The organism is Enterobacter cloacae complex sp. SHL021, assembly GCF_049237765.1.
Taxonomy (GTDB): Bacteria; Pseudomonadota; Gammaproteobacteria; order Enterobacterales; family Enterobacteriaceae; genus Enterobacter; species Enterobacter cloacae.
In genome coordinates this window covers 1-115,343 of sequence record NZ_JBMKJG010000016.1, presented here as the reverse complement: position 1 = coordinate 115,343, position 115,343 = coordinate 1, and the positions used below count along the sequence as shown (strand labels likewise).

106 protein-coding genes (1 of these 106 running past the window's edge) are annotated in these 115,343 nt (G+C 56.4%); 72 read left to right on the top strand and 34 right to left on the bottom strand.

Annotated features, from left to right (window positions below; genetic code table 11):
• On the top strand, positions 1–776 hold the 3' portion of the coding sequence (gene livJ, locus ACOTZF_RS16960; RefSeq protein WP_014833593.1) for a branched chain amino acid ABC transporter substrate-binding protein LivJ. The gene continues 325 nt to the left of window position 1, outside the view; 776 of the gene's 1,101 nt are visible here — the last part of the coding sequence; its start codon lies beyond the left edge, outside the window; its stop codon occupies positions 774–776.
• 91 nt (positions 777–867) lie between these two features.
• On the opposite strand, the gene panM is transcribed toward livJ, so the two are convergent.
• Positions 868–1,251: an aspartate 1-decarboxylase autocleavage activator PanM gene (gene panM / locus ACOTZF_RS16955; protein ID WP_023621800.1), complete on the bottom strand. Its 384-nt coding sequence runs from the start codon at positions 1,249–1,251 to the stop codon at positions 868–870.
• Between the two features lie 424 nt (positions 1,252–1,675).
• On the opposite strand from panM, the gene livK reads away from it, so the two are divergent.
• The 10 genes from livK (at position 1,676) to ugpQ (ending at position 11,719) form a co-directional block, all read left to right on the top strand.
• Entirely contained in the window at positions 1,676–2,785 is a 1,110-nt protein-coding gene (livK, locus tag ACOTZF_RS16950) for a high-affinity branched-chain amino acid ABC transporter substrate-binding protein LivK (protein ID WP_129318072.1), read from the top strand.
• Between the two features lie 46 nt (positions 2,786–2,831).
• Complete coding sequence (livH, locus tag ACOTZF_RS16945; RefSeq protein ID WP_013099131.1) at positions 2,832–3,758, top strand: high-affinity branched-chain amino acid ABC transporter permease LivH; 927 nt, start codon at positions 2,832–2,834, stop codon at positions 3,756–3,758.
• Complete coding sequence (livM, locus tag ACOTZF_RS16940; RefSeq protein WP_014833590.1) at positions 3,755–5,032, top strand: branched chain amino acid ABC transporter permease LivM; 1,278 nt, start codon at positions 3,755–3,757, stop codon at positions 5,030–5,032. Before livH ends, livM begins: the two co-directional genes overlap by 4 nt.
• Positions 5,029–5,796, top strand: coding sequence for a high-affinity branched-chain amino acid ABC transporter ATP-binding protein LivG (gene livG, locus ACOTZF_RS16935; RefSeq protein WP_013099129.1), 768 nt, complete (start codon positions 5,029–5,031; stop codon positions 5,794–5,796). Before livM ends, livG begins: the two co-directional genes overlap by 4 nt.
• Before the next feature lies 1 nt (position 5,797).
• The gene (livF, locus tag ACOTZF_RS16930) at positions 5,798–6,511 is read left to right on the top strand and encodes a high-affinity branched-chain amino acid ABC transporter ATP-binding protein LivF (protein WP_013099128.1); all 714 of its coding nucleotides are present in this window, start codon (positions 5,798–5,800) and stop codon (positions 6,509–6,511) included.
• A 244-nt stretch (positions 6,512–6,755) separates the two neighbouring features.
• Positions 6,756–8,072 (top strand): sn-glycerol-3-phosphate ABC transporter substrate-binding protein UgpB, encoded by a 1,317-nt coding sequence (gene ugpB / locus ACOTZF_RS16925; RefSeq protein WP_029883603.1) that lies wholly within the window; start codon positions 6,756–6,758, stop codon positions 8,070–8,072.
• A 102-nt stretch (positions 8,073–8,174) separates the two neighbouring features.
• The gene (gene ugpA, locus ACOTZF_RS16920; RefSeq protein ID WP_013099126.1) at positions 8,175–9,062 is read left to right on the top strand and encodes a sn-glycerol-3-phosphate ABC transporter permease UgpA; all 888 of its coding nucleotides are present in this window, start codon (positions 8,175–8,177) and stop codon (positions 9,060–9,062) included.
• Entirely contained in the window at positions 9,059–9,904 is an 846-nt protein-coding gene (ugpE, locus tag ACOTZF_RS16915; protein ID WP_013099125.1) for a sn-glycerol-3-phosphate ABC transporter permease UgpE, read from the top strand. Before ugpA ends, ugpE begins: the two co-directional genes overlap by 4 nt.
• A 1-nt stretch (position 9,905) precedes the next feature.
• Positions 9,906–10,976 (top strand): sn-glycerol-3-phosphate import ATP-binding protein UgpC, encoded by a 1,071-nt coding sequence (locus ACOTZF_RS16910; RefSeq protein WP_020687753.1) that lies wholly within the window; start codon positions 9,906–9,908, stop codon positions 10,974–10,976.
• Positions 10,973–11,719, top strand: coding sequence for a glycerophosphodiester phosphodiesterase (gene ugpQ / locus ACOTZF_RS16905; RefSeq protein WP_062935238.1), 747 nt, complete (start codon positions 10,973–10,975; stop codon positions 11,717–11,719). The genes ACOTZF_RS16910 and ugpQ overlap by 4 nt, the downstream gene beginning before the upstream one ends.
• Here the strand turns inward: ugpQ and ACOTZF_RS16900 are convergent.
• Positions 11,703–12,080 carry a DUF2756 family protein gene (locus ACOTZF_RS16900; RefSeq protein WP_129252551.1) on the bottom strand — a complete coding sequence of 126 codons (378 nt, stop codon included), beginning with the start codon at positions 12,078–12,080 and terminating at the stop codon, positions 11,703–11,705. The two genes, ugpQ and ACOTZF_RS16900, sit on opposite strands and share 17 nt — an antisense overlap.
• A gap of 122 nt (positions 12,081–12,202) precedes the next feature.
• Between ACOTZF_RS16900 and ggt the strand changes: the two genes are divergently transcribed.
• Complete coding sequence (gene ggt / locus ACOTZF_RS16895) at positions 12,203–13,948, top strand: gamma-glutamyltransferase (protein WP_013099121.1); 1,746 nt, start codon at positions 12,203–12,205, stop codon at positions 13,946–13,948.
• Positions 13,949–14,002: 54 nt separating this feature from the next.
• Here the strand turns inward: ggt and yhhY are convergent, their stop codons facing one another.
• Entirely contained in the window at positions 14,003–14,491 is a 489-nt protein-coding gene (yhhY, locus tag ACOTZF_RS16890) for an N-acetyltransferase (RefSeq protein ID WP_095455459.1), read from the bottom strand.
• A 309-nt stretch (positions 14,492–14,800) separates the two neighbouring features.
• Between yhhY and ACOTZF_RS16885 the strand changes: the two genes are divergently transcribed.
• The 5 genes from ACOTZF_RS16885 to gntU all read left to right on the top strand — a co-directional run bounded on the left by ACOTZF_RS16885 (position 14,801) and on the right by gntU (position 19,752).
• The gene (locus tag ACOTZF_RS16885) at positions 14,801–15,838 is read left to right on the top strand and encodes an oxidoreductase (RefSeq protein WP_023621444.1); all 1,038 of its coding nucleotides are present in this window, start codon (positions 14,801–14,803) and stop codon (positions 15,836–15,838) included.
• A gap of 123 nt (positions 15,839–15,961) precedes the next feature.
• A complete protein-coding gene (locus tag ACOTZF_RS16880) occupies positions 15,962–16,657 on the top strand; it encodes a pirin family protein (protein WP_000639796.1) in 696 nt (231 codons plus the stop codon).
• 101 nt (positions 16,658–16,758) lie between these two features.
• Positions 16,759–17,754, top strand: coding sequence for a gluconate operon transcriptional repressor GntR (gene gntR / locus ACOTZF_RS16875; protein WP_014833579.1), 996 nt, complete (start codon positions 16,759–16,761; stop codon positions 17,752–17,754).
• 126 nt (positions 17,755–17,880) lie between these two features.
• Positions 17,881–18,408 carry a gluconokinase gene (gene gntK / locus ACOTZF_RS16870; RefSeq protein ID WP_038420757.1) on the top strand — a complete coding sequence of 176 codons (528 nt, stop codon included), beginning with the start codon at positions 17,881–17,883 and terminating at the stop codon, positions 18,406–18,408.
• 3 nt (positions 18,409–18,411) lie between these two features.
• Positions 18,412–19,752 carry a gluconate transporter gene (gene gntU, locus ACOTZF_RS16865; protein ID WP_129252549.1) on the top strand — a complete coding sequence of 447 codons (1,341 nt, stop codon included), beginning with the start codon at positions 18,412–18,414 and terminating at the stop codon, positions 19,750–19,752.
• 153 nt (positions 19,753–19,905) lie between these two features.
• Here the strand turns inward: gntU and ACOTZF_RS16860 are convergent, their stop codons facing one another.
• Together ACOTZF_RS16860 and yhgN are read right to left on the bottom strand one after the other, a co-directional pair.
• Entirely contained in the window at positions 19,906–20,352 is a 447-nt protein-coding gene (locus ACOTZF_RS16860; RefSeq protein WP_023621441.1) for a hypothetical protein, read from the bottom strand.
• Between the two features lie 400 nt (positions 20,353–20,752).
• Positions 20,753–21,346 (bottom strand): NAAT family transporter YhgN, encoded by a 594-nt coding sequence (gene yhgN, locus ACOTZF_RS16855; protein WP_003861574.1) that lies wholly within the window; start codon positions 21,344–21,346, stop codon positions 20,753–20,755.
• A gap of 177 nt (positions 21,347–21,523) precedes the next feature.
• Here yhgN and asd point away from each other — a divergent pair, with 177 nt between their 5' ends.
• The 6 genes from asd to glgP all read left to right on the top strand — a co-directional run bounded on the left by asd (position 21,524) and on the right by glgP (position 32,234).
• Positions 21,524–22,627 (top strand): aspartate-semialdehyde dehydrogenase, encoded by a 1,104-nt coding sequence (asd, locus tag ACOTZF_RS16850; RefSeq protein WP_029883894.1) that lies wholly within the window; start codon positions 21,524–21,526, stop codon positions 22,625–22,627.
• Positions 22,628–22,866: 239 nt separating this feature from the next.
• A complete protein-coding gene (gene glgB, locus ACOTZF_RS16845) occupies positions 22,867–25,053 on the top strand; it encodes a 1,4-alpha-glucan branching enzyme (RefSeq protein ID WP_023621440.1) in 2,187 nt (728 codons plus the stop codon).
• Positions 25,050–27,047 (top strand): glycogen debranching protein GlgX, encoded by a 1,998-nt coding sequence (gene glgX, locus ACOTZF_RS16840; protein WP_129252547.1) that lies wholly within the window; start codon positions 25,050–25,052, stop codon positions 27,045–27,047. The genes glgB and glgX overlap by 4 nt, the downstream gene beginning before the upstream one ends.
• The gene (glgC, locus tag ACOTZF_RS16835; protein WP_013099110.1) at positions 27,040–28,335 is read left to right on the top strand and encodes a glucose-1-phosphate adenylyltransferase; all 1,296 of its coding nucleotides are present in this window, start codon (positions 27,040–27,042) and stop codon (positions 28,333–28,335) included. Before glgX ends, glgC begins: the two co-directional genes overlap by 8 nt.
• Entirely contained in the window at positions 28,335–29,768 is a 1,434-nt protein-coding gene (glgA, locus tag ACOTZF_RS16830; RefSeq protein WP_013099109.1) for a glycogen synthase GlgA, read from the top strand. The genes glgC and glgA overlap by 1 nt, the downstream gene beginning before the upstream one ends.
• Before the next feature lie 18 nt (positions 29,769–29,786).
• Positions 29,787–32,234, top strand: coding sequence for a glycogen phosphorylase (glgP, locus tag ACOTZF_RS16825; RefSeq protein ID WP_129317781.1), 2,448 nt, complete (start codon positions 29,787–29,789; stop codon positions 32,232–32,234).
• 86 nt (positions 32,235–32,320) lie between these two features.
• On the opposite strand, the gene glpD is transcribed toward glgP, so the two are convergent.
• Complete coding sequence (glpD, locus tag ACOTZF_RS16820) at positions 32,321–33,829, bottom strand: glycerol-3-phosphate dehydrogenase (protein WP_020687762.1); 1,509 nt, start codon at positions 33,827–33,829, stop codon at positions 32,321–32,323.
• Between the two features lie 250 nt (positions 33,830–34,079).
• Here glpD and glpE point away from each other — a divergent pair, with 250 nt between their 5' ends.
• From glpE to ACOTZF_RS16805, 3 genes are read left to right on the top strand one after another with little or no spacing between them, the layout of a single operon-like run.
• The gene (gene glpE, locus ACOTZF_RS16815) at positions 34,080–34,412 is read left to right on the top strand and encodes a thiosulfate sulfurtransferase GlpE (RefSeq protein ID WP_129252545.1); all 333 of its coding nucleotides are present in this window, start codon (positions 34,080–34,082) and stop codon (positions 34,410–34,412) included.
• A gap of 47 nt (positions 34,413–34,459) precedes the next feature.
• Complete coding sequence (gene glpG, locus ACOTZF_RS16810) at positions 34,460–35,290, top strand: rhomboid family intramembrane serine protease GlpG (RefSeq protein WP_013099104.1); 831 nt, start codon at positions 34,460–34,462, stop codon at positions 35,288–35,290.
• 16 nt (positions 35,291–35,306) lie between these two features.
• Entirely contained in the window at positions 35,307–36,065 is a 759-nt protein-coding gene (locus ACOTZF_RS16805) for a DeoR/GlpR family transcriptional regulator (protein WP_013099103.1), read from the top strand.
• A gap of 61 nt (positions 36,066–36,126) precedes the next feature.
• Here ACOTZF_RS16805 and malT read toward each other — a convergent pair whose 3' ends face one another.
• A complete protein-coding gene (malT, locus tag ACOTZF_RS16800; protein ID WP_129317780.1) occupies positions 36,127–38,832 on the bottom strand; it encodes an HTH-type transcriptional regulator MalT in 2,706 nt (901 codons plus the stop codon).
• Positions 38,833–39,416: 584 nt separating this feature from the next.
• Between malT and malP the strand changes: the two genes are divergently transcribed.
• Both malP and malQ read left to right on the top strand, forming a co-directional pair.
• The gene (gene malP / locus ACOTZF_RS16795) at positions 39,417–41,810 is read left to right on the top strand and encodes a maltodextrin phosphorylase (RefSeq protein WP_129252541.1); all 2,394 of its coding nucleotides are present in this window, start codon (positions 39,417–39,419) and stop codon (positions 41,808–41,810) included.
• Positions 41,811–41,819: 9 nt separating this feature from the next.
• Complete coding sequence (gene malQ, locus ACOTZF_RS16790) at positions 41,820–43,898, top strand: 4-alpha-glucanotransferase (protein ID WP_129317778.1); 2,079 nt, start codon at positions 41,820–41,822, stop codon at positions 43,896–43,898.
• 111 nt (positions 43,899–44,009) lie between these two features.
• Here malQ and gntT read toward each other — a convergent pair whose 3' ends face one another.
• The 3 genes from gntT to gntX form a co-directional block, all read right to left on the bottom strand.
• Positions 44,010–45,326: a gluconate transporter gene (gene gntT, locus ACOTZF_RS16785; protein WP_013099097.1), complete on the bottom strand. Its 1,317-nt coding sequence runs from the start codon at positions 45,324–45,326 to the stop codon at positions 44,010–44,012.
• A gap of 389 nt (positions 45,327–45,715) precedes the next feature.
• Entirely contained in the window at positions 45,716–46,291 is a 576-nt protein-coding gene (gene nfuA / locus ACOTZF_RS16780) for a Fe-S biogenesis protein NfuA (protein WP_013099096.1), read from the bottom strand.
• A gap of 61 nt (positions 46,292–46,352) precedes the next feature.
• Positions 46,353–47,036 (bottom strand): DNA utilization protein GntX, encoded by a 684-nt coding sequence (gene gntX / locus ACOTZF_RS16775; protein WP_038420751.1) that lies wholly within the window; start codon positions 47,034–47,036, stop codon positions 46,353–46,355.
• Between the two features lie 35 nt (positions 47,037–47,071).
• Here gntX and bioH point away from each other — a divergent pair, with 35 nt between their 5' ends.
• The gene (gene bioH, locus ACOTZF_RS16770; protein WP_038420750.1) at positions 47,072–47,854 is read left to right on the top strand and encodes a pimeloyl-ACP methyl ester esterase BioH; all 783 of its coding nucleotides are present in this window, start codon (positions 47,072–47,074) and stop codon (positions 47,852–47,854) included.
• Here bioH and feoC read toward each other — a convergent pair.
• The 5 genes from feoC to greB form a co-directional block, all read right to left on the bottom strand.
• The gene (feoC, locus tag ACOTZF_RS16765; RefSeq protein ID WP_013099093.1) at positions 47,826–48,065 is read right to left on the bottom strand and encodes a [Fe-S]-dependent transcriptional repressor FeoC; all 240 of its coding nucleotides are present in this window, start codon (positions 48,063–48,065) and stop codon (positions 47,826–47,828) included. The two genes, bioH and feoC, sit on opposite strands and share 29 nt — an antisense overlap.
• 8 nt (positions 48,066–48,073) lie before the next feature.
• Positions 48,074–50,392: a Fe(2+) transporter permease subunit FeoB gene (gene feoB / locus ACOTZF_RS16760; RefSeq protein ID WP_129252539.1), complete on the bottom strand. Its 2,319-nt coding sequence runs from the start codon at positions 50,390–50,392 to the stop codon at positions 48,074–48,076.
• Positions 50,393–50,422: 30 nt separating this feature from the next.
• Positions 50,423–50,650, bottom strand: coding sequence for a ferrous iron transporter A (gene feoA, locus ACOTZF_RS16755; RefSeq protein WP_010436417.1), 228 nt, complete (start codon positions 50,648–50,650; stop codon positions 50,423–50,425).
• Between the two features lie 334 nt (positions 50,651–50,984).
• Positions 50,985–53,315 (bottom strand): Tex family protein, encoded by a 2,331-nt coding sequence (locus ACOTZF_RS16750; RefSeq protein WP_129252537.1) that lies wholly within the window; start codon positions 53,313–53,315, stop codon positions 50,985–50,987.
• A gap of 86 nt (positions 53,316–53,401) precedes the next feature.
• Positions 53,402–53,875, bottom strand: a complete 474-nt coding sequence (greB, locus tag ACOTZF_RS16745; RefSeq protein ID WP_013099090.1) for a transcription elongation factor GreB — start codon at positions 53,873–53,875, stop codon at positions 53,402–53,404.
• A gap of 232 nt (positions 53,876–54,107) precedes the next feature.
• Between greB and ompR the strand changes: the two genes are divergently transcribed.
• Complete coding sequence (gene ompR, locus ACOTZF_RS16740; RefSeq protein WP_006177890.1) at positions 54,108–54,827, top strand: two-component system response regulator OmpR; 720 nt, start codon at positions 54,108–54,110, stop codon at positions 54,825–54,827.
• Positions 54,824–56,170 (top strand): two-component system sensor histidine kinase EnvZ, encoded by a 1,347-nt coding sequence (gene envZ, locus ACOTZF_RS16735; RefSeq protein ID WP_029882169.1) that lies wholly within the window; start codon positions 54,824–54,826, stop codon positions 56,168–56,170. The genes ompR and envZ overlap by 4 nt, the downstream gene beginning before the upstream one ends.
• Positions 56,171–56,266: 96 nt before the next feature.
• Here the strand turns inward: envZ and pckA are convergent, their stop codons facing one another.
• On the bottom strand, positions 56,267–57,886 hold the full coding sequence (gene pckA / locus ACOTZF_RS16730; protein WP_014833557.1) for a phosphoenolpyruvate carboxykinase (ATP): 1,620 nt from the start codon (positions 57,884–57,886) through the stop codon (positions 56,267–56,269).
• Positions 57,887–58,221: 335 nt separating this feature from the next.
• Here pckA and ACOTZF_RS16725 point away from each other — a divergent pair, with 335 nt between their 5' ends.
• Positions 58,222–59,970, top strand: coding sequence for a DUF4153 domain-containing protein (locus ACOTZF_RS16725; protein ID WP_129252535.1), 1,749 nt, complete (start codon positions 58,222–58,224; stop codon positions 59,968–59,970).
• Between the two features lie 34 nt (positions 59,971–60,004).
• Here the strand turns inward: ACOTZF_RS16725 and hslO are convergent, their stop codons facing one another.
• From hslO to ACOTZF_RS16705, 4 genes are all read right to left on the bottom strand, one after another.
• Positions 60,005–60,883, bottom strand: coding sequence for an Hsp33 family molecular chaperone HslO (gene hslO / locus ACOTZF_RS16720; protein ID WP_013099084.1), 879 nt, complete (start codon positions 60,881–60,883; stop codon positions 60,005–60,007).
• 24 nt (positions 60,884–60,907) lie between these two features.
• Positions 60,908–61,309, bottom strand: a complete 402-nt coding sequence (hslR, locus tag ACOTZF_RS16715; RefSeq protein WP_013099083.1) for a ribosome-associated heat shock protein Hsp15 — start codon at positions 61,307–61,309, stop codon at positions 60,908–60,910.
• The gene (gene yrfG, locus ACOTZF_RS16710) at positions 61,306–61,989 is read right to left on the bottom strand and encodes a GMP/IMP nucleotidase (protein ID WP_013099082.1); all 684 of its coding nucleotides are present in this window, start codon (positions 61,987–61,989) and stop codon (positions 61,306–61,308) included. The genes hslR and yrfG overlap by 4 nt, the downstream gene beginning before the upstream one ends.
• 62 nt (positions 61,990–62,051) lie before the next feature.
• The gene (locus ACOTZF_RS16705) at positions 62,052–64,190 is read right to left on the bottom strand and encodes an intracellular growth attenuator family protein (RefSeq protein ID WP_129317777.1); all 2,139 of its coding nucleotides are present in this window, start codon (positions 64,188–64,190) and stop codon (positions 62,052–62,054) included.
• A gap of 325 nt (positions 64,191–64,515) precedes the next feature.
• On the opposite strand from ACOTZF_RS16705, the gene nudE reads away from it, so the two are divergent.
• Positions 64,516–65,076 (top strand): ADP compounds hydrolase NudE, encoded by a 561-nt coding sequence (gene nudE, locus ACOTZF_RS16700; protein ID WP_029882167.1) that lies wholly within the window; start codon positions 64,516–64,518, stop codon positions 65,074–65,076.
• Positions 65,077–65,158: 82 nt separating this feature from the next.
• Here nudE and mrcA read toward each other — a convergent pair whose 3' ends face one another.
• A complete protein-coding gene (gene mrcA, locus ACOTZF_RS16695) occupies positions 65,159–67,711 on the bottom strand; it encodes a peptidoglycan glycosyltransferase/peptidoglycan DD-transpeptidase MrcA (protein WP_040022715.1) in 2,553 nt (850 codons plus the stop codon).
• Positions 67,712–67,831: 120 nt separating this feature from the next.
• Between mrcA and ACOTZF_RS16690 the strand changes: the two genes are divergently transcribed.
• The 12 genes from ACOTZF_RS16690 (at position 67,832) to trpS (ending at position 77,788) form a co-directional block, all read left to right on the top strand.
• On the top strand, positions 67,832–68,608 hold the full coding sequence (locus ACOTZF_RS16690) for a hypothetical protein (RefSeq protein ID WP_040022712.1): 777 nt from the start codon (positions 67,832–67,834) through the stop codon (positions 68,606–68,608).
• Complete coding sequence (locus ACOTZF_RS16685) at positions 68,605–69,093, top strand: PilN domain-containing protein (RefSeq protein ID WP_013099077.1); 489 nt, start codon at positions 68,605–68,607, stop codon at positions 69,091–69,093. Before ACOTZF_RS16690 ends, ACOTZF_RS16685 begins: the two co-directional genes overlap by 4 nt.
• A gap of 3 nt (positions 69,094–69,096) precedes the next feature.
• Positions 69,097–69,558: a HofO gene (locus ACOTZF_RS16680; protein WP_129252531.1), complete on the top strand. Its 462-nt coding sequence runs from the start codon at positions 69,097–69,099 to the stop codon at positions 69,556–69,558.
• The gene (locus ACOTZF_RS16675) at positions 69,548–69,940 is read left to right on the top strand and encodes a HofP DNA utilization family protein (RefSeq protein WP_040022705.1); all 393 of its coding nucleotides are present in this window, start codon (positions 69,548–69,550) and stop codon (positions 69,938–69,940) included. The genes ACOTZF_RS16680 and ACOTZF_RS16675 overlap by 11 nt, the downstream gene beginning before the upstream one ends.
• Positions 69,855–71,090: a DNA uptake porin HofQ gene (gene hofQ / locus ACOTZF_RS16670; protein ID WP_040022704.1), complete on the top strand. Its 1,236-nt coding sequence runs from the start codon at positions 69,855–69,857 to the stop codon at positions 71,088–71,090. Before ACOTZF_RS16675 ends, hofQ begins: the two co-directional genes overlap by 86 nt.
• 286 nt (positions 71,091–71,376) lie before the next feature.
• The gene (gene aroK, locus ACOTZF_RS16665; protein WP_003861630.1) at positions 71,377–71,898 is read left to right on the top strand and encodes a shikimate kinase AroK; all 522 of its coding nucleotides are present in this window, start codon (positions 71,377–71,379) and stop codon (positions 71,896–71,898) included.
• A gap of 57 nt (positions 71,899–71,955) precedes the next feature.
• The gene (gene aroB / locus ACOTZF_RS16660) at positions 71,956–73,044 is read left to right on the top strand and encodes a 3-dehydroquinate synthase (RefSeq protein ID WP_029882162.1); all 1,089 of its coding nucleotides are present in this window, start codon (positions 71,956–71,958) and stop codon (positions 73,042–73,044) included.
• Positions 73,045–73,136: 92 nt separating this feature from the next.
• A complete protein-coding gene (gene damX / locus ACOTZF_RS16655; protein ID WP_029882161.1) occupies positions 73,137–74,438 on the top strand; it encodes a cell division protein DamX in 1,302 nt (433 codons plus the stop codon).
• 67 nt (positions 74,439–74,505) lie between these two features.
• Positions 74,506–75,318, top strand: coding sequence for an adenine-specific DNA-methyltransferase (gene dam / locus ACOTZF_RS16650; RefSeq protein WP_013099069.1), 813 nt, complete (start codon positions 74,506–74,508; stop codon positions 75,316–75,318).
• A 41-nt stretch (positions 75,319–75,359) separates the two neighbouring features.
• On the top strand, positions 75,360–76,037 hold the full coding sequence (gene rpe / locus ACOTZF_RS16645) for a ribulose-phosphate 3-epimerase (RefSeq protein WP_129252529.1): 678 nt from the start codon (positions 75,360–75,362) through the stop codon (positions 76,035–76,037).
• A complete protein-coding gene (gene gph, locus ACOTZF_RS16640; RefSeq protein ID WP_013099068.1) occupies positions 76,030–76,791 on the top strand; it encodes a phosphoglycolate phosphatase in 762 nt (253 codons plus the stop codon). Before rpe ends, gph begins: the two co-directional genes overlap by 8 nt.
• Entirely contained in the window at positions 76,784–77,788 is a 1,005-nt protein-coding gene (gene trpS, locus ACOTZF_RS16635) for a tryptophan--tRNA ligase (protein ID WP_020687783.1), read from the top strand. The genes gph and trpS overlap by 8 nt, the downstream gene beginning before the upstream one ends.
• Positions 77,789–77,932: 144 nt before the next feature.
• Here trpS and ACOTZF_RS16630 read toward each other — a convergent pair whose 3' ends face one another.
• From ACOTZF_RS16630 to nirB, 4 genes are all read right to left on the bottom strand, one after another.
• Positions 77,933–78,103 carry a YhfL family protein gene (locus ACOTZF_RS16630; protein WP_008503029.1) on the bottom strand — a complete coding sequence of 57 codons (171 nt, stop codon included), beginning with the start codon at positions 78,101–78,103 and terminating at the stop codon, positions 77,933–77,935.
• A 145-nt stretch (positions 78,104–78,248) separates the two neighbouring features.
• Positions 78,249–79,622, bottom strand: a complete 1,374-nt coding sequence (gene cysG, locus ACOTZF_RS16625; RefSeq protein ID WP_062935223.1) for a siroheme synthase CysG — start codon at positions 79,620–79,622, stop codon at positions 78,249–78,251.
• 135 nt (positions 79,623–79,757) lie between these two features.
• Positions 79,758–80,084 (bottom strand): nitrite reductase small subunit NirD, encoded by a 327-nt coding sequence (nirD, locus tag ACOTZF_RS16620; RefSeq protein WP_421636122.1) that lies wholly within the window; start codon positions 80,082–80,084, stop codon positions 79,758–79,760.
• Positions 80,081–82,624 carry a nitrite reductase large subunit NirB gene (gene nirB / locus ACOTZF_RS16615; protein ID WP_013099064.1) on the bottom strand — a complete coding sequence of 848 codons (2,544 nt, stop codon included), beginning with the start codon at positions 82,622–82,624 and terminating at the stop codon, positions 80,081–80,083. The genes nirD and nirB overlap by 4 nt, the downstream gene beginning before the upstream one ends.
• Positions 82,625–82,865: 241 nt before the next feature.
• On the opposite strand from nirB, the gene ACOTZF_RS16610 reads away from it, so the two are divergent.
• Positions 82,866–84,167 (top strand): cytosine deaminase, encoded by a 1,302-nt coding sequence (locus tag ACOTZF_RS16610; RefSeq protein WP_129317776.1) that lies wholly within the window; start codon positions 82,866–82,868, stop codon positions 84,165–84,167.
• Between the two features lie 18 nt (positions 84,168–84,185).
• On the opposite strand, the gene tsgA is transcribed toward ACOTZF_RS16610, so the two are convergent.
• On the bottom strand, positions 84,186–85,370 hold the full coding sequence (tsgA, locus tag ACOTZF_RS16605) for an MFS transporter TsgA (protein ID WP_129317775.1): 1,185 nt from the start codon (positions 85,368–85,370) through the stop codon (positions 84,186–84,188).
• 278 nt (positions 85,371–85,648) lie between these two features.
• Between tsgA and ppiA the strand changes: the two genes are divergently transcribed.
• From ppiA to argD, 4 genes are all read left to right on the top strand, one after another.
• Positions 85,649–86,221 (top strand): peptidylprolyl isomerase A, encoded by a 573-nt coding sequence (ppiA, locus tag ACOTZF_RS16600; protein WP_013099061.1) that lies wholly within the window; start codon positions 85,649–85,651, stop codon positions 86,219–86,221.
• A 105-nt stretch (positions 86,222–86,326) separates the two neighbouring features.
• Complete coding sequence (locus ACOTZF_RS16595; protein ID WP_013099060.1) at positions 86,327–86,911, top strand: putative adenosine monophosphate-protein transferase Fic; 585 nt, start codon at positions 86,327–86,329, stop codon at positions 86,909–86,911.
• Between the two features lie 30 nt (positions 86,912–86,941).
• Positions 86,942–87,505: an aminodeoxychorismate synthase component 2 gene (pabA, locus tag ACOTZF_RS16590; protein ID WP_013099059.1), complete on the top strand. Its 564-nt coding sequence runs from the start codon at positions 86,942–86,944 to the stop codon at positions 87,503–87,505.
• An 86-nt stretch (positions 87,506–87,591) separates the two neighbouring features.
• Entirely contained in the window at positions 87,592–88,812 is a 1,221-nt protein-coding gene (gene argD / locus ACOTZF_RS16585) for a bifunctional acetylornithine/succinyldiaminopimelate transaminase (protein WP_195908050.1), read from the top strand.
• On the opposite strand, the gene ACOTZF_RS16580 is transcribed toward argD, so the two are convergent.
• Positions 88,809–90,896: a YccS/YhfK family putative transporter gene (locus ACOTZF_RS16580; protein WP_038981462.1), complete on the bottom strand. Its 2,088-nt coding sequence runs from the start codon at positions 90,894–90,896 to the stop codon at positions 88,809–88,811. The genes argD and ACOTZF_RS16580 overlap by 4 nt on opposite strands.
• A 57-nt stretch (positions 90,897–90,953) precedes the next feature.
• Positions 90,954–91,586, bottom strand: a complete 633-nt coding sequence (crp, locus tag ACOTZF_RS16575; protein WP_000242758.1) for a cAMP-activated global transcriptional regulator CRP — start codon at positions 91,584–91,586, stop codon at positions 90,954–90,956.
• A gap of 310 nt (positions 91,587–91,896) precedes the next feature.
• Between crp and ACOTZF_RS16570 the strand changes: the two genes are divergently transcribed.
• Positions 91,897–92,301, top strand: coding sequence for an OsmC family protein (locus tag ACOTZF_RS16570; RefSeq protein WP_028027906.1), 405 nt, complete (start codon positions 91,897–91,899; stop codon positions 92,299–92,301).
• 66 nt (positions 92,302–92,367) lie between these two features.
• On the opposite strand, the gene ACOTZF_RS16565 is transcribed toward ACOTZF_RS16570, so the two are convergent.
• The 3 genes from ACOTZF_RS16565 to ACOTZF_RS16555 are packed head-to-tail and all read right to left on the bottom strand — an operon-like array spanning position 92,368 to position 94,505.
• Complete coding sequence (locus ACOTZF_RS16565) at positions 92,368–93,237, bottom strand: phosphoribulokinase (protein ID WP_013099054.1); 870 nt, start codon at positions 93,235–93,237, stop codon at positions 92,368–92,370.
• 30 nt (positions 93,238–93,267) lie between these two features.
• Positions 93,268–93,486 carry a YheU family protein gene (locus ACOTZF_RS16560; protein ID WP_013099053.1) on the bottom strand — a complete coding sequence of 73 codons (219 nt, stop codon included), beginning with the start codon at positions 93,484–93,486 and terminating at the stop codon, positions 93,268–93,270.
• Positions 93,483–94,505, bottom strand: coding sequence for a hydrolase (locus ACOTZF_RS16555; protein WP_013099052.1), 1,023 nt, complete (start codon positions 94,503–94,505; stop codon positions 93,483–93,485). Before ACOTZF_RS16555 ends, ACOTZF_RS16560 begins: the two co-directional genes overlap by 4 nt.
• A 228-nt stretch (positions 94,506–94,733) precedes the next feature.
• Between ACOTZF_RS16555 and mdcA the strand changes: the two genes are divergently transcribed.
• The 8 genes from mdcA to mdcH all read left to right on the top strand — a co-directional run bounded on the left by mdcA (position 94,734) and on the right by mdcH (position 101,780).
• A complete protein-coding gene (mdcA, locus tag ACOTZF_RS16550; RefSeq protein WP_013099050.1) occupies positions 94,734–96,389 on the top strand; it encodes a malonate decarboxylase subunit alpha in 1,656 nt (551 codons plus the stop codon).
• Positions 96,389–97,246: a triphosphoribosyl-dephospho-CoA synthase gene (locus ACOTZF_RS16545; RefSeq protein ID WP_013099049.1), complete on the top strand. Its 858-nt coding sequence runs from the start codon at positions 96,389–96,391 to the stop codon at positions 97,244–97,246. Before mdcA ends, ACOTZF_RS16545 begins: the two co-directional genes overlap by 1 nt.
• A gap of 9 nt (positions 97,247–97,255) precedes the next feature.
• Positions 97,256–97,555 (top strand): malonate decarboxylase acyl carrier protein, encoded by a 300-nt coding sequence (mdcC, locus tag ACOTZF_RS16540; protein ID WP_129252525.1) that lies wholly within the window; start codon positions 97,256–97,258, stop codon positions 97,553–97,555.
• Complete coding sequence (locus ACOTZF_RS16535; protein ID WP_129252523.1) at positions 97,548–98,381, top strand: biotin-independent malonate decarboxylase subunit beta; 834 nt, start codon at positions 97,548–97,550, stop codon at positions 98,379–98,381. The genes mdcC and ACOTZF_RS16535 overlap by 8 nt, the downstream gene beginning before the upstream one ends.
• On the top strand, positions 98,381–99,181 hold the full coding sequence (mdcE, locus tag ACOTZF_RS16530; protein ID WP_129252559.1) for a biotin-independent malonate decarboxylase subunit gamma: 801 nt from the start codon (positions 98,381–98,383) through the stop codon (positions 99,179–99,181). The genes ACOTZF_RS16535 and mdcE overlap by 1 nt, the downstream gene beginning before the upstream one ends.
• 123 nt (positions 99,182–99,304) lie before the next feature.
• Positions 99,305–100,264, top strand: a complete 960-nt coding sequence (locus ACOTZF_RS16525) for an AEC family transporter (RefSeq protein ID WP_129252521.1) — start codon at positions 99,305–99,307, stop codon at positions 100,262–100,264.
• A gap of 2 nt (positions 100,265–100,266) precedes the next feature.
• On the top strand, positions 100,267–100,884 hold the full coding sequence (locus ACOTZF_RS16520; protein ID WP_114519293.1) for a malonate decarboxylase holo-ACP synthase: 618 nt from the start codon (positions 100,267–100,269) through the stop codon (positions 100,882–100,884).
• On the top strand, positions 100,884–101,780 hold the full coding sequence (gene mdcH, locus ACOTZF_RS16515; RefSeq protein WP_023619824.1) for a malonate decarboxylase subunit epsilon: 897 nt from the start codon (positions 100,884–100,886) through the stop codon (positions 101,778–101,780). The genes ACOTZF_RS16520 and mdcH overlap by 1 nt, the downstream gene beginning before the upstream one ends.
• 62 nt (positions 101,781–101,842) lie before the next feature.
• On the opposite strand, the gene ACOTZF_RS16510 is transcribed toward mdcH, so the two are convergent.
• Entirely contained in the window at positions 101,843–102,775 is a 933-nt protein-coding gene (locus ACOTZF_RS16510; RefSeq protein ID WP_013099042.1) for a LysR family transcriptional regulator, read from the bottom strand.
• A 15-nt stretch (positions 102,776–102,790) separates the two neighbouring features.
• Positions 102,791–104,695 carry an ABC transporter ATP-binding protein gene (locus tag ACOTZF_RS16505; protein WP_013099041.1) on the bottom strand — a complete coding sequence of 635 codons (1,905 nt, stop codon included), beginning with the start codon at positions 104,693–104,695 and terminating at the stop codon, positions 102,791–102,793.
• A 138-nt stretch (positions 104,696–104,833) separates the two neighbouring features.
• Between ACOTZF_RS16505 and kefG the strand changes: the two genes are divergently transcribed.
• The 4 genes from kefG to slyD all read left to right on the top strand — a co-directional run bounded on the left by kefG (position 104,834) and on the right by slyD (position 108,083).
• On the top strand, positions 104,834–105,385 hold the full coding sequence (kefG, locus tag ACOTZF_RS16500; RefSeq protein WP_029882146.1) for a glutathione-regulated potassium-efflux system ancillary protein KefG: 552 nt from the start codon (positions 104,834–104,836) through the stop codon (positions 105,383–105,385).
• Entirely contained in the window at positions 105,385–107,190 is a 1,806-nt protein-coding gene (kefB, locus tag ACOTZF_RS16495) for a glutathione-regulated potassium-efflux system protein KefB (RefSeq protein WP_020690480.1), read from the top strand. Before kefG ends, kefB begins: the two co-directional genes overlap by 1 nt.
• Before the next feature lie 13 nt (positions 107,191–107,203).
• Entirely contained in the window at positions 107,204–107,404 is a 201-nt protein-coding gene (locus ACOTZF_RS16490; protein ID WP_013099038.1) for a YheV family putative zinc ribbon protein, read from the top strand.
• A 94-nt stretch (positions 107,405–107,498) separates the two neighbouring features.
• A complete protein-coding gene (gene slyD / locus ACOTZF_RS16485) occupies positions 107,499–108,083 on the top strand; it encodes a peptidylprolyl isomerase (protein ID WP_013099037.1) in 585 nt (194 codons plus the stop codon).
• A gap of 51 nt (positions 108,084–108,134) precedes the next feature.
• On the opposite strand, the gene ACOTZF_RS16480 is transcribed toward slyD, so the two are convergent.
• Entirely contained in the window at positions 108,135–108,353 is a 219-nt protein-coding gene (locus ACOTZF_RS16480; protein WP_003861693.1) for a protein SlyX, read from the bottom strand.
• Positions 108,354–108,591: 238 nt separating this feature from the next.
• Here ACOTZF_RS16480 and fkpA point away from each other — a divergent pair, with 238 nt between their 5' ends.
• The 9 genes from fkpA to ACOTZF_RS16435 all read left to right on the top strand — a co-directional run.
• Positions 108,592–109,413, top strand: a complete 822-nt coding sequence (gene fkpA, locus ACOTZF_RS16475) for an FKBP-type peptidyl-prolyl cis-trans isomerase (RefSeq protein ID WP_129252518.1) — start codon at positions 108,592–108,594, stop codon at positions 109,411–109,413.
• 166 nt (positions 109,414–109,579) lie between these two features.
• On the top strand, positions 109,580–110,302 hold the full coding sequence (locus tag ACOTZF_RS16470; protein WP_003861697.1) for a helix-turn-helix transcriptional regulator: 723 nt from the start codon (positions 109,580–109,582) through the stop codon (positions 110,300–110,302).
• A complete protein-coding gene (gene tusD / locus ACOTZF_RS16465) occupies positions 110,302–110,688 on the top strand; it encodes a sulfurtransferase complex subunit TusD (RefSeq protein WP_129252516.1) in 387 nt (128 codons plus the stop codon). The genes ACOTZF_RS16470 and tusD overlap by 1 nt, the downstream gene beginning before the upstream one ends.
• The gene (gene tusC / locus ACOTZF_RS16460) at positions 110,688–111,047 is read left to right on the top strand and encodes a sulfurtransferase complex subunit TusC (protein WP_013099034.1); all 360 of its coding nucleotides are present in this window, start codon (positions 110,688–110,690) and stop codon (positions 111,045–111,047) included. The genes tusD and tusC overlap by 1 nt, the downstream gene beginning before the upstream one ends.
• A 7-nt stretch (positions 111,048–111,054) precedes the next feature.
• Positions 111,055–111,342 carry a sulfurtransferase complex subunit TusB gene (gene tusB / locus ACOTZF_RS16455; protein ID WP_013099033.1) on the top strand — a complete coding sequence of 96 codons (288 nt, stop codon included), beginning with the start codon at positions 111,055–111,057 and terminating at the stop codon, positions 111,340–111,342.
• Between the two features lie 124 nt (positions 111,343–111,466).
• On the top strand, positions 111,467–111,841 hold the full coding sequence (gene rpsL / locus ACOTZF_RS16450) for a 30S ribosomal protein S12 (protein ID WP_000246815.1): 375 nt from the start codon (positions 111,467–111,469) through the stop codon (positions 111,839–111,841).
• 96 nt (positions 111,842–111,937) lie between these two features.
• Positions 111,938–112,408: a 30S ribosomal protein S7 gene (rpsG, locus tag ACOTZF_RS16445; protein ID WP_003861706.1), complete on the top strand. Its 471-nt coding sequence runs from the start codon at positions 111,938–111,940 to the stop codon at positions 112,406–112,408.
• A gap of 96 nt (positions 112,409–112,504) precedes the next feature.
• Positions 112,505–114,619, top strand: a complete 2,115-nt coding sequence (fusA, locus tag ACOTZF_RS16440; RefSeq protein ID WP_029882142.1) for an elongation factor G — start codon at positions 112,505–112,507, stop codon at positions 114,617–114,619.
• A gap of 69 nt (positions 114,620–114,688) precedes the next feature.
• A partial coding sequence (locus tag ACOTZF_RS16435) for a GTP-binding protein (RefSeq protein ID WP_421636121.1) occupies positions 114,689–115,343 on the top strand: 655 nt, incomplete at its 3' end.

Here is a 115,343-nt window from a genome sequence, read left to right as displayed (position 1 = left end):
ATATCTACGAAGACGAAGGCATCCTGATGATCACCCCGGCGGCAACGGCACCGGAGCTGACGTCGCGCGGCTATAAGCTGATCCTGCGCACCACCGGTCTGGACTCCGATCAGGGCCCAACTGCCGCCAAATACATTGTCGAAAAAGTGAAGCCGAAGCGTATCGCGATCGTTCATGACAAACAGCAGTACGGTGAAGGTCTGGCGCGCTCCGTGCAGGACAACCTGAAGAAAGCGAATGCTGACGTCGTGTTCTTTGATGGTATCACCGCCGGTGAGAAAGACTTCTCTACCCTGGTGGCGCGTCTGAAGAAAGAGAATATCGACTTCGTTTACTACGGTGGCTACCACCCGGAAATGGGGCAGATCCTGCGTCAGGCTCGTGCAGCGGGTCTGAAAACCCAGTTCATGGGGCCGGAAGGGGTGGCGAACGTTTCTCTGTCTAACATTGCCGGTGAGTCTGCGGAAGGCCTGCTGGTGACCAAGCCGAAGAACTACGACCAGGTCCCTGCGAACAAACCGATTGTAGATGCCATTAAGGCGAAGAAACAGGATCCAAGCGGCGCGTTCGTCTGGACCACCTACGCAGCACTGCAGTCTCTGCAGGCGGGTCTGAACCAGTCAGCCGATCCGGCTGAGATTGCCACCTGGCTGAAAGCGAACTCTGTTGATACCGTGATGGGGCCGCTCTCCTGGGATGAGAAGGGCGATCTGAAGGGCTTCGAGTTCGGCGTGTTTGACTGGCATGCCAACGGTACTGCTACTGACGCCAAATAAAAGCAAAAAGGCAACGTAAGTTGCCTTTTTTAATGTTTGCCCCCTCTCCCCGTGGGAGAGGGCTGGGGTGAGGGCATCAGGCCGCACAAATCTAGCGCTTCTCCCACCCATTTTTTTGCGCCGTAAACCCTAACGCCTGCATAAACGCCGCCATCACGCTACGGTCCTCCACGCCTACGTCGGCCATCCACCAGGAGGTAATGCTCGGGTTTTCACGGATCACTTCTTCAATCAGGTACTGTCCTACGCCGCGACGACGGGTGACGTCACGCACGCGCAGAGAGTCCAGCGCCCCTTCCGTGCCGCTCAGCGTCACGCGCACAGCAGCCAGCAGACGCTCGTTGAAGCGCGCGGCGTAAATACGGTGGGTTTCGTCAACGCTCAGCGACGAAGGGGAATATTCCGGCCAGATCTTGCCCAGGTCGATATGATCCTGGTCGCTAAAGGTCACCAGACGAACGATAGTCAGTTTCATTAGCTGCTTGTCCAAATCAAATTGAGTAGAGGCAGTGTACTCAATTTATTCGCTCAGCGGCTTCCTCTTTTTATTCCCCGTTACCAGGTGATTAGTTTTTTGCCAGGGCGAAGTGCAGTTTGAAAACACATGGATCGAAAAATAAGCAGAATTTTAACCTGAATGGCAGTGATTTATTCGGCGCTTTGTGCCGTTATTTTATGCTGCAAACTGCACTTTTATTTGTTTATCTCTGCCTGATTTCAGAATATTATCTTTGCTTAATCGCCTGAAAAATAGAGATTTTAGTCTGGTTTTTGATAAAAACCTGCGCTAAACCATTAAAGGCACTGGTAAAAATAGCGTTGTGCATTAAAAGTACAGAATGCTTTTTAACCATAATAAAACAAAATATATACACGACATCACGAATGGGGATTCAGAGATGAAAAGGAACGCGAAGACGTTAATCGCGGGCATGGTTGCATTGTCTCTCTCGCATGCAGCCATGGCGGAAGAGATTAAAGTTGCGGTGGTCGGTGCCATGTCCGGGCCTGTTGCCCAGTGGGGTGACATGGAGTTCAACGGCGCACGTCAGGCAATTAAAGACATCAACGCCAAAGGTGGCATCAAAGGCGACAAGCTGGTGGGCGTGGAATACGACGACGCCTGCGATCCAAAACAGGCCGTCGCGGTGGCGAACAAAATCGTGAACGATGGCATCCAGTATGTGATCGGCCATCTGTGCTCATCGTCCACTCAGCCTGCGTCTGATATCTACGAAGACGAAGGTATTCTGATGATTACCCCTGGTGCCACCAACCCGGAGCTGACCCAGCGCGGCTACCAGCACATTATGCGTACCGCCGGTCAGGACTCTTCCCAGGGGCCAACCGCGGCGAAATACATTCTCGAGACGGTTAAACCGCAGCGCATTGCCATTATTCATGACAAACAGCAGTACGGCGAAGGCCTGGCGCGTTCCGTTCAGGACGGGCTGAAAAAAGGCGGCGCAAATATTGTCTTCTTCGACGGGATTACCGCGGGTGAGAAAGATTTCTCTGCGCTGATCGCCCGTCTGCAAAAAGAGAATATCGACTTCGTTTACTACGGTGGTTATTACCCGGAAATGGGCCAAATGCTGCGCCAGGCGCGCTCGGTCGGTCTGAAAACCCAGTTCATGGGGCCAGAAGGCGTGGGTAACGCCTCCCTGTCTAACATCGCCGGGGATGCCGCTGAAGGCATGCTGGTGACGATGCCAAAACGCTATGACCAGGATCCGGCGAACAAGGCTATCGTGGATGCGCTCAAGGCGCAGAAGAAAGATCCAAGTGGTCCATACGTCTGGATCACCTACGCCGCCGTGCAGTCACTGGCCACCGCGCTGGACCGTACTGGCAGCAAAGAGCCGCTGGATCTGGTGAAAGATTTAAAAGCACACGGGGCGAACACCGTGATTGGGCCGCTGAACTGGGATGAGAAAGGCGATCTGAAGGGATTTGAATTTGGTGTCTTTAAGTGGCACGCCGACGGTTCGTCTTCGGCCGCCAAATAATTATCCCGCCGCCCGGACCGCCGGGCGGGTATAAAAAGGTTTGCATATGTCCGAGCAGTTTCTCTATTTCCTGCAGCAGATGTTTAACGGCGTCACGCTGGGAAGCACCTACGCGCTGATTGCCATCGGCTATACGATGGTGTACGGCATTATCGGCATGATCAACTTCGCCCACGGCGAGGTGTACATGATCGGTAGCTACGTCTCCTTTATGATTATCGCCGCCCTGATGATGATGGGTATCGACAGCAGCTGGCTGCTGGTCGCCGCCGGGTTTGTCGGCGCGATTGTGATTGCCAGCGCCTACGGCTGGAGCATCGAGCGGGTGGCCTACCGGCCGGTACGCAGCTCCAAGCGCCTGATTGCCCTGATCTCCGCGATTGGGATGTCTATCTTCCTGCAAAACTACGTCAGCCTGACCGAAGGCTCGCGCGATGTGGCGCTGCCAAGCCTGTTCAACGGCCAGTGGATTGTCGGTGCCAGCGAAAACTTCTCTGCCTCTATCACCACCATGCAACTGGTGATCTGGGTGGTGACCTTTATTGCGATGCTCGCCCTGACGCTCTTCATCCGCTACTCGCGCATGGGACGCGCCTGCCGCGCCTGCGCGGAAGATTTGAAGATGGCAAGCCTGCTCGGGATCAACACTGACCGCGTGATTGCGCTCACTTTTGTGATCGGCGCGGCGATGGCGGCCGTCGCAGGCGTCCTGCTCGGCCAGTTCTACGGCGTAATTAATCCGTACATCGGCTTTATGGCCGGGATGAAAGCCTTTACCGCGGCGGTACTGGGCGGTATCGGCAGTATTCCAGGCGCGATGATTGGCGGCCTGATTCTGGGCGTGGCAGAAGCGCTCTCCTCAGCGTATCTGAGTACCGAGTATAAAGACGTGGTGTCGTTTGCCCTGCTGATTCTGGTTCTGCTGGTGATGCCTACCGGTATTCTGGGTCGTCCGGAGGTAGAGAAAGTATGAAACCGATGCATTTTGCAATGGCGCTGCTCTCTGCCGCCATGTTCTTCGTGCTGGCGGGCGTCTTTATGGGCGTTCAGTTAGAGCTGAACGGCACAAAGCTTGTGGTAGACACCGCCGCTGACATTCGCTGGCAGTGGGTCTTTATCGGCACCGCCGTGGTGTTCCTGTTCCAGCTGCTGCGTCCGCTGTTCCAGAAAACGCTGAAAGGCGTCTCGGGACCGAAGTTTGTCCTGCCAGCTATCGACGGCTCCACCGTTAAGCAGAAGCTGTTCCTCGTGGCGCTGCTGGTGGCTGCGGTGGCGTGGCCGTTCGTGGTCTCGCGCGGCACGGTAGATATCGCCACCCTGACCATGATCTACGTTATTCTGGGTCTGGGCCTGAACGTGGTCGTGGGGCTCTCTGGCCTGCTGGTACTGGGCTACGGCGGTTTCTACGCCATTGGCGCGTATACCTTTGCGCTACTGAATCACTATTACGGTCTCGGCTTCTGGACGTGCCTGCCGCTGGCGGGGCTGGTTTCTGCCGCGGCAGGTTTCCTGCTTGGCTTCCCGGTGCTGCGCCTGCGCGGTGACTACCTGGCGATTGTGACCTTAGGCTTCGGCGAAATCGTCCGTATCCTGCTGCTCAACAATACCGAGGTGACCGGCGGCCCGAACGGGATTAGCCAGATCCCGAAACCAACCTTCTTTGGTCTGGAGTTCAGCCGTACCGCCCGTGAAGGCGGCTGGGATACCTTCAGCAACTTCTTTGGCGTGAAGTATGATCCGTCCGACCGCGTCATCTGGCTCTACATGGTGGCGCTGCTGCTGGTGGTCATCACCCTGTTCGTGATTAACCGCCTGCTGCGTATGCCGCTGGGCCGCGCATGGGAAGCGCTGCGTGAAGATGAAATCGCCTGCCGCTCCCTGGGCCTCAACCCGACCCGCATTAAGCTGACTGCGTTCACCATCAGCGCCGCGTTCGCCGGTTTTGCCGGCACGCTGTTTGCCGCGCGTCAGGGCTTTGTCAGCCCGGAATCGTTCACCTTTGCCGAATCCGCCTTTGTGCTGGCGATTGTGGTGCTCGGCGGGATGGGGTCGCAGTTTGCTGTTATCCTCGCCGCCATTCTGCTGGTGGTCTCACGCGAGCTGATGCGTGACTTTAACGAATACAGCATGCTAATGCTGGGTGGTTTGATGGTGCTGATGATGATCTGGCGTCCGCAGGGTCTGCTGCCGATGACCCGTCCACAGCTGAAGCTGAAGAACGGGCAAGCAAAAGGAGAGCAGGCATGAGTCAGCCATTATTATCCGTTAACGGTCTGATGATGCGTTTTGGCGGCCTGCTGGCGGTCAACAATGTGAATCTGGATCTGCACAAGAAAGAGATCGTATCCCTGATTGGCCCGAACGGTGCGGGAAAAACCACGGTCTTTAACTGCCTGACCGGTTTCTACAAGCCGACGGGCGGCACCATTATGCTGCGCGACCAGCATCTGGAAGGGCTGCCGGGCCAGCAGATTGCCCGCATGGGCGTAGTGCGTACTTTCCAGCACGTGCGTCTGTTCCGCGAGATGACGGTGATTGAGAACCTGCTGGTGGCACAGCATCAGCAGTTGAAAACCGGTCTGTTCTCCGGCCTGCTGAAGACGCCAGCCTTCCGCCGGGCGCAGAGCGAAGCGCTGGATCGTGCGGCAACATGGCTTGACCGTATCGGTCTGCTGCCGCATGCCAACCGCCAGGCAAGTAACCTTGCGTACGGTGACCAGCGTCGCCTTGAGATTGTGCGCTGCATGGTAACGCAGCCGGAAATCCTGATGCTCGATGAACCCGCTGCGGGTCTGAACCCGAAAGAGACCAAAGAGCTGGACGAGCTGATTGCTGAGCTTCGCGATCATCACGACACCACTATCCTGCTGATTGAGCACGATATGAAGCTGGTAATGGGGATCTCTGACCGTATCTACGTGGTGAACCAGGGGACGCCGCTGGCAAACGGCACGCCGGATGAGATCCGCAACAACCCGGACGTGATCCGCGCATACCTGGGTGAGGCATAAGATGGAAAAAGCGATGTTAACGTTTGACAAGGTAAGTGCCCACTACGGCAAGATCCAGGCGCTGCACGACGTCAGCCTGCATATCAATCAGGGCGAAATCGTCACCCTGATTGGGGCTAACGGCGCGGGCAAAACCACGCTGCTTGGTACCCTGTGCGGCGACCCGCGCGCCACCAGCGGTCGGATTGTGTTTGATGGCAAAGACATCACCGACTGGCAGACCGCCAGAATCATGCGTGAAGCGGTGGCGATAGTCCCTGAAGGGCGTCGCGTCTTCTCGCGCATGACGGTGGAAGAGAACCTGGCGATGGGCGGCTTCTTCGCTGACCGCGACCAGTATCAGTCCCGTATCAAGTGGGTGTACGAACTCTTCCCGCGCCTGTGGGAGCGTCGTATTCAGCGTGCGGGGACCATGTCCGGCGGTGAGCAGCAGATGCTGGCGATCGGCCGCGCCCTGATGAGCCAGCCGCGCCTGCTGCTGCTGGATGAACCGTCGCTGGGTCTTGCGCCAATTATCATTCAGCAGATCTTCGACACCATTGAACAGCTGCGTAAAGAGGGGATGACCATCTTCCTCGTCGAGCAGAACGCCAACCAGGCGCTGAAGCTCGCCGATCGCGGTTACGTGCTGGAGAACGGCCACGTGGTGCTTGAGGATACCGGCGATGCGCTGCTGGCCAATGAAGCGGTGCGGAGTGCGTATTTAGGCGGCTGAGCCGTCTGTATTGCCCGGTGGCGCTTACGCTTACCGGGCCTACGGGATCGAGTAGGCCGGGTAAGGCGAAGCCGCCACCCGGCTTTTTCACATATACCCCTTCACACAACCATCATCCCGCTGACCTTTTGTTGTCACTTATCTGTAAACAAACAGTTATTTTTCTGTCATTCGAGCATGTCATGTTACCTCGCGAGCATAAAACGCGTGATATCGCGCATCCGGCACAATAAGAGAGATGACAATGACATCGTTACGACACACAGCTTTGGGTCTGGCACTGGGTCTGGCTTTTGCGACGAACGCAATGGCTGTGACGACCATTCCGTTCTGGCATTCCATGGAAGGGGAGTTGGGTAAAGAGGTTGACTCCCTGGCGCAGCGTTTCAACGACTCCCATCCGGATTACAAAATTGTGCCGGTGTACAAAGGTAACTACGAGCAGAGCCTGAGCGCGGGCATTGCCGCCTTCCGTACCGGTAATGCGCCTGCCATTTTGCAGGTATACGAAGTAGGCACAGCGACCATGATGGCCTCCAAAGCCATCAAACCGGTCTACGAAGTGTTCAAAGAGGCGGGGATCAACTTCGACGAATCCCAGTTTGTGCCGACCGTAGCGGGTTACTACACCGATTCTAAAACCGGCCATCTGCTGTCTCAGCCGTTTAACAGCTCGACGCCGGTGCTGTACTACAACAAAGACGCCTTTAAGAAAGCCGGTTTAGACCCGGAGCAGCCGCCAAAAACCTGGCAGGATCTGGCGGAGTACACCGCGAAGCTGAAAGCGGCGGGGATGAAGTGCGGCTACGCCAGCGGCTGGCAGGGCTGGATCCAGATTGAAAACTTCAGTGCCTGGCACGGCTTGCCGGTAGCCACCAAAAACAACGGTTTCGATGGCACCGACGCGGTACTGGAGTTCAACAAGCCAGAGCAGGTGAAGCACATCGCGCTGCTGGAAGAGTTGAACAAGAAGGGTGATTTCAGCTACTTCGGACGTAAAGACGAATCCACCGAGAAGTTCTACAACGGTGACTGCGCCATTACCACCGCCTCGTCCGGCTCGCTGGCGGATATCCGTCACTACGCCAAATTCAACTACGGCGTGGGCATGATGCCGTACGACGCAGACGTGAAAGGCGCGCCGCAGAACGCCATCATCGGCGGAGCAAGCCTGTGGGTGATGCAGGGTAAAGACGCCGGCACCTACAAAGGAGTGGCCGAGTTCCTCGACTTCCTGGCGAAACCTGAAAACGCGGCCGAATGGCACCAGAAAACCGGCTACCTGCCGATCACCAAAGCTGCCTATGACCTGACCCGCGAGCAGGGCTTCTACAGCAAGAATCCGGGTGCGGATATCGCGACGCGTCAGATGCTGAACAAGCCGCCGTTGCCGTTCACCAAAGGTCTGCGTCTGGGCAACATGCCGCAGATCCGCACCATTGTCGACGAAGAGCTGGAAAGCGTCTGGACCGGCAAGAAAACGCCACAGCAGGCGCTGGATTCAGCGGTAGAGCGCGGGAATCAGCTGCTGCGCCGCTTTGAGCAGTCCACCAAATCGTAAAAAAATGCCCGGTGGCGCTGCGCTTACCGGGCCTACGACGTGCCATATGTAGGCCGGGTAAGGCGTAGCCGCCACCCGGCACTGTTCAGGAACCAAATCTCAATGTCATCATCCCGTCCGGTGTTTCGTTCCCGCTGGCTGCCGTATCTGCTGGTCGCGCCTCAGCTGGTCATCACCGTTATCTTCTTTATCTGGCCTGCGGGCGAAGCGCTCTGGTACTCGGTGCAAAGCGTTGATCCTTTTGGACTCTCCAGCCAGTTTGTTGGCCTGGACAATTTCACCGCGCTGTTCCACGACAGCTACTACCTGGATTCTTTCTGGACGACGATCAAATTCAGCGCGCTGGTCACCGTGAGCGGCCTTGTTGCCTCGCTGTTCTTCGCCGCGCTGGTGGATTACGTGGTGCGTGGCAGCCGTCTGTATCAGACCCTGATGCTGCTGCCCTACGCCGTGGCACCAGCGGTCGCCGCCGTGCTGTGGATCTTCCTGTTTAACCCCGGACGCGGGTTAATTACCCATTTTCTGGCGGAATTCGGATACGACTGGAACCACGCCCAGAATAGCGGCCAGGCGATGTTCCTGGTGGTGTTCGCCTCGGTGTGGAAGCAGATCAGCTACAACTTCCTGTTCTTCTTTGCCGCGCTACAGTCCATTCCGCGTTCGCTGGTGGAAGCCGCCGCCATTGACGGCGCAGGCCCGATCCGCCGCTTCTTCAGGCTGTCGCTGCCGCTGATTGCCCCGGTGAGTTTCTTCCTGCTGGTGGTGAACCTGGTGTATGCCTTTTTCGACACCTTCCCGGTCATCGACGCGGCCACCGCCGGTGGCCCGGTGCAGGCCACGACGACGCTGATTTATAAAATCTACCGCGAAGGGTTTGCCGGGCTGGATCTCTCGGCCTCCGCCGCGCAGTCCGTCGTGCTGATGTTCCTCGTCATCATCCTCACGGTGGTGCAGTTCCGCTATGTCGAAAGTAAGGTGCGCTACCAATGATTGAGAACCGTCGCGGGCTGACGATTTTCAGCCATACCATGCTGATTCTGGGGATTATCGTCATCCTCTTTCCGCTGTACGTGGCGTTTGTCGCCGCCACGCTGGACACCAAAGCGGTGTTCGACACGCCGATGACGCTGATCCCAGGCACGCATCTTTTTGAGAACATGAAAACCATCTGGACCCAGGGCGTGGGGGCCAACAGCGCGCCGTTCTGGCTGATGATGCTCAACAGCTTCATCATGGCGTTCGGCATTACGGTGGGCAAAATCACGGTGTCGATGCTTTCGGCCTTCGCCATCGTCTGGTTCCGCTTTCCGCTGCGTAACCTCTTCTTCTGGATGATTTTTATCACCCTGATGCTGCCGGTGGAGGTGCGTATCTTCCCGACGGTGGAGGTGATCGCCAACCTGAAGATGCTCGACAGCTACGCGGGCTTAACCCTGCCGCTGATGGCATCTGCGACCGCCACCTTCCTGTTCCGCCAGTTCTTTATGACGCTGCCGGACGAGCTGATTGAAGCCGCGCGCATTGACGGCGCCTCACCGATGCGCTTTTTCCGCGACATCGTGCTGCCGCTGTCGAAAACCAACCTCGCGGCGCTGTTTGTGATCACCTTTATCTACGGCTGGAACCAGTACCTGTGGCCGCTGCTGATTATTCAGGACGTCAACCTCGGCACCGCCGTGGCGGGCATCAAGGGCATGATCGCCACCGGCGAAGGCACCACCCTCTGGAACCAGGTGATGGCGGCGATGCTGCTCACCCTTATCCCCCCGGTCGTTATCGTTTTAGCCATGCAGCGTGCGTTTGTGCGTGGTTTAGTGGACAGTGAGAAATAAGATGGCAGGTTTAAAACTTCAGGCAGTGACCAAAAGCTGGGATGGCAAAACCCAGGTGATTCAGCCGCTCACCCTCGACGTGGCGGACGGGGAGTTCATCGTGATGGTCGGCCCGTCCGGTTGCGGCAAATCCACGCTGCTGCGCATGGTGGCCGGGCTTGAGCGCGTCTCCTCCGGCGATATCTGGATTGACCGCCAGCGCGTGACCGAGATGGAGCCCAAAGATCGCGGCATCGCGATGGTGTTCCAGAACTACGCCCTCTATCCGCACATGAGCGTGGAAGAGAATATGGCCTGGGGGCTGAAAATCCGCGGCATGGGCAAGGGGCATATCGAGGAGCGGGTGAAAGAGGCGGCGCGCATTCTGGAGCTGGATGGCCTGCTTAAGCGCCGTCCGCGCGAGCTCTCCGGCGGCCAGCGCCAGCGCGTGGCGATGGGGCGTGCCATCGTGCGCGATCCGGCGGTGTTCCTGTTCGATGAACCGCTCTCTAACCTCGACGCCAAGCTGCGCGTGCAGATGCGTCTGGAACTGCAGCAACTGCATCGCCGTCTTAAAACCACCTCCCTGTACGTGACGCACGATCAGGTCGAAGCCATGACCCTTGCCCAGCGGGTGATGGTGATGAACAAAGGCGTTGCCGAACAGATTGGCACGCCGGTGGAGGTGTACGAAAAACCGGCCAGCCGCTTTGTGGCGAGCTTTATCGGCAGCCCGGCAATGAACCTGCTGGAAGGGCGGATCAGCAGCGCGGGCACCCACTTTGAGCTGGAAAGCGGGATGGCATTGCCCATCAACTGGTACTATCGTGGCTACGCCGGGCGTAAGATGACGCTCGGTATTCGCCCGGAGCATATTGGTTTAACCTCTCAGGCGGACGGCGGCGTGCCGCTGGTGATGGACACGCTGGAGATGTTGGGTGCAGATAACCTGGCGCACGGACGCTGGGGCGAGCAAAAAATGGTGGTGCGTCTGCCGCATCAGGAACGCCCGAAAGCAGGCAGCACGCTGTGGCTGCATCTGCCGGAAAATCACCTGCACTTATTTGACGGTGAAACAGGACAACGAGTATGAGCAACTGGCCTTATCCCCACATCGTCGCCCACCGTGGCGGCGGTAAACTGGCGCCGGAAAATACCCTGGCGGCAATTGATGTTGGCGCACGCTACGGCCACACGATGATTGAGTTCGACGCCAAGCTGTCGAAAGACGGCGAAATTTTCCTGCTGCATGATGACAATCTCGAACGCACCAGCAACGGCTGGGGCGTGGCGGGGGAACTGCCGTGGCGCGATCTGCTGAAGGTGGATGCCGGAAGCTGGTTCAGCGGCGAGTACAAAGGCGAACCGTTGCCGCTGCTGGCGGAAGTGGCCGACCGTTGTCGTCAACACGGGATGATGGCCAACATCGAAATCAAACCGACGACCGGTACCGGGCCGCTCACGGGCAACGTGATTGCGCTGGCCGCACGCGAGCTGTGGGAAGGCATGACGCCACCGCTGCTGTCGTCATTTGAAATTGATGCCCTTGAAGCGGCACAGGCTGCGGTGCCGGAGCTGCCGCGCGGGCTGCTGCTGGACGAGTGGCGCGAGGACTGGCGTGAGCTGACCACCCGCTTAGCGTGCGTGTCGATCCATCTCAATCATAAGCTGCTGGATGAGGCGAGGGTTAAGATGCTGAAAGCGGCAGGGCTGCATATTCTGGTGTATACCGTCAACAAACCCCAGCGTGCGGCTGAGCTGATGCGCTGGGGTGTGGACAGTATCTGTACCGATGCGATTGACCTGATCGGCCCGGACTTTAGTTCTGCGGATTAAGCATACTGCCATTCGACTGCGACGGCAGCATATGCTGCTGTCCGCTGCCTGACGAACTCATCCCTCCCAGCATCCCGCCGTTTTTATTCGGCAGCGGTTGCTCGCGCATTTGTCCCTGCTGCACGCGCAGGGTGTTAGTGTTCATCTGATTTTGCAGGCTCTGCTGCTGCATTCGGGTCTGCGTGTTCAACTGCTGGTTTAGCATTCCTTTTTGCTGTTGCTGCTGACTCATCATCTCCGTCTGCATACGCTGCTGGCTCGGAATGACATAGCCCGGCTGGTTAGGGTTATTCATCGTATTGAGTGGCTGTGCAAGTGCGGCAAACGGAAGCAACGCCGTAAGGATCAGGAAGCGTTTCATGATCTTCTCCTTCTTTGAGGTTTCTCTTAAGTTTACCCCGAATTCACCATGACGATGATTTTTTAGGAGTTGTGAACCAGGCTTAAGCGGGGAATATGGCTCCCTTCACCTGGAGAACAATAATGATGAAACCAACCCTTTTGCGCTGGGTCGCCATCGCTGCGCTGATGGCAGGCGGTACATTTAGCGTGGCGGCTAACCCGCCTGCGGCTCCTCCGGTCTCTTATGGCGTGGAGGAAGATGTGTTTCATCCCGTGCGGGCCACGCACGGGATGGTGGCCTCGGTGGATGCGCTGGCAACGAAAGTGGGCGTCGATATTCTCAAACAGGGCGGTAATGCGGTGGATGCCGCGGTGGCGGTCGGCTATGCGCTGGCGGTAACACACCCGCAGGCGGGGAATCTCGGCGGCGGCGGCTTTATGATGCTGCGCACCAAAGACGGGAAGACGACGGCTATCGACTTCCGCGAAATGGCGCCAGCTCAGGCCTCCCGCGATATGTTCCTTGACGATCAGGGCAACCCGGACAGTAAAAAATCGCTGACCTCGCACCTTGCGTCCGGTACGCCGGGCACCGTCGCAGGCTTCTCGCTGGCGCTGGAAAAATACGGCACTATGCCGCTGAACAAAGTGGTCCAGCCTGCCATTAAGCTGGCACGCGACGGCTTTGTGGTGAACGACGCCCTGGCCGATGACCTTAAAACCTACGGCAGCGAAGTCATTCCGAACCATGAAAACAGCAAGGCGATCTTCTGGAAAGACGGAGAGCCGCTGAAGAAGGGCGATAAGCTGGTGCAGAAGAACCTTGCCAAAAGCCTGGAGCTGATTGCGGAGCATGGCCCGGACGCCTTCTACAAAGGGGCGATTGCCGACCAGATTGCCGAAGAGATGCAAAAGAACGGCGGGCTCATCACTAAAGCGGATCTGGCGGAGTATAAGGCGGTGGAGCGCGAGCCAATTAGCGGCACCTATCGTGGGTATGAGGTCTTCTCCATGCCGCCGCCGTCCTCCGGCGGGATCCACATCGTGCAGATCCTCAATATTCTGGAAAACTTCGATATGCACAAGTTTGGCTTCGGCAGTGCCGATGCCATGCAGGTGATGGCCGAGGCGGAAAAACGCGCCTATGCCGACCGCTCGGAATACCTTGGCGACCCGGACTTTGTGAAGGTGCCGTGGCAGGCGCTGACCAACAAAGCGTATGCCAAATCCATTGCCGATCAGATCGACATCAATAAGGCTAAGCCGTCGAGCGAGATCCGCCCCGGCAAGCTGGCACCGTATGAAAGTAACCAGACCACCCACTTCTCGGTGGTGGATAAAGACGGTAACGCGGTGGCGGTGACCTATACGCTCAATACCACCTTTGGAACCGGTATTGTGGCGGGCAACAGCGGCATTCTGTTGAACAACGAGATGGATGACTTCTCTGCCAAACCGGGCGTACCGAACGTCTACGGGCTGGTCGGTGGGGATGCCAACGCGGTGGGGCCGAAGAAACGTCCGCTGTCGTCGATGTCACCAACCATTGTGGTGAAAGACGGCAAAACCTGGCTGGTAACCGGCAGCCCGGGCGGCAGCCGAATTATCACCACCGTGCTGCAGATGGTGGTGAACAGTATCGATTTTGGTATGAACGTGGCGGAGGCGACCAACGCCCCACGCTTCCATCACCAGTGGCTGCCGGATGAACTGCGCGTCGAGAAGGGCTTTAGCCCGGACACCCTCAAACTGCTGGAGCAGCGCGGACAGAAGGTAGCGGTGAAAGAGGCGATGGGCAGCACCCAGAGCATTATGGTGGGGCCGGACGGGGCGCTGTTTGGCGCGTCAGACCCGCGGTCGGTGGATGATTTAACGGCGGGGTATTAATCTGTTGTGTAATTCCCTCTCCCGGTGGGAGAGGGTTAGGGTGAGGGCAACAAACTACTTCATTCGCGCCATATAATATGCATCCACATACTCGCCGTTGCGCAGGGCATAACGCTTGCCTGTGCCTTCAATCTCAAATCCGTGTTTTTTGTACACCGCAATCGCCGGCTCGTTATCGACAAACACCGTCAGCTCAATGCGGTCAACGCGCAGCCAGTTATCGCACATATCAATCATGGTGCGCATCAGTGCGCTGGCAACGCCCCGGTTTTGCCACTGCGCGCCTACACAAATCCCAAAATCAGCCACATGGCTGCGGCGCGGGCGTTGCGCAACGGCGATGCTCAGGTGTCCGGCAACGGTGCCGTCGATACATGCGACCAGCTGTTTAATGCCCGGCTGGTCGGATAGCCGCTCTTGCCACATCTGCTCAGAGGGATGAGGAACCTGTAGCGTGTTGTGGTACACCTCCGGCTGGGCGTGGATCTGACGAATGGCGTCATAATCTTTCGGTTCCGCATGGCGTATCACTATCTCACTCATTCCTTATTCCTCAGTCAGTTAAACATCCTTTCCAACATCAGTGACTTTGAAATTTGAGTCAACCGCTATTTTTTGCAAAAAGTATTGGACAAGTGCGAATGAGAATGATTATTATTGCTCTGCATTCAGGAAGACCACTACGGGAACCTGAAAGCACGACATTGCTCACATTGCTTCCAGTATTACTTTAGCCAGCTTTTAGCTGGCTTTTTTTTGTCCTTTTTCGCCCTCTCCCCGTGGGAGAGGGCTGGGGTGAGGGCAAAACATGCGCTATGGTAAAACCCAGTAACCTTCCAAAAGGACTGAGCTATGACCTTACATTGCGCATTTATTGGATTTGGTAAAAGTACGACCCGCTATCACCTTCCGTATGTTCTCAACCGTAAAGACAGCTGGCATGTGGCGCATATCTACCGCCGCAGCGCGAAGCCGGAAGAGCAGTCTCCGCAGTATTCCCATATTCATTTCACCAGCGATCTCAATGAAGTCCTGGGCGATCCGCAGGTTAAACTGGTCATCGTCTGTACCCATGCCGACAGCCATTTCGACTATGCGAAACGCGCGCTCGAGGCGGGTAAAAACGTGCTGGTAGAAAAACCCTTCACCCCGACCATCGCTGAAGCGAAAACCCTCTTCGCACTGGCGAAAAGCAAAGGGCTGACCGTCACGCCGTATCAGAACCGTCGCTTCGACAGCTGCTTCCTGACGGCGAAAAAGGCGATTGAGAGCGGCAAGCTTGGCGACATCGTCGAAATGGAAAGCCATTTTGACTATTACCGCCCGGTGGCGGAGACCAAGCCCGGCCTGCCGCAGGACGGTTCCTTCTACGGTCTTGGCGTCCATACCATGGACCAAATCATCTCCCTGTTTGGCCGCCCGGACCACGTGGCGTATGACATTCGCAGCCTGCGTAATAAAGCCAACCCGGACGATACTTTTGAAGCGCAGCTGTTCTACGGCGACCTGAAAGCCATCGTTAAAACCAGCCATCTGGTGAAAATCGACTACCCGAAATTTATCGTTCACGGCACGAAAGGTTCGTTTATCAAGTATGGTATCGATCAGCAGGAGACCAGCCTGAAGGCCAATATCATGCCGGGTGAGCCGGGCTTTGCGGCGGATGATTCGGTTGGCGTACTGGAGTATGTGAACGCAGAAGGTGTGACGGTCAGAGAAGAGCTGACGCCTGAAACCGGCGACTATGGTCGCGTCTACGACGCGCTGCATGCAACCCTGACCCGCGGCGTGGCGAATTACGTCAAGGAATCTGACGTTCTGACCAACCTCGAAATCCTCGAGCGGGCCTTCGAACAGGCTTCTCCTGCCACGGTAACCCTTGCGAAATAAGCAAAAATGGCTCCTCTGCACTTGTTCATAATTTTTGAACAGAGGAGTCAATTTTCACCCTCTATGATCCCAGGCGGTTTGCGTCCACACTTACTCCATCGAAACGAACTGAGGGTGAAAACAATGATCTACTTACGCAAAGCAAACGAACGTGGTCACGCGAATCATGGCTGGCTGGACTCATGGCATTCATTCTCGTTTGCCGACTACTACGACCCGAACTTCATGGGCTTCTCCGCACTGCGCGTGATTAACGATGACGTGATTGATGCAGGCCAGGGCTTCGGTACCCACCCGCATAAAGACATGGAAATCCTGACCTATGTGCTGGAAGGGGCGGTTGAGCACCAGGACAGCATGGGCAACAAAGAGCAGGTTCCGGCGGGCGAGTTCCAGATCATGAGTGCGGGTACCGGTGTTCGTCACTCGGAGTACAACCCGAGCAAAACGGAAAAACTGCACCTGTATCAAATCTGGATCATTCCAGAAGAAACCGGCATCACGCCGCGCTACGAGCAGCGCCGCTTCGACGCCAAACAGGGCAAACAGCTGGTGCTCTCCCCGGATGCGCGTGAAGGTTCGCTGAAAGTGCATCAGGATATGGAACTGTACCGCTGGGCGCTGGCGAAAGACGAACAGTCTGTACACCAGATCGCCGCGAACCGCCGCGTCTGGATCCAGGTGGTGAAAGGTGAAGTGTCCATCAACGGCACCAAAGCGACAACGGCAGATGGTCTGGCCATCTGGGATGAGCAAGCGCTCTCCGTGCATGCCGACAGCGAAAGTGAAATTCTGCTGTTTGATCTGCCACCGGTGTAATAAATCATAAATAAATGCCCATCCTTCCCTTTGACAGGGGAAGGATGGGCTTTGTCCGTGATAAACTGAGCAAATCTCTCTCTTCAAGATTTCTCAGGACGATGAAAAAGAAACGCCCCGTACTTCAGGATGTCGCCGATCGTGTTGGTGTGACCAAAATGACGGTCAGCCGTTTTTTACGTAACCCGGAACAGGTTTCCGTAGCGTTGCGTGGCAAGATTGCCGCTGCTCTCGATGAACTGGGTTATATCCCTAACCGCGCACCCGATATTCTCTCCAATGCTACCAGTCGTGCGGTGGGCGTCCTCCTGCCTTCTTTAACCAACCAGGTCTTTGCCGAAGTGTTGCGCGGTATTGAAAGCGTCACGGATGCGTTTGGTTACCAGACCATGCTGGCACACTACGGCTACAAACCGGAACTGGAAGAAGAACGTCTTGAATCGATGCTTTCCTGGAACATCGATGGCCTGATTTTAACTGAACGTACTCACACCCCCCGTACGCTGAAGATGATCGAAGTGGCCGGGATCCCGGTGGTGGAACTGATGGACAGCCAGTCGCCGTGCCTTGATATTGCCGTGGGTTTTGACAACTTCGAAGCGGCGCGGCAGATGACGGCGGCGATCATCGCGCGTGGTCATCGTCATATCGCCTACCTGGGTGCGCGTCTTGATGAACGTACTATCATCAAACAGAAGGGATACGAGCAGGCGATGCTTGACGCAAATTTAACCCCGTACAGCGTGATGGTGGAGCAGTCCTCTTCCTATACGTCGGGTATTGAGCTGATGCGGCAGGCGCGGCGCGAGTATCCACAACTGGACGGTATTTTCTGTACCAACGATGACCTTGCGGTCGGTGCAGCGTTCGAATGCCAGCGTCTGGGGCTGAAGATCCCCGATGATATGGCGATAGCCGGTTTCCACGGCCATGACATCGGCCAGGTGATGGAGCCGCGTCTGGCGAGCGTCCTGACACCGCGTGAACGCATGGGTCGCATTGGCGCAGAACGCCTGCTGGCGCGCATTCGCGGCGAAGCGGTTACGCCAAAAATGTTAGATTTAGGTTTCACCTTGTCACCGGGTGGATCTATTTAATCCGACAAATTTGAAGTAGCTCACACTTATTCACATCGCGCACGTTTGGATATTGCTTCTCTTTTGCCCCGGCAGGACAATGTTACCGATAACTGTTACCCGTAACAATTGACTGAGGGACACCCTTTGAGCACGACTAATCATGATCACCACGTTTACGTCCTGATGGGCGTTTCCGGTAGCGGTAAATCTGCCGTGGCAAGCGAAGTGGCGCATCAACTTAATGCGGCGTTTCTTGATGGCGACTTCCTCCATCCGCGCAGCAACATCATGAAGATGGCCTCCGGCGAGCCGCTGAACGACGACGACCGTAAACCGTGGTTACAGGCGCTGAACGATGCCGCGTTTGCCATGCAGCGCACCAATAAAGTTTCCCTGATCGTCTGCTCTGCGCTGAAAAAAACCTACCGCGATCTGCTGCGTGACGGCAACCCGAACCTCTCTTTCATCTACCTGAAAGGCGATTTCGACGTCATCGAAAGCCGTCTCAAGGCGCGCAAAGGCCACTTCTTCAAAACCCAGATGCTGGTCACACAGTTCGAAGCGCTGCAGGAGCCAGGTGAAGATGAAAAAGACGTCTTAGTGGTTGATATCGATCAGTCACTGGAGGGTGTTGTTGCCAGCACCATCGAGGTCATTAATAAAAGGCAGTAAGTTTTGAGTACATTAACGCTAGTTTTGACAGCAGTGGGTTCGGTATTGCTGCTGCTGTTTTTAGTGATGAAAGCGCGTATGCATGCTTTTGTTGCTTTGATGGTGGTTTCTATTGGTGCAGGTCTCTTTTCCGGTATGCCGCTCGACAAGATCGCTGCGACGATGGAAAAAGGGATGGGGGGCACACTGGGCTTCCTGGCTATTGTGGTCGCGCTGGGCGCGATGTTTGGCAAGATCCTGCATGAGACGGGCGCGGTCGACCAGATTGCCGTCAAGATGCTGAAATCGTTTGGTCACAGTCGTGCACACTATGCGATTGGGCTGGCCGGTCTGATCTGCGCGCTGCCGTTGTTCTTTGAAGTGGCCGTGGTGCTGCTGATTAGCGTGGCGTTCTCCATGGCGCGCCATACCGGTACTAACCTTGTGAAGCTGGTTATTCCGCTGTTTGCGGGTGTGGCCGCGGCGGCGGCGTTTCTGCTGCCGGGGCCTGCGCCGATGCTGCTGGCTTCCCAGATGCACGCCGACTTTGGCTGGATGATCCTGATTGGCCTGTGCGCGGCAATCCCGGGAATGATTATCGCCGGTCCGCTGTGGGGCAACTTCATCAGCCGCTACGTTGAACTGCATATTCCTGATGATATTACCGAGCCGCACCTGGGCGAAGGTAAAATGCCGTCCTTCGGCTTCAGCCTGTCTCTGATCCTGCTGCCGCTGGTGCTGGTGGGTTTGAAAACCATTGCCGCGCGCTTTGTACCGGTGGGCTCTACCGCGTACGAATGGTTCGAATTTATCGGTCACCCGTTCACGGCAATTCTGGTGGCGTGTCTGGTGGCGATTTATGGCCTGGCGATGCGTCAGGGGATGCCGAAAGACCGCGTGATGGAAATCTGCGGTGCTGCGCTGCAGCCAGCGGGCATTATCCTGCTGGTGATCGGTGCGGGTGGCGTGTTCAAGCAGGTGCTGGTGGATTCAGGCGTCGGTCCGGCGCTGGGTGAAGCGCTGACCGGAATGGGACTGCCCATCGCGGTCACCTGCTTTGTGCTGGCGGCGGCGGTGCGTATTATTCAGGGCTCCGCGACCGTGGCCTGTTTAACGGCTGTTGGCCTGGTGATGCCGGTGATTGAACAGCTGAACTACTCCGGTGCGCAGATGGCGGCGCTGTCTATCTGTATCGCGGGTGGTTCGATTGTGGTGTCGCACGTGAACGATGCGGGCTTCTGGCTGTTCGGTAAATTTACCGGTGCGACCGAAGCGCAAACCTTGAAAACCTGGACGCTGATGGAAACTATCCTCGGCACTACGGGTGCGATTGTCGGGATGATTGGGTTTACGCTGCTGAGCTAACCCCGGTTTTCTCCCTCTCCCTGTGGGAGAGGGTTGGGGTGAGGGCATCAGGCCGCAGAGATCTTATTTTGTCGGGTGGCGGATTCGCCTTACCCGACCTACAAAAAACTCAGTTCCCGTAGGCCGGGTAAGCGCAAGCGCCACCCGGCTTTTTTACAGCAGCACTGTGCCTTCCGTTGTGCGCAGCCAGCGCGGCGCTTTTAGCGTATCGCTGTAAAATCGCACCAACTCCTGCAACAGATCTCCCGCCACTCTCTCATCGCTTTCTGACAGCGAATGCGCTAACAGCATTTGCGTTAACAGCTGGCAATATCGCCCTAACTGATCAACTTCTGGTTCGAATACCGGCACGTCCAATGGCAGGTCATCCACCGTCAGGCTGGCTTTTAAATATTCTGGAACAGGTTCAAGCAGCGTCGGCTGGAGCAGGGCGAGGCAGGCGGAAAGCCGTCCGCACAGCGCCATCTTCTGGGTTGGATCGTCACATTCAACCAGCACGTCGACAAACCGCGCGCAGTTGTCTGCCAGCTCGGTGAAGTCGGTGGTGTGATCGAACGGTGTGGTGAATAAGGAGTGAGAAAAGCTAAGGGTAGTAGTCATAAGACCGCCTCTGATGCGTAAAATGGACCGCCACAGGAGGGACCAACCTCACTGGTGGCGGACTGAACGGAGTTGGTCCTACCGGCCTCATCAGCTACCGGCGCGCCTTGCGGCGCCACCGTCCAGCCCACCATTAAGGTGTAACTGACTACGCGATAAAGAAATTTTATCACGGATGAGGATAACAGAGGACCAACCCTGACGCCTGATTTTGCAGGCGCGGCAAGAAGATACTGCTTTGAAGATCGGGTGGCAAGAGAGGCTCTGGAAGGCGGCTCGCAAAACGAAATATTATTTTTGAGGAGTGCGGCCTGTTGCCCTCACCCCGGCCCTCTCCCACGGGGAGAGGGAGCAACCACTAAAAACGGCAATCTAAGATTGCCGTTTTGCATTTACCTTGCTATCCCTTCATCCACGCCCGTATCCCGTCCAGGAACATCTGCGTCGCCATCATCACCAGAATCAGCCCCATCAAACGCTCCAGCGCATTGACCCCTTTTTCGCCCAGCAGGCGCAGGAACAGCGACGATTGCAGCAGAATGATGAACGTTCCGCCCCAGGCAATCAGCAAAGCAATCACCAGATGGCTCATCTGGTTGGGATACTGATGCGACAGTAGCATCAATGTGGCCAGAATGGTCGGCCCGGCGACCAGCGGGATCGCCAGCGGTACGATAAACGGCTCTTCACCCGCAGGCAGTCCGCTGCTGCTGCCTTCTGCGCTCGGGAAAATCATCTTGATGGCAATCAGGAACAGAATAATTCCGCCGGAAATCGAAACCGTTTCGGCACGCAGATTCAGGAAAGCGAGAATTTTTTCGCCAGCAAACAGGAAGATAAACATCACCAGCAGGGCGATGAGCAGCTCGCGGATCATGATCGCCCGGCGGCGCTTGGGTTCGGTGTGCTTCAGCACCGACATGAAAATCGGCAGGTTTCCCAGTGGATCCATTATCAGGATCAATAAAACCGCCGCAGAAATGATTTCACTCATGTAAATTAGCCCTGAATTTCTCTATGGTTATTAGGATGATTAGCTCTTTTTCTGATTGCCGGGCAATCATCGATTAATTTCGCTTGCGACTTTGGCAGCATTTTGTAATGTGAAGCATATCCCAGTTCAATACTGGCTTGCACAAACAGCACACACCCTCTGCAGGAAACAAATGCTATGAAAAACGTTGGTTTTATCGGCTGGCGCGGTATGGTCGGCTCTGTACTCATGCAACGCATGGTTGAAGAGCGCGATTTCGACGCTATCCGCCCGGTCTTCTTCTCCACTTCCCAGCTCGGCCAGGCTGCACCGTCCTTTGGTGGTACCACAGGGACGTTGCAGGATGCTTACGATCTGGAAGCGCTGAAGGCACTCGACATTATTGTGACCTGCCAGGGCGGCGATTATACCAACGAAATCTATCCAAAGCTGCGTGAAAGCGGCTGGCAGGGCTACTGGATTGACGCGGCCTCTTCGCTGCGTATGAAAGACGATGCCATCATCATCCTCGACCCGGTGAACCAGGGCGTGATCACCGACGGCTTGAACAACGGCGTGAAAACCTTTGTCGGCGGTAACTGCACCGTCAGCCTGATGCTGATGTCCCTCGGTGGCCTGTTCGCGCAGGACCTGGTGGAGTGGGTCTCCGTGGCGACCTACCAGGCCGCATCCGGCGGCGGTGCGCGTCACATGCGTGAACTGCTGACCCAGATGGGCCAGCTGCACCAGAGCGTTGCGACCGAGCTGGCAAATCCGGCGTCCGCGATCCTCGATATCGAGCGTAAAGTCACCGAGCTGACCCGCAGCGGCGAACTGCCGGTCGATAACTTTGGCGTACCGCTGGCCGGTGGCCTGATCCCGTGGATCGACAAACAGCTGGATAACGGCCAGACCCGTGAAGAGTGGAAGGGTCAGGCGGAGACCAACAAAATCCTCGCTACCGCGAACACCATTCCGGTTGACGGTCTGTGCGTGCGTATCGGCGCGCTGCGCTGCCACAGCCAGGCCTTCACCATTAAACTGAAAAAAGATGTGTCTATTCCGACCGTGGAAGAGCTGCTCGCCGCACACAACCCGTGGGCGAAAGTGGTGCCAAACGATCGCGATATCACCATGCGCGAACTGACGCCTGCGGCCGTTACCGGCACGCTGACCACGCCGGTTGGCCGTCTGCGTAAGCTGAACATGGGGCCAGAGTACCTCTCCGCGTTCACCGTGGGTGACCAGCTCCTGTGGGGTGCCGCAGAGCCGCTGCGCCGCATGCTGCGCCAGCTGGCGTAATAATTTGTTAACTACCGGGGGTGATTTTCACCCCCTTTTTTTGCGTACTACATGGAGTAAAACGCAGATGTCTTATTTTTTATCAGGAGGAACCTCGTCGTTGGCTATGCTTTAAGGAAGATTTATTTCTCACCTGAGGGTAGGGCGGAGCAGAGAGGATGAGCTGCACCGTTTAGGTCACATTAAAAGTCGTCCCGGAGCGAATAAAAAGGGCGACATAAAAAAACAGGATGAATACCATGTCCGATCGTATTTCGAGAGACGTGATTAATGCGCTTATTGCGGGTCATTTTGCCGACCCCTTTTCTGTGCTAGGGATGCACCGTACAGAGGCCGGGCTGGAAGTTCGCGCGCTGTTACCGGATGCTACAGAAGTGTGGGTCATCGAACCCAAAACCGGCCGCAAGGTGGGTAATCTGGAATGCCTCGACTCACGTGGCTTCTTCTCGGGCGTCATGCCCCGTCGTAAAAACCCCTTTCGTTATCAGCTTGCCGTCATCTGGCACGGTCAGCAAAACCTGATTGACGATCCCTATAGCTTTGGCCCGCTCTTAAAAGAGATGGATGCCTGGCTGCTGTCCGAAGGTACCCATCTGCGGCCTTATGAAACGCTGGGTGCCCATGCGGATACCATGGATGGTATTACCGGCACGCGGTTTGCTGTGTGGGCGCCAAACGCCCAGCGCGTCTCCGTCGTCGGGCAGTTCAACTACTGGGACGGTCGTCGTCACCCCATGCGCCTGCGTCGGGAAACCGGCATCTGGGAGCTGTTCATCCCCGGCGCGCATAACGGTCAGCTCTATAAATTTGAGATGATCGATGCCAACGGCAAGCTGCGCATTAAAGCTGACCCGTACGCCTTTGAAGCGGAGCTGCGCCCGAATACTGCCTCGCTTATTTGCGGCCTGCCGGAGAAGGTGGTCCAGACGGAAGAGCGCAAGCAGGCTAACCGCTTCGACGCGCCAATCTCCGTTTATGAGGTGCATCTCGGCTCCTGGCGTCGCCACACCGATGACAATTTCTGGCTGAGCTATCGTGAGCTGGCTGACCAGCTGGTACCGTACGCCAAATGGATGGGCTTTACCCATCTGGAGCTGCTGCCGGTTAACGAGCACCCGTTCGACGGAAGCTGGGGCTATCAGCCTACCGGGTTATACGCACCGACGCGCCGCTTTGGCACGCGCGACGACTTCCGCTATTTCGTTGATGCCGCACACGCCGCCGGGCTGAACGTCATTCTTGACTGGGTGCCGGGCCACTTCCCGTCGGATGATTTTGCGCTGGCCGAGTTCGACGGCACAAAACTGTACGAGCACAGCGACCCGCGCGAAGGCTATCACCAGGACTGGAATACGCTGATCTACAACTACGGTCGTCGTGAAGTCGCGAACTACCTGGTCGGGAACGCGCTTTACTGGATCGAGCGTTTCGGCATTGATGCCCTGCGCGTGGATGCGGTGGCGTCGATGATCTATCGCGACTATAGCCGCAAAGAGGGCGAGTGGATCCCGAACGAGTATGGCGGTCGCGAGAACCTGGAAGCGATTGAGTTTCTGCGCAACACCAACCGCATTATTGGCGAGCAGGTTGAGGGCGCGGTGACGATGGCGGAAGAGTCCACCGACTTCCCGGGCGTTTCCCGTCCGCCGTCAATGGGTGGCCTGGGCTTCTGGTACAAGTGGAACCTGGGCTGGATGCACGACACGCTCGATTACATGAAGCTCGACCCGGTTTATCGTCAGTATCATCACGATAAGCTTACCTTCGGGCTGCTCTACAACTACACCGAAAACTTCATGCTGCCGCTGTCGCACGATGAAGTGGTGCACGGTAAAAAATCCATTCTCGACCGCATGCCGGGCGACGCGTGGCAGAAGTTTGCCAACCTGCGCGCCTACTACGGCTGGATGTTCGCCTTCCCGGGCAAAAAACTGCTGTTTATGGGCAACGAGTTCGCCCAGGGGCGCGAGTGGAACCACGATACCAGCCTCGACTGGCATCTGCTGGAGGGCGCTGACAACTGGCACCACGGCGTGCAGCGGCTGGTCCGCGATCTGAACCTGACCTACCGCCACCATAAAGCACTGCACGAGCTGGACTTCGATCCGTACGGTTTTGAGTGGCTGGTGGTGGACGACCATGAGCGCTCGGTATTTGTCTTTGTGCGCCGGGATAAAGCGGGTAACGAGATTATCGTTGCCAGTAATTTTACGCCGGTTCCACGTCATCATTACCGCTTTGGCATTAATCAGGCCGGTAAATGGCGCGAAATCCTCAACACCGATTCCATGCATTACCACGGCAGTAACGCCGGTAATGGCGGACTGGTCCAGAGCGATGCCATCGAAAGCCACGGGCGCCCCAACTCCCTGAGCCTGACGCTGCCGCCGCTCGGTACCATCTGGCTGGTGCGGGAGGGCGAATGACGCAGCTTACGGCAGGTAAACCCGAACCGCTCGGGGCGAGCTTTGACGGAAAGGGTGTGAATTTCACCCTCTTTTCTGCTCACGCGGAGCGGGTCGAACTCTGTGTGTTTGACGGGGAAGGTAACGAACATCGTTACGATTTACCGGCGCGCACCGGGGATACCTGGCACGGTTACCTGGCCGGTGGGCGGCCAGGGATGCATTACGGTTTTCGCGTTCACGGTCCCTGGGCGCCTGCTCAGGGGCACTGGTTTAACCCGGCAAAGCTGCTGATTGACCCCTGCGCCCACCGCGTGGAAGGCGAGTTTAAAGACGACCCGATTTTCCACGTCGGCTACGGGGAACCCGACCACCGCGACAGCGCCCACGTGGCCCCAAAAAGCGTGGTGGTGGGCGATCGCTACGACTGGGAAGACGATGCCCCGCCGGGCACGCCGTGGGGCAACACCGTGATTTACGAGGCCCATGTAAAAGGGCTGACCTATCTCCATCCGTCTATTCCCAAAGAGATGCGCGGCACCTATAAGGCGCTCGGCCATCCGACCATGATCGCCTATCTGAAACATCTCGGGATCACCGCGCTGGAGTTGTTGCCCATCGCCCATTTCGCCAGCGAGCCTCGCCTGCAGCGACTGGGGCTGAGCAACTACTGGGGCTACAACCCGCTGGCGATGTTTGCGCTCGACCCCCGCTACGCCGTCCACCCGGACAAGGCGCGGGACGAGTTTCGTGATGCGGTGAAAGCGCTTCATGCGGCCGGTATCGAAGTGATTCTGGACGTGGTGCTGAACCACAGCGCGGAAAGCGATCTCGACGGTCCGACGCTCTCCATGCGCGGAATTGATAACCGTAGCTATTATTGGATCAGAGAGGATGGTGATTACCACAACTGGACCGGTTGCGGTAACACGCTCAACCTCAGCCATCCGGCGGTGACGCATTTTGCGTATGAATGCCTGAAATATTGGGTGGAAACGTTCCACGTCGACGGTTTTCGTTTTGACCTGGCGCCGGTGATGGGCCGCACGCCGGGGTTCAGCCAGCAGGCGCCGCTGTTTGAGGCGATCAAAAACTGCCCGGTGCTCTCGCGGGTGAAGCTGATTGCCGAGCCGTGGGACATTGGTGAAGGCGGCTACCAGGTGGGGAACTTCCCGCCGCTGTTTGCCGAATGGAACGACCACTATCGCGATGCCGTACGCCGCTTCTGGCTGGAGAGAAGCCTGTCGCTGGGGGAGTTCGCCAGACGCTTTGCCGCTTCCAGCGATCTGTTTAAACGTGATGGCAAACGACCGTCTGCTACCGTCAACCTGGTGACCGCGCATGATGGTTTTACGCTCCGGGACTGCGTTTGTTTCAATCAGAAACACAATGAGGCAAATGGCGAGGAGAATCGCGATGGCACTAACAATAACCATAGCTTTAATCATGGTATAGAAGGGTTAGGCGGAAGTCTGGATGTTATTGAGCGGCGACGCGCCAGCGTGCATGCGCTGCTGACGACGCTTTTGTTGTCGCAGGGCACGCCGATGCTGCTGGCAGGGGATGAACATGGCCACAGCCAGCACGGTAACAACAACGCCTATTGCCAGGACAACACCTTAACCTGGCTCGACTGGGGAGAAGCGAACAGCGGCCTGATCCACTTTACCGCGGCGCTGATCCACCTTCGTCAGCAGATCCCCGCGCTCACCGCCAACCGCTGGTGGGAGGAGGGCGACGGCAACGTTCGCTGGCTGAATAAAGACGCGCAACCGTTAAGCGCGCAAGAGTGGCAACACGGCGTACCGCGCCTGCAGATCCTGCTTTCGGATCGCTGGCTGGTTACGCTGAACGCGACGGATGACGTCGCTGAGATTGTTTTACCTGACGGGGAATGGCGCGCCGTTCCCCCCTTTGCCGGAGCGGATAATCCGGTAGTAATGGCTGTCTGGCACGGGCCTGCGCACGGAGTGTGCGTATTCCAAGATGATAAAAAAGGAGTTAGTCATGGTTAGATTAGAGAAGAACGATCCCTTAATGTTGGCACGCCAGCTCCCCTTAAAAACGGTTGCCCTGATCCTCGCAGGCGGGCGCGGAACCCGTCTTAAAGATTTGACCATCAAGCGCGCCAAGCCGGCTGTTCACTTTGGTGGTAAGTTCCGAATTATCGATTTTGCACTGTCCAACTGCCTGAACTCAGGTATTCGCCGCATTGGCGTCATTACGCAGTATCAGTCGCACACCCTGGTGCAGCATATTCAGCGCGGCTGGTCATTCTTCAGCGAAGAGATGAATGAGTTTGTCGATCTCCTGCCTGCCCAGCAGCGTGTTCACGGTGAAAACTGGTACCGCGGCACCGCTGATGCGGTGACCCAGAACCTCGATATCATTCGCCGCTACAACGCGGAGTACATCGTGATCCTCGCCGGGGATCACATCTACAAGCAAGACTACTCCCACATGCTCATCGACCACGTCGAGAAAGGGGCGCGCTGCACCGTGGCGTGTCTGCCGGTGCCCGTTGCCGAGGCGACGGCGTTTGGCGTGATGCACGTGGACGCGGACGATAAAATTATCGACTTCGTTGAAAAACCGGCCAACCCACCAACCATGCCGGGAGATGACACCAAATCGCTCGCCAGCATGGGGATCTATGTCTTTGATGCAGATTACCTTTATGAGCTGCTGGAAGAAGACGACAAAGACGAACACTCCAGCCACGACTTCGGTAAAGACATCATTCCGAAAATTACCAAAGCTGGCATGGCCTATGCACATCCTTTCCCGCTGTCCTGCGTGCAGTCAGATCCGAATGCGGAACCTTACTGGCGCGATGTGGGAACCCTGGAAGCGTACTGGAAAGCCAACCTCGATCTGGCCTCCGTCACGCCTGAGCTGGATATGTACGACCAGAACTGGCCGATCCGTACCCATATGGAATCCCTGCCGCCAGCGAAGTTCGTTCAGGACCGCTCCGGCAGCCACGGCATGACGCTGAACTCGCTGGTCTCTGGTGGGTGCATTATCTCCGGCTCGGTGGTGGTGCAGTCGGTGCTGTTCCCGCGCGTGCGTATAAACTCATTCTGTAATATCGATTCGGCGGTGCTGCTGCCGGATGTCTGGGTCGGGCGTTCGTGTCGTCTGCGTCGCTGCGTGATCGACCGTGCCTGCGTCATTCCTGAAGGAATGGTGATTGGTGAAAACGCGGAAGAAGATGCACGTCGCTTCTACCGTTCTGAAGAGGGGATCGTGTTAGTCACACGGGAAATGTTGCGGAAGCTGCAGATCAAACAGGAGCGATGATGCAGGTTTTACACGTATGTTCTGAGATGTTCCCGTTGTTAAAAACGGGCGGCCTGGCGGATGTTCTTGGTGCATTACCCGCGGCGCAAATCGCCGGCGGAGTCGATACCCGAGTCCTGCTGCCTGCCTTCCCGGATATCCGGCGCGGCATTCCCGATGCAAAGGTGGTGACGCGCCGTGACACCTTCGCCGGACGCATTACCCTGCTGTATGGACATTACAATGGCGTGGGCATCTACCTGATTGACGCGCCGCACTTATATGACCGACCAGGTAGCCCGTATCACGATACGAACCTGTTTGCCTATACCGACAACGTGCTGCGTTTTGCGCTGCTCGGCTGGGTTGGGGCTGAAATGGCGGTAGGGCTGGATCCGTTCTGGCGCCCGGACATTGTGCACGCACACGACTGGCACGCGGGGCTCGCTCCGGCATATCTGGCGGCGCGCGGCCATCCGGCGAAATCGGTCTTTACGGTGCATAACCTGGCGTATCAGGGCATGTACTACGCCCATCACATGAATGACATCGATCTGCCATGGTCGTTCTATAACATGCACGGGCTGGAGTTTAACGGGCAGATCTCGTTCCTGAAGGCCGGGCTTTACTATGCCGACCACATCACGGCCGTGAGCCCGACCTACGCCCGTGAAATTACGCAGCCGGAGTTCGGCTACGGCCTGGAAGGGTTGCTCCGTCAGCGCCATCGTGAAGGGCGTTTGTCGGGGATCCTCAACGGCGTCGATGAACAGATCTGGAACCCGGAGACCGACCTGCTGCTTGCGGCCCGCTATGGCCGTGATTCCGTGGAAGACAAAGCGGAAAACAAACGCCAGTTACAAATTGCGATGGGGCTGAAGGTCAACGACAAAGTGCCACTGTTTGCGGTGGTGAGCCGTCTGACCAGCCAGAAAGGGCTGGACCTGGTGCTGGAGGCCCTGCCGGGACTGCTGGAGCAGGGCGGACAGCTGGCGCTGCTCGGCGCGGGCGACCCGGTATTGCAGGAAGGCTTCCTGGCGGCAGCGGCGGAACACCCGGGGCAGGTGGGCGTGCAGATTGGCTATCACGAAGCGTTCTCGCACCGGATCATGGGCGGCGCGGACGTCATTCTGGTGCCGAGCCGTTTCGAACCTTGCGGCCTGACGCAGCTCTACGGCCTGAAGTACGGCACCCTGCCGCTGGTGCGACGCACGGGCGGGCTGGCGGATACGGTATCTGACAGCTCACTGGAAAACCTGGCGGACGGTATCGCCAGCGGGTTTGTCTTTGAGGACAGTAATGCCTGGTCGCTGCTTCGGGCGATTCGGCGTGCTTTCGTCTTGTGGTCCCGTCCGTCGCTGTGGCGTTACGTTCAACGTCAGGCGATGTCCATGGACTTTAGCTGGCACGTTGCGGCGCAGTCATACCGCGATCTCTATCAACGCTTGATGTAACGAGGCGAAGTTACTGATATGAACGCTCCTTTTAGCTACTCTTCCCCCACGCTCAGCGTTGAGGCGTTGAAGCACTCTATCGCCTATAAGCTGATGTTTACCATCGGGAAAGATCCGGTCATCGCCAACAAACACGAGTGGCTCAACGCCACCCTGTTTGCGGTGCGTGACCGCATGGTTGAACGCTGGCTGCGCTCCAACCGCGCCCAGCTGTCGCAAGAAACACGTCAGGTTTACTACCTGTCGATGGAATTTTTGATTGGCCGCACCCTCTCTAACGCGCTGTTATCGCTCGGTATTTACGATGACGTTAAAACCGCGCTGGAAGAGATGGGGCTGGACTTAGAAGAGCTGATTGACGAAGAGAACGACCCGGGGCTCGGTAACGGTGGCCTGGGGCGACTTGCCGCCTGCTTCCTCGACTCGCTGGCGACGCTGGCCCTGCCGGGGCGTGGCTACGGCATTCGCTACGACTACGGGATGTTCAATCAGAACATCGTGGACGGACGTCAGAAAGAGTCCCCGGACTACTGGCTGGAATACGGTAACCCGTGGGAGTTTAAACGTCACAATACGCGCTATAAGGTGCGGTTTGGCGGACGTATTCAGCAGGAAGGGAAAAAGTCCCGCTGGGTGGAAACCGAAGAGATCCTTGCCGTCGCCTATGACCAGATTGTCCCGGGCTACGATACCGATGCGACCAATACGCTGCGTCTGTGGAACGCGCAGGCCAGTAGCGAGATTAACCTGGGTAAATTTAACCAGGGCGACTACTTCGCGGCGGTGGAAGATAAAAACCACTCCGAGAACGTCTCCCGCGTGCTCTACCCGGACGACTCGACCTATTCCGGGCGCGAGTTGCGCCTGCGTCAGGAGTATTTCCTCGTCTCCGCGACGATTCAGGATATCCTCAGCCGTCACTATCAGCTGCACAAGACCTACGCCAATCTGGCGGAAAAAACCGCCATTCACCTCAACGATACCCATCCGGTGCTGTCGATCCCGGAGCTGATGCGTCTGCTTATCGATGAGCATAAGTTCAGCTGGGATGACGCGTTTGAGGTGACCTGTCAGGTCTTCTCTTACACTAACCACACGTTGATGAGCGAAGCGCTGGAAACCTGGCCGGTGGATATGCTCGGCAAAATTTTGCCGCGCCACCTGCAGATCATCTTTGAAATTAATGACTACTTCCTCAAGACGTTGCAGGAGCAGTATCCGAACGATACCGGCTTGCTGAGCCGCGCTTCTATCATCGATGAATCGAACGGTCGCCGCGTACGCATGGCCTGGTTGGCGGTGGTGATCAGCCACAAGGTGAACGGGGTTTCAGAGCTGCACTCGAACCTGATGGTCCAGTCGCTGTTTGCGGACTTTGCGAAGATCTTCCCGACGCGTTTCTGCAACGTGACCAATGGCGTCACGCCGCGTCGCTGGCTGGCGCTGGCAAACCAGCCGCTTTCTGAGGTGCTGGATGAGCACATTGGCCGCACCTGGCGAACCGATCTCAGCCAGCTGAGCGAGCTTGAACAGCACATTGATTTTCCGGCGGTGAACAAAGCCGTACGAGAAGCCAAGCTGCTGAACAAGAAACGTCTGTCAGTCTGGCTGGCGTTGCATCTGAACGTGGTGGCGAACCCGAAAGCGCTGTTCGACGTACAGATCAAGCGTATTCATGAGTACAAGCGCCAGCTGATGAACGTGCTGCATGTGATCACCCATTATAACCGCATCAAGGCCGATCCGACGGCGGAGTGGGTGCCGCGCGTGAAGATCTTTGCCGGTAAGGCGGCGTCCGCTTACTACATGGCGAAGCACATCATTCACCTCATCAACGATGTGGCGAAGGTGGTCAACAACGATCCGGATATCGGCGACAAGCTGAAGGTGGTCTTTGTTCCTAACTACAGCGTCAGCCTGGCGCAGCTGATCATTCCGGCGGCCGATCTCTCTGAGCAGATCTCCACCGCCGGGACGGAAGCGTCCGGCACCAGTAACATGAAGTTTGCCCTTAACGGCGCGCTGACCATCGGCACGCTGGACGGGGCCAATGTCGAAATGCTGGAGCACGTGGGGGCGGAAAATATCTTTATCTTCGGGAATACCACGGAAGAGGTGGAGGCGCTGCGCAAGAAAGGCTACTCGCCGCGTGAGTATTACGAAGAGGATGAGGAGCTACGTCAGGTGCTGACGCAAATCGCCACCGGGGTGTTTAGCCCAGACGAGCCAGGGCGCTATCGGGACCTGGTGGATTCGCTGATTAACTTTGGCGACCACTATCAGGTGCTGGCGGATTACCGCAGCTACGTGGATTGTCAGGACAGGGTGGACGAGCTTTATCGTCAGCAGGAGAAGTGGACCTGCGTCGCGATGCATAACATCGCCAATATGGGGTATTTCTCGTCCGACAGGACCATTAAGGAGTATGCCGAGAATATCTGGCATATTGATCCTGTGCGGTTGTAAAAACAAAGCCCGGTGGCGCTGCGCTTACCGGGCCTACGGGATCGAGTAGGCCGGGTAAGGCGGAGCCGCCACCCGGCTTTTTTACATCACGACGCCAACGACAGCTCACGCTTCCCCGCATGCTGCAGCAACCACTGCGCCACACGCGACTGCTGTTCGGCATTCAGCCACATACCCTCTTTGGTACGACGCCAGATGGCATCATCCAGACGGCGAACCCACTCATGTTCCACCAGATAGCGCAGTTCGGCTTCATACAGCTCGTGGCCAAAATGTTCGCCCAGGTCGGCAATCTCTTTCGCGTCGCCCAGGATCAATTCCGTGTTGCTGCCGTAGGTACGGGCATAGTGGCGCGCCATGCCTTCCGTGATGAATGGATAGCGACGACGCAGCTTCGCGGCGTAATCATCGCGGTTGTCGCCGATATCACCGCCAGGTAGTACCGCGCCTTTGGTCCATGCCGGGCCAATGCCTTTGTAGTACGGCGCCAGTTTTTCCAGCGCGTGCTCGGCCAGCTTACGGTAGGTGGTGAGCTTGCCACCAAACACGGAGAGCAGCGGTGCCTGACCGTCCACGTCGTGAATATCGAGCGTATAGTCGCGGGTAATCGCCTGCGGTGAGTCAGATTCGTCATCGCACAGCGGACGCACGCCGGAGTAAGTCCAGACCACGTCATCGCGGGACAGCTGTTTCTTGAAGTGCGCGTTATACACCTTCAGCAGGTAGTTCACTTCGCTCTCGTCGATCTCGACGTTTTTCGGATCGCCTTTGTACTCCACGTCGGTGGTGCCGATGATGGAGAATTCGTCCATCCACGGGATCACAAACACGATGCGCTTGTCTTCGTTCTGCAGAATGTAGGCCTGCTTCTGGGTGTGCACGCGTGGTACCACAATGTGGCTGCCTTTGATCAGGCGGATACCGTACGGAGATGGCAGATGCATCCCCTCGTCGAAGAACTGTTTCACCCATGGGCCGGTGGCGTTCACCAGACCGCGCGCTTTCCAGCTGAACTTCTCGCCGGTATCCACGTCTTCCGCTTCGACGATCCACAGGCCGTTTTCACGGCGCGCAGCGGTGGCGCGGGTGCGGGTTTTCACTTCGCCGCCTTTCTTCTCAACCATCTGTGCGTTAGCCAGCACCAGACGCGCATCGTCCACCCAGCAGTCGGAATATTCGAAACCGCGCACGATTTCAGGCTTAAGGACCGATTCTGAGCCAAAACGCAAACCGTTTGAACCCGGCAGGCTGGTGCGTTTACCCAGATGATCGTACATAAACAGACCGATTCGAATCATCCACGCCGGACGCAGATGCGGGCGATGGGGCAGGCGGAAGCGCATCGGGATGGCCAGGTGCGGTGCCATCTTCAGCAGCACTTCACGTTCGGCCAGCGCTTCACTGACCAGACGGAATTCATAGTGTTCCAGGTAGCGCAGGCCACCGTGAATCAGTTTGGAGCTGGCGGACGACGTCGCGCAGGCGAGGTCGTTAGCTTCCAGCATCAGTACGGATAATCCGCGTCCTGCGGCGTCTGCCGCAATACCGGCACCGTTGATGCCACCGCCTATCACAATCAGATCTTTGGTTTCCATAACACCCTCACGCACTTTCGTTAAAGCTCAGAAATGTTCGATATCGCTCATAATAGCAAAGGAACGCGCTTTTGGTAACATCAAAAAAACAATTTAGAGTGATATGGATAACATAATGGCGTTTACCCGCCGCCAGGACGTACACTACGGGGTAAAATAGTGCGACTAACTTTTCTCCCTCTCCCCGTGGGAGAGGGCTGGGGTGAGGGCATCAGAGCGCACCCAACCTGAACAACAGAAAGAGAACACCATGGATCAGTTTGAATGTATTAACGTAGAAGAAGCCCACCAGAAGATGCACCAGGGAACGGCGGTGCTGGTGGATATCCGCGATCCGCAGAGCTTTGCGATGGGCCACACCCCGGGTGCGTTCCACCTCACCAACGATACGCTGGGCGCGTTTATGCGCGATAACGGCTTCGATACGCCGGTGATGGTGATGTGCTATCACGGCAACAGCAGCAAAGGTGCGGCGCAGTACCTTATTCAGCAGGGCTATGATGCGGTCTACAGCGTCGACGGCGGTTTCGATGCCTGGCATCGTCATTTCCCGGCAGAAGTGGAATACGCTTTTGAGCGCTGATCCCGCTATACTGTCCCCTTTTGTGTGGAAATAAGCGACCGCCGCCCATGTTGATGATCACCTCTTTTACCAATCCGCGCGTCGCCCAGGCGTTTGTCGACTATATGGCAACCCAGGGCATCATCCTGACCGTTCAGCAGCACACGAAAACCGATGTCTGGCTGGCGGATGAAAGCCAGGCCGATCGCGTGAATGCTGAACTGGCCCGCTTTCTTGAAAATCCCGGCGACCCCCGCTATCTGGCCGCGAGCTGGCAGTCGGGGCAGACGGGGAGCGGACTGCACTATCGGCGCTTCCCCTTCCTTGCCACCATTCGCGAGCGCGCAGGTCCGTTTACGCTGCTGCTGATGGCGGCCTGCATTATCGTCTTCATCATTATGAACGTGGTGGGCGACCAGAGCGTGATGATCGCGCTTGCGTGGCCGTACGACCCGTCTCTCGATTTTGACGTCTGGCGCTATTTCACCCACGCGCTGATGCACTTCTCGGTGATGCATATTCTCTTTAACCTGCTGTGGTGGTGGTATCTCGGTGGCGCGGTGGAGAAGCGTCTGGGCAGCGGCAAGCTGATTGTTATCACCCTTATCAGCGCCCTGCTGAGCGGCTATGTGCAGCATAAATTCAGCGGCCCGTGGTTCGGTGGTTTATCCGGCGTGGTGTATGCCCTGATGGGCTATGTCTGGCTCAGAGGCGAGCGCGACCCCGAAAGTGGCATCTATCTGCAGCGCGGATTGATAACCTTTGCGTTAATATGGCTAATTGCCGGATGGTTTGATCTGTTTGGTATGTCTATCGCCAATGGTGCACACGTCACCGGACTGGCCGTCGGGCTGGCAATGGCGTTTGCCGACACGCTCCATGCGCGAAAACGAACATAATTCCCAGGGATATTTCATGAAACAAACACAACGTCATGACGCCATTATCGAACTGGTAAAAAAACAGGGATACGTCAGCACCGAAGAGCTGGTGGAACAGTTTGCCGTCAGCCCACAAACCATCCGCCGCGACCTGAACGATCTTGCCGATCAAAACCGTATTTTGCGCCATCACGGCGGGGCGGCGCTGCCGTCCAGTTCGGTTAACACCTCGTGGCATGACCGCAAAGCCACGCAGACGGCAGAGAAAGAGCGCATTGCCCGTAAAGTGGCGAGCCAAATCCCCAACGGGGCGACGCTGTTTATTGATATCGGCACCACGCCTGAAGCGGTCGCCCATGCGCTGCTGGATCACGAAAACCTGCGCATCGTGACCAACAACCTGAACGTGGCCAATACCCTGATGCAGAAAGATGATTTCCGCATCATCCTCGCCGGGGGCGAACTGCGCAGCCGCGACGGCGGCATCATTGGCGAAGCGACGCTCGATTTTATCTCTCAGTTCCGTCTCGACTTCGGCATTCTGGGGATCAGCGGCATCGACAGCGACGGCTCACTGCTGGAGTTTGATTATCACGAGGTGCGCACCAAGCGCGCGATCATTGAAAACTCACGTCACGTGATGCTGGTGGTGGACCACTCCAAATTTGGCCGTAACGCGATGGTCAACATGGGCAGTATCAGCATGGTAAATGCGGTTTATACCGATGTGATGCCACCGGCGGGCGTGATGCAGGTGATTAAAGATAATAATGTGCAGTTAGAGTTATGTTGAGACGCCTTTCTCCCTCTCCCTGTGGGAGAGGGCCGGGGTGAGGGCATCAGCTCGCACAAACCTACACCCCATACCCCATCATCTTCAACAACTGCTGCGCATGCTGCACCGCATCCTGACGGTGCGCCACGCCCAGCTTCTGATACAGATTGCGGATATGCGTTTTGATGGTGGTTGCCGCCACCGCCAGCTCACCGGCAATCTGCTCATTGCTGTAGCCTGAATAGATAAGCCCCAGCACCTGCCATTCGCGCTGCGTCAGCGGGCTGGTGCGAATAAGTTCAGGCACTTCCGGATGGTTCAGCAGGCGTTCAACGAAGTTCTCGTCGAAGTGGGCAAACTTGTGGCGATGGTGCTGGTTAATCTCGCGCAGGATGCGCTGGGCACGGTGCTGATCCAGCTCCGGCAGCGTGTTGAGCTGAATAAGCTGACGCAGCTGTTGAGCCATCACTTCGCCCTCAATCACAAAGTGACTGATAAACCCGGTACGGTTCGCCAGCTGCAACGCCTCCAGCAGTACGCGCTGGGCATCATTTTTACGCCCGGCCTGCCAGTAGAGCTGGTTAAGCAGCAGCAGGTTACGATTGAGATCGCTCATCAGACGCAGGCTGCGGGCGTTCTCGTTCAGCTCTTCCAGCACAATCTCAGCCGGCTCAAACTCACCGAGCAGGATCTGCGCGCGGGCAATGTTTCGCCACTGGCTTTGCAGGAAGTGGTTATTTGCAAATTCAGGTTTTGGCGTCTGGCGCAGCCAGTTGGCGGCGGATTTCTTATCCCCCGTCATCTGCCAGTATATCACCCGCACCTTATCGGCGTTCGAAACCCAGTCGCTGTGATACTGACCATTGCCGAGCAGGTTCTCCAGACGGTTCAGGTGGTTGCGGGCATTATCCAGATCCCCACGCGCCAGCGAGCATTGCACCAGCAGGGCCAGGCACTGCAGTTGCTGCTGCGGCTGGAAGCCGGAAAGCACCTCTACGCCCTGGCGGGCACAGCTCTCTGCTTCATCCAGGCGCGACCACGCCCACAGAAGCTGGGCGCGAATACGCAACAGGAACTCGTGCATTGGCAGCTGTTCAAGATGCTGTTCGCGAATCAGCTGGAACGCCTTTTCCTGATTCTCCCAGGCCGCCTGCAGGAACCCCTGAGCAAATAAAATTTCGCTTTGCTGGATCAGGCTCCACAGCGCGTAATGCCAGACATCATGACGGCGGGCCATCTGTTCGGTTTGTTGCATCAGCGACAGGGAGCGCGTCAGCTCACCCTTGCAGTGCAGTACCTCGCCGTGTACCGACGTCGCCACAATGCGGCTGTAGAAATTGGCCAGCGGCAGCTCATCCAGCGCGACCATTGCCAGCCGCTCTGCTTCTTCCGGATCGCCATCGTTGATTGCTACCTGGGCCCGCAAGGCGTTAAATTCGCCGTGCAGGGTGGTATCCATATCGCTTTCCATCTCCTGCTCGGCACGCGCCAGCAGGGTATTCACTTCGCTGTAGCGGTGCTGGCTCTGCATCAGCCAGGCCTGCAGCAGCACCAGACGCGGGTTCTCCAGCAGGCTCTCCCACGGCAACGCTTTCAGCGACTCTTCCAGCAGCGTCAGTTCGCTGTGGTTAAACAACCCCCACGCGTGGTTGAGGAGGATATCGCGCAGCATGCCGGCATCACCGGCGGCGAGCGCATGATGGATAGCCTCGCTCGGGAAGCCTTGCGCCATCCAGCTCTCAGCGGCAGCCCGGTGGATGTCCGGCAATTCAGTCGCCAGCTCCCACTGGCAACGCTGGCGCAGGAAACTGCCAAACAGCGGGTGATAGCTGAACCATTCGCCGGGATCGTCCATCCGCGTCAGGAACAACCCCTGGCGTTCAATCTCTTCAAGCTGCAGCTGACCGTTTTCGCAGCCGGTGACGCGCACAATCAGCGCGTCGTTCATGGAACGCAGCAGGGAGCTCTTCAGCAGGAAATGGCGGGTCGAAGGATCGACGCTGTTCAGCACCTCATCCACCAGGTAATCGGAAAGATAGCTGGCGTTGATCCCCGCCAGGCGACGCGCGGACTGATGCGTCGGGCTGTTATTTTGCCGGGCGGAGAGGGCAATCAGCTGCAGCGCTGTCGCCCAACCGGCGACATCGTCGCACAGGCGGCTGCTTTCAGCGGCCTCAATCGGTGAGTTCAGGCGGCAGTCAAAGAACTGTTTGGCTTCCTGATGGGTAAAGGCCAGCTGTTGGCTACCCACTTCCAGCAGTTGATCGCGCACGCGCAGGTTGGCAATGCCCAACTGCGGCAGGTTACGCGACAGCACCACCAGGGTCAGGTTTTCCGGCTGATGGCGCAGGAAGAAGCGCATGGACTCATGGATCACCGGGTTAGTGATCAGATGATAATCATCAATGACCACGTAAAGCGGGCGGTGCCACTCAGCCAGTTCAATAAACAGCTGAGAGAAAAGGGAGGACAGGCTGGCGTACTGGCGCTTTTGCACCATCACTTCGCTGGCCACGCAGTGCCCGTTGGTGGCCTGCTGAATGGCGGCAATCAGATAGCTGGCAAAACGTTCTTGCTGGTTATCGCCCTCATCAAGGGAGTACCAGCCAAGATCGCTTTTACCTGCGGCCCATTGCGAAATGAGCGTTGTTTTTCCATAACCTGCAGGACTCGTAACCAGCGCCAGTCGGAAATTATGCGCGCCGGAAAGTTTAGCCAACAGACGCTCGCGGACCACTGTATGGTCAAGACGAACCGGGCGACTTAATTTAGACGGAATCAACATAGGTTTCACTTCACTGTGGGGAACGAGAGAATTTATTTTTTTTGCGCTTCGTAATTAATAGATATAAGGTCGGCCAGAAAGAGAACTATTGCAAGTTATGTCTGGTTTTGGTGGCTCTGAATTTGCACTCTGTCACAAAACATTCAGAGAGATGATGGAACTTTCTGGAAAGGGCTGTGATGCCGCGTCAATGCTGGCTTGTATGGCTGTGCTGCGGCTGCGCTGAAACTGGTTTCAGAAAGGTATAGTGACGTCAAATTTAATAAACGCGGGGTAAAGTTTAGTGAAATTAATAATCTTCTTCGTCTGACCCGGTTGCAGAAATATTATTCTACGTAAGTAATCATTTCAGCGCGTTTTAATTTCACCCGAAACTGCATTTCATTTTCCTGACACGCTTCCCGGTTATCTTTTTATCTTCCTGACACACTCCGACTATGCTCTCAGAGTGGCCTCGATCACACTTTTATGCTCATCCCCGCTACTCCTCCCTGCCTAATCCCCTGCGGGAGGAGGAAGAGGAGAAATGAGCCAGGCACACTAGCGCCAACTTGTGTTTTCTTTCTAAAGGATGCCGATCCCCTATGTCACAGCCTACCTTCAACAAAGCTCAATTCCAGGCTGCCCTGACGCGTCAGTGGCAGCGTTTTGGCCTTCATGCTGCAAACGAGATGACGCCTCACCAGTGGTGGCAGGCGGTGAGCGGTGCGCTCGCAGAGCAGCTGGATGCTCAACCTCTGGCAAAACCGGTAAAAGGTCAGCGCCACGTCAACTACATCTCGATGGAATTCCTGATCGGTCGTCTGACCGGCAACAACCTGCTGAACCTCGGCTGGTATCAGGAGGTTGGGGATGTGCTGAAAGAACACGACATTAACCTGACCGACCTGCTGGAAGAAGAGATTGACCCGGCGCTGGGCAACGGTGGTCTGGGACGTCTGGCGGCCTGTTTCCTCGATTCGATGGCAACGGTTGGGCAGTCGGCCATTGGTTACGGCCTGAACTATCAATACGGTCTGTTCCGTCAGTCATTTGCAGACGGGCATCAGATGGAAGCGCCGGACGACTGGCACCGTAACACCTACCCGTGGTTCCGCCACAACGCGCAGCTGGATGTGCAGGTGAACATTGGCGGTAAAGTATCAAAACAGGGTCTCTGGGAACCGGCATTTACGTTTATCGGCGAAGCCTGGGACCTGCCGGTGCTCGGTTACCGTAACGGCGTGGCGCAACCGCTGCGTCTGTGGCAGGCGAAGCATGCGCATCCGTTTAACCTGACCAAATTCAATGACGGCGATTTCCTGCGTGCTGAACAGCAGGGCATCGACGCCGAGAAGCTGACCAAAGTGCTCTACCCGAACGACAACCATCTGGCGGGCAAGAAACTGCGTCTGATGCAGCAGTACTTCCAGTGCGCCTGCTCCGTGGCGGATATTCTGCGTCGTCACCACCTGGCGGGCCGCAAGCTGGCACAGCTGCCTGACTTTGAAGTGATTCAGCTTAACGACACGCACCCGACCATCGCTATTCCTGAACTGCTGCGTGTGCTGATCGACGAGCACCAGCTGAGCTGGGATGATGCCTGGGCGATCACCAGCCGCACCTTTGCTTACACCAACCACACCCTGATGCCAGAAGCGCTGGAGTGCTGGGATGAGAAACTGGTGAAAACGCTGCTGCCGCGCCATATGCAGATCATCAACAAGATCAATGACCAGTTTAAAACGCTGGTGGATAAAACCTGGCCGGGCAACAAAGCGGTCTGGGCGAAGCTGGCCGTGGTGCATGACAAACAGGTGCGCATGGCAAATATGTGCGTGGTGAGCGGCTTTGCGGTGAACGGTGTGGCGGCGCTGCACTCGGATCTGGTGGTGAAAGACCTGTTCCCGGAATATCACCAGCTGTGGCCGACCAAATTCCATAACGTGACCAACGGCATCACGCCGCGTCGCTGGATCAAACAGTGCAACCCGCTGCTGGCCGGTCTGCTGGACAAAACGCTGAAGAAAGAGTGGGCCAACGATCTGGACCAGCTGATCAACCTGGAAAAATACGCAGACGACGCGAAGTTCCGCGAACAATACCGCGCCATCAAGCGGGATAACAAAGTGCGTCTGGCGGCGTTTGTGAAAGCGCGTACCGGTATCGAGATTAACCCGAACGCCATTTTCGACATCCAGATTAAGCGTCTGCACGAATATAAACGTCAGCATCTGAACCTGCTGCATATCCTCGCGCTGTACAAAGAGATCCGCGAGAATCCGCAGGCTGACCGCGTGCCGCGCGTGTTCCTGTTCGGCGCGAAGGCGGCACCGGGCTACTACCTGGCGAAAAACATTATCCTCGCCATCAATAAAGTGGCGGCGGCTATCAACAACGATCCGAAAGTGGGCGACAAGCTGAAAGTGGTGTTCCTGCCGGACTACTGCGTCTCTGCCGCAGAGATGCTGATCCCGGCGGCGGATATCTCCGAGCAGATCTCGACCGCGGGTAAAGAAGCGTCTGGTACCGGCAACATGAAGCTGGCGCTGAACGGCGCGCTGACTGTTGGTACGCTAGACGGTGCGAACGTAGAGATTGCCGAGAAGGTCGGAGAAGAGAACATCTTTATCTTTGGTCATACGGTTGAAGAAGTGAAAGCCCTCAAGGCCAAAGGCTACGATCCGGTGAAATGGCGTAAGAAGGACAAAGTGCTGGATGCGGTGCTGAAAGAGCTGGAAAGCGGTAAATACAGCGATGGTGATAAGCACACGTTTGACCAGATGCTGCACAGCATGGACAAACACGGCGGCGACCCGTATCTGGTGATGGCGGACTTCACGGCCTACGTGGAAGCGCAAAAACAGGTCGACGTGTTGTACCGTGACCAGGAAGCGTGGACCCGGGCGTGCATTCTGAACACCGCCCGCTGCGGAATGTTCAGCTCTGACCGTTCAATCCGTGATTATCAGGCTCGTATCTGGCAGGCAAAACGCTAAGGAAGCGCGATGGAGAGTAAACGTCTGGACAGTGCCGCGCAGGCGGCGGGGATCAGCCTCAGTTACATTAATGCTCACGGCAAACCACAGTCTATTGGCGCCGACACCAAAAGACGTTTGCTGGATGCCATGCACAAAACCGACGCGAAAGCGTCGGCCACGCCGGTACCGAACGTTAAAGTCTTCACCGCGGGCAAAAAGATGTCGCTGGCGGTGGAAGGACGCGGCGAGTTTACCTGGCTGCTGACCACCGAAGAGGGACATCAGCACAAGGGCCACGCCACCGGCGGCAAAGCACTCACCCTTCCGGCGAAGCTGCCGGAGGGTTACCACACCCTAACGCTCACCCAGGACGAGCTGCGCTTTCACTGCCGGTTGATCGTGGCGCCAAAACGTTGTTATGAGCCGCAGGCGTTGCTCGAAGGCAAAAAGCTGTGGGGTGCCTGCGTGCAACTCTACACCCTGCGCTCTGACAGCAACTGGGGCATCGGCGATTTTGGTGACCTGAAAAAGATGCTGGCATCGGTGGGGGAGCGCGGCGGCGCGTTTATCGGCCTCAACCCGATCCACGCCCTCTATCCGGCTAACCCGGAGAGTGCCAGCCCGTACAGCCCGTCGTCCCGTCGCTGGCTGAACGTGATTTACATCGACGTGAATGCGTTAGACGATTTCAAAAACAGCCCGGAAGCGCAGGCGTGGTGGGCACTTAGCACCACTCAGCAGGCGCTGAAGCAGGCGCGCGAAGCAGACTGGGTGGACTATTCCACCGTGACGGCGCTGAAGATGGCTGCCCTGCGTCTGGCGTGGAAAGGCTTTTCTCAGCGTGATGACGAGGAGATGGCCGCCTTCCGTCAGTTTGTGGCGCAGGAGGGCGAGAGCCTCTACTGGCAGGCGGCGTTCGATGTGCTGCATGCGTATCAGGTGAAAGAGGACGAAATGCGCTGGGGCTGGCCGGTCTGGCCAGAGGCGTATCAATCCGTCGACACGCCTGAAGTCAAAGCGTTCTGTAAAAAATACGCCGATGAAGTGGACTTCTATCTGTGGCTGCAGTGGCTGGCGTACAGCCAGTTTGCCGACTGCTGGCAGGTGAGCCAGGGCTATAAGATGCCGATCGGTCTGTATCGCGACCTGGCCGTTGGCGTGGCAGAAGGCGGGGCGGAAACCTGGTGTGACCGTGAGCTGTACTGCCTGAAGGCCTCTGTAGGCGCACCACCGGATATTCTGGGCCCGCTCGGCCAGAACTGGGGCCTGCCGCCGATGGATCCGCACGTAATGGCGGCGCGTGCCTACGAGCCGTTTATCGACCTGCTGCGCGCCAACATGCAGAACTGCGGCGCGCTGCGTATCGACCACGTGATGTCGGTGCTGCGCCTGTGGTGGATCCCCTACGGTGAGACGGCCGATCATGGGGCGTATGTTCAGTATCCGGTTGACGATCTGCTGTCGATCCTGGCGCTGGAAAGCAAGCGCCATCAGTGCATGGTGATCGGCGAAGATCTCGGTACCGTGCCGGTAGAAATCGTCAGTAAGCTTCGCGACAGCGGCGTTTACTCCTATAAAGTGCTCTATTTTGAAAACGACCATGAGAAAACCTTCCGCGCGCCGCAAGCGTACCCTGAACAGTCAATGGCAGTCGCGACGACGCATGACCTTCCTACGCTTCGTGGCTATTGGGAAAGCGGCGATCTGACGCTCGGTAAAACCCTGGGTCTCTATCCGGATGAAGAAGTCCTTCGCGGCCTGTATCAGGATCGCGAGCTGGCGAAGCAGGGTCTGCTGGATGCACTGCATAAGCACGGCTGTCTGCCGAAACGCGCCGGGCATAAAGCGTCGCTGATGTCGATGACGCCTACGCTCAACCGCGGATTGCAGCGCTACATTGCCGACAGCAACAGCGCCCTGCTGGGCCTGCAGCCGGAAGACTGGATTGATATGGCGGAGCCGGTGAACATCCCGGGCACCAGCTATCAGTACAAGAACTGGCGCCGCAAGTTATCCACCACGCTTGAGACGATGTTTGCTGATGACGGGGTGAACAGGCTGATTAAGGATTTGGATAAGCGGCGAAAAGCAGTCGCGAAGAAGTGATAAAAAAACCCGCCACTGGCGGGTTTTTTATTGCCCGGTGGCGCTACGCTTACCGGGCCTACATGGAGCGATTAGGTCGGGTAAGGCGAAGCCGCCACCCGACTTATGGCATCAGACCACCATATTCAACAGCAGCACCCCGACCAGACCACACACCGAAATAATGGTTTCCAGCGCGGACCAGGACTTGATGGTTTCACCGATAGTCAGGTTGAAGTACTCCTTGAACAGCCAGAAGCCCGGGTCGTTCACGTGTGAGAAAATCACGCTACCGGAACCGACGGCAATAACCATCAGCTCAGGGCTGACGCCCGTGGTGGCAATCAGTGGCGCAACGATACCGCCCGCGGTGATTGCCGCAACGGTTGCAGAACCCAGCGCGATACGCAGAACTGCGGCGATAGACCAGGCCATCAGAAGCGGCGACACGTTGGTTTCATGCATCATGGCCGCGATGTATTTATCCACACCGCTATCGACCAGAACCTGCTTGAACGCACCGCCACCGCCGATGATCAACAGCATCATGGCAATGATTTTGATGGAAGAGGTCAGCGTGTCGTTGATCTGATCCATGGAACGGCCGCGGTTCAGGCCGAAGGTGAACATCGCGATCAACACCGCAATCAGCGTGGCCATCACCGGGTCGCCGAGGAACTCAGCAACGGACAGGAACGCGTGACCTTTCGGCAGAACCATCTCTGCCACGGCGCGCATCGCCATCAGGATCACCGGGACCAGAGAGGTCCAGACGCTGACGCCAAAGCCAGGCATTTCTTCTTCGGTGAAGGTTTTCGCGCTGTACAGACCTTCCGGAATCGGCTTATCAATGCCTTTCAGGAAGCGGGCATAAACAGGGCCTGCCAGAATCACGGTTGGGATGGCCAGAATCGTACCGAACAGCAGGGTTTTACCCATATCGGCGTGGAAAATGGTGGCGATAGCGGTTGGGCCCGGGTGCGGTGGCAGGAAGCCGTGCGTCACGGACAGCGCTGCTGCCATTGGCACACCGACATACAGCAGCGGAATGCTCGCCGCCGCCGCAATGGTGAAGACCAGCGGCAGCATCAGCACGAAGCCCACTTCATAGAACAGTGCGAAACCGACGGTAAAACCGGTTAACACAACTGCCCACTGGATGTTCTTCTTACCAAACTTGTCGATAAGCGTGGTGGCAATACGCTGTGCACCACCGCAGTCCGCCAGCATTTTGCCGAGCATGGCGCCAAAGCCCATGATCAACGCCAGGCTGCCGAGCGTGCCGCCGACACCCGCTTTAATGGAGCTAATAACTTTGACCAGCGGCATCCCTTGCATCAGACCGACTGCAAGTGCCACCAGAACCAGAGCGATAAACCCGTTCATTTTGAAACGGATCATCAAGAGCAGTAATAACACAACACCGATAGCAACGATGACTAATGGCATGATTTACCTGGCCTTTGAATTGTTATGGGTAACGTCATTGTTTCAACGACACGTTCCGGTTGTCCCAACTGGGAACAGAGTGGTTAACGGCACTAATACTGATACCTTGGAAACTATTTAGTTTAGTCGGCTGTTATGAGTGTGTTTAGTGCCCATGAGAATGATACGGGTAACATGACGTGATTGAGAATCACCCTGGAGGGCAAAATTTAAATTATGAGACGCAGGTCAACATATGGAGGTAAACGCAAAACGGTAACCGCAAGGTTACCGTTTTTAATGTTTTCACCCTCTCCCGTGGGAGAGGGGCGGGGTGAGGGCATCAGACCGCACTATTTTTGTAGGCCCGGTAAGCGCAGCGCCACCGGGCAATACAGACGGGCAATGAATCAGTAGTAAGAGTGCTCGCCGCGCTGGTGTTCGGTCAGGTCACGCACGCCTTTCAGTTCCGGGAACTCGTTCAGCAGCTGCTTCTCGATCCCTTCTTTCAGGGTCACATCGACCATGGAGCAACCGTTACAGCCGCCGCCAAACTGCAGAATTGCGTAGCCTTCGTCGGTGATTTCCATCAGGGAAACGCGACCACCGTGGCCGGCCAGCTGCGGGTTAATCTGGGATTGCAGCAGATACTCTACGCGCTCCATCAGCGGGGCATCGTCAGATACTTTACGCATTTTGGCGTTTGGCGCTTTCAGCGTCAGCTGCGAGCCCAGCTGGTCGGTGACGAAGTCGATCTCCGCATCTTCAAGATACGGCGCGCTCAGCTCATCAACATATGCCGTGAGCTGGTCAAATTTAAGGGCAGTGTCAGTTGCTTCCACCGCGTCTGGCGGACAATAAGAGACACCACATTCTGCATTCGGAGTGCCTGGATTGATCACAAACACGCGGATCTGCGTCCCTTCTTCCTGATTTGCCAGCAGTTTGGCAAAGTGCGCTTGTGCAGAATCGGAAATACGGATCATAGCTTTGGCCTAATAGTTGACTAAATTACCTGGGTATAATCATACGCCCATTGGAGAAGGGCTACAAGGTACGGCACAGACACCATACCTGAACCGACGCGGCGCCGCTTTGCAAAAGCAGTCGGGAAAGTTCAGCAACGGTACTGCCTGTGGTGACGACATCATCCACAATCGCGATATGGAGCCCTTTGACGGCGAATTCAAGGCGAAAGGCGTTTTTGAGGTTCCTTTTGCGAAGCCGGGCGCTCAGCTGATGCTGAATGGCAGTGGCATGGCGGCGCGTCAGCGCAGCGGCTGGGTACTGACAGCCGAGCCACCGGGCGAGCGGGCGACAGAGCAGGTCGCTCTGGTTGTAGCCGCGTCGCCAGTGACGGCGCCGGTATAAGGGCACATTCAGCACCATATCCACTTTCGGCAGCGCGCGCGTGCGCCGTGCCTGCAACACCGCCAGCAATAACAGGCGGGCGAGAGGGCGAGCCAGCGCAATCTGGCCGGAAAACTTCAGCGCGTGGATAAGCCTGCTTAACGGTGGAACGTAATCATCGATCGCCACCAGGGCGCTCCACGGTGGTGGCTTTTTCAGGCAGCGACCGCAGGGAAACTGTGGACTGTACGCCGGTAAACCGCACTGCGGGCAGGTCGTGATGCGGCTTGCCAGCGAACGCGTGCAGACGGAACAGACTCCCCACGCGCTCAGCGCAAGTGGCATTCGACATAGCCAGCACAAGCCGGGCACTGTTAGCATAGACAACCTCCATGTAAAAAAGAGAACAGTAACTGATGAAGACGCTGTGGTGGCAGACCGTAGGGACGGGAAATCGCCATCTTGTGCTGTTGCACGGATGGGGACTGAATGCGGAAGTATGGCATTGCGTAAATGAGGAACTTGCCTCGCATTTCACGCTGCATCTGGTGGATTTACCCGGTTTTGGCCGCAGCCGCGGCTATGGGGCGATGTCGCTTGACGAAATGGCGCAGCAGGTTCTGGCCGCCGCACCGCAACAGGCTATCTGGCTCGGCTGGAGTCTGGGCGGGCTGGTGGCAAGTGAGGTTGCATTAACGAATCCTGAACGCGTGCAGGCGCTGGTAACGGTGGCCTCGTCGCCGAACTTCAGTGCGCAGGAGGAGTGGCCGGGTATTAAGCCGGACGTACTGAGCAACTTCCAGCGGCAGTTGAGCGAAGATTACCAGCGAACGGTAGAACGCTTCCTGGCCCTGCAGACGATGGGGACAGAGAGCGCCCGTAAGGATGCTCGTCTGCTGAAGCAGACCGTGCTGTCGCTGCCGATGCCGGATGTGGAGGTGCTGAACGGGGGACTCGAATTACTGAAAACGGTCGACCTGCGTGAGCCGCTGACTGCGCTGGCGGTGCCGCACCTGCGCATTTATGGTTATCTGGATGGGCTGGTTCCACGCAAAGTGGTACCACTGCTGGATGAACTGTGGCCAGAGAGTCAATCGCTGACAATCGCCAAAGCGGCCCATGCGCCGTTTATCTCGCATCCTGCCGAATTTTGTTCAGCGTTGATCGCCTTCAGTCACGAAGTGCCCACCACTCCCTGAGACAGGCTTTCCCTTCCGGGCAATGTTTACAACTGCCGGACAGACAACCGTCCGGCTCTTCCTGAATACGTATGGCTTTCCCCATCGCTTCCAGTCTTTCCAGCATGGCATCGATCATCGGCTGCGGCGTATGCAGGCTGAGGCTCAGCTGTTTTGCCTCCATGCGCCCCTGCAACGCCAGTAAATCACGAACCTGAATCAACGATGCCATGGCTCCCCCTAGTGACAATCGCCCGCCGGGCTGTTGCAGCAGGTCGCGGCGGTTTTACGGTTTGCCAGCAGGTTGATATCGACGCGGCTGCGTGCCCGGCGTAGCAGACCGAGAACGAGCACGTTAAACAGCACAACCGCCAGGATGCAGACCAGGCTGTAGCGCGGATGCTGGCTGAAGTTAACGGTCTGGTAAAAGAGCGTCGCCAGCGAGTAGGCGATGTTCAAGCCCCACAGGATGGAGAACCCCATCCAGCCGCGGCTGGACTCACGGGCTATCGCCCCCATCACCGAGATGCACGGAATATAGAGCAGGACAAAGATGAGGTAGCTGTAGGCCGCTGACGCGCTGCCAAATTTCTCGCTCATCACGCCCATGGCACCGGTGGCCATTTCGCCGTCGCCTTTGCTGGCTTCAATCGGGTTCGCCAGTACGCTCAGGCTGAAGGTGTCTTTCAGGCTCTGCCAGGTCTCTTCCACCGCGCCGAGCAGTTCATCACCGAGGTGGAACGCTGCCGGGTTAAACTCTTCTTCCTGGATATTCTCAGCGGTGTAAAGCGTGTTCAGGGTGCCGACCACCACCTCTTTTGCCATCGCGCCGGTGAACAGGCCAACAGTCGCCTGCCAGTTGTCTTCATGCACGCCAATCGGTTTAAACACCGGGGTAATGACGCGGCTCACGGAGGCGAGGGCGGAGTCGTTGATGTTATCCGCCGCCTGCCCGCTCAGGGTGAAACTGTTCAGCGCGCTCAGGAAGATGCTGACGATAACAATCACTTTACCGGCGCGCAGCACAAAACCTTTCAGGCGCTGCCAGGTCTGGATCGCCAGGCTTTTCAGATGCGGCACGTGATACACCGGCAGTTCCATCACAAACGGCGACGCTTCCCCGCGCATGATGGTGTGTTTAAGCATGAGCCCGGTCAGGATCGCCATCACGATGCCCAGCACATACAGCGAGAAGACCGCCAGTGCCCCTTCCTGACCAAAGAAGGCCGCGGCAAAGACCGCAAAGATAGCCAGTCGAGCCCCGCAGGACATAAATGGCGCCATCATGATGGTCATCAGACGTTCGCGGGGCGCATCAAGCGTGCGCGCACCCATTACCGACGGCACGTTACAGCCGAAGCCGACAATCAGCGGGACGAAGGATTTACCCGGCAGACCCAGGGCCTGCATCAGACGATCCATCACGAAAGCCGCACGCGCCATGTAACCGGAGTCCTCTAGGAACGAGAGGAACAGGTACATCATGCCGATTTGCGGTACCAGCGGCAGAACGGTGTTGATACCACCACCGATCCCCTGGGCGAGGAAAATGGTCAGCCATTCCGGGAAGTGCAGGGTGTAGCCCAGCCACTGAATACCGTGGACAAATATCGCCACAGAACCAGCATCGAAAATAGGCTGTAGCGCGCCACCGATGTTAATGGCGAGCAGGAACATCAGGTACATGACCAGTAAAAAGATTGGCAAACCGAGGAAGCGGTTAAGCACAATCTTGTCCACGGCGGCCGTAAAGCGGCTTGGCTCAGCCGTCAGGGCATTACTGACCACGTCGCAAATGGCGGCGATGGCCTGATAGCGCGCGTCGGCGATGTGCAGGGCCGGGTCATCGAGCTCATCGCTCAGACGCGCCAGCGCCACGTCCAGTTTGTCTGCGGCATGGCCCGCATAGGCGCGGCTGTAGATATCGCCTTCCAGCATCTGCAGGCCGAGCCACAGGCGCTGTCTGGCGGGCATGCTGTCGTCCATCTCCTGCGCCAGCAGACCGGCTTCGCGCAGAAGCGGTTGCGCATAGTGCACCAGCTCAACGTCGGCGTTGCCCGCGTGGCGGTCAATGGCCAGCTTCAGTGCGTCAATTCCGCGGGCACGGGTAGAAACCAGCGGCACTACCGGGCAGCCCAGACGCGCGGAGAGGGCGTCGACGTCGATACGCAGCTTTTGTTTCTCTGCGATGTCGAGCATGTTGAGCGCCACAATGCAGGGGATCCCCAGCTCAAGCAACTGCAGCGTCAGATAGAGGTTACGCTCCAGGTTAGATGCATCGACCACGTTGATTAACAGGTCCGCATCGCCACTCAGAATATAGTGACAGGCAATCTGCTCATCGAGCGAGGTTTGTGACGAAATGGTGGTTAAGGAGTAGGTGCCGGGCAGATCCACCAGGGTGACCTGATTGTCTGTCGTGGTGAACTGGCCTTCTTTACGTTCAACCGTTACGCCCGCCCAGTTACCCACACGCTGGCGTGCACCGGTGAGCTGGTTAAATAACGTTGTCTTGCCGGAATTAGGATTGCCAATTAAGCCAATAGTTAATTTTTTCATTGTTTTCGACTCACTGAAACCGCTGGCTTGTTATTGGGATAAGGCTTCGACTTCAATTAATGCGAGGTCTTTTTTACGCAGTACCAGATTCACGCGCCGGGTTTCGATATGAACGGGATCACCTAACGGGGCCACGCGCACCACCTGGAATGACGAGCCGGGGAGCATGCCCAGCGACAGCAGCTTTTGCCGATAGGCCGGGCTAATTTCGCGGGTAAAACCGGTAATTTTCCATGCACTGTCTGGAGTGAATTGCATAATGCCTGATTCCACGGAAGGTTAAATTATCTACTATGGGATGATAATGAGAATAGTTTTTATCAGCAATATGAAAACTGTGACGGAATGTTGTTAAGCGTATTAATTTACGGCCTGTTTGACCTTGCTCAATATTTGCTGAAATGACGGGAAAACGAAAAGGGGATTATTTGTTAACGGGGTGATAAATGGTGGTTTAAATATGGATATGCAATCGGTTTCATCTTTTGCGATATAATTTGTCCCCTCACCCCGGCCCTCTCCTCAAGGGAGAGGGTGTTCAAGTTCCCTCTCCCCTTTGGGGAGAGGGTTAGGGTGAGGGGCATTTACAACCTTAGCGTTTCTTACCCATCGCGGCCGCCAGCGCATCCATCATTGCGCTGTTACCCGCTGGCTGCGCATCACGCCCGCGCGGCTTCGCGCCTTTAGCGGCAGGGCGCTGCTGCTCACGGCTACCGCCGTTACTGCCGCGGCGCGCGTTGGTTTCACCTGGCTGCTCGTCCAGACGCATGGTCAGGGCGATTCGCTTGCGCTGCAGGTCCACTTCCAGCACTTTCACCTTCACGATATCGCCCGCTTTGACCACCGTATGCGGATCTTCAACGAACTTATCGGCGAGCGATGAGATATGCACCAGGCCATCCTGATGCACGCCGATATCGACAAAAGCGCCAAAGTTAGTGACGTTGGTGACGGCGCCTTCCAGCACCATGCCCGGCAGCAGGTCGTTCATGGTCTCGATGCCGTCGGCAAAGGTCGCGGTTTTGAACTCAGGACGCGGATCGCGGCCCGGTTTTTCCAGCTCTTTGATGATGTCGGTTACGGTCGGCACGCCGAACTGCTCGTCGGTGAAATCGACCGCTTTCAGGTTGCGCAGCGCGTTGCTGTCGCCCATCAGGTCTTTGAGTGCCTGCTGGGTCGCTGCCAGTATGCGCTCAACCACCGGGTAGGCTTCCGGGTGAACGGTTGACGCATCCAGCGGGTTATCGCCGTGGTTGATGCGCAGGAAGCCCGCACACTGCTCAAACGCTTTCGGCCCCAGACGGCTTACCTTCAGCAACTGCTGGCGGTTCTGGAACTGACCGTTCTCATCACGCCAGGCAACGATGTTCTGCGCCATCATGCGGGTTAAGCCTGCCACGCGGGTCAGCAGAGGAACGGAGGCGGTGTTCAGGTCCACGCCCACGGCGTTTACGCAATCTTCCACCACCGCATCCAGCTTACGCGCCAGTTGCGTCTGGCTCACGTCGTGCTGATACTGGCCCACACCGATGGATTTCGGGTCGATCTTCACCAGTTCCGCCAGCGGATCCTGCAGACGACGGGCGATAGAGACCGCACCGCGCAGGGAGACGTCCAGGTCCGGGAACTCCTGGGCCGCCAGCTCTGATGCAGAATAGACGGACGCCCCGGCCTCGCTGACGATCACTTTCTGCGCCGTCACTTTCGGGAACTGTTTCTGCACGTCGAGGTAGAAACGTTCGGTTTCGCGGGAGGCCGTACCGTTGCCGATAGCCACCAGCTCAACGTTATATTTCTCGCACAGCGCGGCCACCACTACAGCGGCCTTCGCCGCCTGACCGGTATGCGGGTAAATGGTGTCGGTTGCCACCAGCTTGCCGGTACCGTCAACCACCGCCACTTTTACGCCGGTACGCAGACCCGGATCGAGGCCCATGGTCGCACGCAGGCCAGCAGGTGCGGCCATCAGCAGATCATGCAGGTTACGGGCAAAGACGTTGATTGCTTCGTCTTCCGCACGCTCGCGCACGGTGCCCATCAGTTCGGTTTCGAGGTGCATCAGCACCTTAATGCGCCATGTCCAGCTCACCACGCCTTTACGCCAGCTGTCTGCCGGGGCGTTATTCAGGCGCAGGCCGAGGTGATCGGTGATGATCTGCTCGCAGTGGCTCTCTTTTGGCGGCTCATCAAACTGCGGGTCGGCGTTGAGAGAGAGCTGCAGCACGCCTTCATTACGGCCGCGGAACATGGCCAGCGCACGGTGAGAAGGCACGGTTGAAATAGGTTCGTGGTGATCGAAGTAGTCGCGGAATTTCGCGCCTTCCTCTTCTTTGCCTGCCACCACGGTAGAGACGATGTGGGCGTTCTTCCACAGATAATCACGCACACGGGAGAGCAGGGCGGCATCCTCGGAGAAGCGCTCCATCAGAATGTAGCGTGCGCCATCAAGGGCCGCTTTGGCGTCTGCCACGCCTTTGTCAGCATCGATAAATTTGGCCGCTTCGGTTTCCGGGTCGTGTGACGGTTCGTTCCACAGCAGCTCGGCCAGCGGCTCCAGACCTGCTTCAATTGCAATCTGCCCGCGCGTACGGCGCTTCGGTTTATAGGGCAGATAAAGGTCTTCGAGTTCAGTTTTGCTCAGGGTGCCGTTAATGGCCTTTTCCAGATCGCTGGTCAGTTTGCCCTGTTCGCCGATGGATTTGAGGATTGCCTGACGGCGGTCTTCCAGTTCACGGAGGTAGCCCAGACGGGTCTCCAGGTTACGCAGCTGCGTGTCATCCAGACCGCCGGTGACTTCCTTACGATAACGTGCAATAAACGGCACGGTGTTCCCTTCATCAAGCAGGCGAACGGCAGCTTCTACCTGTTCGGCTCTGGCCTGAAGTTCACCCGCAATAATGCGGCAGAGCGAATCTTTCATCATGGCTTTATCATCTTGTGGGTCAAAAATCAGGGGATAGTTATACGGGCTGACACGGTAAAATGCCAGCCGTGGAGGGCGCTCTCGGACTATTTTACGTAGGTGATCTCATTGACGTACCAGCTCGCTTCTCCGGCAGGCGTCTGGACGACGGCTAAATCACCCACCTCCTTTTTCAGCAGCGCGCGGGCCATCGGCGAATCGATGGAGATGTAATCCTTACGGCCAAAAATTTCGTCGTACCCGACAATGCGAAAGCGCAGGGTATTGCCATCATCATTCTCGATCTCAACCCACGCGCCGAAGAAGACTTTGCCCTCCTGCTGCGGTGAATAATCGACAATTTTAAGATTCTCGAGACATTTGGTCAGATAGCGTACCCGACGGTCGATCTCACGCAGCCGCTTCTTGTTGTACTGGTAGTCAGCATTTTCGCTGCGGTCGCCCAAGCTTGCCGCCCAGGTGACTTTTTTGGTCACTTCCGGACGTTCTTCGCGCCACAGGTAATCCATCTCTTTTTTGAGTTTTTCGTACCCTTCGCGGGTGATCAGGGGCGTTTTCATACTGTGACCTTCAGACTCGACTTCATTGCAAACATTGCGCACATTACGTATCACGTAGTCTATCAGACAGCGTTAATAATCATTTATGTGATGAATTGTGCAGATAAGCTGCTGTTAAATATGCTTTGTAACAATTTCGACTAGAATTTATACCAGAATTCGCTGGTCGAACCCGTGCACTTTTTTAGAATACGCTGTTATTAGACTATCCGAACCTTTGGGAGTACACACAATGCAAGAGAACTACAAAATTCTGGTCGTAGATGACGACATGCGCCTGCGTGCGCTGCTGGAACGTTATCTGACCGAGCAGGGCTTCCAGGTTCGTAGCGTCGCGAACGCTGAGCAGATGGACCGCCTGCTGACCCGTGAATCCTTCCATCTTATGGTCCTCGACCTGATGCTGCCGGGCGAAGACGGGCTCTCTATCTGCCGCCGTCTGCGCAGCCAGAGCAACCCCATGCCAATCATTATGGTGACGGCGAAAGGGGAAGAGGTCGACCGTATCGTGGGCCTCGAAATTGGCGCTGACGACTACATTCCTAAACCGTTTAACCCGCGTGAACTGCTGGCGCGTATTCGGGCCGTGCTGCGCCGTCAGGCGAACGAACTGCCAGGCGCACCGTCGCAGGAAGAAGCGGTGATTGCGTTCGGGAAGTTCAAGCTGAACCTCGGTACGCGTGAGATGTTCCGTGAAGACGAGCCAATGCCGCTCACCAGCGGTGAGTTCGCGGTACTGAAAGCGCTGGTCAGCCACCCGCGTGAGCCGCTCTCCCGTGACAAGCTGATGAACCTGGCGCGCGGCCGTGAATACTCGGCAATGGAACGTTCCATCGACGTGCAGATCTCTCGTCTGCGCCGCATGGTGGAAGAAGATCCGGCGCATCCTCGTTATATTCAGACCGTATGGGGTCTGGGCTACGTGTTCGTCCCGGACGGCGCTAAAGCATGAGGCGAATGCGCTTCTCACCGCGAAGCTCGTTTGCCCGTACCCTGCTTTTGATTGTCACCTTGCTGTTTGTCAGCCTGGTGACAACCTACCTGGTGGTGCTGAACTTTGCGATCCTGCCGAGCCTTCAGCAGTTTAATAAGGTCCTGGCGTACGAAGTGCGTATGCTGATGACCGATAAACTGCAGCTGGAGGACGGCACGCAGTTAGTGGTTCCTCCGGCGTTTCGCCGTGAAATCTACCGTGAACTGGGCATTTCGCTCTACTCGAATGAAGCGGCGGAAGACGCGGGTCTGCGCTGGGCACAGCACTATGAATTCCTCAGCCAGCAGATGGCGCAGCAGCTGGGTGGCCCGACGGAGGTGCGTGTTGAGGTCAATAAAAGCTCGCCGGTTGTCTGGCTGAAAACCTGGCTGTCGCCCAATATCTGGGTGCGCGTTCCGCTGACCGAAATCCACCAGGGCGACTTCTCGCCGCTGTTCCGCTACACCCTTGCCATCATGCTGTTAGCGATAGGCGGCGCGTGGCTGTTTATCCGTATACAGAACCGACCGCTGGTCGACCTGGAACACGCTGCGCTCCAGGTCGGTAAAGGGATCATTCCGCCGCCGCTGCGTGAATATGGCGCATCGGAGGTGCGTTCGGTGACGCGCGCGTTTAATCATATGGCGGCTGGCGTCAAACAGCTGGCGGATGACCGTACGCTGCTGATGGCGGGCGTCAGCCATGATCTGCGTACGCCACTCACGCGTATCCGACTGGCGACGGAGATGATGGGCGAAGAGGACGGTTATCTCGCCGAGTCCATCAACAAGGATATCGAAGAGTGTAACGCCATCATTGAGCAGTTCATTGACTACTTGCGTACCGGGCAGGAGATGCCGATGGAGATGGCTGACCTGAACGCGGTGCTGGGCGAAGTGGTGGCGGCTGAAAGCGGCTACGAGCGTGAGATTGATACCGACCTTCAGGCCGGTGAAATTCAGGTTCGTATGCACCCGCTCTCCATCAAGCGCGCGGTGGCAAATATGGTGGTGAATGCGGCCCGCTACGGTAATGGCTGGATTAAAGTCAGCAGCGGATCGGAACTCAACCGCGCCTGGTTCCAGGTGGAAGATGACGGTCCGGGTATCAAGCCCGAGCAGCGTAAGCATCTGTTCCAGCCGTTTGTGCGCGGCGACAGCGCGCGCAGCACCAGCGGAACCGGTTTAGGCCTGGCGATTGTGCAGCGTATTGTTGATAACCATAACGGGTTGCTGGAGATTGGTACCAGCGAGCGGGGTGGGTTGAGCATTCGCGCCTGGTTGCCGGTGCCGGTGACGCGGGGGCAAGTGAAAGAGGGGTAATCGGGGTGCGGCCTGATGCCCTCACCCCGGCCCTCTCCCACGGGGAGAGGGAGAAACCATTAAAAAAGGCAACTTTCGTTGCCTTTTTGCTTTTACCTACAGCTTCGGTCCCGCACTCACCAGCGCTTCACCCGCCGGGGTATCGGTATACTTCTCGAAGTTCTCAATAAACAGCTTCGCCAGCGTTTCCGCTTTCTCACGCCACTGTTCCGGGGATCCATAGGTGTTACGCGGGTCAAGGATATGCGTATCCACGCCCGGCAGCGCCGTTGGAATAGCCAGATCAAACATCGGCAGGGTGAAGGTTTCAGCGTTATCCAGAGAACCATCCAGAATGGCGTCGATAATGGCGCGGGTATCTTTGATGGAGATACGCTTGCCGGTACCGTTCCAGCCGGTGTTAACCAGGTACGCCTGCGCCCCGGAGGCCTGCATGCGTTTTACCAGCACTTCTGCGTACTGCGTCGGGTGCAGCGACAGGAAGGCCGCGCCGAAGCAGGCGGAGAACGTTGGGGTTGGCTCCGTCACGCCCCGCTCGGTGCCCGCCAGTTTGGCGGTAAAACCGGAGAGGAAATGATACTGCGTCTGGCTGGCGGTCAGGCGGGAAACCGGCGGCAGCACGCCGAACGCATCCGCCGTCAGGAAAATCACCTTCGTCGCATGACCCGCTTTCGACACCGGCTTCACAATGTTGTCGATGTGGTAGATCGGGTAGGAAACGCGGGTGTTTTCGGTTTTGGATGCGTCGTCGAAGTCGATAGAGCCGTCGGCACGTACGGTGACGTTTTCCAGCAGCGCATCGCGGCGGATGGCATGGAAGATATCCGGCTCAGCTTCTTCAGACAGACGAATGGTCTTCGCGTAGCAACCTCCTTCGAAGTTAAACACGCCGTCGTCATCCCAGCCGTGCTCGTCATCCCCAATCAGCCGACGCTTTGGATCGGTAGACAGGGTGGTTTTACCGGTGCCGGACAGGCCGAAGAACACCGCCACATCCCCTTTTTCACCGACGTTCGCTGAGCAGTGCATAGAGGCGATACCGCGCAGCGGCAGCAGGTAGTTCATGACCGAGAACATGCCTTTCTTCATCTCGCCGCCGTACCAGGTACCGCCAATCAGCTGGATACGCTCGGTCAGGTTAAAGGCGATAAAGTTCTCGGAGTTCAGGCCCTGCTCTTGCCACTGTGGGTTAGTGCATTTGGCACCGTTCATCACGATGAAATCGGGTTTGAACGTCTGCAGCTCTTCGTCGGTTGGACGAATAAACATGTTTTTCACGAAATGTGCCTGCCAGGCCACTTCGGTGATAAAACGCACGGAAAGACGGGTGTCGGCGTTAGCGCCGCAGAAAGCGTCGACAATGAACAGACGCTTGCCGGAAAGTTGTTGGGTGACGAGCCCTTTCAGATGCTGCCAGGTTTCCGGGGAGAGCGGTTTGTTATCGTTCTTCCCTTTGCCTTTGTCAGCCCACCACAGCGTATCGCGGGTGGTTTCGTCTCGGACGATATACTTATCTTTCGGCGAACGACCGGTAAAGATACCGGTATCGACGGCGATAGCACCAAGGTTAGTCAACACACCTCGCTCGTATCCTTCCAGTGCTGGATTGAGCTCTTCCTGATACAGCGTATCGTAATCGGGGTTGTAGACGATTTCCTGGACGTCGTGAATACCATAAGCCTTGAGATCTTGCGGGGTTAAACCAGTAACACGCATATCACTGCTCCTTAGCCAATATGTACTGCCTGAAATTGTAGGGTTTTTCTGAGGTTGTTAACCGCGACGGGGCTCATAGATTTACGTATCTGGTCAAAACCCTTACTAACGGAAAACGCTGCGACTCCAGTCACAGGGCAGGCGGATTATCGCAGGAATCGCTTTTTTGTTGGGGAAAATGTTCCGAAAAGGTTAATGGCTGGTGATTTTATCGGAAAGAATGTGAATGTAATCGCATACACGTAAGAAAATTACGTAAGGGTTACAGTATGAAAACGATTCATGTCGTCCGCGGATTGATGAAACAATACGCTTTTCTGGAAAAGGGATGAGAGATGGAAAACAGTGAAACGTTATCCCCTTCAACGCGCCTGGCCATCGTGCTGGTGGGCGCTCTACAGGGGCTGATTTGCTACGGGATTAGCGAGTACATCGCGTATGCGAAATTGCCATCCGATACGGTGTGGTCTTTGTGCGTGATGCCTGCAACGGTGGCGATGACCGCCACTGTCGCGCTTTCCGTGACGTCATTCAGAAAACCGTTACTCTGGCTGGCGCTCGCGATCGTTGGCGCTGTTGTCGCCGGTATGGGCGCCTGGCTTAAGTGGAGCGTGTCCGGGCTTGAACACTGGGAAATTAAAGAGGCCGTGCTTGTCTGGGGCTTTCATCTTCTGTTGATGATGCTATTGATGTTGCCATGGCTGCAAAGGTGTCTGTCGCCTGCGACGACGGCCTCGTTCTACAGTGATTTTTACGATAAGCACTGGCACAACGCGCTGACTATACTCACTATTTTTATCTCCAACGGCCTCTTCTGGCTGGTGCTTTTCCTCTGGGCTGAACTCTTCAAACTCATTGGCATTCAGTTTTTTGATCGCCTTTTCTTCCAGTCTGACTGGTTTATTTCAGTGGCGATTGGCGTGGTTTCTGCCAGTGTCGCCGTGCTGGCGCGTATGCAGGTGCGCTTGATGCGCGCATTACAGAACCTGCTTACCCTGATCGCCACCGGCCTGTTGCCTCTGATGGCGGCCTTAGCCCTGCTGTTTATTGGCGCATTGCCCGTGATGGGCTTTGAGGCCATTTCCGCACGGATATCCGCGGCGGGCCTGCTGACCGCCTTAGCGCTACTGCTCCTTTTTCTGGTGACGATTGTCTGGCATCCGCAGCGTCAGACGCTACCTTACTATGCGCTTCTCAACGGGATGGTTCGTCTCGCCATCGCTATCGTTCCCGCCTATCCGGTGTTAGCAGGATGGGCGTTATGGCTGCGCATTTCGCAATATGGCTGGTCGCCGGAGCGTCTGTATGGCGTGCTCATTACGCTGGTAGCGCTGGTCTGGGCGGTAGGATTTTGCATAAGCGTTGTCTTCTGTCGCCGCCAGGCACAAAAGCTGCAGGCGTCTGTTATCCCGCTAACGGGGTCACTTGCGCTTATTCTCCTGATCCTGATTCATACGCCGGTGCTTGATCCGTGGCGTATCAGCGTTGAAAGCCATATGACGCGCTACCACGACGGACGCATCAACGCGGATCAGGTCAGCCTGTATATGCTCAGCAACAGCGGGCGTAAGGGACGCGAAGCCATGCAGACGCTGCAATACGATCGGCAGTTTATGGCTGAGCCAAAGCGCCAGCGTGAGCTGTACGGCCTTCTCAGCGGAAACCGGGACGGAGCAGGGAAGATGACAGCCGGGATGCTTGAGAAGCAGTTCACACTCGCACCGGGTACGTCTCTCCCCGACAAGGGGTTATGGCAGGCGATGCTGAATAACCAGTACCGATTTGATTCCTGCAGCCGCGAGCGGAAAACCTGTTTACTGATGTCACTGGATCTGAACGGCGACGGCAAGCCTGAAGCGGTGATTTATCAGTTTAGCGACCGCACGATTGTGGTGTACACGCAAACCGGTACCGGCTGGAAGCTGGCAGGCGATACCTGGAAAATGCCTGATGGTTTATCACGGGAAGAGCTGGAACGCGCAGTGCAGCAGGGGAAGGTGAAACCCGTTGTGAAGCCGTGGGCAGATATTGAGATCTTCGGTGAACGCGTAGAGATAAACTACGATAATGCACTGGTGCGTTAACAAAACGGCTCCTTGTGGAGCCGTTGCTTTATGATCAGTGAACCTGCGGATCCGCCGGAGAGGCGTTGTTGCGGATCTCAGCGATATCCATCGAGTTGAACACATAGTGCGTACCGCAGTAGTCACAGTGCATATCGATTTCACCGTCTTCAGCCATAATGCTGTCGATCTCTTCATCCGGCAGGGTTTTCAGTGCGCCAGCGCAGCGTTCACGTGAACAGGTACACTTAAACTCCACGGCCTGCGGATCGTAAACCGTCACCTCTTCTTCATGATACAGACGCCACAGCACATCGGTCGCCGACAGGTTGAACAGCTCTTCCGCCTTGATGGTTTCGGTCAGCGTCGCCAGGTGCTCAAAATCATTGGTCTGCGCATCCTGTGCGGGCAGAACCTGCAGCAGCATACCGCCTGCAGCAGGTTGGCCGTCTACTTCACCGGTACGAATGAACAGGCGAGTTGGCAGCTGTTCTGAACGCATGAAGTAATCTTCCAGACAGGCGGCCAGGGTATCGCCTTCCAGACCGACCACGCCCTGATAGCGTTCACCTTCTTCCGGGGAGATGGTGATCACCAGGTAACCATTGCCCACCAGCGTTTTCAGATCGGCATTTTCAGGAACGTCGCCCTGAACGCGCGCGACGCCGCGCATCTGCTGCTGATTGTTACCGTTGATCACGGCCAGCGACATCGGGCCATCACCCTGTAGCTGCACGGTGATATCACCGGCAAACTTCAGCGTGGCGGTCAGCAGGCTGGTGGCAACCAGCAGTTCGCCCAACAGGGTTTTCACCGGCAGCGGGTAGTTGTGGTTTTCCAGAATCTGTTTCCAGGTTTCGGATACGGTGACCAGCTCGCCACGCACGGCGAATTGTTCAAACAGATAGCGGTGTAATTGGTCGTGTTGGGCCATAATAGTCTCTCGTGCAGGTGAGGGTTACTCGGTCTCACCGTGTTTAAATTTCATCAGATCGCGGCGCTCTTTTTTATCCGGTCGCCGGTCCGGGTGGGGCATGGTCAGCGCATTCATTTTGCGCGCCAGCGCGGTCTTTTCGCGCTTTTCAATGCTCTCAGCCGTCTCTTCATAAAGCTGTACGGCTTCAGATGCGGGCCGTCGTTGTTCGGTAATGGCTTTAATCACCACCGTTCGTTCATCGTTGCCCTGACGCAGCGTTAAGGTGGCATTCAGTTCAACCAGCTTACTCGGCTTGCTACGCTGGCCGTTGTAATGCACCTTTCCGCCGTCAATCATCTCGCGGGCAAGGGCGCGCGTTTTATAAAAACGGGCTGCCCACAGCCATTTATCCAGTCTTACCCCATCTGAGGGTTTTTCTTTCATGGCGTCTCCTTCACGGTCAGTGAGGGGATCATCTGACGATAGTCGCCCAGCCCCGGATGCCGCAGATAGCTTTTATCCGCCAGACCGGAGTCAGGATTGGTCACGCCCAGGCAGTAGCGAATGCCAAACGCCGCAGCGGAATCCAGAATGGGCTCGCTGTCATCAATGAACAGCGTGCGTTCCGGCTGTAAACCGGTCTCTTCCTTCACCGCATGCCACAACCGCTGATCCTCTTTCGGATAACCAAATGTGTGGGTGGAAAGTAATAAATCAAGGTGTGACGCAAGACCCGTATGTTCCAGCTTCACGGCCAGATTATGCGGATGGGCGTTGGTCAGCAAAATACGGCGCTTGCCGCTTGCTTTCAGCGCATCCAGGAAGGGCACGGTGTCCTCACGCAGTACGGCGCGCGGGCCCTGGGCGGTGGTCATGGCACAAATATCCAAACCGAGTCGTTCGCTCCAGTAGTCCAGACAGTACCAGTTTAGCGTATGTTGCACCGCGCTATATTGCGAACGAATGAATTCCTGCGCTTCTGCCGGGGAGATACCCTGCTGTTCGCCATAGGTCTCCGGGACCAGCTTTTGCCAGAAGTAATTATCAAAGGCGAGATCGAGCAGCGTGCCGTCCATATCCAGCAGGACGGTATCAACCTCCTGCCAGGCGATATCAAGATGCATAGGGGAACTCCAGCCAGAAGAAACGTGCGCGACAGGGTAGCACAACTTGTCGCGCAGCGATGTTATCCGATCAGGCTCTCAGAGGAGGGGACCAGCTTAGGATTAAGGCAATTTTCGTAGTATTGCTGGATCTCAGCAAGCCGGGTGCGCGAACGCTGGTAACGGCGCAGAGCCATGATGCCGTTCCAGAAAATAGACACCAGCATGGCGATCATCAGCAGTGATGTACCGATATAACGCCATAAACCCGCGCTGTCAGGCATCCGGTGCAGGCCGATATGGCGCGTACCGTTGGCATCGGTAAAGATACTGGTCACAATCCCTTCGGCACTGAACGGCGTTTGCATCAGCATCTGCGCCAGGCGCTGGAACTGCCCCCATTGTTCCTGAGCCGGGTAGTCGTACAGGGCAATTTGCGGATAAGGCTGATCGACCAGATCGCTGCCTTCATCGCTGACAATCACAAAGCCGCCAGGCGCCGGGCTATTCAGCGCCTGGGCCGCACGGGTGGTTTCACGCATCACAAACGGCGCGGTAGAGGTCGCCACCAGGTTATCCAGCGATTCGGCACTCACCGGGCGCAGTAGCACGTTCACGCCGTCCAGACGACCCGCTTCGGCGCGCTTCACCAGCGAGTCCCAGTCTTTGCTGTTACCCAGGTTCACGAGCGCATTTTTAAGGCGAACGCACTCATCCTGTGCTGAACATAAATCCTGCGTTTTCAATACGATTTCGCCAAAGTCATCCAGTAGTACCATCCCGGATTTCTGAATGGCAGAACGCAGGGCAGGGCTGACGCGTGAATCATCATCGGTTTTCGGGTGCAGCTGGCGGTTGAGCGTCTGGGTGAGCGCAGTGGCTTTATTGACGACATCCGATTCTGGCAGCGGCAACGGCGGCGCATCGTTCCAGACGATTTGCGAGCAGTCGAACGGCATGAACGGCGAGTTCTGACGGGTATTCCAGGCCCCTGGGGTGTGGATGTTACACATCCCGGTACCCTTCAGACGGAGCGTATCACCCACCCGCACGCCAGCGTCATCCAGCTGCTTAACGCTGGTGGCCTCTACGGTTTGTGCCCCTTTGATCCACGACAGGGTGAATTTGATGGGCATATCCAGCGGCACGAACAGCAGCATCAGAGCAAAGACCAGCGCTGCGCCCCCGGCGATAACCGTACTGCGTAGCCAGTGCTGAAGCGGGAAGTTTTTCACTTCATCGTGCAGGGAGAGGAAGCGCCCCTGACGCACAACATGGCGGTCAAGGTAGATATCAATATCGGTTTTATGCCCCAAATCCTGTGCAATCCATGGCTGCCAGTGGCGCGGATAGATAAGGTCAATAATCCCGAGAGAGATATTGTTGATATGTTCCTGATCGTTCTCACCGAACAGGCCCCAGCGCTTAGGGGTGCCGCGCAGGCAGTGAATTTCACGCAAAGAGGTTTTGGCCGGAGGCGCAAACAGCCCCCACAGCCCGGCGGCCAACAGCAGCAGCGCACCGCCCGCGAGCCACGGGACAAACACATCCGGCGTCAGCAGACAGAAGAAAAAGAGCAGGAAGGCGGCCACAATCAGGACCGCCTCGCGAATGCCATCCGGACGACTCAGGGCGTGCTCTTCATGAGTCTCCTGACGAATGTTCAGCAGTTCAATTTGCTCGGTCTCTTCACCGCGAATGGAGGCCTGCTTTGAACTCGCGCGTTCCAGCGCAAAGCGCGGTGCTTCATGAATGTATTCATTCAGCGTATGGCCGTTCAGGGAGATGACCAGCGGCAGCGAATCGGTATGGATAAGCTCAACGCTGTTTTCGTCATTAATGTACTGCTCCCAGGAGGGAGGCAGATGCACTTCAACGGAGTCGAGGTAGTAACGCCATTTATTGGGATCGTCCGTCGTGATGCCATAACGGGTGATGGAGCGCGTCACGCAGAGCACGGTGTCGCTTTGTGCGTTCAGATTGAGGGTGACAGGCGCAGCCGTAGCCCCCGTTGGCCCGGGCGTTAACTGGGAACGGTTGAGGGTTTCGAGATAGTTCTCAACAGTATCGCGCTCTTCTTGCGTGAGTTTACGCGTTGTGGCACCGGCAAAGGCCGTTAAAAAGGGCAGCCTGAAACGACGCTGTACGCGACGCCTGTATACCCACCCTGCAACTAAAGCGCCGGCCAGCATAGCAGCGAGAACGATCAAAATGGTGCTCATGCTTTCCCCATCTTACTTTATCTTCTTACAGGTGTAGTCAGTGCACCTTTAACAATGAATGAGAGTCTGTGGTTGGCTATCGGCAAGCATGGAGTCGAACTTGAGCATTCTGCAGCGCATCCCAGTGACCGATGATGATAGCAAAGCCTGTCATGGCGCGATATCAGCAAATTCCTGGAAACATTTCAACCTCTTGACATTTGTTTTGATTTGAGGATTGATTCCTGTCAGGTTGCACAAATGTAAATAAAGAACAATTGACATTGCCGAAACCGTGCGGCGTATCGCACAATAAAGTCAGTTCACACTTCAAAGACCCGTCAAGATGAGCAAACCACTACAAAAACCCACCATTCTGAGTGTTGAAACTGTCGCGAAATCCCGGCTGTTTAATGTCGAAAGTGTGGACCTGGAGTTCAGCAACGGCGTGCGTCGCGTTTATGAACGTATGCGCCCCTCATCGCGTGAAGCGGTGATGATCATCCCCATTGTTGATGACCATCTGATTTTGATCCGCGAGTATGCAGTGGGCACGGAATCTTATGAACTGGGTTTCTCGAAAGGGCTTATTGATCCGGGTGAAACGGTCTTTGAAGCAGCAAACCGCGAGCTGAAAGAAGAGGTTGGATTTGGCGCGAAAGAGCTATCGTTCCTGAAAAAACTGAGCATGGCTCCCTCCTATTTTTCCAGCAAAATGAACATTGTGGTGGCTGAAGATCTTTACCCTGAATCGCTGGAAGGTGACGAGCCGGAGCCGCTGCCCCAGGTTCGCTGGCCACTGGCGCACCTGATGGATTTGCTGGAAGATCCTGACTTCAATGAGGCGCGTAACGTGAGCGCGCTGTTCCTGGTGCGGGAATGGCTGAAGGGGCAGGGGCGGCTGTAGTGGCCTGATGCCCCAACCCTCTCCCACGGGAGAGGGAGCAAACACAAAAACGGCAACCCGAGGTTGCCGTTTTGCTTTGTTGTCAGAACAGCTCGTGCGTCTCGCCGTTATCAATAATCTCTGTACCCACCTCATGCACCGCCTGCGTGGTTGGCTGCGTACCTTCGATGAAATACTCCTCACGGCTATTGCCACCGTTGGCTAACTGCCCGGTGCTGCGGTCGATATTGACCGTGACCACGCCCGGCGGTGGCGTCAGTGGCTGCTCCGGCACGCCCTCAAGAACGGATTTCATATAGGCATCCCAGGCCGGTTGCGCACTTTTGGCCCCGCCTTCGTAGCCGGAAATCTGATCTTTGATCGCGCCAGACGCCGTGGTGCGGCCTAAATCGCGGCGGTGATCGTCAAAACCGATCCAGACCGAAGTCACCACGCCCGGGCCGTAGCCGGAGAACCAGGCATCTTTCGAGCTGTTGGTGGTCCCGGTTTTACCGCCGATATCGTGGCGCTGTAAATCACGCCCGGCACGCCAGCCGGTACCCTGCCAGCCCGGTTCACCGAAGATGTTGGTATTCAACGCGCTCTTGATCAGGAATGACAGCGGGGTGTTGATCACATGCGGGGCATACTCCTGCGCACCGCTCTGCGCCACCAGCGCCTGGTTTGCCTGTTCCAGCTGTGGCTGCGGCACCACGCCGTTCGGCTGCTCCTGCGACACGGCGACATCTTCCATGTCCTTGTTTTCAAGCACGTTAGACTTCGGCGTATTGCCGTAAATCACCGGGATATCGCACTCCGCACAGGCAATTTTCGGTTTCGCTTCGAACAGCACACCGCCCTGGTCGTTTTCGATTTTACTGATGAAGTACGGGTCGATCAGGAAGCCGCCGTTGGCCATGACCGAATACCCCCGCGCCACTTGCAGCGGCGTGAACGATGCCGAGCCTAACGCCAGCGATTCGGTGCGCACGATGTTCTGTGCCGGGAAGCCAAAACGTTGCAGATACTCTGCCGCGTAATCGACGCCCATCGCACGCATTGCACGCACCATCACCACGTTTTTCGACTGACCCAGCCCCTGACGAAGGCGAATAGGACCTGCGTATTCCGCCGGCGAGTTCTTCGGCTGCCAGTCGGAACCGGCACCGGCATCCCAGCGAGAGATCGGCACGTCATTGAGGATACTGGCAAGCGTTAAGCCTTTATCCATCGCCGCCGTGTAGAGGAACGGTTTGATATTCGAACCGACCTGACGCAGCGCCTGCGTCGCGCGGTTGAATTTGCTCTGGTTGAAATCAAACCCACCCACCAGCGCCAGCACGGCACCGTTTTGCGGGTTAATGGAGACCAGCGCGGAGTTGACGTCTGGCACCTGCGCCAGCCACCAGGCATCGCCCACCTGACGCACCCAGATTTGTTGTCCGGTTTGTACGACATCGGTCACTTTGCGTGGCGTTGGTCCCTGTAAGGTGTCAGAGCGGTACGGACGCGCCCAGCGGATCCCGTCCATACGCAAGGAGACTGAGGTGCCATCCGCAAGCGTTGCAACGGCTTCCTGAGGCGTGGCCTGCGTCACCACCGCAGGCAGCAGCGGGCCGTAGGTAGGCAGCGCTTTCAGCGTACTGGTGATTTTTTTACTGTCCCAGGCGCTTTCGCCCACCTTCCACAGCACATTGGACGGGCCGCGATAGCCGTGACGCATATCGTAGTCCATCACGTTATTTCTCACCGCATCCTGTGCCGCCTGCTGCCCTTTACGGGTAACCGTGGTGTATACGCGATAACCATCTTCATAGGCTTTATCCCCATAACGGCTGACCATTTCCTGGCGAACCATTTCGGTCAGATACGGGGCAGAGAAGGCGATTTCCGGCGCATGGTAGTTGGCGTCGATGACATCGTTGCGTGCCTGCTCATATTCACTCTGGCTGATGTAGCCTTCGCTCAGCATACGTGACAGAACGACATTGCGACGTGCGGTGGCGCGATCGAGCGAGTAGAGCGGGTTAAACGTGGACGGGGCTTTAGGCAGGCCGGCAATGGTCGCCATTTCGCTTAAGGTCAGTTGCTCCACGGGCTTGCCGAAGTACACCTGTGCCGCAGCACCCACGCCGTAGGCGCGATAACCGAGATAGATCTTGTTGAGGTAAAGCTCAAGGATTTCGTCTTTACTCAGCAACTGCTCAATACGGATCGCGAGGAACACCTCTTTTATCTTACGGATCAGCGTCTTTTCAGGGCTGAGGAAGAAGTTACGCGCCAGCTGCTGTGTAATGGTACTTGCCCCCTGAGAGGCATGCCCGGAGAACAGCGCAACGCTTGCGGCACGGAAAATCCCCACCGGGTCAACGCCGTGGTGCTCGTAAAAACGGCTGTCCTCTGTGGCGATGAAGGCCTTCACCATCACAGGGGGAATTTGGTTTAAGGTCAGCGGGATACGGCGTTTTTCGCCGTACTGCGCCATCAGCTCGCCGTCGGCGCTGTAGACCTGCATTGGGATCTGGAGCCGCACATCACGAAGCGTAGCGACATCAGGTAGCTGCGGCTCAATATATTTGTACAAACCATAAATCGAGCCTGCTCCCAGCAGAATGCAACACACTGCAAGGATTAATAAATACTTTACGAACTTCACCGGAGATTTCCCATCTGGTTTCACTTGGGCAGTTTCTAAACAATCGCGCGGTAGTATAAAGGCAAGCCTGATTCATTGATATAGCCGTCACGGCGACGGGCGATAAGGAGATCGTGAAGCATGGCTTTCAAAACATGGCAAACGGGCGTTCATATTCAACAAGATAGGGTGCTGATTGTCGCGCTGGTTCGTGAGCGTCTCAGCTGGTGTCTGCGCCGCTGGTGGGCGATACCGCTGACGGAAGGCATCATCCTCGACGGGAAAATTTGTCAGCCAGAACAATTGCTTGACGCATTACGCGGCTGGCGGCGTACGTTGCCGCATCAGCACCGGGTGTTCCTCTCATTTCCGGCGGCGCGTACCCTGCAAAGATCGTTGCCCCGCCCGGCTATCGCCCTGCGCGACAGCGAACAGCTCTCCTGGCTAGGGGCTGCGCTCTCGCGTGAGCTGGAGATGTCCCCTGATGCGCTGTGCTTCGATTACGCACAGGACACGTTCAGCAACACATTTCATGTCACCGCTGCGCAAAACAAAGAGGTTGAAACACTACTGACGCTCGCGAAAACGCTGCATTTACGGCTGGTGACGATTACTCCGGATGCCAGCGCGCTGGCAAATTTTCTTCCTGCGGTGGCACCGGCGCAGTGTGTCGCGTGGCGAGACGAACATCAGTGGTTGTGGGCAATGCGCCACCAGTGGGGGCGCCGCTTCGCTACCGAGGCCAAAAGCGTGGCTGAACTGGCGGTACTGCTGGCTCTCGCGCCGGACGATATCGCGCTGTTTGATAGCCAGCGCGACCCGTGGGAGATCGTCTCTCGCTGTCAGCCCCCGCTGCCGGAGTGCGGTGCCGATTATGCCGTCGCGCTGGCGCTGGCCATGAGCGAGGTGCCTGAATGAGCATGACCAATCTTCTTCCGTGGCGACAGCAACGACGCGCGCGCCGCGTGCGGTTCTGGGGAGGGCTGTCTGCGGCCACCTGTATTCTGACGCTGGCAACGGTTTTCAGTCTGAGCATGCACGCCCACCTGAAACTGCACGCCCTACAGGCTGAACTGGCGGGCATGCAGACCGTGCAGCGCGCGCTGTCTTCTCGTCTACCTCTTGCCACACCCGCTCCCACGCGCCAGCCACAGCGTATGGCGTGGCACCCGGTGCTGGCGTCACTCTCCGATGCCATTCCGGCGCAGGCATGGTTCACTGAGCTTCGTTACCAACCGCCCTCTTTGATGATTAACGGCTATGCCTCAGCACTGCCCGCCCTGTCGGCAATGGGTGATGCTCTGCGACAAATAGCGGGTTTTACCCCAGGGTCAGCAGGGGAGATACGGCAGGATAATCACGGGCGCTGGATGTTCACGTTTCAGCTCACAGGCCAGGGGTAACGTGTGAACAGAATATTTGAACTCTGGTGTGAGAGCCGTCGCCGGTACCGGCTCCTGTGCGGTGGGCTGGGCGTTGCCTTGTTGTGGGGAACCGCATGGGGCCTGTTCCTGAGGCCGCTTAATTCACAGCTTGCTGCGCTTCAGAAGCAAATGGCCGACGCCGTACAGCGCCATACGACGCTCTGGCCTGTCGCCAGCAACGCGCCGCGCCGGACACCTGAGCCTGACGCACGCCCGGTGGTGCGCTTTTCCCCGCTGGATTTTCAGGCTGATGGCGCAACGCTGGTGCACTGGAAACCCCTTCCGGGCGGTGGAGAGCTGGCGCTGGATGCCGAGTGGCCAGCAATCCTGACGGTTTTCGCCCGGCTGGCGCAGCAAGATGTCCGGATTGCCGCCTTTACGCTTGCGCCTCAGGGCGCGGCGTTACGTCTGCGAGTGCAACTGGAGCTAGACCATGCGAAATAGCCTGCGCTACCTGCTGGTTTGCTCAGTGCTGTTACTCACCGGGATGCGCGATCCGTTTCGTCCGCCCGACGATCCCTGTGCCGTTGGCGAGCTGACGCAGTGGCACTATCGCGGCATGGTCGGCGGGGTTGGCCTGTTGCAGGACGGGAAACAGCGCTGGTATCGCCTGCACTTAGAGGAACGTTTACCGGCGGGCTGGCGGGTCAGCGCAATGAATGAGACGCAACTCGTCATAAACGTGGGTGAAACCTGTGAGCCAGCGCAATGGACATGGCAACGAGAAGGAACGATAAAATATGAATTTAAGGATAACGCTGCTGTTACTGACGATCGTCACTCCGCTGGCCGCCGCACCGAAGCCGGTCACGCTGGTGGTGGATGACGTTCCTGTGGTTCAGGTCCTGCAGGCGCTGGTGGCACAGGAGAATCGTAATCTGGTGGTGTCACCCGACGTAAGCGGCACATTATCGCTCAGTCTGACGCATGTTCCGTGGCGACAGGCATTACAGACGGTGATCGCCAGCGCAGGGCTGGTTCTGCGCGAGGAGGGCGGCATTTTCTATGTCAATACGGCGGCCTGGCAGCGCGAACAGCAGGAGCGTAAAGCACAGGACCGGGCCCGCAGGCAGCTTGAGGCTCCGCTGCTCTCGCAAAGCATTTCGTTTTCATACGCTGATGCCGGGGAGCTGCAAAACGCAGCGGAAAAACTGCTCAGTCCGAAGGGCAGTCTGTCTCTTGATAAACGCACCAACCGGCTGCTGGTCAGGGATAATAAAGCCGTACTGGAGACGCTACAGCGCTGGGCAACACAGATGGATATTCCCGTCGAGCAGGTCGAACTGGCGGCGCATATCGTCACCATCAACGAAAAAAGTCTGCGGGAGCTGGGGGTGAAATGGAATCTTGCCGAGGCCAGCGAAGTGGGCAAGGTTGGGCAAATGACAACCCTTGGCAGTGATTTATCCGTGGCCAGCGCCACCAGCCATGTGGGGTTTAACATCGGGCGTATTAACGGCAGGCTGCTGGATCTGGAGCTGTCAGCACTGGAGCAAAAACAGCAGGTCGATATCATCGCCAGCCCGCGACTGCTGGCCTCACACATGCAGCCAGCCAGTATCAAACAGGGCAGTGAGATCCCATACCAGGTCTCCAGCGGGGAGAGTGGGGCCACCTCTGTGGAGTTCAAAGAGGCGGTATTAGGTATGGAGGTCACCCCAGTGGTGCTACCGGGCGGGCGCGTGCGCCTGAAATTACATATCAGTGAAAATATGCCGGGGCAGGTGTTGCAACAGGCTGATGGCGAAACGCTGGCTATCGACAAACAAGAAATAGAGACTCAGGTGGAGGTAAAAAGTGGAGAAACGCTGGCGCTGGGCGGTATTTTCTCGCAAAAGAATAAAACCGGAAGTGATAGCGTACCCGGGCTCGGTAAAATCCCCTGGCTTGGGCAGCTTTTTCGTCATGACGGTAAAGACAATGAACGGCGTGAGTTAGTGGTGTTTATAACACCACGTCTGGTGGCTATTCACTGACGGGAAACGATCCCCGCAATGATTTTGCATTCAGTTTGTTGCAGATGTTTGACGTGGGGCATGAATTAGCATACAAGGAGTACCGATTTGAGTTGGACTGACGTCTTGTTGTCTTATGCGTCTGGTGCGGTGATTTAATCAGTTGCCAAACAAGCCGGAGTATTGAGATAATTTTTAGTCTGACTCTCGCTCTATTGCATATGAGGTTTCAGTTCATGTCCTGCTACGCCGGGTGTCTGCGAAGCGGGGATTACCATTAACGAATAGTCTTAGTAGTACCGAAAAAATGGCAGAGAAACGCAATATCTTTCTGGTTGGGCCTATGGGTGCCGGCAAAAGCACTATTGGGCGTCAGTTAGCTCAACAACTCAATATGGAATTTTACGATTCTGATCAAGAGATTGAGAAACGAACCGGAGCTGATGTGGGCTGGGTCTTCGATGTAGAAGGCGAAGAAGGTTTCCGTGACCGAGAAGAAAAAGTGATCAACGAACTCACGGAAAAACAGGGCATCGTGCTGGCGACCGGCGGCGGTTCTGTAAAATCTCGCGAAACCCGCAACCGTCTCTCCGCCCGTGGCGTAGTGGTCTATCTTGAGACGACCATTGAAAAACAGCTGGCACGTACGCAGCGCGATAAAAAGCGCCCGCTGCTGCAGGTTGAAACGCCACCACGCGAAGTTCTGGAAGCGTTGGCCGATGAACGCAATCCTCTGTACGAAGAGATTGCTGATGTGACCATTCGTACTGATGATCAGAGCGCTAAAGTGGTTGCAAACCAGATTATTCATATGCTGGAAAGCAACTGATTCTGGCTTTATATACACTCGCCTGCGGGTAAAAGCATTAAAGGTGGATGTCGCGTCATGGAGAGGATTACAGTTACTCTCGGGGAACGTAGTTACCCTATCACCATCGCGGCTGGTTTGTTTAACGACCCAGCTTCCTTTTTACCACTGAAAGCGGGTGATCAGGCGATGCTGGTCACCAATGAGACGCTGGCTCCGCTTTATCTTGACCGCGTTCGCCACCTGCTTGAGCAGGCGGGCGTGAAGGTCGACAGTGTAATTCTGCCCGATGGCGAGCAGTATAAAAGCCTGACGGTACTGGATACCGTCTTTACCGCATTGCTGCAAAAACCCCATGGTCGCGATACGACACTGCTTGCTCTCGGTGGCGGTGTTGTGGGCGATCTGACGGGCTTTGCGGCAGCAAGCTATCAACGTGGTGTCCGTTTTATTCAGATTCCGACCACCTTACTGTCTCAGGTCGACTCTTCCGTTGGCGGCAAAACCGCGGTCAACCATCCGCTCGGCAAAAACATGATTGGCGCGTTCTACCAGCCTGCTTCGGTGGTGGTGGATCTCGACTGCCTGAAAACCCTGCCAGCACGCGAACTGGCCTCTGGCCTGGCTGAAGTGATCAAATACGGCATTATTCTCGACGGCGAGTTCTTTAACTGGCTGGAAGAGAATATGGATGCGCTGTTGCGCCTGGATGAGGCTAAACTGGCATACTGCATTCGCCGTTGTTGTGAGCTGAAAGCAGAAGTTGTTGCAGCAGACGAGCGTGAAACGGGCTTACGTGCTTTACTGAATCTTGGGCATACGTTTGGCCACGCAATTGAAGCCGAAATGGGTTACGGAAACTGGCTCCACGGTGAAGCTGTCGCTGCTGGCATGGTGATGGCTGCCCGTACCTCCGAACGTCTGGGTCAGTTCAAACCGGAAGAGACGGCACGTATCATCGCACTGCTGGAACGTGCTGGCTTGCCGGTAACCGGGCCGCAGGAGATGTCGGCGCAAGCGTATTTACCCCACATGATGCGCGATAAAAAAGTATTGGCAGGTGAGATGCGTCTTGTACTCCCGCTTGCAATAGGGAAGAGTGAAGTGCGCGGCGGAGTGCCGCACGATGTCGTTCTTGGCGCTATCGCTGATTGTCAGCAGGCGTAACAACTAGAAAGGTCAGGCCACTGTTACCGGTGGTCGTTTAGCTTCAGGCGAAATGCAAAGTCGTAGGCATAAGCCTTTGAGTGGGGTGTTAAATGGATGAATTCAAACCAGAAGACGAGCTGAAACCCGATCCCAGCGATCGTCGTACTGGTCGTTCTCGTCAATCTTCAGAACGTGATAACGAGCCGCAGATCAACTTTGACGATGTTGATCTGGATGCAGACGATCGTCGCCCTTCACGTAGCCGCAATGCGCGTGATGAGCGAGAAGAAGAGGATTATGAGTCCGAAGAAGATTCAATGGACGAAGAGCCAGTAGAGCGTCGCCCGCGTAAACGTAAAAAAGCGGCCGCGCAGAAACCGGCCTCCCGCCAGTACATCATGATGGGACTGGGCGTTCTGGTGCTTGTGCTGCTGATTGTCGGCATTGGCTCCGCGCTGAAAGCGCCTTCCACGAATTCTGGCGAGCAAACGGCTTCCACTGAGAAGAGCATCAACCTCTCCGGTAACGATGCGGCAGATCAGGCAAATGGTGCACAGCCAGCGCCGGGGACCACCTCCGCAGAGCAGACCGCCAGTAACACAACGACGCCGCAGGATGTTTCCCTGCCGCCAGTCTCTTCTACCCCCGCTCAGAATCAGGCACCTGCCACGCCAGAAGGCCAGCAGCGTGTAGAAGTTCAGGGCGATCTGAACAACGCGCTGATGCAGCCGCAAAACCAGCAGCAGGTGGATAACGTCGTGGTGAACTCTACGCTGCCAACTGAACCTGCAACCGTTGCGCCTGTTCGCGGTGGCAACGCTCAGCCACAAACCGCAGCAACGGAAAGCAAGCCGCGTCAGACTCAGACTGCACCACGTCAGGAACGTAAGCAGGCGGTCATTGAACCTAAGCGTGAAACCAAACCTCAGGCTGTGGTAAAAGCACCAGAAGTCAAAGCAACCCCGGTGCAGCCGAAACGGACTGAAACCGCTGCGGCAAGCGAGCCCGCAAAAGCGCCAGTGACGCAGACTGCACCGAAAGCCACGGCCACCACCACTGCACCTGCGGCGACAACGGCTCCAGCTGCAACCGCCACTGCATCGGCTGGCACAACCGGTAAAACGACGGGTAACGTCGGTTCACTGAAATCTGCGCCATCCAGTAACTACACGCTGCAGCTGAGCAGTTCGTCCAACTATGACAACCTCAACGGTTGGGCGAAGAAATCGAATCTGAAAAACTACGTGGTTTATCAGACGACCCGTAACGGGCAGCCGTGGTATGTGCTGGTGAGCGGTGTGTATGCTTCTAAAGATGAAGCGAAACGTGCCGTGGCGACACTGCCAGCAGACGTTCAGGCGAAAAACCCGTGGGCGAAGCCCATTCATCAGGTTCAGGCCGATCTTAAGTAATGTTTAAAGCGCAGGATGCTGTCGGAGCTTTCTCCACAGCCGGAGAAGGTGTAATCAGTTAGTCAGCATGAAAAAAAATCGCGCTTTTCTGAAATGGGCAGGGGGGAAATACCCCCTGCTTGATGATATTAAAAAGCACCTGCCTAAAGGCGAGTGTCTTATCGAGCCCTTTGTGGGCGCAGGATCGGTGTTCCTGAACACCGATTTTTCTCGTTATATCCTGGCGGATATCAACAGCGATCTCATCAGCCTCTATAACATCGTCAAACTGCGTACCGATGAGTATGTGGAAGAGGCGCGCAAGCTGTTTACGCCCGAGAACAATCATCCGGATGTTTACTACCAGCTGCGCACTGAGTTTAACCAGAGCCAGGATCCGTTCCGTCGGGCACTGTTGTTCCTCTATCTCAACCGCCATGGTTACAACGGCCTGTGCCGGTATAATCTGCGTGGGGAATTCAACGTGCCGTTTGGCCGCTATAAGCGCCCTTACTTCCCGCAGGACGAGCTGTATCACTTTGCTGAAAAAGCGCAGAATGCAGAATTCCACTGCCTCTCATATGAAGAGTGTATGGAACTGGCGGGGGTAGACTCGGTGGTTTACTGCGATCCGCCTTACGCCCCGCTGTCTGCGACGGCGAATTTTACCGCCTATCACACCAACAGCTTCAGTCCGGCCGAGCAGGCCCGTCTGGCGGAGATGGCGGAAAAGCTGGTCAGCAAAAGAATTCCGGTGTTAATTTCGAATCACGATACCCCTGATACGCGCGAATGGTACAAAGCCGCGAAGCATTTTCAGGTCAAAGTGCGGCGTAGCATTAGCAGCAACGGCGGCACACGTAAAAAGGTGGACGAACTCCTGGCTCTTTATCGCCCCTGAGCCGTTTTGCCCGCCGGTAAACACATTTCAAGGAGATGCGGATGAAACAGTTTTTGATTGCTCCCTCAATTCTGTCGGCCGATTTTGCCCGCCTGGGTGAGGACACTGCTAACGCGCTCGCCGCGGGTGCGGATGTCGTCCATTTCGACGTTATGGATAACCACTATGTTCCTAATCTGACCATTGGCCCCATGGTGCTCAAGGCGCTGCGTAACTACGGTATTACCGCGCCCATTGACGTCCATCTGATGGTGAAACCGGTTGACCGCATCGTGCCTGATTTTGCCGCGGCGGGCGCCAGTATCATTACCTTCCACCCGGAAGCGTCTGAACACGTTGACCGCACGCTGCAGCTGATTAAAGAAAACGGCTGTAAAGCGGGTCTGGTCTTTAACCCGGCAACGCCGCTGAGCTATCTCGACTATGTGATGGATAAGCTGGACGTTATCTTGCTGATGTCCGTTAACCCGGGCTTTGGCGGGCAGTCATTCATTCCTCACACGCTCGATAAACTGCGTGAAGTGCGCCGTCGTATTGATGAGTCCGGCTATGACATCCGTCTGGAAGTGGATGGTGGCGTGAAGGTGATTAACATTGGTGAAATTGCGGCTGCGGGCGCGGATATGTTCGTTGCCGGTTCGGCAATTTTCGACCAACCGGATTACAAGAAAGTTATAGATGAAATGCGCCGCGAGCTGGCGAAGGTAAGTCATGGATAAATTGCAGGCAACCCGGGGTATTGCATTTGACCTCGATGGCACGCTGGTTGACAGCGCGCCGGGCTTAACGAGCGCCGTCGACCAGGCGCTGTACGCCCTTGAACTGCCCGTCGCGGGCGAAGATCGCGTCGTGACGTGGATTGGTAATGGCGCAGATGTCCTGATGGAGCGCGCCCTGACGTGGGCTCGGCAGGAGCGTGCGTCACAACGTTCCGCACAAGGTAAACCGAGCGTTGATCACGCGGATATCCCGCAGGAAGAACAGCTACGGATTCTGCGCAAACTGTTTGACCGTTTCTACGAAGAAACCGTTGAAGAAGGCAGCTTCCTGTTCCCGGACGTGAAGGAAACGCTGAGCGCGCTGCATGCGAAAGGCATTCCGCTGGGGCTGGTTACCAACAAGCCGACGCCGTTTGTTGCGCCATTACTGGACGCGCTGGATATCGCGAAATACTTCACCGTGATTGTGGGCGGTGATGACGTACAGAATAAAAAGCCGCACCCGGAACCGCTGTTGCTGGTGGCAGGAAAATTATCCTTAACACCTGCTGAGCTGCTCTTTGTCGGTGATTCACGCAATGATATTCTGGCTGCCAGAGCGGCGGGTTGTCCCTCCGTGGGGTTAACCTATGGCTACAACTACGGTGAGGCCATTACCCTGAGTGAGCCGGACGTCGTGTTCGATCGCTTCAAAGATTTGTTGCCCGCACTCGGGCTTTCATACAGTGAACATCAGGAATTGAAAAATGACTAAGCCCATCGTTTTTAGTGGCGCCCAGCCGTCAGGTGAATTGACCATTGGTAACTACATGGGTGCGTTACGTCAGTGGGTTAGCATGCAGGATGACTACCATTGCATTTACTGCATTGTGGATCTGCATGCTATTACCGCCCGTCAGGATCCTGAGAAGCTGCGTAAAGCCACGCTGGACACCCTGGCGCTCTATCTGGCCTGCGGGATCGATCCTGAAAAGAGCACCATCTTCGTTCAGTCTCACGTGCCGGAGCATGCACAGCTTGGCTGGGCGCTGAACTGCTACACCTACTTTGGTGAACTGAGCCGTATGACGCAGTTTAAGGATAAATCCGCGCGCTATTCCGAGAACATTAACGCCGGTCTGTTTGACTATCCGGTGCTGATGGCGGCTGACATTCTGCTGTATCAGACTAACCAGGTGCCGGTGGGTGAAGACCAGAAGCAACATCTTGAGCTGAGCCGTGATATCGCCCAGCGCTTTAACGCCCTGTATGGCGAAGTGTTCAAAGTGCCAGAGCCATTTATTCCAAAATCCGGTGCACGCGTGATGTCGCTGCTGGAGCCGACCAAAAAGATGTCCAAGTCTGACGATAACCGAAACAACGTTATCGGCCTGCTGGAAGATCCGAAATCGGTGGTTAAAAAGCTCAAGCGTGCCGTGACCGACTCCGACGAGCCGCCTGTTGTGCGCTACGATGTGCAGAACAAAGCGGGGGTCTCTAACCTGCTGGATATCCTCTCCGGTGTGACCGGCCAGAGCATTCCTGAGCTGGAACAGCACTTTGAAGGCAAGATGTACGGCCACCTGAAAGGCGAAGTGGCGGATGCCGTTTCCGGTATGTTGACCGAGCTGCAGGAGCGTTATCACCGCTACCGTAACGATGAAGCCTTCCTGCAGAAGGTGATGAAAGAGGGCGCTGAAAAAGCCAGCGCGCGCGCGTCAGAAACCCTGAAAGCGGTGTACGAAGCGATTGGGTTTGTTGCGAAGCCTTAGGTAAAAGCAAAACGGTAACGGCGTTACCGTTTTAGGGTTTGTACCCTCTCCCTGTGGGAGAGGGCCAGGGTGAGGGCATCACGCCGCACTTTTCTAAACAAAAAAACCGGGGAATCCCCGGTTTTTTTACACCTGTAAAACAGCTTACTGCTGTGCCGCCGGGCCACAACCCCCGATGATCTTCGAAATGGAGATCGCCGGGTGCAGCAGGTAATCGTAGCTGCAGTTGTTTTTGGTGTTTTGCACGTGGCCAGTGCAGGCCGTCAGAGTCGATAACAGGCCTACCAGAACGGCAGCTTTAGCCAGTTTGAACATACGCATTCCTTGTCTTAAAAAAACTAAATTGGATGTAACACGAGGGAATAAATGGAAAAGTTCCATTTCGCGGGAGGTATGTTATCGACAGCAGTAACAGGGGAGTAGTCCGGTTAAGGACTACTCGAAGAGGGGAGAATATGCGCTAGTGATTTGAGAACCAGTTGAGTTTATCGCGCAGTTCAACCACGCGGCCGACAATAATCAGCGCCGGGCTTTCAACCTGCTGCGACAGCTCACCCAGCTGTGTCAGCACGCCATTTACCACGCGCTGCTTAATGGAGGTGCCGTTTTCCACCAGCGCGACGGGCATATCCGCTTCCATGCCGTGTTCAAGTAATTTCGCCTGGATCGTAGCGGCCTGATTCAGCCCCATATAGAAGACCAGCGTCTGCTTTTCGGCGGCCAGGTTGTGCCAGTCCAGTTCGCTGCCGGTTTTCAGGTGCCCCGTTATCAGACGCACGCTCTGCGCGTAATCACGATGGGTCAATGGAATACCGGAGTATGCCGAACAGCCGGATGCCGCCGTAATGCCAGGCACCACAGAGAACGGAATGCCTGCGTTGCACAGGGTTTCCAGTTCCTCGCCGCCGCGACCAAAGATAAACGGATCCCCGCCCTTCAGGCGCACCACACGTTTTCCTTTTTGCGCTTCCCGCAGCAGGATCTGATTAATCTCTTCCTGCGGCACGCAGTGATAACCCGCACGTTTACCCACAAACACCCGGTCCGCATCGCGACGTACCAGATTCATGATCTCATCGGAGACCAGACGGTCATACACAACGGTATCGGCCTGCTGGATCTGCTGGAGTCCTTTCAGCGTCAGTAATCCCGCATCGCCGGGGCCTGCGCCTACCAGCACCACCTCGCCACGATGATCCAGCGGTTCAGAGAGTAACTGCTCGGTCGTCTCTTCAACCGCCTTCACGTCCTGATTGGCCAGCGACTGGGCAAGCCGGTCATTGACGAAGAATTTTTCCCAGAAGCGACGGCGCTCGCCCACGGTCGCGAAGGTTTGCTTCACTCGTGAACGCAGTTGCCCTGCATAGTGGGCAATTTGCCCAAGATGTTGCGGCAGCAGTGCTTCCAGTTTTTCCCGCAGCAGGCGGGCGAGAACCGGCGAGCGGCCACCTGACGACACCGCAATCATCAGCGGTGAACGGTCGATTATCGACGGCATGATAAAGCTGGCTTCTTTCGGCGCATCCACCACGTTGCAGAATATACGGCGCGCTTCGCAGGCATCGCTGACGCGCTGATTCACTTCATCGTCATCCGTCGCGGCAATAGTCAGCCAGCAGGTATCCAGCAGGGACTCGTTAAACTCCCCCTGATTCAGCGTGAGCATCCCTTCCTTCGCCCAGGCTTCAAACTGTGGTGCGAAGGCGAGGGCGTTAACCGTAAGACGGGCACCTGCCTCTAACAGCAAGCGGGCTTTGCGTTCAGCCACATCGCCGCCACCCACAAGCAGGCAGTCGCGATGGCGTAATTGACAGAAAATCGGCAGGTGGTCCACGACATTACCTCACAGCATTCATGGAGGGGGTAAGAATTGACGTCAGAATAACAGCAGGAATCGCCGGAAACATACGGTTTTTCCTGCCGTTACCCATAAGGGGTCATAAGCCTTTCCTATAGGAAAGGCGGGGGGTTAGGCTTTTAACTGCACCTGGCCGTCCTTCACGTGAACGTCGTAGTGCTTCACCGAGTAGCTTTCATCTTCCATGCACAGTCCGTCGCTTAAACGGAAACGCTGTTTTTTCAGCGGACTGGCGACCCACAGTTCACCCTGATGCTCGGCAATCAGCCCGCGGGAGAGGACGCTGGCCTCAAAAAACGGGTCGATATTGCTGATGGCAAAAACCTGTTCGTCGTGGCGAGGGCGGAAAATCGCGACCTGCTCGTTTCCCAGCAGCGCACAGACGCCGGTTGCCGGCAGAATGTCGTTAATGTTGCAGATGTTTACCCACTGGCTCATGCGTTTTCCTCCACCAGCGTCACCGGAATACGTTCATAAGGTGTCGCCGGACGATGCTGTTCGCGCTCTGCTACTACCTGCACGTTCGGGTCGCGCTGGGTGCTGTTGATGAAGTGTTTGAAGCGTGTCTGTGCCGCTGGCGTGTTGACGGTTTCCGTCCACTCGCAAATCACCGCCGCGCGCAGGCGCGCCATCTCCGCTTCCAGATGTTCGTTCAGGCCCAGCTTATCGTCGATGATGACCGACTTCAGGTAGTCGATGCCACCCTCCAGATTATCCAGCCAGGAAGCGGTACGGGTCAGTTTGTCGGCGGTACGGATGTAGAACATCATGAAGCGGTCGAGATACTGAATCAGCGTGTCGTGGTCAAGATCGGCCGCCAGCAGGTCAGCGTGGCGTGGTTTCATCCCGCCGTTACCGCAGACGTACAGGTTCCAGCCTTTCTCGGTGGCGATGATCCCCACGTCTTTCCCCTGCGCTTCGGCACATTCACGGGTACAGCCGGAGACGCCGAACTTCATTTTGTGCGGGGTACGAATGCCTTTGTAGCGGTTTTCCAGCTCGACGCCGAAGCCCACGCTGTCGCCCACGCCGTAGCGGCACCAGGTGCTGCCCACGCAGGTTTTTGCCATGCGCAGCGCTTTGGCATACGCGTGACCGGTTTCGAAGCCCGCCTCAATCAGCTGACGCCAGATCTCCGGCAGGTCATCTTTCTGTGCACCAAACAGGCCGATACGCTGGGAACCGGTGATTTTGGTGTAGAGGTTAAATTCACGCGCGATACGGCCCACGGCCACCAGCCCTTCCGGGGTGATTTCACCGCCCGCAGAGCGTGGGATAACGGAGTAAGTCCCGTCTTTCTGGATATTTGCCAGGAAGTTGTCGTTGGTGTCCTGCAGCGGCGTATGTTCTGGTTTGAGGATGTACTCATTCCAGCAAGAGGCCAGCAGGGAGCCGACGGTCGGTTTACACACTTCGCAGCCATAGCCCTGGCCGTGCTTGGCCAGCAGTTCGTCGAAGGATTTAATGCCTTCCACGCGGATCAGGTGATACAGCTCCTGGCGAGAGTACGCGAAGTGCTCGCACAGGTTGTTGTTCACTTCGATGCCCTGTTTCGCCAGTTCGGCGTTAAGCACCTGAGTGACCAGAGGGATACAGCCGCCGCAGCCGGTTCCGGCTTTGGTTTCCGCTTTCAGCGCCGCAACGGTGTGACAGCCTTTGTTGATGGCGGAGATCAACATGCCTTTGGTGACGTCGAAGCAGGAGCAGATCTGCGCGCTGTCCGGCAGTTTATCGACGCCGATAGACGGCTTGCCGCTGGAAGCGTGCGCCGGGAGGATCAGCGCGTCCGGATTCTCCGGCAGTTCGATGGCGTTCAGCACCAGTTGCAGCAGGTTGCCGTAGTCGCTGGTGTCGCCCACCAGCACCGCACCGAGCAGGGTTTTGTTGTCCTGGCTGACGATCAGGCGTTTATAGATCTCTTTGCTCTCGTCGAGATAAACGTAGCTGCGCGCGCCCGGCGTGCGGCCATGCGCATCGCCGATGCCGCCCACGTCCACGCCCAGCAGCTTCAGCTTGGCGCTCAAGTCCGCGCCTTCGAAGGCGTTTTCGTTTCCGAGGATATGGTCAACGGCGACCTGCGCCATTTTGTAGCCCGGCGCCACCAGACCGTACACGCGGTTATTCCAGCTGGCACATTCGCCGATAGCATAGATATCCGGGTCGGAGGTCTGGCAGGTATCGTTCACCATGATCCCGCCGCGCTGGGCAACCGCCAGACCGCACTGGGTGGCCAGCTTGTCGCGTGGGCGAATACCGGTTGAGAAGACGATAAAGTCAACTTCGAGCTCGCTGCCGTCGGCAAAGCGCATGGTTTTACGCGCTTCGGTGCCTTCCTGCACAATCTCTTTGGTGTTTTTGCTGGTGTGGACTTTCACGCCCATGCTTTCAATCTTACGGCGCAGCTGATCGCCACCCATGTGGTCCAGCTGTTCGGCCATCAGCATCGGGGCAAATTCGATGACGTGCGTTTCAACGCCGAGGTTTTTCAACGCTCCGGCTGCTTCCAGACCCAGCAGGCCGCCCCCGACCACCGCGCCGCGTTTACTGCGACGTGCGCAGGATTCGATGGCGTTGAGATCTTCAATGGTACGGTAAACGAAGCAATCCTGCGTTTCCGAACCTTTGATAGGCGGGATCCACGGATATGAGCCAGTCGCCATGATCAGCTTGTCGTAAAAAACCGTACGGCCAGCGCTGGAGTGGATCACTTTCTCCTGACGGTTGATGGTGATAGCGCGTTCGCCCACCAGCACTTTTACGCCATGCTTCTCATAGAAACCTTCACGCACCAGAGAGAGCTCTTCGGCGGTATGATGGGAGAAGTAGGAAGACAAGTGCACACGGTCGTACGCCTTGCGGGGTTCTTCACAGAACACGGTAATATCGAACTGCTCAGCGCTGGCTTTATCGAGAAGATCCTCAATAAAGCGGTGGCCGACCATGCCGTTACCGATGATAGCGAGTCTGACTTTGCTCATTTTTGCCTCGATTTCTTTTCTATTACTGCCTACCTTAACGATTCAGCAGGGGCACTTATTGATGCAAATCAAATACGCCTTCGCCTACTCCCTAGGTGGTAGATGTATGATTTGTCAGGATTTTTATAAGTTATGGAAATCGCTGGCTTTTCGTTGTCGTCGATTTTATGTACAAAAAGAGTGGCTATTTTTGGAAAAACAGGTACTCCTTAATTTCAGCCGCGTTTTTCAGGGGAAAGGTATGTCTACAACACCGCTTTGGCTTGTGCACAATGTTCGTTTACCGGATCGCGAAGGGCTGTGGCAGATCGCCATCGAGAACGGTCGGTTTGGTGATATCACGCCCATGGACAAGACCCACAGCGAAAGCTATGAGGTCTTAAATGCCCGCGGCGGACTTGCCATTCCACCGTTTATTGAGCCGCATATTCACCTGGATACCACGCAGACGGCGGGCGAGCCACACTGGAACCAATCCGGCACGCTGTTTGAAGGGATTGAACGCTGGGCGGAGCGTAAGGCGCTGCTCAGTCATGAAGATGTCAAAGCGCGCGCATGGAAAACGCTGAAGTGGCAAATTGCCAACGGGATCCAGTTTGTCCGCACCCACGTGGATGTCTCCGACCCGACGCTTACCGCCCTGAAGGCGATGCTGGAGGTTAAACAGGAGGTCGCCCCGTGGGTGACGCTGCAAATCGTGGCATTCCCTCAGGAAGGCATTCTCTCTTACCCGAACGGCGCGGCGCTGCTGGAAGAGGCATTAACGCTGGGCGCGGATGTGGTGGGTGCCATCCCGCACTTCGAATTCACCCGGGAATACGGCGTGCAGTCCCTGCATATCGCCTTTGACCTGGCGAAGAAATACGACCGTCCGCTGGATATTCATTGTGATGAAATCGACGATGAGCAGTCCCGCTTTGTGGAGACGGTCGCCACGCTGGCCTATGAAGCTGGCATTGGCGCGCGGGTCACGGCCAGCCACACCACCGCCATGCACTCTTACAATGGCGCGTACACCTCGCGGCTGTTCCGCCTGCTGAAGATGTCGGGTATTAACTTTGTGGCGAATCCGCTGGTGAATATCCACCTGCAGGGGCGCTTTGACGACTATCCGAAGCGTCGGGGCATTACCCGCGTGAAGGAGCTACAGGCGGCGGGCATTAACGTCTGCTTTGGTCATGATGATGTGTTTGATCCATGGTATCCGCTCGGTACCGGCAATATGCTGCAGGTGCTGCATATGGGGCTGCACGTCTGTCAGATGATGGGCTACCCGCAAATTGACAGCGGCCTGAACCTGATCACCCATAACAGCGCCCGCACGTTTGGCCTGAGCGATTACGGTATTGAGACGGGTAACCCGGCGAACCTGTTGATTTTGCCTGCAGAGAGTGGGTTTGAGGCGGTACGCTGTCAGGTGCCGGTGCGCTGGTCCATTCGGCAGGGGCGGATTATTGCCACCACGCAGCTGGCGCAGACCTGGATCCAGATGGATAGCGGGGGAGAAGAGATAAGTTTTGCCAGAAACAGCCCCTCTGCGTAGCGCAGAGGGGCGCAGGGATTAGTGCGACGCCGCTGCAGCGTTATGCTGGCGGTGGCGGGTTACAAAGCCCAGGATGAAGCACATGATGAACACCACGGCGTACAGGCCGTTAGCGGTGTGCAGCGCCGCCAGCGGACCGCTGTGGGCGACGATCGGGCCCGTCACCACAAAGGTCAGCATGGTGCCGATGGTGCCGCAGGTCAGTACGAAGTTCACCAGCTTCGGCGAGGCCACTTTGGTCTGCAGGGAGCCCAGGGTGATGATCGACGTATAAATGGCGCTGGAGAAGAAGCCCAGGGTCAGAATGAACCACGGCATGTGGTCCGGGGAACCGTTGATGAACAGATACATCAGCACGGTAGCCAGGCCTGCCAGCACGGTCAGGATGCGCTGCAGATCGAAGAAGCGCAGGATGAAGCTAAACGCCCACATGCCAAACATGTAAGACATCCAGAAATCGCTCACCAGTTTACCCGCGTCGTTCAGGCTCATGCCCAGACCTTTGGCGTATTCCGGCACCCAGGAGATAAAGCCCAGTTGACCCAGGATGTAGCACAGTGCGGCAATGGAGAGGAACAGTACGCCGATACCCCATTTCTCTTTCGCCACAGGCTCTGCCGTGGTCTGTGCTTTTTTACCCAGAACCGGGAATTCGCAGCCGAAGGTCAGGATGAAGATGGCCACGTAAACCAGGCCGATACAGGCGTAGACCCAGTACCACTCAATGCTGCACGCCAGCAGAACGGCCGCGACCATCGGGAAAATCATCCCGGCCATGCTGAAGAAGGAGTCGGTAAACAGCAGGCGCGCGCCGCGCTGACGGCCTTCATACATATGGGTAATCAGGAAGGTACCAATCGACATGGTGATCCCGCTGACCAGACCGAGCACGAACATGGCGGCGGAGAACAGGGCGATGCTGTGGCTCAGCATCAGACCCGCCACGGCGGCGACCATCAGCACAAAACCAAAACGCAGCTGCGTTTTCAGCGGAACAATTTCCATCAGCCAGGCATTCAGGAAAATGGAGATCAGGATCCCCGCGTTGAGGAAGGTGAAGGTGTTACTCATGCTGGAAACGGGCAGCTGGAAGTAGTCTGCGATATTTCCCATCACCATCCCGGTGACGATCACCAACGCGCCGGTCAGGGCGTAGGAGAAGAAGCTGATCCATGTGAGCTTGATACGATTGCTGTTAGTCATGTCTGGCCTGTTCAGGAAAAGAAAAGCGCCGGATAGGCGCTGAGAGCGGGCAGATTTTAGTCGTGAAAGTGATCCATTCATATCTTTTAAAGAAAATATGAGCTTCATTGCAGGTTTTTATGTGATCGCGATCACATAAAATTGCGTCATAACCAATCGTTTGCGCGGTAACAACTGTTTCAATTTCGTAAAATTAGGTAAAAGGCTGGTCTCCGTTCATACTGCTCTTTAGAATCAAGCCATTCGCTTTTTATACTGCGCTTTGTTAAGGAATTCTCATGCTCAAATCAACACTGGCGGCTGTCGCAGCTGTGTTTGCTCTTTCTGCCGTTTCCCCGGCTGCGCTGGCAGCAAAAGGGGACCCTCATGTTCTGCTGACCACCTCCGCAGGGAATATTGAGCTGGAACTGAATAGCCAGAAAGCCCCGGTTTCTGTGAAAAACTTCCTCGACTACGTAAACAGCGGCTTTTACAACAACACCACCTTCCACCGCGTGATCCCAGGCTTTATGGTGCAGGGCGGCGGTTTCAACGAGCAGATGCAGCAGAAACAGCCGAATCCACCGATCAAAAACGAAGCGGACAACGGCCTGCTGAACACCCGTGGCACCATCGCCATGGCGCGTACGGCGGATAAGGACAGCGCTACCAGCCAGTTCTTTATCAACGTGGCGGATAACGCCTTCCTCGACCACGGCCAGCGTGACTTCGGCTATGCGGTGTTTGGTAAAGTGGTAAAAGGGATGGACGTGGCGGACAAGATTTCTCAGGTACAGACCCACGACGTTGGGCCATACCAGAATGTACCATCCAAACCGGTCGTGATCCTCTCTGCAAAAGTACTGCCGTAACCCTCTTTGACACGGGCGCGTCTCGCCCGTGTTGTTAGCCCTCCCTGCGAAAGCGCGTTTTGCTGCTTATACTTTGGCAAACGGACATATTCAGGGAGGCGTTAAGTGAAAAAACTCACCGATAAGCAAAAATCCCGTCTCTGGGAGCAGCAGCGTAACGTCAATTTTCAGGCCAGTTGTCTCCTTGAAAAGGGTCATGGTCCTTCAGATCCCCAGATTGAGACGCTGGAACTTGGGCCTTCAGCGCCTGGGTTGCCCCATCTGTGCCTTATTCACCGCCATCTGTATCGCAGAGAGATGAAGCGGGCAGGTGAATACCGTACGGACGATATTTTCAAAGGGGACATTCCTTTTTGCCATTTCGAATACATTGAGAAGATGGGCAATGAATTGATGTCGGCACTGGAAAGCGACCGGTACCTGGTGGGTCTTCAGAAAGAGGAGTTTATCGAGCGGATAAGCCATTACTATTGTGAAATCAATATGCTGCATCCCTTTGCCAGCGGTAATGGCATTGCGCAGCGTGTTTTCTTTGAACAGCTGGCGATCCATGCGGGTTACCTGCTGGACTGGCGCGATATCGATCCTGAGCAGTGGGTCGCGGCTAACCAGAGCGGCGCAACGGGAGATTTGTCCGCCCTGAACGCTATCTTTGCCAAAGTAGTGAGCGAAGCGCGGGAATCTGAGTAGAATAGGGCGGCATTTTTTTCGGGAGCCGCCATGATTCTGCTGATTGATAACTACGATTCCTTCACCTGGAACCTTTACCAGTATTTTTGTGAACTGGGTGCAGAGGTGGTTGTCCGCCGTAACGACGACATCAGCCTGACCGAGATTGACGCGCTGGCCCCAAAGAAAATCGTTATCTCGCCGGGGCCGTGTACCCCATCGGAATCGGGTATTTCTCTGGATGTGATCCGCCACTACGCCGGCAGGCTGCCGATTCTTGGCGTCTGCCTTGGCCATCAGGCCATCGGGCAGGTGTTTGGCGCCACCATCGTCCGCGCTGCCAGGGTGATGCACGGTAAAACCTCACCGGTTACCCACACCGGCACGGGCGTGTTTAGTGGGTTAAATAACCCGTTAACCGTCACGCGCTACCATTCTCTGGTGATTGACCCGCCGACGCTGCCCGACTGCTTTGAGGTGACCGCCTGGAGCGAGACGCAGGAGATCATGGGCATTCGCCATCGTGAATGGGATCTCGAAGGGGTGCAGTTCCACCCGGAGAGTATTCTCAGCGAACAGGGGCACCAGCTACTGGCTAATTTCCTCAATCGCTGAATATCTGTTGCCTTGCTGTGATTTTTTATGCATATTTTGTGATTATATTTTCACAATCAATGTGACATAAAATGGATGGTCATGACATGGCAACTGAACAATCTGCAATTACCCGCGCGACATTCGATGAAGTCATTCTGCCGATTTATGCACCGGCCGAGTTTATCCCGGTAAAGGGAAAAGGCAGCCGCGTCTGGGATCAGCAGGGGAAAGAGTACGTGGATTTCGCCGGGGGGATTGCGGTGACGGCGCTGGGGCATTGCCATCCTGCACTGGTCGAGGCACTGAAAACCCAGGGCGAAACCCTGTGGCACACCAGCAACGTCTTTACCAACGAACCGGCATTGCGCCTGGGGCGCAAGATCATTGACGCGACTTTCGCCGAGCGCGTGTTGTTTATGAACTCCGGGACCGAAGCCAACGAAACCGCCTTCAAGCTGGCGCGCTACTATGCTTCCACACGCCACAGCCCGTACAAAACCAAAATCATCGCTTTCCATAACGCTTTCCACGGTCGTTCACTGTTTACCGTTTCCGTTGGCGGCCAGCCGAAGTATTCCGACGGCTTTGGTCCGAAACCCGCCGATATCATTCATGTGCCGTTTAACGATCTGCATGCGGTGAAAGCGGTGATGGATGATCATACCTGCGCGGTCGTGGTTGAGCCGATTCAGGGTGAAGGCGGCGTGACGGCGGCAACGCCGGAATTCCTCAAAGGGCTGCGCGCGCTGTGCGATCAGCATCAGGCGCTGCTGGTGTTTGATGAAGTCCAGAGCGGGATGGGGCGTACCGGCTCCCTGTTCGCCTATATGCACTACGGCGTGACGCCGGATATTCTGACCAGCGCCAAAGCGCTCGGCGGCGGCTTCCCGGTCAGCGCGGTGCTCACCACCCAGGAGATCGCTTCCGCGTTCCATGTCGGCTCACACGGCTCCACCTACGGCGGAAACCCGCTGGCCTGCGCCATCGCCGGTGCGGCGTTTGATATCATCAATACGCCGGAGGTATTAAGCGGCGTTCAGGCGAAGCGCGAGCTGTTCGTGAAACATCTGCAGCAGATCGACGAAACGTACGACGTCTTCAGCGAGATCCGTGGCATGGGACTGCTGATTGGCGCTGAGCTGAAGCCGCAGTACACAGGCCGCGCACGCGATTTCCTGCACGCCGCTGCTCACGAAGGGGTGATGGTACTCAACGCCGGCCCGGACGTGATGCGCTTTGCGCCGTCGCTGGTGGTCGAAGAGAACGATATTGAAGATGGATTAACCCGCTTTGCCGCGGCGGTCGCGAAGATCGTTAAAGGCTAATACTCGGTTCGTTTTAACCGCCGCGTTAACCAGATGCCGTGATGCGGACGCTGACGCCATGCCACCGACGAAATGGTGTGCATGGTGTTCAGATGCCCCAGAATGCGCTGCAGATGCTGCTCCAGGGTGCTCATTGGCCCGTGGGTGAGCGTTTCCGGCGCTTCCAGAATGTTCGAATCCCCCGATTCACCCGGCGCGTCATACTCCAGACGCTGCTGACACCGCTGCAGGGCAATCTCACACGACTGCAAATAGCGCTGCGCCAGGTCTGGCGTTAGCATGGTATGTTCACGCGCCAGCGTGGTCATCGCGTTGATATGTTCGACGATGAACTGGCTGTGCGTCACCCAGAGCTTCATATCCGCCAGATAGTGCGAGTTAAAGCCGGGCTCCTGCATCGCCTGATTCAGCGAGTTGAACAGGGCGTTATGTGCCTGGTTGACCTTCATCCGCTGATACGCCAGCGGGGAGGGCTGCGGATCGTCGCTCAGGATCAGGCGGATAGCCTGCTGGTCGGCCTCCAGCGCGTCGTGGGCGTTCTGCCTGAGCAGGCCGCTTTGCCATTGTGGCCACAGCCAGACCATACCACCAAAGGCAATCAGACAGCCAATCAGGGTATCGATAAGCCTGGCGACAATAAACTGTTCGCCATTGAGCGTAAGCAATTGCAGGGTGTATACCGCCGTGACCGTAAAGCCCACCATCGCCCAGCCGTAGTTTTTGCGGATGATCAGGTAGCTCACCAGGGTAATCAATAGCATGCCTGCCAGCGTATAGCCTTCCGGCACGTGGAAGTGCAGCGTTACGCCCGCGATAATCAACCCCGCCATGGTTCCGCCCGCCCGGTGCAGAATACGCACCCGCGTGGCGCCGTAGCCATTCTGGGTGACAAACAGTACCGTCATTAATATCCAGTAGGGTTTGGGCAGATGCAGCGCCATGCCCATCAGGCTGGCGATGCTCAGCATCACGCTAATCCGGGCGGCGTTGCGCAGGGCGGAAGATTTAAACGAGAGATAGCTTTTAAGCGCAGGCAGTAGCGGCAGGCGCTTTTGCTTATCCGCCATCAGATCGCGGGGATAGAGCGGGCGCTGGGTACGCAGGACGCGGGCAATACGGCTGAAGTGCCAGGCGGCAAACTGGCCTACCGGGTTATCCTCGTGCTGGCGGGCGATTTTCTCCAGTGCGCCGAGCTGCTTGTCCATGTTAAAGCGGGTGGGGTAACGGTGATAAAGAATGTCGTCGGCCAGTACCCGCAGGCGTGCGGACACGGTCTGCGCGTTCCAGCGGATCACCGCTTCGGCATGGCTGCGCTCCACCAGCTTTTGCACCTCCTTCGGGTGGTGCAGGCTCACGGAGATATGCTCCTGCAGATCCAGCCCCACCTGGAAGGTGCGCAGCAGCCGTTTATATTCGTGGTTCTTGTTGGCGGCCAGCATATGCAGCTGCTGGTAGCACTGGCTTATCAGATCCACCACCTTCTGCTGGCGCGTCAGCAGCGGCGGCAGCGATTTTTCCGGGTCGGTATGCTGGGTCAGCAGTGTGTATTTGGCTTCGCAGTACTCCGCAAGCTGGACATAGAGCAGGCTCAGGGATTCACGCAGCGGTTGTTCCCGCCACAGCCAGAACCAGAACCAGTTAAACAGGCCATACCATAGCGTACCGAGGGTGTAGATCAGCAGCGGCTCCCACACTGGCATGTTACCTGCGAGACTCAGGGTAAAGATGGCCGCGATGAGTGAGGCGGGCAGTAAACGCGCGTGCAGTGAACTGATTTCGGCGGTCACCCCCAGCGTCATCGCCAGCACGCTCAGGATCAGCGGCAGCGGAATATCGCGGGCCAGCAAAAGCTGCACGGCCAGGCTACACCCGGCAAACAGCGAACCGCCGATAATCAGACGTTTGAAAAAACGCTTATGCGGGGTGTCGAGACCGGCAATGTTGCAGCAGGCGGGAACCAGTGAAAACAGCAGCCCCTGCTGAAGATGCCCAAGGATCAGGCCCACGGCCACAGGAAGGCACAACACCAGCGTTTGTCGCAGTGCGTAGTTAACTTCCGGGTGATAAATCAGCCTGCGCCACATGGGGAGTAGAGACAAAAACGGCGTGACACCTTGCGATGGCACGCCGTTTTATCGGGATTAACGGGTTCCGTAAACCACGATGGTTTTACCGTGGGCGGAGATCAGGTTCTGATCTTCCAGCATTTTCAGGATACGGCCCACTGTTTCACGGGAGCAACCGACGATCTGACCAATTTCCTGGCGGGTAATTTTAATTTGCATGCCGTCAGGGTGGGTCATAGCGTCTGGCTGTTTCGCCAGGTTCAGCAGGGTCTGCGCGATACGGCCGGTCACGTCCAGGAAGGCGAGGTTACCCACTTTCTCTGATGTCACCTGCAGACGGCGAGCCATCTGCGAAGAAAGACGCATCAGGATGTCAGGGTTAACCTGAATCAACTGACGGAATTTCTTGTAGGAAATTTCAGCCACTTCACATGCTGTCTTTGCACGAACCCAGGCGCTACGTTCCTGGCCTTCTTCAAACAGGCCCAGTTCACCGATAAAATCGCCCTGGTTCAGATAAGAAAGGATCATCTCTTTCCCTTCTTCATCTTTGATCAGCACTGCCACCGAGCCTTTGACGATGTAATACAACGTTTCCGCTTTTTCACCCTGGTGAATCAGCGTGCTCTTCGATGGGTACTTATGAATGTGGCAATGAGACAAGAACCATTCGAGAGTCGGGTCTGTTTGCGGTTTGCCAAGCACCATGCGCTGTTATCCTCTGTTATAAGCTGTCACCAGAGTCATAAGATGCATCCGGACTCTGGGGTTGCAATCGAATTCTTACCCATACCTGGGAAGTCGGCTGTCGTAACGTTTCGCAGCCAGTAAAGTTTGATGTCCTCTGCATACATGTGTAACGTCAATGTATTACTGTAGCATCCAGAGTGTTTTAGCATAGCTTTCGCCGCGTGTCTCCTGGTGTCTCGCTTCAGCATGACGCAGGTCGCCTTCCATTGCGAGAAATGTAACGCACGCGTAATCTGTCACCAAAAATGCAACGTTGGAGCTAATGAATATGCAAGCGCGCGTGAAATGGGTAGAAGGTTTAACGTTCCTGGGCGAGTCCTCGTCGGGACACCAGATTTTGATGGACGGTAACTCCGGCGATAAAGCACCCAGCCCAATGGAGATGGTGCTGATGGCGGCAGGGGGATGCAGCGCGATTGACGTGGTGTCGATTCTGCAAAAGGGCCGTCATGATGTGACCGACTGTGAAGTCAAGCTCACGTCAGAACGTCGCGAAGAGGCGCCACGCCTGTTCACGCACATTAACCTGCATTTTGTTGTCACCGGGAAAGCGCTGAAAGATGCTGCCGTCTCACGCGCGGTGGATCTGTCTGCGGAAAAATACTGCTCTGTGGCATTAATGCTGGAGAAAGCCGTAAAAATTACCCATTCGTATGAAGTGATCGAGGCGTGATTGACGGGGCATCGTGCGTGTTGATGCCCTCACCCTAACCCTCTCCTACCGGGAGAGGGAATATGATTATGCGATCTGTTTCCCTTCCATCAACCGCTGCACCAGCGGCGTCATGATCAGCTCCATCGCCAGCCCCATTTTTCCGCCGGGCACCACTAACGTATTCATGTGAGAAATAAACGAACCCTGCAGCATCGCCAGCAGCCAGGGGTAATCGATGCCGTCGAGATTGCGGAAATGGATCACCACAAAGCTCTCATCCAGCGACGGGATACTTTTGGCCGCGAACGGGTTGGAAGTGTCCACCGTCGGCACACGCTGGAAGTTGATGTGGGTGCGGGAAAACTGTGGTGTCAGGTAATTGATGTAATCTTCCATTGAGCGCACAACCGAATCCATCACCGCCTCGCGTGAATGGCCGCGCTCGCTGATGTCTCGCGTCAGCTTCTGGATCCACTCCAGGTTCACGATTGGCACCACGCCGACCAGCAGATCCACATGTCGCGCCACGTCGTGATGCGGCGTCACCACGCCGCCGTGCAATCCTTCGTAAAACAGCACGTCGGTAGGTTCCGGCAGCGGCTGCCAGGGAGTAAAGGTGCCCGGGACCTGATTCCAGGGAACGGCTTCGTCGTAGGTGTGCAGATACTTGCGGGACTGGCCTTTGCCGCTTAGACCGTACTCCTGAAACGTTTGCTCCAGCAGGCCGAAGTCATTGGCCTCCGGGCCGAAGTAGCTGATGTGTTTGCCCAAATCACGCGCTTTGCGGATGGCCATGTCCATCTCCGGGCGCGTATAGCGGTGAAAGCTGTCGCCTTCGACCTCCGCTGCGCGGAGATTCAACTGGGCGAAAATCTTGCGAAACGCGAGGCTGGTGGTGGTGGTTCCCGCACCACTCGACCCCGTAACGGCAATAACCGGATGTCTGGCAGACATAGCAACTCCCTGACTGGAAAGGTTGAAAGATCAGCCGTGAAACGCGTTGCGGGGCATGATATTGACCGTCTCATGCAGTTCAGACCACACCAGCACCACGTCGCCGCTTTTAAGCTGGCGTTTAACATCGTTGACCTTTTGCTCAAGCGAGCGTTCATGTTCACCATAATCGGTGCCTTCACGCAAGACAAAGCTTTCAATCAGATTATCGAGCGTTTCGGGCGCCAGATCCTGCCAGGGGATAATCATGTTGCACCGTCCAGGTAAGGGGTTAACCAGTCAGGAATGCGCGTCTCCAGCCACATTTTCGGGCGACGCAGCGTTCCGCCGACAAACCCCACGTGACCGCCGTGCTCGGTCAGCTGGTAGTGAACGTTGTCGGGCAGAAATTCCTGTGCAGGGATGGAGTGATGATCCATAAACGGGTCATCTTTCGCGTGAATGATCAGCGTCGGCTGAGTGATCTTGCTGAGCAGCGGCATGGCGCTGCACTGACGATAGTAGTCAATGGCATCGGCGAACCCATGAATTTTGGCGGTGATCAGGTCGTCGAACTCACGAATGCGGCGGACCTTTTTCAACTGACGCAGGCTTACTGGCAGGGTATCCGGATAGGCCTTCAGCTTGCGCGCCGCATTGGCTTTTAGCAGGTTGAGCAGGTAGCGCTGATAGACCCGGGAAAAGCCTTTCTCCATGTGGTAGCTGCACTGTTCCAGCATGAAGGGGGCAGAGACAATCACCGCGGCATTCAGCGGTACCGCGTCTCCCTCTTTAGCCAGCAGACAGGCCAGCATATTTCCGCCGAGCGAATAGCCCACCGCCGCCGTCGGCACAGTGCCGAAATTATCCCGCAGCCAGTGCAAAAACCAGGTGCCATCTTCGGTTTCGCCGGAGTGATAGATGCGTTTCTGACGATTCGGCTCGCCGCTGCATCCCCGAAAATGCATCACCACGCCCAGCCAGCCGCGCGCTTTTGCCGCCTGGATTAACCCATGGGCATACGGGCTGTGCAGGCTGCCTTCCAGACCGTGAAACACCACCAGGCGGGGTTTATGGCGCGCCTGTTCGGGATCTTCGCTCCAGGCGAGATCCAGAAAATCACCGTCCGGCAAATCCAGCCGCTGCCAGTGCGGAGTGAACTGCACCTTGCGGCGGATCAGGCGCGGCAGCATGGTCTGCAGGTGGCAGTTGGCCACGCCGCGCATGGGCACGAAATCAGTGCTGTCTTCGGCGGTGAGGTCGAAGTCTGAGGGAATGATTTGGGTCATAAGGGCGATGCTGATTCTTGTCAGAAATTTACTATACCTTCCGAATTGTACCCCGTTTAGCCTGGTTTTCCGAAGCATGAACTGATCCCGATCACAAATATTTACCTTGATTATTACTCTCAGGCTAATGATTCCACTCTACGCTTAATTGATGCCTTTTCCGCCAGGGTGCAGACTTTACTCAGCGTTAAGCAAATCAAAATGATGTGCTGAATCAGGAGGTTAATAATGTTATCTGGGCAAATACCCACCCGGCAATGGAACACCCGACGCAGCGAAAAAGCGCGTCGTCTGGCCTCCGTACCGGTGCAGGGCAAGGTTCTGCCAACCGGCGACCTTGTCGCCATGCTGGAAAAGCTGATCGCGCCAGGCGATAAGGTCGTTCTGGAAGGCAACAACCAGAAGCAGGCGGATTTTCTTTCCCGCTCGCTGGCCGAAGTAAACCCGCAAATTGTGCATGACCTGCACATGATCATGCCAAGCGTTGGCCGCAGTGAACATCTGGATATCTTTGAGAAGGGCATTGCCCGTAAGCTGGACTTCTCCTTCTCCGGCACACAGAGCCTGCGCATCTCCCAGCTGCTGGAGGATGGTCAACTCGAAATCGGTGCTATTCATACCTATATCGAACTGTATTCGCGTCTCTACGTCGACCTTTCACCAAACGTGGCGCTGATCGCCGGGTTTAAAGCAGACCGCAAAGGCAATCTCTACACCGGGGCAAGTACCGAAGATACCCCGGCGCTGGTGGAGGCCGCCGCGTTCCACGATGGCATCGTCATCGCACAGGTTAACGAGCTGGTGGACGACGAATGCGACCTGCCGCGCGTTGATATCCCAGGCTCCTGGATTGACTACGTGGTGGTGGCCGACAAGCCATTCTTTATCGAACCGCTGTTTACCCGCGACCCGCGCCTGATCAAACAGGAACATATCCTGATGGCGATGATGGCCATCAAAGGCATCTACGCTGAACACCAGGTGCAGTCTCTGAACCACGGGATCGGTTTTAACACCGCGGCAATTGAGCTGCTGCTGCCCACCTACGGTGAACAGCTCGGCCTGAAGGGCAAAATCTGTAAACACTGGACGCTGAACCCGCATCCGACGCTGATCCCGGCAATTGAAAGCGGCTGGGTGGAGAGCGTGCACTGCTTCGGCGGCGAACTGGGGATGGAAGAGTACATCCGCGCCCGTCCGGACGTGTTCTTCACCGGTGCTGACGGCTCCATGCGCTCCAACCGCGCCTTCTGCCAGCTGGCGGGCCAGTACGCGGTGGATATGTTTATCGGCTCAACCCTGCAGGTGGATGGTTACGCCAACTCCTCAACGGTGACCCGCGGTCGTCTCTCCGGCTTCGGCGGCGCGCCGAACATGGGCCATGATCCACACGGCCGTCGCCACGCCACTCCGGCCTGGCTGAACATGATCACCGAACCCGACCCGATGCAACGCGGTAAAAAACTGGTCGTACAGATGGTGGAAACCTTCCAGGCGGGCGTGAAGCCTACCTTCGTGGAAAAACTGGACGCCGTTGACGTGGCGAAAGCCTCCGGCATGCCGCTGGCACCGGTGATGATTTACGGCGATGACGTCACCCACGTGCTGACGGAAGAGGGGATTGCCTACCTCTACCGGGCAAAAGATCTGGAAGAGCGTCGCGCCATGGTCGCAGCCGTGGCCGGTATCACCGATATTGGTCTGGGCGTGGATGCCAGACGCGTGGCGGAACTGCGCCAGAGCGGCAAGGTCGTGTACCCGGAAGACATGGGGATTCGCCGTACTGATGCCACCCGCTCTCTGCTGGCGGCGGGCAGCGTGGCTGACCTCGTTGAGTGGTCCGGCGGTCTCTACAACCCACCTGCGAAATTCCGGAGCTGGTAATGACACTTCTGCCCCAGATTCAGGTTGAAGGCGGTGCCGAATGGCTGGCGCGAACCGCCACGCAGTGTCTGATTGACGAAGCACGCTTAAGCCCGAAACCCGGTCTGGTGGACAGTCGGGGGAACGGCGCGCACCACGATTTATCGCTTGCGCTGATGGAGCGCTCCGCGCACAGCCTGACCTCCACGTTTCAGGCGCTGGCGCAGCAGAGCTGGCAGCGTCCGGCGGATATTGCCCTACGGCAAACCGTTGGCCGCCTTGGCCGTGAAGGCGAACGGCAGATGATGATCGCCACCGACGGCGTGAATACGCACCGTGGCGCAATCTGGGCGCTGGGGCTGCTGGTGAGCGCGGTGGCGATGCTGGGCGGCGATGCCCGCGCGCAAACCGTCGCTAACACCGCCGCACAGCTGGCGAAACTCCCGGACGACGCGGCACCGAAGGTGTTCAGTAAGGGGTTACGCGCCACGCACCGCTACCGCGTACCGGGCGCGCGGGAAGAGGCTCAGCAGGCGTTTCCGCACATCATGCAGCGCGCGCTGCCGCAGCTTCGCCTGAGCCGTCTCAACGGCAGCAGCGAAACAAACGCCAGACTCGACGCGCTGATGGCAATCATGACCTCGCTCACCGATACCTGCGTGCTGTCGCGCGCTGGAATGGAGGGGCTGGACGCCATGCAGAACGGCGCCCGGGCGGTACTGAACGCCGGAGGATGCGCAACGCTCGCGGGGCAGCAGGCGCTGGCGCGGTTAGATCGCCAGATGCTGACGCTCAATGCCTCACCGGGCGGTGCCGCCGACCTGCTTGCCGCCACGCTGTTTCTTGACCGTGTCGAAACGCCCTATTCAAAGCATTAAGAGGATGTTATGGAAAAAATCACATTGACCATGCCAGCCAGCCGCACGTTAAGCGGCCGGGCGCTGGCAGGGGTAGTTGGATCCGGGGATATGGAGGTGCTGTTCTCCGCCGAACCGGGCCAGACCTTAACCATTGATATCACCACCTCCGTCGACAACAGCCGCGGACGCTGGGAGGCATTATTCAGCCGCCTGGAGACCGTCAGCAGTCTGCCCGCAGGCAAACTGACCATCCACGACTTTGGCGCGACGCCGGGCGTGGCGCGCATTCGTATCGAACAGGTTTTTGAAGGGGTGAGCCATGCGTGATGACAGCAGCTTTATCGAATTAAAAGCGCGCCAGCGTGCGCAGGCGTTGCTCGACGAGGGCAGCTACCGCGAACTGCTGGATCCGTTTGCAGGCATTATCTCTCCGTGGTTGGGGCCACAGGGCATTGTGCCGCAGGCCGATGACGGCATGGTGGTCGCGAAAGGGACTATCAACGGCCAGCCTGCGGTCGTCGTGGCGATTGAAGGCGCGTTCCAGGGCGGCAGCATGGGCGAGGTCTCCGGCGCGAAAATGGCAGCAGCACTGGAGCTGGCAGCGGAAGATAACCGCAACGGCATTCCGACTCAGGCGGTGCTGTGCCTCGAAACCGGCGGCGTACGCCTGCAGGAAGCCAACCTCGGCCTGGCGGCGATTGCCGATATCCACGCGGCGATTGTTGACCTGCGTCGCTACACGCCCGTTATCGGGATTGTGGCCGGAACCGTGGGCTGCTTCGGCGGGATGTCCATCGCCGCAGCGCTTTGCAGCTACCTGATTGTGACCCGCGAAGCGCGTCTGGGGTTAAACGGCCCACAGGTTATTGAGCAGGAAGCGGGCATTGAAGAGTACGACTCCCGCGACCGTCCGTTTATCTGGAGCATGACCGGCGGTGAGGTGCGCTATCAGAGCGGGCTGGTGGACGCGCTGGTCGGCGACGGCGTGAATGCGGTGAAAGCCGCGATGAACGAGGCCATCGCCAAAGGCATCCCGGCGAAACATCGTACCGATAACTACGACGATTACCTGAACCGCCTGATGAATTTCGACACCCGCAAGCAGGCCGATGCCGAACAGATTAACGCGCTTTTTGCCCGGGAGGTGAAATGATGAGTAACGCAATGAGCCGTGGCGAACTCTGGCTGGACATTCTCGCCCCGAATGCAAAACGTGTGGAAGGGTTATGCCCGTCCGTGCAGGCGGCAGACGGCGAGCTGAACGGTGAAACGGTGCGTTTTATCGCCGTAGTGCCGGATGCCAACAACCACTTCCCGCGCGCGGCGAAAGGGGAAGTCGGTCTGCTGGAAGGCTGGACGCTGGCGAAAGTGGTCAGCGAAACCGTCGCGGCAGATGCTGATAAAGCCGTTAAACGCCCGATTGTGGCGGTGATCGACGTCCCAAGCCAGGCTTATGGCCGTCGCGAAGAGGCGTTTGGTATCCACCAGGCGCTGGCAGGCGCTGCGGCCGCCTACGCCAACGCGCGCCTGGCGGGTCATGCGGTGATTGGCCTGATTGTGGGTAAAGCCATGTCCGGCGCGTTTCTGGCGCATGGTTACCAGGCCAACCGACTGATTGCTTTTAACGATAAAGGCGTGCTCATCCATGCCATGGGGAAAGCGTCTGCCGCGCGGATCACCCTGCGCAGCGTGGAGGCGCTGGAAAAACTGGCCGCCACTATCCCACCTATGGCGTATGACATCAGCAACTACGCCACGCTGGGGCTGCTCTCGAGCCTGCTGGATATCAGCAACCCGGATGCCCCATCCGATAGCGACCTGACGCTGGTGAAAACCACCCTGCAACAGGTCATCAGTGACGCTCGTCAGGATCCGACGCTGAAAAGCCGTCTGGGTGCTGACAATCGCCGCAGCTCGGCGCTCGTACGCGAACGTATGCGCGCCAGCTGGTAAGTAAAAAGAGACCTGCCAGATGCACAACCTCACGGGCGTATCCGTTACGCCCGTGCGGGAAACTGCATCCTGAAAATAATAATCATCGCGCCAGTGCTACTTCTTTTTAATCACAGGTGATTTATGACTTACGTAATTGTTCATGCTCTCGCACCGATTTTCGTCATCATGCTGCTGGGATTCTGGGCCGGTAAGGCAAAGATGGTCGATAACAAAAATGTTTCCCTGCTCAATATCTTCGTCATGGATTTTGCGCTGCCTGCCGCGCTGTTCAGCGCGACCGTGCAAACCCCGTGGACCGGTATCGTGGCGCAGTCGCCGCTGATCCTGGTACTGACTCTGGCGATGTGGATCACCTACGCAGCCATCTATTTCCTTGCCACGAAGGTCTTTAAAAAATCCCCTCAGGATGCGGCCGTGCTGACGCTCACCGTCGCGCTGCCAAACTATGCGGCGCTTGGTCTGCCGATTCTGGGCAGCGTGCTGGGTGAAGGATCTACCACGTCTCTGTCTGTGGCGGTCTCTATTGCCTGCGGGTCCGTGCTGATGACGCCGTTCTGTCTGCTGATCCTGGAGCGGGAAAAAGCGCGCGCTGAGGGCAATATCTCCGGCTCAACCCTCTCTATGCTGCCGGTGCTGATGTGGCGATCCATTAAAAAACCGATCGTGATGGGGCCTCTGCTGGGTGTGATTTTATCCGCCATCGGCATCAAAATGCCGGAACTGGTCCTCTCTGCAATTAAACCGTTGGGGCTGTCTGCCACCGCTGCGGCGCTGTTCCTGACTGGGGTGATCCTCTCTGCCCGTAAGCTGCAGATCAACACCATGGTGATCACTTCCACCATCGCTAAGCTGCTGATCCAGCCAGCCATTGCCTGGGGTATCGTTTTAATCTTCGGTCTGCACGGCTCCGTGGCGATCACCGCCATTCTGATGATTGCGCTGTCCGCGGGTTTCTTCGGGGTCGTGTTTGGTAACCGCTTTGGCGTGCAGTCACCGGATGCAGAAGCGGTACTGCTGTTAAGCTCAGTCCTGTGTATCCTGTCGCTGCCGCTGTTTATCTCGCTGACTTCAGGAATGTAATCATGACCACAACATTACGCCCCCACGACCTCATCTGGCTTACCTCGCGCGACGCGCTGGAAGGTATTACTGAAACCTGGGTGGATGCCGCCTGGCATACCGGCCTGCCGGTGGTGGTGCGGCGTGATGTTGATAACGATGGCCGAATCCCCGTTGGCGTGCGCGGACTGCGCCGCGACCAGCGGGCGGCCGGATGGGTGAAGCCCGGGAATGTGTTACGCGTGGTGTCACCTGAAGAGCTGTGCGCCACCGCCGATCTGCTGCGTTCGCCGTTTGTCACCCAGCCACCGGTTCAGGTGGCGTTACAGCTTGCGCAGCAGCCGTGGCCTTGGACATGGGGTATAACCGGCAGCACCGGCTATGCGCTGGCGACCGGCATTCCGGTGATCCATGCCGACAGCGATCTTGATCTGCTGATCCGCGCCCCGCAGCCGATATCACCCGACGCGTTTACCGCCTGGCAGTCGCAGTTGAGTGGTGCGCTGTGCCGGGCTGATACCCAGGTGGATACACCAGAGGGCGGATTCGCGCTGGCGGAGTGGCTGCGCGATGGCAAAACGCTGCTGAAAACCCGCCGTGGGCCACGCCTGGTGGCAGACCCATGGCGCAGGGAGGAGTGATGAAAATACTGTTTACCTTTCCGGGGCAGGGTACGCAGCATGAAGGTATGCTGCAAAACCTGCCGGGAACGGAACTGGCTCAGGCGCGTGAGGTGCTGGGTGCCGAAGTTGATACGCTGGATAGTGCCGCCTCGTTAACCCATACCCGTGCGGTTCAGCTTTCTCTGCTGATTGCTGGCGTGTCCTGGGCGCGCGAGCTGGAGCGACGTGACGTGTCGCCTGACATCGTCAGCGGTTTATCGATTGGTGCTTATCCCGCGGCGGTAGTAGCAGGGGCGCTGGAATTTACGGACGCCCTTAAGCTGGTGGCGCTGCGTGGCGATCTGATGGAACAGGCCTGGCCCCACGGCTACGGCCTGACGGCCATCATGGGCTTAACCCTGCCGCAGGTGGAACAGCTTATCGAGGGTAGCGGAACGTATATTGCTAACCTGAATGCCGAAACGCAGATCGTCATTGCCGGATCCGATGAAGGGATGGCGCAGGTGGCAAAACGCGCTCTGGAAAAGGGGGCGAGCAAAGTGCAAAGGCTGGCAGTCAGCGTGCCATCCCATTGTGAACTGCTGGCGAAGCCGGCACAAAAGCTGGCCTCGGCGTTTGAAGCGGTCACCCTTTCCCGACCGCGCTGTGCGTATCTGAGCGGCAGCACCGGACGCGTGCTCTGGCAGCCGGAGAAAATCGCGGACGATCTTGCCATGAACATGGCGCGCACCGTGCGCTGGCAGGAGGCGGTGATTGCCGCGAATGAACGTGAAGCCCGGCTGGCGATCGAGATGCCGCCCGGTGGCGTCCTGACCTGCCTGACACGTCAGGCGGCGTGGGAAGGGGAGACCATATCACTCGAGCGCAGCGGTGTGGATGTGGCGGTGCATCTGGCAGGAAGGCTTCGTTCGTGAATTTTTAGCCCGGTGGCGGCTACGCCTTACCGGGCCTACGGGTTCGGTTGCCTTGTTTTGTATCACACACTTTCCTGCAGGCTGCGCGCATACATCCGCCCTTCGGCGGCTAATGCCCGCAGGCTCGGGTCCTGCTCGCGGTTGCGGGCGAACACAATCGCGATAAGCTGCTGCATCTGGTACGGTTCTGCCAGCTTCAGTAGCTGCACCGAATTTTCGTAGACCTTCTTCATCCTGCCCGGCATCAGCGTAAAGCCGACGCCCGCCTGAACCAGACTGAGCATTGAGAAAATGTCATTCACGCGGGTGACGATTTCCGGTTCAAATCCGGCGATATGAAATGCTTCCTGGAACCCCGCATAGGTGGCAAACCCTTCTGCCAGCGAGACAAATTTCTGATCTTTGTAATCGCGTAAATCCGCCAGCCCGCTGGTATTCAGCGTGGCAGAGGCAGGCGCGGCCAGGAAAATGTCATCATGAAACAGGGGCAGGACTTCAAGGCTGTTGCGGTCGATATTGCTTTCGGAAATAGAGATGAGGATCGCGTCCAGCGTACCGTCGTCAAGCATATGCAGCAACGTATCGTTAGAGCCCATCGTCAGATCCATCTCCAGATCCGGGCGACGCAGCTTCATGCCCATGATCAGGCGCGGCACGGTTTCCAGCGTCAGCGAGTAGAGCGTGCCGACGCGCAACCGTCCCTGACCAATACCGGCGACTTTACGGGACTCTTCCAGCCCGCGCTCCATCACCTGCATAACCTCCTGACAATACTCCAGCAGCGTCCAGGCGGACGGAAGGGCAATCAGGTTACGTCCCTTATGGGTAAAGAGCGGACAGCGGACGTTCTCTTCCAGAGTATGCAGTGCACGATGCACGCTGACGCCGCTCAGACCCAGCGTTTCGGCAGTACGCGCGATATTGCCCTTCTCCATAAACGTCATGAAGATGCTGAGCTTACGGAATGTAATGTCGCTCGTGATATCGAAACCCATAACCCTCCCGGCGTGTCAGTCAGCCTGCAGCATCGCTTCCAGCTGTTCCTGGGCATCCAGCCATGCCATTTCGCACTCTTCGAGGCTGGATTTGGTCTTCGCCTGGGTTTGCAGACAGTCGGTCAGCTCCGCTTTACGGCTCTGGTCATACAGTTCGCTGTCGCCCAGCTTCTCTTCAACGGCGGCAAGCGTGGCGTTGAGCTTTTCCATCTCTTTTTCGAGACGGGCAATCTCTTTACGCAGTGGTTGAGTCTGAGTACGCAGTTCAGCTTCACGACGCTTCTGATCTTTACGCGCCTGCGCGCTGTTGGCGTTCTCTTTCGCCGACTCTTCCGGCTGGTTCTCTTGCTTCTGCACGTCCGTCAGCCACTGCTGATAGTCTTCCAGGTCGCCGTCAAACGGCTCGACTTTTCCGTCGTGCACCAGATAGAGATCGTCCGTGGTGGAGCGGATCAGGTGACGATCGTGCGAGACCACAACCAGCGCGCCCTCAAACTCAATCAGCGCTTCGGTCAACGCCTGACGCATGTCGAGGTCGAGGTGGTTGGTCGGTTCATCGAGCAGCAGCAGGTTCGGGCGCTGCCAGACGATCAGCGCCAGCACCAGACGCGCTTTTTCGCCGCCGGAGAAACGCTCTGTGTTTTCAGTGACCTTATCACCCTGGAAGCCAAAGCCGCCGAGGTAGTCGCGCAGCTTCTGCTCCATCTCCTGCGGCGCCAGGCGCGCCAGATGCTGGATAGGGGATTCATCCGCGCGTAAAAATTCCAGCTGATGCTGGGCGAAGTAGCCCAGCTTGATGCCTTTCGCCAGACCGATTTCGCCGCTTACCGGGTTAAGCTCGCCCGCCAGCAGTTTGATGAGCGTTGACTTACCGGCACCGTTACGCCCCAGAAGACCAATGCGCGAACCCGGCACCAGGTTGAGTTTGATGGAGTCGAGGATGATGCGATCGCCGTATCCGGCGCTCACTTTTTCCATCTTCAGCAGCGGGTTTGGCAGGCTCTCCGGCTCGCGGAAGCTAAAGTGGAACGGGTTATCCACATGCGCCGGGGCAATCATCTCCATGCGTTCCAGCATCTTGATGCGGCTCTGGGCCTGCTTGGCCTTTGAGGCTTTGGCCTTGAAGCGGTCAACAAAACTCTGCAGATGCGCCACGCGCTGCTGCTGGCTTTCGTACATCGCCTGCTGTTGAGCGAGGCGCGTTGCGCGCTGGCGTTCGAAAGAGCTGTAGTTACCGGTGTACTCGAACATATTTTGCTGTTCGATATGAATGATTTTATCCACCACCGGATCGAGGAAGTCGCGGTCGTGGGAGATCAGAATCAGAGTGCCCTGATAGCTCTTGAGCCACTTCTCCAGCCAAATGACCGCATCGAGATCGAGGTGGTTGGTCGGTTCATCGAGCAACAGCAAATCGGAGCGGCAGATCAGCGCCTGCGCCAGGTTAAGACGCATACGCCAGCCACCGGAGAAGTCGCTGACGGGACGTTCAAGCTGTTCGTTGCTGAACCCCAGGCCGTGGAGCAGGCTGGAGGCGCGGGAGCGAATGGTCCACGCGTCGATGGCGTCCAGCTTGCCGTGGACGGTGGCGATGGCGTGGCCATCGTTGCGCTCGTTGGCGGCGTTCAGTTCCGCTTCCAGCTTACGGTATTCACGATCGCCATCAATAACATAGTCGAGCGCCGGCTCACTCAGGGCGGGCGTCTCCTGGTTTACCCAGGCGAGCTGCCAGTTTCCCGGATAAGTAAAGTTACCGCCATCCGCGCTAATCTCGTTTTTCAGCAGCGCCAGCAGGGTGGATTTACCGCAGCCGTTTTTGCCGACCAGACCCACTTTTTGACCTGGATTAATGGTGGCGGTGGCGTTATCCAGCAGGACGCGCACGCCGCGGCGAATTTGTAACGAGGAGAAAACAATCATAGAAGCGCCGTATGTTCCGACTATGTTAATTTGTCATTATGATAATGTAAGGTGTGGGCCATTTTCCGCACCGGGCCGCCATGGTAGCCCAAAACAACGACGATACACAAAAACAGAAACAGAACCGGGAGGGGAGTGATGTCTCAGACAGCAAAAGTGCTGCTGCTGTATGCCCATCCGGAATCTCAGGACTCGGTGGCAAACCGCGTCCTGCTTAAGCCGGCTACTCAGCTCAGTAACGTGACGGTGCACGACCTCTACGCGCACTACCCTGATTTCTTTATCGATATTCCGTACGAGCAGGAATTGCTGCGTCAGCATGATGTGATTGTGTTCCAGCATCCGCTCTATACCTATAGCTGTCCGGCCCTGCTGAAAGAGTGGCTGGATCGGGTGCTGAGCCGGGGGTTTTCCAGCGGGGTGGGGGGCAACCAACTGGCGGGAAAGTACTGGCGTAGTGTGATTACCACCGGTGAGCCGGAGAGCGCCTACCGCTACGATGGCCTTAACCGTTATCCGATGAGCGATATCCTGCGACCGTTTGAACTGACGGCGGCGATGTGCCGTATGCACTGGATGAGCCCGATTATTGTCTACTGGGCACGGCGTCAGGATCCGAAGGCGCTGGCGAGCCACGCCAGAGCGTACGGAGAATGGCTGGCATCACCGATTCCGGCAGGAGGGCGTTAATGGAAGGATCGAATTTACTCCTCGCCGGGGTGCTGTTTTTGTTTGCCGCGGTGGTGGCTGTACCGTTGGCCGCACGGCTCGGTATTGGCGCGGTACTCGGGTATCTGCTGGCGGGGATCGCGATTGGCCCCTGGGGGCTGGGATTCATCAGCGATGTCGATGAAATTCTCCATTTCTCCGAGCTGGGTGTGGTCTTCCTGATGTTCATCATTGGCCTGGAGCTTAATCCGTCAAAGCTGTGGCAGCTCCGGCGCTCTATCTTTGGCGTTGGTGCGGCGCAGGTGCTGTTCAGCGCGGCCATTCTGGCCGGGTTGCTGATGCTCACTGACTTTTCGTGGCAGGCGGCGACCATCGGCGGTATTGGCCTTGCCATGTCCTCAACGGCGATGGCATTGCAGCTGATGCGGGATAAGGGCATGAACCGCAGTGAGTCGGGGCAACTGGGCTTTTCGGTGCTGCTGTTTCAGGATTTAGCGGTGATCCCGGCGTTAGCGCTGGTGCCGCTGTTGGCCGGGCCGGGTGACGATCACTTTGACTGGGCAAAAGTCTCCATGAAGGTGCTGGCTTTTGCGGGCATGCTAATTGGGGGACGTTTTCTGCTGCGGCCGGTGTTCCGCTTTATCGCCGCGTCAGGCGTGCGCGAGGTGTTTACCGCTGCAACGCTGCTGCTGGTATTAGGCTCTGCGCTGTTTATGGACGCGCTGGGGCTGTCGATGGCGCTGGGTACGTTTATCGCCGGGGTGCTGCTCGCCGAGAGCGAATACCGCCACGAACTGGAAATTGCGATCGAACCCTTTAAAGGGCTGCTGTTAGGGCTGTTCTTTATTTCGGTGGGCATGGCGCTCAATCTCGGTGTGCTCTATACCCATCTGCTATGGGTTATTGTGAGCGTGGCTGTGCTGGTGGCGGTGAAAACGCTGGTGCTGTATGTCCTGGCGCGTATATCCGGGCTGCGCAGTTCGGAACGTATGCAGTTTGCCAGCGTGCTAAGCCAGGGGGGAGAGTTCGCGTTTGTGCTGTTCTCTACGGCATCGTCCCAGAAACTGTTCAAAGACGATCAGATGGCGCTTCTGCTGGTGACGGTCACGCTGTCGATGATGACCACGCCGCTGCTGATGAAGCTGGTGGATAAACTGCTGTCGCGCCGCTTAAACCCGGCTGACGATGAAGACGAAGCCCCGTGGGTGGAAGACGATAAGCCGCAGGTGATTGTGGTGGGGTTTGGCCGCTTCGGGCAGGTGATTGGTCGTCTGCTGATGGCGAACAAAATGCGCATCACGGTGCTAGAGCGGGATATCAGCGCGGTCAACCTGATGCGCAAATATGGATACAAGGTTTACTACGGCGATGCGACGCAGCTCGAACTGCTGCGATCCGCAGGTGCCGAGGCGGCGGAGTCGATCGTCATTACCTGTAACGATCCGGAAGATACGATGAAGCTGGTCGAACTCTGCCAGCAGCATTTCCCGCATCTGCATATTCTGGCGCGTGCGCGGGGTCGTGTTGAAGCGCACGAACTGTTGCAGGCGGGTGTGAAACACTTCTCGCGTGAGACGTTTTCCAGTGCGCTGGAGCTGGGGCGCAAAGCGTTGATTTCGCTGGGTATGCACCCGCATCAGGCGCAGCGGGCCCAGATGCACTTCCGACGGCTGGATATGCGAATGCTGCGCGAGCTGATGCCCGTACACACGGATACGGCGCAGATTTCCCGCGTGCGGGAAGCGCGTCGCGAGCTGGAGGAGATTTTCCAGCGCGAGATGCAGCAGGAACGACGCCAGCTGGACGGATGGGACGAATTTGAATAAAGGGTAACCAAATATGGCTGTACGTAAACGCTTTATTGCGGGCGCAAAGTGCCCTTCCTGCCAGGCGCAAGATACTCTGGCAATGTGGCGTGAAAATAATATTGATGTTGTTGAGTGTGTTAAGTGCGGCCACCAGATGCGTGAGGCCGACAAAGAAGCGCGCGATCATGTACGCAAAGAAGAGCAAGTGATCGGCATTTTTCATCCGGACTAGCGATATGCCCTGAGTTTTTTTAAGCTAAAGGGTACACGGGTGCAGATTTCCGCTACAATCTGCGCCAGCAATTTTCCCACGCTCAGGAGATATCATGAAAGTAGCAAAAGACCTGGTGGTCAGCCTGGCCTATCAGGTACGTACAGAAGACGGTGTGTTGGTTGATGAGTCTCCGGTGAGTGCGCCGCTGGACTACCTGCATGGTCACGGTTCCCTGATTTCCGGCCTGGAAAACGCGCTGGAAGGTCATGAAGTTGGCGATAAATTTGACGTTGCTGTAGGCGCGAACGACGCATACGGCCAGTATGACGACAACCTGGTTCAGCGCGTTCCTAAAGACGTGTTCATGGGCGTTGACGAACTGCAGGTTGGCATGCGCTTCCTGGCGGAAACTGACCAGGGCCCGGTTCCGGTTGAAATTACTGAAGTTGAAGACGACCACGTTGTGGTTGATGGCAACCACATGCTGGCTGGCCAGAACCTGAAGTTCAACGTAGAAGTTGTCGCTATCCGTGAAGCAACCGAAGAAGAGCTGGCTCATGGCCACGTTCACGGTGCGCACGGTCACGACCATGACCACGATCACGGCCATGACGGCTGCTGCGGTGGCCACGGCCACGACCATGGTCACGACCACGGTAAAGGTGGTTGCGGTAACGGCGGCTGTGGCTGCCACTAATTCCGTATAACGGAAAATAAAAAAGCGGGATTATCCCGCTTTTTTTTCGCCTCAATAGTGAGGTGGTGGCGTCTCTTCAGACTGTGAGGCGATGTTTGACGGCTGCGTAGCCTTCAGCTTTTCCGTCAGCAGGCGCATATGATCCCGCAGTTTCGCCATTTCGAGTTCATGCGCGGTCACGGTCTGGTTAAGCTCTTCGATGGTGATGTCCTGAAAAGCCAGGCGGCTTTCCAGTTCAGCCAGTCTCGCTTCAATCGTTGTGTCCTTCATCATTCACCTCGTCTGTTTCTGATTCGCCATAATGGGCCAGCGGCGGCGAAGTTTAACTGAGTTTGTTCCTTAGTGCAGTATCCATCCCTTTGGCAAGAAACTTATTTAAACAAAAATAGTCTTAAAAGTGGCGAGAATCGGGAGAGTCTGTCTGTAGATTTCTTCCACAACGTTTTATAGTACGTAGCTCATTTACGTTTAATGCTGGGGTGAGAGTCCCCAGGCCCTGGAGATATGGATGAAATCACTGTTTAAAGTAACGCTGCTGGCGACGACGATGGCTGTTGCGCTGAACGCGCCGCTGTCCTTCGCTGCTGATACTGCTGCGAAGCCTGCTGCAACTGCAGACAGCAAAGCGGCGTTCAAAAATGACGACCAGAAATCTGCCTACGCACTGGGCGCATCTCTGGGTCGTTACATGGAAAATTCTCTGAAAGAACAAGAGAAACTGGGCATCAAACTGGACAAAGCTCAGCTGATCGCGGGTGTTCAGGATGCGTTTGCTGATAAGAGCAAACTGTCTGACCAGGAAATTGAACAGACTCTGCAGGCGTTCGAAGCGCGTGTGAAAGGTGCCGCTCAGACGAAGATGGAAGCGGACGCGAAAGACAACGAAGCGAAAGGCAAAGCCTACCGCGATACCTTTGCTAAAGAGAAGGGCGTAAAAACCTCTTCTACCGGCCTGGTATACAAAGTTGAGAAAGAAGGTACCGGTGATGCACCGAAAGACAGCGATACTGTCGTGGTGAACTACAAAGGTACGCTGATCGACGGTAAAGAGTTCGATAACTCCTACACCCGCGGTGAGCCGCTCTCCTTCCGTCTGGATGGTGTGATCCCAGGCTGGACCGAAGGTCTGAAAAATATCAAGAAAGGCGGTAAGATCAAGCTGGTTATCCCACCGGATCTGGCCTATGGCAAAACCGGCGTTCCGGGTATCCCTGCCAACTCTACGCTGGTGTTTGACGTAGAGCTGCTGGATATCAAACCGGCACCGAAAGCCGATGCGAAACCAGAAGCGCAGGCAGATCAAAAAGCTGCCGCAGACTCGAAGAAGTAATGTGATGAAAACCGCCGCCTTTAAGGCGGCGGTTTTTTTTATTGTGGGGCAGATATAATTAACACTGGAAAGTGCCAGGTACGCTGTATTAATTTAGTTGTCCGTGTAGATAATGAGCCTGCCCTGAAAACCTAACGACAGGCTCCTGAAAAGGAGTGTTTTTTTCATGTCCAGGTCGCTTTTAACCAACGAAACCAGTGAACTTGATTTGCTGGATCAACGTCCTTTCGACCAGACCGACTTCGATATTCTGAAATCCTACGAAGCGGTGGTGGACGGGTTAGCGATGCTCATTGGGTCCCACTGCGAAATCGTATTGCACTCCCTGCAAGATCTGAAGTGTTCCGCCATCCGCATTGCTAATGGTGAGCATACTGGCCGTAAAATTGGTTCGCCAATTACCGACCTTGCATTGCGTATGCTGCATGACATGACCGGCGCGGACAGCAGCGTCTCCAAATGCTATTTCACTCGCGCCAAAAGCGGCGTGCTGATGAAATCAGAAACCATTGCTATTCGAAATCGCGAGCATCGTGTGATCGGACTGCTGTGCATCAACATGAACCTTGATGTGCCATTCTCGCAAATCATGAGCACCTTTATTCCGCCTGAAACGCCAGACGTGGGCTCTTCTGTTAACTTTGCTTCTTCAGTTGAGGATCTCGTCACGCAGACGCTGGAGTTCACGATTGAAGAGGTGAATGCCGATCGCAACGTATCGAACAACGCCAAGAACCGTCAGATCGTGCTGAATCTCTATGAAAAAGGCATTTTTGATATCAAAGACGCCATCAATCAGGTGGCTGACCGCCTGAATATTTCCAAACATACGGTCTACCTCTATATTCGCCAGTTCAAAAGCGGTGATTTCCTGGGGCAAGATAAGTAATGCGTTTTGCGTTAATGGTGACAGGCCCGGCGTATGGCACTCAGCAGGCCAGCAGCGCGCTGCAATTTGCCCTGGCGCTGCTAAAATCCGGACATGAACTGGTGAGCGTCTTCTTCTATCGGGAAGGGGTCTATAACGCGAACCAGTTTACGTCGCCGGCCAGCGATGAGTTTGATCTGGTGCGCGCCTGGCAGGCGTTAAATGAGACGCAGGGTGTTGAATTGCATATCTGCGTGGCAGCGGCCCTGCGTCGTGGTGTCGCTGATACAACCGAAGCCGCGCGTCTTGGTTTAGCCGGTTCCAACCTGCAGCCCGGATTTACGCTAAGTGGTCTGGGCGCGCTGGCGCAGGCTGCGCTCACCTGTGACCGAGTGGTGCAATTCTGATGAAACGCATCGCGTTTGTTTTTACCACTGCCCCGCACGGTAGCGCATCGGGCCGAGAAGGGCTGGATGCGCTGCTCGCGACATCTGCATTGACCGAGGAGATCGGCGTCTTCTTTTTAGGGGACGGGGTGTTTCAGCTTCTGGCGGGCCAGCAACCGCAGGCGATTTTGATGCGGGATTACATCGCCACCTTTAAAGTGTTGCCGCTGTACGACATTGAAACCTTCTATGTGTGTGCCGACTCGCTGGCCGCTCGCGGATTAGATGAGAAGACGCCTTTTGTTCTGGATGTCACGTGCCTGTCTTCTGCTGCGCTGCGCGAACAACTCTCTCACTACGACACTGTTCTGACTTTCTGAGGCTGCCATGCTCCATACCCTGAGCCGCTCACCGTGGCAATGTGATATCGACACGCTACTGAGCATGCTGCGCGAAGGTGATGACCTGCTGCTGATTCAGGATGGTGTACTTGCTGCGCTGGAAGGCAGCCGTTTCGTTGAAATCCTCACGAATGCCCCCATAACTGTCTCTGCGCTAAAGGACGATCTGGATGCGCGGGGTCTTTCTGGTCAAATTTCAGCCAAAATTGACGTGGTTGGCTATACTGATTTCGTCAATCTTACTGTGACGCACGCCAGTCAAATGAACTGGTGATTTGAGATCGCTGTATATTTCTTGACACCTTTTCGACGTAGCCCTAAAATTTCGCGTCCTCATATTGTATGAGGTCGTTTTATTACGTGTTTACGAAGCAAAAGCTAAAACCAGGAGCTATTTAATGGCAACAGTTAACCAGCTGGTACGCAAACCACGTGCACGCAAAGTTGCAAAGAGCAACGTGCCTGCGCTGGAAGCATGCCCGCAGAAACGTGGTGTATGTACTCGTGTGTATACCACCACTCCTAAAAAACCAAACTCCGCACTGCGTAAAGTATGCCGTGTGCGTTTGACTAACGGTTTCGAAGTGACTTCCTACATCGGTGGTGAAGGTCACAACCTGCAGGAGCACTCCGTGATCCTGATCCGTGGCGGTCGTGTTAAAGACCTTCCGGGTGTTCGTTACCACACCGTTCGTGGTGCGCTGGACTGCTCAGGTGTTAAAGACCGTAAGCAGGCTCGCTCCAAGTACGGCGTGAAGCGTCCTAAGGCTTAATGGTTCTCCGTTAAGTAAGGCCAAACTGATTTATCTTAATGTCAAACTAAACTCGTAGAGTTTTGGACAATCCTGAATTAACAACGGAGTATTCCCATGCCACGTCGTCGCGTCATTGGTCAGCGTAAAATTCTTCCAGATCCGAAATTCGGATCAGAACTGCTGGCAAAATTTGTAAATATCCTGATGGTAGATGGTAAAAAATCTACTGCAGAAGCAATCGTATACAGCGCGCTGGAGACCCTGGCTCAGCGTTCTGGTAAAAATGAACTGGAAGCTTTCGAAGTCGCTCTCGACAACGTTCGCCCAACTGTAGAAGTTAAGTCCCGCCGCGTTGGTGGTTCTACTTATCAGGTTCCAGTTGAAGTTCGTCCGGTTCGTCGTAATGCCCTGGCAATGCGTTGGATCGTTGAAGCTGCTCGTAAACGCGGTGATAAATCCATGGCTCTGCGTCTGGCGAACGAACTTTCTGATGCTGCAGAAAACAAAGGTACTGCAGTTAAGAAACGTGAAGACGTTCACCGTATGGCAGAAGCCAACAAGGCGTTCGCACACTACCGTTGGTAATCCCTTCGGAGTATTAGTCACCAGGCGGGCGCTTCAGAGAAGCTGCCCGCTCTGGGTTACTTAACTGAACGCCTAAAGAAACAAACGAGGAATCAAATGGCTCGTACAACACCCATCGCACGCTACCGTAACATCGGTATCAGTGCGCACATCGACGCCGGTAAGACCACTACTACCGAACGTATTCTGTTCTACACCGGTGTAAACCATAAAATCGGTGAAGTTCATGACGGCGCAGCCACCATGGACTGGATGGAACAGGAGCAGGAGCGTGGTATTACTATCACCTCCGCAGCGACTACTGCATTCTGGTCAGGTATGGCTAAGCAGTACGAACCGCATCGCGTAAACATCATCGACACCCCAGGGCACGTTGACTTCACCATCGAAGTAGAACGTTCCATGCGTGTTCTTGACGGCGCGGTAATGGTTTATTGCGCAGTTGGTGGTGTTCAGCCACAGTCTGAAACCGTATGGCGTCAGGCGAACAAATATAAAGTTCCACGCATCGCGTTCGTTAACAAAATGGACCGTATGGGTGCTAACTTCCTGAAAGTTGTTGGCCAGATCAAAACCCGTCTGGGCGCGAACCCTGTTCCGCTGCAGCTGGCAATTGGTGCTGAAGAAGGCTTCACCGGCGTTATCGATCTGGTGAAAATGAAAGCCATCAACTGGAACGATGCAGACCAGGGCGTTACCTTCGAATACGAAGATATCCCGGCTGAGATGCAGGACCTGGCTGACGAATGGCACCAGAACCTGATCGAATCCGCTGCTGAAGCTTCTGAAGAGCTGATGGAGAAATACCTGGGTGGTGAAGAACTGTCTGAAGAAGAGATCAAAAAAGCTCTGCGTCAGCGTGTTCTGAACAACGAAATCATCCTGGTAACCTGTGGTTCTGCGTTCAAGAACAAAGGTGTTCAGGCGATGCTGGATGCGGTAGTTGACTACCTGCCATCCCCGGTTGACGTTCCTGCGATCAACGGCATCCTGGACGACGGTAAAGATACTCCGGCTGAGCGTCACGCAAGCGACGACGAGCCGTTCTCTGCACTGGCGTTCAAAATTGCTACCGACCCATTCGTGGGTAACCTGACCTTCTTCCGCGTTTACTCTGGTGTGGTTAACTCCGGTGACACCATCCTGAACTCCGTGAAAGCGGCGCGTGAACGTTTTGGCCGTATCGTACAGATGCACGCTAACAAACGTGAAGAGATCAAAGAAGTTCGTGCGGGCGACATCGCTGCAGCTATCGGTCTGAAAGACGTGACCACCGGTGACACCCTGTGTGACCCGGATCACCCGATCATTCTGGAGCGTATGGAATTCCCTGAGCCGGTAATCTCCATCGCGGTTGAACCAAAAACCAAAGCTGACCAGGAAAAAATGGGTCTGGCTCTGGGCCGTCTGGCGAAAGAAGACCCATCATTCCGCGTATGGACTGATGAAGAATCTAACCAGACCATCATCGCAGGTATGGGTGAACTGCACCTGGACATCATCGTTGACCGTATGAAGCGCGAGTTCAACGTTGAAGCGAACGTGGGTAAACCTCAGGTTGCTTACCGCGAAGCGATTCGCGCGAAAGTTACCGATATCGAAGGTAAACACGCTAAGCAGTCTGGTGGTCGCGGTCAGTACGGTCACGTTGTGATCGACATGTACCCACTGGAGCCGGGCTCTAACCCGAAAGGTTACGAGTTCATCAACGACATCAAAGGTGGTGTAATTCCTGGCGAATACATCCCTGCCGTTGATAAAGGCATCCAGGAACAGCTGAAAGCGGGCCCTCTGGCTGGCTATCCGGTTGTTGACATGGGTATCCGTCTGCACTTCGGTTCTTACCACGACGTTGACTCCTCTGAACTGGCGTTTAAACTGGCTGCGTCTATTGCCTTTAAAGAAGGCTTTAAGAAAGCAAAACCAGTTCTGCTTGAGCCAATCATGAAGGTTGAAGTAGAAACTCCTGAAGAGAACACCGGTGACGTTATCGGTGACTTGAGCCGTCGTCGCGGTATGCTGCGCGGTCAGGAATCCGAAGTAACTGGCGTTAAGATCCACGCTGAAGTTCCGCTGTCTGAAATGTTCGGATATGCAACTCAGCTGCGTTCTCTGACCAAAGGTCGTGCATCATACACCATGGAATTCCTGAAGTATGATGATGCGCCTAACAACGTTGCTCAGGCCGTTATTGAAGCCCGTGGTAAGTAATCCACAGGATTAAAACCTAAGTCCCGTGCTCTCTCCTGAGGGGAGAGCACTATAGTAAGGAATATAGCCGTGTCTAAAGAAAAATTTGAACGTACAAAACCGCACGTCAACGTTGGTACTATCGGCCACGTTGACCATGGTAAAACTACCCTGACTGCTGCAATCACTACCGTTCTGGCTAAAACCTACGGTGGTTCTGCTCGTGCATTCGACCAGATCGATAACGCACCAGAAGAAAAAGCTCGTGGTATCACCATCAACACCTCTCACGTTGAATATGACACCCCGACTCGCCACTACGCACACGTAGACTGCCCAGGCCACGCCGACTATGTTAAAAACATGATCACCGGTGCTGCGCAGATGGACGGCGCGATCCTGGTAGTAGCTGCGACTGACGGCCCAATGCCTCAGACTCGTGAGCACATCCTGCTGGGTCGTCAGGTAGGCGTTCCTTACATCATCGTGTTCCTGAACAAATGCGACATGGTTGATGACGAAGAGCTGCTGGAACTGGTAGAGATGGAAGTTCGTGAACTGCTGTCTCAGTACGATTTCCCAGGCGACGATACCCCAATCGTTCGTGGTTCTGCTCTGAAAGCGCTGGAAGGCGAAGCAGAGTGGGAAGAGAAAATCATCGAACTGGCTGGCTACCTGGATTCTTACATCCCAGAACCAGAGCGTGCGATTGACAAGCCATTCCTGCTGCCAATCGAAGACGTAT

Coding starts and splice junctions, on each gene's coding strand:
- panM (WP_023621800.1), bottom strand. CDS start 1,251: ATGAAACTGACTATCGTTCGTCTGGTGACCTTTAGCGACCAGGATCAT.
- livK (WP_129318072.1), top strand. CDS start 1,676: ATGAAAAGGAACGCGAAGACGTTAATCGCGGGCATGGTTGCATTGTCT.
- livH (WP_013099131.1), top strand. CDS start 2,832: ATGTCCGAGCAGTTTCTCTATTTCCTGCAGCAGATGTTTAACGGCGTC.
- livM (WP_014833590.1), top strand. CDS start 3,755: ATGAAACCGATGCATTTTGCAATGGCGCTGCTCTCTGCCGCCATGTTC.
- livG (WP_013099129.1), top strand. CDS start 5,029: ATGAGTCAGCCATTATTATCCGTTAACGGTCTGATGATGCGTTTTGGC.
- livF (WP_013099128.1), top strand. CDS start 5,798: ATGGAAAAAGCGATGTTAACGTTTGACAAGGTAAGTGCCCACTACGGC.
- ugpB (WP_029883603.1), top strand. CDS start 6,756: ATGACATCGTTACGACACACAGCTTTGGGTCTGGCACTGGGTCTGGCT.
- ugpA (WP_013099126.1), top strand. CDS start 8,175: ATGTCATCATCCCGTCCGGTGTTTCGTTCCCGCTGGCTGCCGTATCTG.
- ugpE (WP_013099125.1), top strand. CDS start 9,059: ATGATTGAGAACCGTCGCGGGCTGACGATTTTCAGCCATACCATGCTG.
- ACOTZF_RS16910 (WP_020687753.1), top strand. CDS start 9,906: ATGGCAGGTTTAAAACTTCAGGCAGTGACCAAAAGCTGGGATGGCAAA.
- ugpQ (WP_062935238.1), top strand. CDS start 10,973: ATGAGCAACTGGCCTTATCCCCACATCGTCGCCCACCGTGGCGGCGGT.
- ACOTZF_RS16900 (WP_129252551.1), bottom strand. CDS start 12,080: ATGAAACGCTTCCTGATCCTTACGGCGTTGCTTCCGTTTGCCGCACTT.
- ggt (WP_013099121.1), top strand. CDS start 12,203: ATGATGAAACCAACCCTTTTGCGCTGGGTCGCCATCGCTGCGCTGATG.
- yhhY (WP_095455459.1), bottom strand. CDS start 14,491: ATGAGTGAGATAGTGATACGCCATGCGGAACCGAAAGATTATGACGCC.
- ACOTZF_RS16885 (WP_023621444.1), top strand. CDS start 14,801: ATGACCTTACATTGCGCATTTATTGGATTTGGTAAAAGTACGACCCGC.
- ACOTZF_RS16880 (WP_000639796.1), top strand. CDS start 15,962: ATGATCTACTTACGCAAAGCAAACGAACGTGGTCACGCGAATCATGGC.
- gntR (WP_014833579.1), top strand. CDS start 16,759: ATGAAAAAGAAACGCCCCGTACTTCAGGATGTCGCCGATCGTGTTGGT.
- ACOTZF_RS16860 (WP_023621441.1), bottom strand. CDS start 20,352: ATGACTACTACCCTTAGCTTTTCTCACTCCTTATTCACCACACCGTTC.
- yhgN (WP_003861574.1), bottom strand. CDS start 21,346: ATGAGTGAAATCATTTCTGCGGCGGTTTTATTGATCCTGATAATGGAT.
- asd (WP_029883894.1), top strand. CDS start 21,524: ATGAAAAACGTTGGTTTTATCGGCTGGCGCGGTATGGTCGGCTCTGTA.
- glgB (WP_023621440.1), top strand. CDS start 22,867: ATGTCCGATCGTATTTCGAGAGACGTGATTAATGCGCTTATTGCGGGT.
- glgX (WP_129252547.1), top strand. CDS start 25,050: ATGACGCAGCTTACGGCAGGTAAACCCGAACCGCTCGGGGCGAGCTTT.
- glgC (WP_013099110.1), top strand. CDS start 27,040: ATGGTTAGATTAGAGAAGAACGATCCCTTAATGTTGGCACGCCAGCTC.
- glgA (WP_013099109.1), top strand. CDS start 28,335: ATGCAGGTTTTACACGTATGTTCTGAGATGTTCCCGTTGTTAAAAACG.
- glgP (WP_129317781.1), top strand. CDS start 29,787: ATGAACGCTCCTTTTAGCTACTCTTCCCCCACGCTCAGCGTTGAGGCG.
- glpD (WP_020687762.1), bottom strand. CDS start 33,829: ATGGAAACCAAAGATCTGATTGTGATAGGCGGTGGCATCAACGGTGCC.
- glpE (WP_129252545.1), top strand. CDS start 34,080: ATGGATCAGTTTGAATGTATTAACGTAGAAGAAGCCCACCAGAAGATG.
- glpG (WP_013099104.1), top strand. CDS start 34,460: ATGTTGATGATCACCTCTTTTACCAATCCGCGCGTCGCCCAGGCGTTT.
- ACOTZF_RS16805 (WP_013099103.1), top strand. CDS start 35,307: ATGAAACAAACACAACGTCATGACGCCATTATCGAACTGGTAAAAAAA.
- malT (WP_129317780.1), bottom strand. CDS start 38,832: ATGTTGATTCCGTCTAAATTAAGTCGCCCGGTTCGTCTTGACCATACA.
- malP (WP_129252541.1), top strand. CDS start 39,417: ATGTCACAGCCTACCTTCAACAAAGCTCAATTCCAGGCTGCCCTGACG.
- malQ (WP_129317778.1), top strand. CDS start 41,820: ATGGAGAGTAAACGTCTGGACAGTGCCGCGCAGGCGGCGGGGATCAGC.
- gntT (WP_013099097.1), bottom strand. CDS start 45,326: ATGCCATTAGTCATCGTTGCTATCGGTGTTGTGTTATTACTGCTCTTG.
- nfuA (WP_013099096.1), bottom strand. CDS start 46,291: ATGATCCGTATTTCCGATTCTGCACAAGCGCACTTTGCCAAACTGCTG.
- gntX (WP_038420751.1), bottom strand. CDS start 47,036: ATGCTAACAGTGCCCGGCTTGTGCTGGCTATGTCGAATGCCACTTGCG.
- bioH (WP_038420750.1), top strand. CDS start 47,072: ATGAAGACGCTGTGGTGGCAGACCGTAGGGACGGGAAATCGCCATCTT.
- feoC (WP_013099093.1), bottom strand. CDS start 48,065: ATGGCATCGTTGATTCAGGTTCGTGATTTACTGGCGTTGCAGGGGCGC.
- feoB (WP_129252539.1), bottom strand. CDS start 50,392: ATGAAAAAATTAACTATTGGCTTAATTGGCAATCCTAATTCCGGCAAG.
- feoA (WP_010436417.1), bottom strand. CDS start 50,650: ATGCAATTCACTCCAGACAGTGCATGGAAAATTACCGGTTTTACCCGC.
- ACOTZF_RS16750 (WP_129252537.1), bottom strand. CDS start 53,315: ATGATGAAAGATTCGCTCTGCCGCATTATTGCGGGTGAACTTCAGGCC.
- greB (WP_013099090.1), bottom strand. CDS start 53,875: ATGAAAACGCCCCTGATCACCCGCGAAGGGTACGAAAAACTCAAAAAA.
- ompR (WP_006177890.1), top strand. CDS start 54,108: ATGCAAGAGAACTACAAAATTCTGGTCGTAGATGACGACATGCGCCTG.
- envZ (WP_029882169.1), top strand. CDS start 54,824: ATGAGGCGAATGCGCTTCTCACCGCGAAGCTCGTTTGCCCGTACCCTG.
- pckA (WP_014833557.1), bottom strand. CDS start 57,886: ATGCGTGTTACTGGTTTAACCCCGCAAGATCTCAAGGCTTATGGTATT.
- ACOTZF_RS16725 (WP_129252535.1), top strand. CDS start 58,222: ATGGAAAACAGTGAAACGTTATCCCCTTCAACGCGCCTGGCCATCGTG.
- hslO (WP_013099084.1), bottom strand. CDS start 60,883: ATGGCCCAACACGACCAATTACACCGCTATCTGTTTGAACAATTCGCC.
- hslR (WP_013099083.1), bottom strand. CDS start 61,309: ATGAAAGAAAAACCCTCAGATGGGGTAAGACTGGATAAATGGCTGTGG.
- yrfG (WP_013099082.1), bottom strand. CDS start 61,989: ATGCATCTTGATATCGCCTGGCAGGAGGTTGATACCGTCCTGCTGGAT.
- ACOTZF_RS16705 (WP_129317777.1), bottom strand. CDS start 64,190: ATGAGCACCATTTTGATCGTTCTCGCTGCTATGCTGGCCGGCGCTTTA.
- nudE (WP_029882167.1), top strand. CDS start 64,516: ATGAGCAAACCACTACAAAAACCCACCATTCTGAGTGTTGAAACTGTC.
- ACOTZF_RS16690 (WP_040022712.1), top strand. CDS start 67,832: ATGGCTTTCAAAACATGGCAAACGGGCGTTCATATTCAACAAGATAGG.
- ACOTZF_RS16685 (WP_013099077.1), top strand. CDS start 68,605: ATGAGCATGACCAATCTTCTTCCGTGGCGACAGCAACGACGCGCGCGC.
- ACOTZF_RS16675 (WP_040022705.1), top strand. CDS start 69,548: ATGCGAAATAGCCTGCGCTACCTGCTGGTTTGCTCAGTGCTGTTACTC.
- hofQ (WP_040022704.1), top strand. CDS start 69,855: ATGAATTTAAGGATAACGCTGCTGTTACTGACGATCGTCACTCCGCTG.
- aroK (WP_003861630.1), top strand. CDS start 71,377: ATGGCAGAGAAACGCAATATCTTTCTGGTTGGGCCTATGGGTGCCGGC.
- aroB (WP_029882162.1), top strand. CDS start 71,956: ATGGAGAGGATTACAGTTACTCTCGGGGAACGTAGTTACCCTATCACC.
- damX (WP_029882161.1), top strand. CDS start 73,137: ATGGATGAATTCAAACCAGAAGACGAGCTGAAACCCGATCCCAGCGAT.
- dam (WP_013099069.1), top strand. CDS start 74,506: ATGAAAAAAAATCGCGCTTTTCTGAAATGGGCAGGGGGGAAATACCCC.
- rpe (WP_129252529.1), top strand. CDS start 75,360: ATGAAACAGTTTTTGATTGCTCCCTCAATTCTGTCGGCCGATTTTGCC.
- gph (WP_013099068.1), top strand. CDS start 76,030: ATGGATAAATTGCAGGCAACCCGGGGTATTGCATTTGACCTCGATGGC.
- trpS (WP_020687783.1), top strand. CDS start 76,784: ATGACTAAGCCCATCGTTTTTAGTGGCGCCCAGCCGTCAGGTGAATTG.
- ACOTZF_RS16630 (WP_008503029.1), bottom strand. CDS start 78,103: ATGTTCAAACTGGCTAAAGCTGCCGTTCTGGTAGGCCTGTTATCGACT.
- nirD (WP_421636122.1), bottom strand. CDS start 80,084: ATGAGCCAGTGGGTAAACATCTGCAACATTAACGACATTCTGCCGGCA.
- nirB (WP_013099064.1), bottom strand. CDS start 82,624: ATGAGCAAAGTCAGACTCGCTATCATCGGTAACGGCATGGTCGGCCAC.
- ACOTZF_RS16610 (WP_129317776.1), top strand. CDS start 82,866: ATGTCTACAACACCGCTTTGGCTTGTGCACAATGTTCGTTTACCGGAT.
- tsgA (WP_129317775.1), bottom strand. CDS start 85,370: ATGACTAACAGCAATCGTATCAAGCTCACATGGATCAGCTTCTTCTCC.
- ppiA (WP_013099061.1), top strand. CDS start 85,649: ATGCTCAAATCAACACTGGCGGCTGTCGCAGCTGTGTTTGCTCTTTCT.
- pabA (WP_013099059.1), top strand. CDS start 86,942: ATGATTCTGCTGATTGATAACTACGATTCCTTCACCTGGAACCTTTAC.
- argD (WP_195908050.1), top strand. CDS start 87,592: ATGGCAACTGAACAATCTGCAATTACCCGCGCGACATTCGATGAAGTC.
- ACOTZF_RS16580 (WP_038981462.1), bottom strand. CDS start 90,896: ATGTGGCGCAGGCTGATTTATCACCCGGAAGTTAACTACGCACTGCGA.
- crp (WP_000242758.1), bottom strand. CDS start 91,586: ATGGTGCTTGGCAAACCGCAAACAGACCCGACTCTCGAATGGTTCTTG.
- ACOTZF_RS16570 (WP_028027906.1), top strand. CDS start 91,897: ATGCAAGCGCGCGTGAAATGGGTAGAAGGTTTAACGTTCCTGGGCGAG.
- ACOTZF_RS16565 (WP_013099054.1), bottom strand. CDS start 93,237: ATGTCTGCCAGACATCCGGTTATTGCCGTTACGGGGTCGAGTGGTGCG.
- ACOTZF_RS16560 (WP_013099053.1), bottom strand. CDS start 93,486: ATGATTATCCCCTGGCAGGATCTGGCGCCCGAAACGCTCGATAATCTG.
- ACOTZF_RS16555 (WP_013099052.1), bottom strand. CDS start 94,505: ATGACCCAAATCATTCCCTCAGACTTCGACCTCACCGCCGAAGACAGC.
- mdcA (WP_013099050.1), top strand. CDS start 94,734: ATGTTATCTGGGCAAATACCCACCCGGCAATGGAACACCCGACGCAGC.
- ACOTZF_RS16545 (WP_013099049.1), top strand. CDS start 96,389: ATGACACTTCTGCCCCAGATTCAGGTTGAAGGCGGTGCCGAATGGCTG.
- mdcC (WP_129252525.1), top strand. CDS start 97,256: ATGGAAAAAATCACATTGACCATGCCAGCCAGCCGCACGTTAAGCGGC.
- ACOTZF_RS16535 (WP_129252523.1), top strand. CDS start 97,548: ATGCGTGATGACAGCAGCTTTATCGAATTAAAAGCGCGCCAGCGTGCG.
- mdcE (WP_129252559.1), top strand. CDS start 98,381: ATGAGTAACGCAATGAGCCGTGGCGAACTCTGGCTGGACATTCTCGCC.
- ACOTZF_RS16525 (WP_129252521.1), top strand. CDS start 99,305: ATGACTTACGTAATTGTTCATGCTCTCGCACCGATTTTCGTCATCATG.
- ACOTZF_RS16520 (WP_114519293.1), top strand. CDS start 100,267: ATGACCACAACATTACGCCCCCACGACCTCATCTGGCTTACCTCGCGC.
- mdcH (WP_023619824.1), top strand. CDS start 100,884: ATGAAAATACTGTTTACCTTTCCGGGGCAGGGTACGCAGCATGAAGGT.
- ACOTZF_RS16510 (WP_013099042.1), bottom strand. CDS start 102,775: ATGGGTTTCGATATCACGAGCGACATTACATTCCGTAAGCTCAGCATC.
- ACOTZF_RS16505 (WP_013099041.1), bottom strand. CDS start 104,695: ATGATTGTTTTCTCCTCGTTACAAATTCGCCGCGGCGTGCGCGTCCTG.
- kefG (WP_029882146.1), top strand. CDS start 104,834: ATGTCTCAGACAGCAAAAGTGCTGCTGCTGTATGCCCATCCGGAATCT.
- kefB (WP_020690480.1), top strand. CDS start 105,385: ATGGAAGGATCGAATTTACTCCTCGCCGGGGTGCTGTTTTTGTTTGCC.
- ACOTZF_RS16490 (WP_013099038.1), top strand. CDS start 107,204: ATGGCTGTACGTAAACGCTTTATTGCGGGCGCAAAGTGCCCTTCCTGC.
- slyD (WP_013099037.1), top strand. CDS start 107,499: ATGAAAGTAGCAAAAGACCTGGTGGTCAGCCTGGCCTATCAGGTACGT.
- ACOTZF_RS16480 (WP_003861693.1), bottom strand. CDS start 108,353: ATGAAGGACACAACGATTGAAGCGAGACTGGCTGAACTGGAAAGCCGC.
- fkpA (WP_129252518.1), top strand. CDS start 108,592: ATGAAATCACTGTTTAAAGTAACGCTGCTGGCGACGACGATGGCTGTT.
- ACOTZF_RS16470 (WP_003861697.1), top strand. CDS start 109,580: ATGTCCAGGTCGCTTTTAACCAACGAAACCAGTGAACTTGATTTGCTG.
- tusD (WP_129252516.1), top strand. CDS start 110,302: ATGCGTTTTGCGTTAATGGTGACAGGCCCGGCGTATGGCACTCAGCAG.
- tusC (WP_013099034.1), top strand. CDS start 110,688: ATGAAACGCATCGCGTTTGTTTTTACCACTGCCCCGCACGGTAGCGCA.
- tusB (WP_013099033.1), top strand. CDS start 111,055: ATGCTCCATACCCTGAGCCGCTCACCGTGGCAATGTGATATCGACACG.
- rpsL (WP_000246815.1), top strand. CDS start 111,467: ATGGCAACAGTTAACCAGCTGGTACGCAAACCACGTGCACGCAAAGTT.
- rpsG (WP_003861706.1), top strand. CDS start 111,938: ATGCCACGTCGTCGCGTCATTGGTCAGCGTAAAATTCTTCCAGATCCG.
- fusA (WP_029882142.1), top strand. CDS start 112,505: ATGGCTCGTACAACACCCATCGCACGCTACCGTAACATCGGTATCAGT.